The following is a 115,343-nucleotide window of genomic DNA, read 5'->3' on the forward strand; positions in this document are numbered from 1 at the left end:
TCGCGTCACGCCAGGGTTACTGGCGCCAGACTGCTGCTGCCAGGCATTTTCCAGCTTTTGCAGCATATTGATGATCCGCGATTCCTGATACGGTTTCAGAATGTAGTCGAATGCTTCCAGTTCAAAAGCTTCCACCGCATGCTCTTTCCACGCGGTAATAAACACGATAAACGGCTTATGGGCAAACTGGCTGATGTTTTGCGCCAGCAGCACGCCATCCAGCGAAGGGATGTTGATATCGAGGAAAATGGCATCCACTTTGTTGTGCTGGAGAAACTTCAGCACGTCCAGCCCGTCGTCGAACGTGCCGATAATCTCCATCTGGCTGTGTTCTTTGATAAGCCAGGTCAGTTCCTGCTGCGCCAGGAATTCATCTTCAACAATAATGACCTTCATAGGAACTCCGGATCAGGGTAACAACGGGGCCGGTATCGCGACAGGCGAACGCTGATTCGGCACATAAAACGCAATCTCGGTTCCCGGCTCAAGGCGACGAATGTGCAGCCCTTCGCCATACAGCAGCTTCACGCGATGATGCACATTCAGCAGACCGATTTTATTGCCCGGCATTTCGTTGGCTTCCACCCGTTCCACCACGCCCGGGTCAATGCCGTTGCCGGTGTCGCGAACGCTGATACGTACCCGATGCCCACACTCTGTCACGCTAATCGTCACCACGCCTTTGCCTTTGCAGGGCTGAATGCCATGAACGATGGCGTTTTCCACCAGCGGCTGGATCAGCAGGCTCGGGATTACGCAACTGACTTCATCATCGATGTCATAAATCACCGTCAGTTTGTCACCAAAACGCGCCTGTTCTATCGCGATATAATCTTTTATCTGATAAAGCTCTTTCTTAATATCGATCTGTTCATCGTCTTTTAATTCAATGTTATAGCGCAAATAACGCGATAAATTGAAAATCAACTGCCGGGCGGTATCCGGGTTCAGGCGAATCGACGACGAGATGGCGTTGAGCGCGTTAAACAGAAAATGGGGATTTATCTTGCTTTGCAGGGCGCGCAGCTCTGCCTTATTTGCCATTTCGCGTAACTGTTCGGCGCGGGAGACCTCCAGTTGCGTGGAGATAATCTGCGACAGGCCGATCGCCATTTCCTGCAATGACGAGGTGATCTGATGCGCGTGACAGTAATAGATTTTCAGTGTGCCGGTAACGATGCCTTTCTCCCATAGCGGGATCACCAGCATGGAATGTATTTCCGGAGTGCGATGCGCTTCATCATTGTTTTTAATGATGATTTTCCCGCTGCCGATTGCCTGGCGGGTCGTCGGGCTGACGATATCATCGCTGTCGCGGTAGTTGTTTTCCCCGACGCCGACATAGGCCAGCACATGTTCAGTGTTAGTAATGGCGACGGCATCGGCGTTGATATCGCGACGAATAATATCGCAAACCTGACGCAGCGATTCGCTGTTCACATGGCGAAACAACGGCAGCGTTTTGTTGGCGATATCCAGCGCCAGCTTGGCCTGACGCGCGGCGCTGGCCTCTTTTTCCCCTTCCACGCTCTGCACCAGCAGAACGATAAACCCGATGCAGACGCTGCCGAGGATCATCGGAAACCCAATTTTTGAGACGATATCAATGCCCAGCGCGGTAGTGGGCGCCCACACCACCACCAGGATCATGGTTAACGATTCACACAGCATGCCGCCCAGGATCCCCGCCTTCCAGCGTTGCGCTTTCGCGACGCGGCGGTGGATCCAGCCCGACAGCACGCCCGCAATAATACTGGTGATAAAGCAGGGCACCGCCGTCACGCCGCCGATGTCGATAAGATAACGGTGCGTGCCGGCAATCAGGCCGGTGATCACCCCCACCCACGGGCCGAACAGGATGCCACCAGACATCACCGCAATAATACGCACATTGACCAGCGAGCCTTCCACCGGCACGCCGGACCAGGTACTGAACAGGGCGAACAGCGAGAAAAGGGCGGTAACGGCCAGTAGCTCTTTCGGCGTGTGAGCGGATTTGTGCAGCAGTTCGCGGAACAGGCGGAGGCGGATCAGAAAGAACAGACAAATCAGCATCAATGCTGCCCGATCAAAGACCGCGAGCAGCATGGTGAATATCTCGTGCATGGAGGTGCCATTGATAACGCAGGGAAGGGGTATGATAGAAAACCTGGTGCGGAATGACCAGCTATCCCGCACCGGACGTATAAACCGGAAAAACCATAAATTTAAAAGGGGATTGTTGGTGATTTTCCGTTATGCAGGGAAAACGTGGCAATCGCGAAAAATCAAAGTAAAAATTCTGATGTTCTTGTGTTAATTAAAAATATCATTTTGCCGATTTGCGGAACATCATCACGCTTTCACTGGCTGAATAAGTTCCTCTTTTGCAGCACAGCAATTATTTTTTGTTCACCCTCTCGACAGCAGGAAATTTTTCAGCGTATTTTCTAAAGACGCCACACACGTGGCAGCGTCGCTCGGACGGTCCGGGCGCTAACGTTACTCCGAGGAATCTATGGCTGACTTCAGTCCTGAACGTCGTTTTACGCGTATCGATCGTCTTCCCCCGTATGTGTTTAATATTACTTCCGAGCTGAAAATGGCTGCGCGTCGGCGCGGCGAAGATATTATCGATTTCAGCATGGGCAACCCTGATGGCCCGACACCGCCGCATATCGTTGAGAAACTCTGCACCGTGGCGCAGCGCCCGGACACGCACGGCTACTCAACGTCCAGAGGCATTCCCCGTCTGCGTCGGGCGATTTCCCGCTGGTATCAGGATCGCTATCACGTTGATATTGATCCCGAGACTGAAGCGATTGTTACCATCGGCTCGAAAGAGGGGCTGGCGCATCTGATGCTGGCGACGCTCGATCACGGCGATACGGTGCTGGTGCCGAATCCCAGTTATCCGATCCACATTTACGGTGCGGTAATTGCGGGTGCGCAGGTGCGCTCGGTGCCGCTGGTGGAAGGCGTCGACTTTTTTAACGAGCTGGAGCGGGCGATCCGCGAAAGCTACCCGAAACCGAAGATGATGATCCTCGGCTTCCCGTCAAACCCGACGGCGCAGTGCGTTGAGCTCGACTTCTTTGAGAAAGTCGTCGCGCTGGCGAAACGCTATGACGTGCTGGTGGTTCATGATCTGGCCTACGCTGACATCGTTTACGATGGCTGGAAAGCGCCGTCGATCATGCAGGTGCCGGGTGCGCGTGATGTCGCTGTGGAGTTCTTCACGCTGTCGAAAAGCTACAATATGGCGGGCTGGCGCATCGGTTTCATGGTCGGCAACCCGGTGCTGGTTAATGCGCTGGCGCGCATCAAGAGCTACCACGATTACGGCACCTTTACGCCGCTGCAGGTGGCGGCCATTGCCGCGCTGGAAGGTGATCAACAGTGCGTTCGCGACATTGCCGCGCAGTATAAGCGTCGCCGCGATGTGCTGTTGAAAGGGCTGCATGAGGCGGGCTGGATGGTCGACATGCCGAAAGCGTCGATGTACGTATGGGCAAAAATCCCGGAACCGTACGCAGGAATGGGGTCGCTGGAATTTGCCAAAAAACTGCTCAAAGACGCCAAAGTCTGCGTTTCACCCGGCATCGGGTTTGGTGACTACGGCGATACGCACGTCCGCTTCGCGCTCATTGAAAACCGCGATCGTATTCGCCAGGCGGTGAGAGGCATTAAGGCGATGTTCCGCGCCGATGGCCTGTTGCCGGTAACGGCAAAAACGTCAGCTGAAGAGGCGTCGTAAAAACGCAAACAGGAGCCAGATGGCTCCTGTTTTTTTTGCATTATGCTCAGTTTTAGATCATCAGGGCAAAGGTACCGGCCCAAACGATGACCATAAAAGAAATGCCCATAAAGAAATATTTCACGTCTCACCACTCCGCGTCGTACTGATACGCTCAAATGACTGATTATAGAGAGCTGACACCGGCCCGAAACAGAATTAGGAATACTCTGTTTTCGCTGCGGCACCACCTCAGAATTCTGTGCGATCTCGCTCCAGACGGCGCTAATGTACGCCTAAAAATCAGGGGTAGCAAGAGGGATTTTTTTATTTATTTTTAGCAACTTACAACTGTCGTGATTCGGCGACAGATTAATTTCGTACGGTAATATATTGCATTCGAGCGACGCTTCGAACCGGCCAAAAAAACGACCGAATTACCTGTTGATTTTGTGGGTATTTCGGCCTGCCTCTGTCAGATTTTCTCAATCCACTCTTGCGGGTAACGTGCGGGAATGAAACGCAGCGTTAACAACATCAGCCCGGCCACGCAGACGGCGTGAAACGTCCAGTCCATAAGGTAATTGCCGCTGATGCTGCGCAGCACGCCGGAGAGATACGGTGAAATCCCGGCAATGATAAAACCGATGCCCTGCATAAAGGCGACCAGCCGTCCGGCAATCACCGGGTGAGGGGAGTGGTCGAGCGCCAGTACCAGGCAGAGTGGAAACGCGCCGCCGAGACCGACGCCGCAGGTCACCGCCCAAAAAATGGACATCTGCAGTGGGGCCGCGATAAACCCGCAGAAGCCGATCATTTGCAGACTCAGGGCCAACAGCAGCAGCTTACGGCGATCCTGATGGCGCGCGAGCATCGGCAGGATCAGCGCCCCTGCGGTTTGCCCGACGGTCATCAACGCCAGCAGCGTTCCGCTGAATTGGGCGCTGACGCCAAGCTGAATGTAATACGGCGGCAGCCAGGCGATCAGGCTCGCATAGCCGCCGTTGATCACGCCGAAATAGAGCCCCAGCGTCCACGCGCGGGGATGGAGGGTGATGCGGACGCGGGTGGAAGAGATCTTTTGTTCACCCTGCGCCAGCGATTTGCTTTGCGGCCACCAGCCAATCAACGCAATCATCGCAGGTAACGCCCACCAGGCCAACGATCGATGCCAGACCTCGCTGTGCGCGGCGATCCACGGCGTCAGCGCGGCACCGAGGCCGCCACCGCCCATCAGTGCGGCGGACCACAGCCCCATCACCTGCGGCATACGGCGCTGAAAAAGACGTTTGATGACCGTCGGCATAACGACCTGAATGATGCCAATGCCGATCCCGCCGAGCAGCGCACTGCTCAGCAGCAGTACGCTTTGCGGCGCCAGTTCGCGCATTGCTGCGCCCGCGGCCACCATCAGTAAACTCAACGCCACGCTGTTACGTTCGCTGAAATGCGTGTTGATCCAGCTTCCCGCCAGCGCCAGCCCGCCCATCGCCACCACCGGCAACGCGGTGAGCAGGGCGGCAACGGTAAAACTCATGCCGCTGGCGGCACGCAACTGCGGCAGCAGCGGCCCGACGGAGGTCAACAGTGGTCGCATATTGAGACCAATCAGCACCAGAACCAGCAGCATCAGGCCGAAACGTTGTGTTTTATTCATGACTGTTTTTGTGCCCACCGCGCGTACAGCGCAATACCGTTTGCCTGAGGAAGGTGATGAACTGGCAGCGATTGCTGCTCAGTGGGGCGCTGTAACTGTTGATAAATGGCGGCAGTGGAGAGTCTGAAACGTTCACCATCGTTGTTGCTGTTGGCAAAGTACACTTCCCGCACGCCCGTGAGATACATCGCGCTCAGGCACATCGGGCAGGGTTGTCCGCTGGCATACACGGTACATTCACGCAGTGCCGCGCTGCCTGATCGGGCGGATACCGCCCGTATTCCGTTCAGCTCCGCATGGCCGGTGGGATCGTCGTTAAGATGCAGTGTATTCACGGCTTCCGCCACCACTTCACCATTGCGCACAATCACCGCGCCAAACGGGCGTCCACCCTGCTCAACATTGTGTTCTGCCAGCGTCAGCGCCTGTTGCAGATAGTCATCATGAGAAGGCATCGTTTACTCCTGTCAGAAGGGTTTGGTTGGCAGATATTTGCCATCAAGCGTAATCACCGCACGCTCGCCGCCGTCCGGGTCGGCCACTTTTTTCACATCCAGTTTGAAATTGATGGCGCTGATAATACCGTCGCCAAATTTCTCATGAACCAGCGCTTTCAGCGTCGTGCCGTAAACCTGCAGCATTTCGTAGAAGCGGTACATCGTGGGGTCGGTGGGCACGCGATCATCAATGCTGCCGCGCAGCGGGATGGTCTGTAACAGCAGGACGGCATCGCTGTCCAGCTCAAGCTTCTCACCCACCAGGCGTGCAGCGTCTGCCGGCAAAGCATGCTGGCCCAGCAGTGCGGCGGTAACAAAGGCTTCGGCTAAACCGGTGCCGTCAGCGAGTTGAGCAAACGTCAGATCTTTTTTCGCTTTAATGAGCAGGATCTGGTCAGCCAGTGCCAGACGAATGTCGCGATTAATTTGTGACTGAATCATGGAAAACCTCTGATGATGTATGGAATAAAAGGGTTATGCCGCAGACGCCGGGCGATAAGGCATGGCGCGTGTCGCCGGGTTTTCTGCCAGCGACACGAACTGGCGGGTTACGCCGTCATAGGCCGCAATTTCGCCGCTCTCAATGTCATACACCCAACCATGCAGGGCGATGCGTCCTTCTTCGAGCGCCAGACGTACCGACGGATGGGTCTGAATATTGGCCAGTTGGGCAATGACGTTTTCGCGCACCATTGAGGCGGTTTTGTCATGCAGGCTCTGATGTTCCCGCGCTTCGTTAACCACCCGGGCGGAGTCGGCGTAGCGCAGCCAGTGACCGACAGCGGGCATGTTGTCGAGGCAGTGGCAACCGGCAATCGCGGTCATGGCGCCGCAGTCGGAATGGCCACAAATCACAATGTCTGAGACCCGCAGCGCGGCAACGGCGTACTCCACCGAGGCAGTGACACCGCCGGGTTCCGGGCCGTACGAGGGGACGATATTCCCGGCATTGCGGATCACAAACAGATCGCCAGGTTCGCGCTGCGTCACCAGTTCGGGTACCAGGCGGCTGTCCGAGCAGGAGATAAATAACGCGCGTGGGTTTTGCTGTGTGGCAAGGCGTTTGAATAAATCAGCACGTTCAGGAAATGCGTCACGCTGAAATTTCAGAAAGCCGTCAATAATCTCTTTCACGATAAGTCCTCTGTCTCGCTGTGCGATGACCAGAAGGCTACGCGGATCGTTTCATAAGGTAAAAGACTCATTTATGATAGAGTCCATTGTAAAAACTTATAGGTAAGGCCATGCTGTTCCGACATATCCACTACTTTCTCGCTGTCGCCGAACATCAGGGTTTTACCCGCGCGGCGGCGGCATTGCATGTCTCGCAACCGGCGCTGTCACAGCAGATCAAACAACTGGAGTCGTTGCTGGGCGTCCTGTTGTTCGATCGCTCCGGGCGCAACACCCGGCTGACCGATGCGGGTGAGGTGTATTTGCGCTATGCGCGAAACGCGCTGCAGGCGCTGGAGGAGGGGAAACGCGCGATCCACGATGTCGAAGATTTAAGCCGGGGTTCGTTGCGGGTCGCCGTCACGCCGACCTTCACGGCGTATTTCATCGGGCCGTTGATTGCCGCGTTTTATGCGCGTTATCCCCATGTGACGTTACAACTGCAGGAGATGTCCCAGGACAACATTGAATCGCTGCTGGTCAATGATGAACTGGATGTCGGGATCGCGTTTGATGACGTGCACTCGCCGGATATCGACGCCCGGACGCTGCTCACCGAAACACTTGCCCTGGTGGTGGCGCGTCACCATCCGCTGGCGCAGCAAAAGTCTGTCGGGCTGAGTGTGCTCAATGACGAAAAGCTGATCCTGCTGAGCGCGGAATTTGCCACGCGCGAACAGATTGACCGTTACTGTCGTCAGATGGGGTTGCGTCCGCAAGTGGTGATGGAAGCCAATTCGATCAACGCGGTGTTAACGCTGATTCGCCGCACGCCGCTGTCGACGTTATTACCGGCTGCAATTGCGCAACAGAATGATGACCTGACGGCGGTTTCGCTGACGCCGCCACTGCTGGAAAGAACCGCAGTGCTGATGCAACGTAAGGGAGCCTGGCAGACGGCTGCCGCACGCGCGTTTGTGGCGATGGCGCTGGAGGAAGCGGACAGAATCGCGTTTCCTCCAGCGCGCTGATAAGGCGTGATTAATACTTCAGCGTGGAAAGGGCGTCTTTACCGGCCTGAGTGTATTTATCTTTGATGTCTTCCGTCGCGTTAAAGGTCGAGATCATCATTTTCCCGTCCATGGAAGAAATCTGCATCACGTTGTAGATCTTCGCGTCAACACCCGGCGTCGTCATTTCCAGACGGGACATTTTTTTACCGTCAATGGTTATGTCAGTGACTACTGGTGAGAACGTGCTCATCTGGGCTTTCAGCGCGGTCATCACCTGTGGGATCTGTGCTTCCGTCACGCGGTTTTCGGTCACCGCGAATGCGAGCGTCACTTTGCCGCCTTCGCTTTCCACGTACCAGGCTTCCTGCGGACGCTGACCCGGGTTGGTGTATTTCTTGTCCATCAGATCTTTAGGCATCTTCACGAAGCCTTCCGGCAGCACTATAGAGGCTTTGCCGTCGAGGATTTTGGTGGCGTTATCGCTGTCTGCGGTGTCGGCGCTATCACACGCGGAGAGAAACAGCGCAGAGCTGACCAGCAGTGCGCTAAACATGGCATTAATTTTCATGGGTTAACTTCCTGTAATGTGAGTAAGTCCATTGTCAGAACCACGAACCGTGGCTGCAAAAGGATGTTCACTTTATCAGCCATATTGCAAGAATTTATCTTAAATTTTTGCACCAGTCCGCCTTCCGACCTGCGGGTAAATCCGCCCGCCTCGCGCGATTTCACCTGCCGCCTGTAACAAATCGTAACTCTTTTTGATCCCGCCACGGCTTTTACCTCCATCGGGGTATGCTCCTGTCCCCCTTACTCACATAACGTACGCAATAGAGGAGTACGTAATAAATATAAGGGTTTTTGATAGTTCCCTGAGCCTTGCAAGGAAGTCGTCATGGTTGATGTCACGCGTCGCGGCATGCTAACCGGATCCTGGCGTAATGCCGTCCCGGCCATCCGTCCACCCTGGAGTGGCGGAGAAGCGAATTTTCTCTCGCGTTGTACGCGCTGTGACCGCTGTGTGGAGCACTGCGAAACCGGCGTGCTGCACCGTGGTTCCGGGGGATACCCCACCATCGATTTTCCGCGCGGCGAATGCACGTTTTGTTATGCCTGCGCGAAGGCCTGTCCCGAATCTCTTTTTTTACCGCGCCACACCAGGGCCTGGGAACTCACGATCACCATCGGAGAACGCTGCCTGGCGCAACAGTCCATCGACTGCCGCCACTGTCAGGATAGCTGTGAAGCATCGGCGATTGCCTTTCGTCCCGGAAGGAGAGGCATCTGGCAACCGGAATTAAATCAGGAAATGTGCAGTGGTTGTGGCGCCTGCGTCACCCGTTGCCCGGTCAATGCAATAACGGCGGAGTATAGCCATGGAAACGCTCTGGCAGGTTTGTAGCCTCGTGGTTCAGGCAAAGAATCAGCAGGTCCCTGAGATCAGCAACACGCTGAACGGGCTACCTGGTTGTGAAGTCGCAGTTTTTGATGTCGCAAGCGGCAATCTGGTGGTGGTCGTTGAAGCGACGGAGAGCCAGATGCTGTTAGACACTATCGAGTCGGTACGCAACACAGAAGGCGTGCTGGCGGTTTCGCTGGTATATCACCAGCAGGATGAGCAAGGTGAGGAAGCACCATGAAACTCAGTCGTCGTAGCTTTATGAAAGCTAACGCCGTTGCGGCCGCTGCGGCGGCTGCCGGTCTCAGCGTCCCCGGTGTTGCACGCGCCGTGGTGGGGCAGCAGGAAGCCATTAAATGGGACAAGGCGCCATGCCGCTTTTGTGGTACCGGATGTGGCGTGCTGGTCGGTACGCAAAATGGCCGTATCGTTGCCTGTCAGGGCGATCCCGATGCCCCGGTTAACCGCGGCCTGAACTGCATCAAGGGCTATTTCCTGCCCAAAATCATGTACGGCAAAGACCGTCTTACTCAGCCGCTGCTGCGTATGACCGACGGTAAATTCAACAAAGAAGGCGAGTTCACCCCGATCAGTTGGGAACAGGCCTTCGACATCATGGAAGAGAAGTTTAAAACCGCGCTGAAGGACAAAGGCCCAGAATCGATCGGCATGTTTGGTTCCGGTCAGTGGACCATCTGGGAAGGGTACGCGGCGGCGAAACTGTTCAAAGCCGGTTTCCGCTCCAACAACCTCGATCCTAACGCCCGTCACTGCATGGCGTCTGCGGTTGTAGGCTTTATGCGGACCTTTGGCATGGACGAACCGATGGGCTGTTACGATGATATCGAACATGCCGACGCGTTTGTGCTCTGGGGATCGAACATGGCGGAGATGCACCCGATCCTGTGGTCGCGCATCACCAACCGCCGCCTGGCCGATCCCAACGTGACCGTGGCTGTACTTTCTACCTTCCAGCACCGCAGTTTTGAGCTGGCGGACAACGGCATGGTCTTCACGCCGCAAAGCGATCTGGTGATCCTCAACTACATCGCCAACTATCTGATTCAGAACAATGCGGTTAACCAGGATTTCCTCGACAAGCATGTCACCCTGCGTAAAGGAACGACGGATATCGGCTACGGTCTGCGTCCGAACCATCCGCTGGAGCAGAAAGCGAAAAACCCTGGCGCTGATACCTCTGAGCCGATGACCTTTGAAGAGTACAAAGCGTTTGTGGCGGAGTACACCCTCGAAAAAACCACGCAGATGTCTGGCGTGCCTGCCGATCAACTGGAAAAACTGGCGCAGCTCTATGCTGACCCGAAGAAAAAGGTCATCTCTTACTGGACGATGGGGTTCAACCAGCATACGCGCGGCGTCTGGGCCAACAACCTCGTTTACAACCTGCACCTGCTGACTGGCAAAATCTCTCAGCCAGGTTGTGGACCGTTCTCACTGACCGGCCAGCCTTCCGCCTGCGGTACGGCGCGTGAAGTCGGGACCTTCGCCCACCGTCTGCCGGCAGACATGGTGGTGACGAACGAGAAACACCGTGAAATCACCGAGAAGCAATGGAACATTCCGGCAGGGACGATCCCGCCGAAAATCGGGCTGCACGCCGTGGCGCAGGATCGCGCGCTGAAAGACGGCAAGCTGAACGTTTACTGGACCATGTGCACCAACAATATGCAGGCCGGTCCGAACATCAACCAGGAGCGTATGCCAGGCTGGCGTGATCCGCGTAACTTTGTGATCGTATCCGATCCGTACCCGACGGTGAGTGCGCTGGCGGCGGATCTGATCCTGCCAACGGCCATGTGGGTGGAAAAAGAGGGCGCTTACGGTAACGCCGAGCGCCGTACCCAGTTCTGGCGTCAGCAGATCAAAGCGCCGGGCGAAGCAAAATCCGACCTGTGGCAGCTTGTTCAGTTTGCTCGTCGTTTCAAAACCGAAGAGGTGTGGAGCGAAGAGTTGCTGGCGAAGAAACCTGAACTGCGTGGCAAAACGCTGTTTGACGTGCTGTTTGCGAACGCCGAAACCACCAAATTCCCGCTTACTGAGCTGGCGGAAGGGCAGCTTAACGACGAGTCCCATGACGTCGGTTTTTATCTGCAAAAAGGGCTGTTCGAAGAGTATGCCGCTTTCGGTCGCGGTCATGCTCATGACCTTGCGCCGTTCGATGATTACCACAAAGCGCGCGGTCTGCGCTGGCCGGTCATCAACGGGAAAGAGACGTTGTGGCGCTACAGCGAGGGCAACGACCCGTACGTGAAAGCGGGTGAGAGTTACAGGTTCTATGGCAAGCCGGATGGCAAAGCGACGATTTTCGCGCTGCCGTATGAGCCGCCTGCAGAAGCCCCGGACAGCGAATACGATCTGTGGCTGTCAACCGGGCGTGTGCTGGAGCACTGGCACACCGGCAGTATGACTCGCCGTGTTGAGGAACTGCACCGTGCGTTCCCGGAAGGCGTGGTGTTTATGCACCCGCAGGATGCGAAATCACGCAATCTGCGTCGTGGCGACAAGGTGAAAGTCATCTCCCGCCGTGGCGAAGTGGTTTCCATCGTCGAAACGCGCGGACGTAACCGTACGCCGCAGGGGCTGGTGTATATGGCGTTCTTTGATGCCGCACAACTGACTAACGCACTGACGCTGGATGCGACAGATCCGATTTCGAAAGAAACGGATTACAAGAAGTGCGCCGTTAAACTGGCAAAGGTGTAACGCATCATGTCCCGGGTCGTGAAGTCGCAAGGTCGTCGCCGCTTTCTGCGTGACATGGTTCGCGCAGCGGGTGGGCTGACCGTCGTTGGCGTCGCGCTGGGTTTGCAACAGCAGACCGCGCGCGCCAGCGGCGTGCGGCTGCGCCCACCAGGCGCACTGGCGGAAAATGCCTTCGCCAGCGCCTGTATCCGTTGCGGTCAGTGCGTCCAGGCCTGTCCGTACGACACGCTGAAGCTGGCAACACTGGCGTCAGGGTTGTCGGCGGGAACGCCGTATTTCGTCGCCCGCGATATCCCCTGCGAAATGTGCGAAGACGTTCCCTGTGCAGTGGTCTGCCCGAGTGGCGCGCTGGACAGCGAAATCGCTTCTATTGACGATGCCCGGATGGGGTTGGCCGTCCTGCTCGATCAGGAGAACTGCCTGAACTATCAGGGACTGCGCTGCGATGTCTGCTATCGCGTCTGCCCGTCTATCGATAAGGCGATTACGCTCGAACTGGATCGCAATATGCGCACCGGTAAACACGCCCGCTTTATACCGACCGTCCACAGCGATGCCTGTACTGGCTGCGGTAAATGCGAGAAAGCCTGTGTGCTGGAACAGCCGGCAATACGCGTGCTACCGCTGTCGCTGGCCAAAGGGGAACTGGGGCACCACTACCGTTTCGGTTGGCTGGAGGGAAGCGATGGCAAACCGTAAATGCGACGCTGGCCGCGAAGCGCTGGCGAAAAAGGGATGGTGGCGCAGTTACAAATGGCTGGTGTTGCGCCGCGTGAGTCAACTGCTGATCCTCGGCATGTTCCTGAGCGGACCGTGGTTCGGCGTCTGGATCCTGCGCGGAAACTACAGCGGCAGTCTGTTGCTCGATACCGTGCCGCTCACCGATCCGCTGATGGTGCTGCAAAGCCTCGCCAGCGGTCATCTGCCTGCCGTGCTGGGGCTGACCGGCGCCGTTATCGTCGTGCTGTTTTATGCCATCACAGCGAAACGGCTGTTTTGCAGCTGGGTCTGCCCGGTGAATCCGATTACCGATCTCGCCAGCTGGTTGCGTCGCCGGTTCGATATCAGCCAGTCTGCCACCATTCCCCGTTATCTGCGTTATTTGCTGCTGGTGATGGTGCTGGCAGGCGCGGCGATCACCGGCACGCTCATCTGGGAGTGGATAAACCCGGTGTCGTTGACGGGGCGTAGCCTGGTGTCCGGGTTTTGCAGTGGCGCGTTTCTGCTGCTGGCGTTGTTCCTGTTTGATTTGCTGGTGGTAGAGCACGGCTGGTGTGGGCATCTGTGCCCGCTGGGGGCGCTGTATGGCGCGGTCAGCAGTAAAAGCGTGCTCACGGTGTCAGCGAAGGGGCGTGAGACATGTTCGCGCTGTATGGATTGTTTTCACGTTTGCCCGGAGCCGCAGGTGTTACGTGCTCCGGTTCTGGATGAGCAAAGTCCGGTGCAGATAACGGGCCGCGATTGCATGACCTGCGGCCGCTGTGTGGATGTCTGCCCTGAGGATGTATTCACAATAACTACACGATGGAGTTCGGGAGCGAAATCATGAAAAACCATGTCCTGATAAAGGCGTTAAGTCAAGGGATGGCGGCGCTGGCGCTGGTAGTAAGCGGAATGGTTTGGGCGGCGAATGGCGTGGATTTCAGCCAGTCGCCTGAAGTGTCGGGAACGCAGGAAGGGGCGATCCACATGCCGAAAGAGCAGGAGCGGATGGCGCTGAACTACGTCAACCAGCCGCCGATGATCCCGCACAGTGTGGATGGCTACCAGGTCACCACTAACACCAACCGCTGCTTACAGTGTCACGGTGTGGAGAGTTACCGCACCACCGGTTCGCCGCGCATCAGCCCGACCCATTTCATGGACAGCGACGGTAAAGTGCTGGCTGAAGTGTCGGCGAGCCGGTATTTCTGCCTGCAATGCCACGTGCCGCAGACCAATGCCGCGCCGATTGTCGAAAATACATTTACCCCGTCGAAAGGGTTCGGGAAGTAAGAGGCTGCTATGGAAACATCGAACCGTAAACCGGGAATTATTCGACGCCTCTGGCAATGGTGGCGGCGACCGAGCCGTCTGGCGCTGGGAACGCTGTTGCTGACAGGGTTTATCGCCGGGATCATTTTCTGGGGGGGATTCAACACTGGCATGGAAATGTCCAACCGTGAGGAGTTCTGCATCAGTTGCCACGAAATGCGTAATACCGTTTACCAGGAATATATGGAAACGGTGCATTACAACAACCGTAGCGGCGTGCGTGCAACCTGTCCGGATTGCCACGTTCCTCACGAATGGGCGCCGAAAATGTTGCGCAAGATCCAGGCAAGCAAAGAACTTTACGGAAAAGTGATGGGCCTGATTGACACGCCACAGAAGTTTGAAGACCATCGCCTCACGATGGCGCAGAACGAATGGCGTCGAATGAAAAACAACAACTCACAAGAGTGTCGGAACTGTCACAACTTCGAATTCATGGATCTGACGATGCAGAAAGGCGTGGCGGCGAAGATGCACGATCAGGCAGTGAAGGACGGGCAAACCTGTATCGATTGCCACAAAGGCATTGCTCACAAATTGCCGGACATGCGTGAAGTAGAGAATGGATTTTAACCCATGCTTGAAGTGGTAAAGTTGTACTGCGAACGAGACGACCGGGTGCTGTTCAGCGACCTGTCGTTTGAGGTCAACGCAGGTGAGTGGGTGCAAATCACCGGCGGTAATGGCGCGGGCAAAACAACCTTGCTGCGCCTGCTGACCGGGCTATCGCGTCCCGATGACGGCGAGGTGCTCTGGCAGGGCACGCCAGTCTCCCGGCAACGGGATGTGTTCCACCAACAACTTTTATGGATAGGTCATCAGCCGGGTATCAAAGCCCGGCTGACCGCGCTTGAGAATTTACGTTTTTTCCACCACGACAGCACGCTGCAGGCCTGTTTTTCCGCCCTGGCGCAGGCCGGGCTGGCCGGTTTTGAAGATATTCCCGTTAATCAACTTTCCGCCGGTCAGCAGCGCCGCGTCGCGTTGTCACGCCTGTGGCTGAGCCGCGCACCGCTGTGGATCCTCGATGAGCCGTTTACCGCCATTGACGTCGACGGCGTTGAACATCTGACCGCGCAGATGAGCGCCCACACGGAGCAGGGCGGCATGGTGATCCTCACGACCCACCAGCCGCTTCACGTCGGCGACGATAAACTGCGCCGCGTCTCCCTGACCGGAGGTGCGGCATGATGTGGCAAATTTTCCGACTTGAGCTACGGGTAGCGTTTCGTCACAGTGCGGACATCGCAAATCCGTTATGGTTCTTCTTAATCGTTATCACGCTGTTTCCGTTGGGTATCGGGCCTGAACCGCAACTGCTGGTGCGCATTACCCCGGGCGTTATCTGGGTCGCGGCGCTACTCGCCTCGTTGCTGGCGCTGGAACGTCTGTTTCGCGATGACCTGCAGGACGGCAGCCTTGAACAACTGATGTTATTACCGCTGCCGTTACCGGCGGTGGTGCTGGCCAAAGTGCTGGCGCATTGGGTGGTGACCGGGTTGCCGCTGATCATCCTCTCTCCGCTGGCGGCCTTGCTGATGGGCATGGATGTTCACACCTGGCAGGTGATGGCGCTGACGTTGCTGCTGGGAACGCCGACGCTCGGCTTCCTCGGTGCGCCAGGCGTTGGGCTGACGGTCGGCATCAAGCGGGGTGGCGTATTGCTCAGTGTGCTGGTGTTGCCATTAACCATCCCACTGCTGATTTTTGCGACAGCGGCGATTGACGCCGCGACAATGCATCTGCCGGTTGACGGCTATCTGGCAATACTTGGTGCGCTGCTGGCAGGCAGTGCAACGTTAAGTCCCTTTGTGACTGCAGCAGCACTACGCATCAGCATGCAGTAACTGGATGCGAAAGGATCGGTGACAACTATGTGGAAACAACTTCATCAACTGGCGATACCGCCCCGGCTCTATCGGCTCTGCAGTCGGCTTATCCCCTGGTTCGCGATGGCCAGCCTGCTGGTTCTGCTGACAGGCTGGATCTGGGGATTCGGTTTCGCGCCCTCGGATTATCAGCAGGGACAAAGTTACCGCATTATTTATCTGCACGTCCCGGCGGCTATCTGGTCGATGGGCATTTACGCCTCCATGGCGATCGCAGCGTTTATCGGTCTGGTGTGGCAAATGAAAATGGCCAACCTTGCCGTCGCGGCGATGGCCCCGGTTGGTGCCGTGTTCACCTTTATCGCGCTGGTCACCGGCTCCACCTGGGGTAAACCCATGTGGGGCACCTGGTGGGTATGGGACGCCCGCCTGACCTCTGAGCTGGTGTTATTGTTTCTCTACGTCGGCGCCATCGCGCTGTGGTATGCCTTTGAAGATCGCAAAATTGCCGGGCGCGCGGTCGGGATCCTGGTGCTGATTGGCGTCGTCAATCTGCCGATTATTCACTACTCCGTGGAGTGGTGGAACACGCTGCATCAGGGTTCCACCCGCTTGCAGCAAAGTATTTCCCCGTTGATGCGCACGCCGCTGCGCTGGTCAATCGTGGGTTTCCTGCTTCTTTTCGTCACCCTTACCCTGATGCGAATGCGTACCCTGATTTTGCTACAGGAGCGCCGTCGCCCGTGGGTCAGCGAGCTTATCGCTAAGCGAGGTCGCCTGTGAACAGCGCATTTGCATCCTGGTCTGATTTTTTTGCCATGGGCGGTTACGGCTTTTACGTCTGGCTGGCCGTCTGTTTTACCGTTTTTCCCCTGCTGGCGCTCTGTTTCCATAGCTGGGCGCAGCATCGCGCCATTCTGCGTGGATTGCAGAAACAGCAGGAAAGGGAAGCGCGCATGCGTGCCGCGAAGATGCAGAAGGAGCTTGCATGAATATTCGTCGTAAAAACCGTCTGTGGTTAGCGCTCGCCGTGCTGGCGGGGTTAGCCCTGACGGCAACGCTGGTGCTTTACGCCCTGCGTTCGAATATCGACCTGTTCTACACGCCGGGCGAAATCGTCTACGGCAAGCGCGAGACGCATCAGTTGCCGGAAGTGGGGCAGCGCCTGCGCGTCGGCGGCATGGTGCTGCCGGGCAGCGTGAAGCGTGATCCGGGCTCGCTGAAAGTCACCTTTACGGTTTATGACGCGGAAGCGGAAATCAACGTCAGCTACGAAGGCATTCTGCCGGATCTGTTCCGTGAAGGGCAGGGCGTTGTGGTGCAGGGTGAACTGCAAAAAGGCGACAGCGTGGTGGCGAAAGAGGTGCTGGCGAAGCATGACGAAAACTACACACCGCCAGAAGTGGAAAAAGCGATGCAGGACAACCATCGCCGTCCTGCCAGTTTCTACAAGGAAAACGCCTCATGATGCCTGAAGTCGGCAATGCGTTGCTGTGTCTGGCGCTCGGCCTGGCGCTTTTGCTCTCCGGCTATCCACTGTTGGGTGTGGCAAGAGGCGACACGCGCCTGATGGCGATGGCGCGTCCGCTCGCCTGGCTGTTGTTTATTGTGGTCTGTGGCGCCTTTGCCATTCTGATCCACGCCTTTGTGGTCAATGATTTCACCGTCCTGTATGTCGCCAGCAACTCCAACACGCAACTGCCGGTCTGGTATCGCGTCGCGGCGACCTGGGGCGCGCATGAAGGCTCGCTGTTGCTGTGGGTGCTGCTGATGAGCGGCTGGACGTTCGCTGTCGCCATCTTCAGCCGCGCGATCCCGCTCGATATCGTCGCGCGGGTGCTGGCGGTGATGGGCATGGTGAGTGTCGGCTTTCTGGTCTTTATCCTGTTCACCTCCAACCCGTTTAATCGCACTCTGCCGGAATTCCCGATAGAGGGGCGTGATCTCAACCCGCTGTTGCAGGATCCGGGGCTGATTTTCCATCCGCCGTTGCTGTATATGGGCTATGTCGGGTTCTCGGTGGCGTTTGCTTTTGCCATTGCCTCGCTGTTGAGCGGTCGTCTCGACAGCGTTTACGCACGCTTTTCTCGCCCCTGGACACTGGCGGCGTGGATATTTCTGACGCTGGGCATCGTGCTGGGCTCCGCCTGGGCGTATTACGAGCTGGGCTGGGGCGGCTGGTGGTTCTGGGACCCGGTCGAAAACGCCTCGTTTATGCCGTGGCTGGTGGGCACCGCGTTGATGCACTCGCTGGCGGTTACGGAACAGCGCGCCAGCTTTAAAGCCTGGACGCTGCTGCTGGCGATCACCGCGTTTTCGCTCTGTCTGCTCGGCACTTTCCTGGTGCGTTCCGGGGTGCTGGTCTCCGTTCACGCGTTTGCCTCCGATCCGGCGCGCGGCATGTTCATTCTGGCCTTTATGGTGCTGGTGATCGGCGGTTCCTTATTGCTGTTCGCGGTCAGAGGCCATCGCGTGCGGTCACGGGTGAATAACGCGCTGTGGTCCCGCGAGTCTATGCTGCTGGCCAATAACGTCCTGCTGGTAGCCGCGATGCTGGTGGTGTTGCTGGGTACGTTGCTGCCGCTGGTGCACAAGCAACTGGGGCTCGGCAGTATCTCTGTCGGCGAGCCGTTCTTTAATACGTTATTCAGCGCGCTGATGGCGCCGTTTGCGCTGCTGCTGGGCATCGGGCCGCTGATCCGCTGGGGACGCGATCGCCCCGGCCGATACAAAAAACTGTTCCTGCTGGCGCTGGTGTCGACGCTGGCGCTGTCATTGCTGCTGCCGTTGCTGTTACAGGATCACATCATAGCGATGACGGTGGCCGGTCTGGCGATGGCTGGCTGGGTGCTGGTGCTGGTTTTCGCGGAAGTCGTCCTGCGCCTGAAGAAGGGCAACAAACTGACCGCCAGCTATTGCGGCATGGTGCTCGGGCATATCGGACTGGCGGTGACTGTGGTCGGTATCGCGTTCAGCCAGAATTACAGCGTGGAACGTGACGTGCGCATGAAAGCAGGTGATTCGGTCGATATTCACAACTACCGCTTTATTTTCCGTCAGGTGGAAGAGCGTACCGGCCCGAACTGGCGCGGCGGCGCGGGGATCATCGACGTCACTCGTAACGGCAAGCCTGAAGCGACGCTGCATGCCGAAAAACGCTTTTATAACACCAGCAGCATGATGATGACGGAAGCCGCGATTGATGGCGGTGTGACGCGTGATCTGTACGCTGCGCTGGGTGAAGAACTGGATAACGGCGCGTGGGCGGTTCGCCTCTATTACAAACCGTTCATCCGCTGGATCTGGGCGGGCGGTATTCTGATGTCGTTAGGTGGCCTGTGCTGTCTGTTCGACCCGCGTTATCGCAGGAGGCCACATGAAGCGTAATGTTCTGCTGATCCCTTTTTTCATTTTCCTGGCGATTGCCGCAGCGCTGTTGTGGCAGCTGGCGCGCAATGCCGAGGGCGATACCCCCACTAATCTCGAATCCGCGCTGATTGGCAAACCGGTACCGGCGTTTCGTCTTGAATCGCTGGACGAGCCGGGGAAAGTGTATGACGCGGCAGTGCTGACGCAGGGCAAACCGGTGCTGCTGAACGTCTGGGCGACCTGGTGCCCGACCTGCCGTGCGGAACATCAGTTCCTCAACCAGCTTGCCGCGCAGGGCGTGCGCGTGGTGGGCATGAACTATAAAGATGACCGGGCGAAAGCGATGACCTGGCTGAAAGATCTGGGCAATCCGTATGCGTTAAGCCTGTTTGATGGTGACGGCATGCTGGGGCTGGATCTCGGCGTCTATGGCGCGCCTGAAACCTTTCTGATTGATGGCAAAGGGATTATTCGCTATCGCCACGCCGGTGATATGAATATGAACGTCTGGGAGCAGGAAGTGAAACCGCTGTGGGATCGCTACAGCCAGGAGGCGAAATCATGAGAGCGTTACTGTTCAGCCTGCTGATGCTGTTTTCCGTAGTCTCCTTTGCCGCGACTGACGTGATGACGTTTCGCGATGAAGCGCAGGAGCAACAGTTCCGGCAACTGACCGCCGAGCTGCGTTGCCCGAAATGCCAGAACAACAGCATTGCTGACTCCAATTCCATGATCTCCGTTGACATGCGTCAGAAGGTGTATGAACTGATGCAGGAAGGGAAGAGCAAGCAGGAAGTGATCGATTACATGGTGGCGCGCTACGGCAATTTCGTCACCTATGATCCACCGCTCACGCCGCTGACGGTGCTGCTGTGGTTGATCCCCGCTGTTGCGGTGCTGGCGGGCGGTTGGGTGATTTTTGCCCGTACGCGACACCGGGTACTGAAAGCGAAAGACGATATCGTGCCACAACCGTCCGCTGCGGCGCCGCTGAATTTGTGGCTGCTGGTGCCGGGCGTGGTGGTGGCGCTGGGGCTCAGTGGCTGGGCTTACTACCAGGTTGGCGGCTATGAGAAAGTGCGCATCTGGCATCTGGCGACAGCGCAGACCGATGAACTGATGGATCGCGTGCTTGATCAAAAAGCGAAACCGCTCAATGTCGAGGAGATGTCGCGTCTGGCGCTGGGGCTGCGTACGCAATTACAGGACAAACCCAATAACGTTGATGGCTGGATGATGCTGGGACGTATCGGGATGGTACTGGATAATGCCAGCACGGCGACAGATGCGTGGGGGCGCGCTTATGCGCTCGCGCCCACCAACAGCGAAGTGGCTGTGGGCTACGCCCAGGTGCTGATCCGCTCGCCGGACAGCAATGACAACCGCCGCGGCGGCGAGTTGCTTCGCGCGCTGGTGAAAACCAATCATGCGGATGTACGGGTGCTCAGCCTGTATGCCTTTAATGCGTTTGAAGAACAGCGTTACGATGAAGCGATTTCGTCATGGCAACTGATGCTGAAGCTGTTACCTGCTGGCGATCAGCGCCGCGCCATCATTGAACGCAGCATCGCACAGGCACTGCAACAACGGGGAGGCAGCTAAACGCGTGCCGGAAGAACTACTGAATGCCGCGCGTTTGCAGGAACAGGATCGTCGCGGCAACCCTGGAACGCACGTTCAGTTTGCGCAGCAGGTTGCGGATATGCACTTTCACCGTCTGTTCGGAGATATCCAGCACCGACGCAATCTGTTTATTCGACAGGCCGCGCGCCAGTTCATGTAACACATCCAGCTCACGTTCGGTCAGCACGCTGAACGGATCGTTTGCTCCGCCTGCGCTCTCACGCTCCTGCAGATACGCGAATACGCGTTCGCTAAACGCATCGCCGCCGTTGGCGCTGTTACGGATAGAGTCCAGCAACTCTTCCGGCTCACCGTCTTTCAGTAAATAACCATCAGCGCCCGCGTCAATCATGGCGTAGATGTCGCTTGCCGCATCGGAAACGGTAAGAATAACGATTCGCGCTGTTACACCATCACGGCGCAGCGCTCTGAGCGTATCCAGCCCGCTCATTCTTCCCATATTGAGGTCAAGGAGGATCAGATCGAGATCGTTCTGGTTCGCAAGCTCGATGGCCGTCTGACCGTCGCCCGCTTCAGCAACAACGTTAAAAACACTGTCGAGTTCCAGTAACTGACGGATCCCTCGTCTCATCAGAGGGTGGTCGTCCACAATCATCACCTGAAAAGAGGTGGTCCCGGGCATAACAGACTCCATGGCGATAAAGTACCCCAAGGGTATTATTCATTATTGTTATTGCGTGTGTGATTTTCCAGATTCGCACTTTCGCGAAGAGATCAAATATTACCTTATTTATGCCAGGGTCAATAAGGGAAAAGGACTCAATGTTAATGCTATGTCGCAAAAATAAGAATTTAGAGAAATAGTGTCTGTGTGATTTCAGCAAGCTAACCCATCGTTTTTCGCAGAGAAAAAGCAGAAAACATAAATTCTATTAATAACAAATGGTTAAGTTAAGTTTATAAAAAGTACCAACAAAGGGTTTGCGGGTTTATTGATTTCAGTGCAGCGATCTAACCCTTAAGGTGTATTTAACATGCATTTACATTTGATTAAAAACAACATTATTGTTGTGGTTTTTTGTTACAGATAGAAATGAGCAATGTCATGACGGTTTTTGTGCGGTTGCTGTCATGGAAGAAAAATAACAGAGCTGCCATTTATCCCGGTGGCGTAATCTGGACGAGGCCCCTATGGCAAGGATAAAAATAAGCGCACGCCGTATTTTCAGCTTGATTCTCCCCCTCTGTTTTATCTTTAGCGCTAACGCTGAACCGACGGCTGCACCCGCGAAATCTGCACCCATTGAGGCAAAGAATGAAACCTTCGCCTCGAAAAACCCTGATCAGTACCAGTCCTGGAAAGCCACTAGCGAACAGTCAGATCGCGTTGACGCGCTGGCGGAAGATCCGCGACTGGTCATTCTCTGGGCGGGGTATCCCTTCTCCCGCGACTATAACAAACCTCGCGGCCATGCGTACGCCGTCACCGACGTACGTGAAACGCTGCGTACCGGTGCGCCGAAAAACGCAGAAGATGGCCCGCTGCCAATGGCCTGCTGGAGCTGTAAGAGCCCGGATGTGGCGCGTCTGATCCAGAAAGATGGCGAAGACGGTTACTTCCATGGCAAATGGGCGCGCGGCGGCCCGGAAATCGTCAATAACCTGGGCTGTGCCGACTGCCACAACACCGCGTCCCCTGACTTTGCGCAGGGTAAACCGGCGTTGACGCTGTCGCGTCCGTATGCCGCTCGCGCGATGGAAACCATCGGCAAGCCGTTTGAGAAAGCCAGCCGCTTCGATCAGCAATCGATGGTGTGTGCCCAGTGCCACGTTGAATATCACTTTGATGGCGCAAACAAAGCCGTGAAATTCCCGTGGGATGACGGCATGAAAGTCGAGGACATGGAGAAGTACTACGACGCCATTACCTTTGCTGACTGGGTAAACCCGCTGTCGAGAACCCCGATGCTGAAAGCGCAACACCCGGAGTATGAAACCTGGACCGTTGGCATCCACGGCAAAAACAATGTGACCTGTATCGACTGTCACATGCCGAAAGTGCAGAACGCCGAAGGCAAAACTTACACCAGCCACAAAATCGGCAATCCGTTCGATAACTTCGAGCAGACCTGCGTGAACTGCCATACCCAGGATAAAGCCACGCTGCAGGGCATTGTTGCCGAGCGTAAAGAAGCGATTCGCGTGCTGAAACTGAAAGTGGAAGATCAGATAGTCCGTGCTCACTTTGAAGCGAAAGCCGCATGGGATGCGGGCGCGAAAGAAGCAGACATGAAGCCGATTCTGGCGGATATCCGTCATGCGCAGTGGCGCTGGGACCTGGCTATCGCGTCTCACGGTATCCACATGCACGCGCCAGACGAAGGGCTGCGTATGCTCGGTGGCGCGCTGGATAAAGCCGCTGACGCACGTACCAAACTGGTTCGTCTGCTGGCCACCATGGGCATCACCCATGAAATCCCTATGCCGGATATCTCCACCAAAGAGAAAGCCCAGGCAGCGGTTGGCCTGAACATGCAGCAGATCAAAGCTGAAAAAGAGGACTTCCTGAAAACGGTTGTTCCGCAATGGGAAGAGCAGGCGCGTAAAAACGGTCTGTTAAGCCAATAACCCCCATCTCCGCCCCTTGCGGGGCGGATTGATCAATGGAGTGAATATGAGCGTACTACGTTCGTTATTAACTGCCGGGGTGCTGGCGTCAGGCCTGTTATGGAGCCTTTCCGGAATGTCCGAAACGCCAGCGCCACAGGATCCTGACCAGCGCTGGACGGTGACCCAGCAGCGCAATCCGGACGCCGCATGTCTTGACTGTCACAAACCCAATACTGAGGGGATGCACGGCAAACATGCGTCTGTCATTAACCCGGCTAATAAACTGCCCGTAACCTGTACCAACTGCCACGGTAAGCCATCGCCGAAACACCGTGAAGGTGTGAAAGATGTCATGCGTTTCAATGATCCGATGTACACGGTAGAGCAGCAGAATAGCGTCTGCATGTCCTGCCATTTACCGGAGAAGTTACAGGAAGCGTTCTGGCCTCACGATGTCCATGAGACAAAAGTGGCCTGCGCCAGTTGCCACCAGTTGCATCCACAACAGGACAAGATGCGGGCGTTGGATGATAAAGGGCGGATTAAATTGTGCGTCGATTGCCACAGCGATCAGCGTACCAATCCGCACTTTAATCCGGCGTCAGTGCCCCTGTTTAAGGAGCGGCCATGAGTTGCTCACGTCGCCAGCTAATCACCCGTATGGGCGCGCTGATTGCGATCAGCGGGGCGGCGGGGCAGATTGTGGCAAAAACGCTGAAGTTTAACGGAGTGCGTTACGGCATGATCCACGACGAGGCGTTGTGCATCGGCTGTACCGCGTGTATGGATGCCTGCCGGGAGGTGAATAACGTCCCGGAAGGCGTATCGCGGCTGACCATTATTCGCAGTGAGCCGATTGGCGAATTCCCGGACGTGAAATATCGGTTTTTCCGCCATTCGTGCCAGCACTGCGATCTTGCGCCTTGCGTAGATGTGTGCCCGACCGGCGCCTCTTACCGTGATGCGGCAAATGGTATCGTGGACGTGAATCCAGACCTTTGCGTGGGTTGCCAGTACTGTATCGCTGCGTGTCCGTACCGCGTTCGCTTTATCCACCCGGTCAGCAAGACGGCGGATAAATGCGATTTTTGCCGGAAGACCAATCTCAGACAGGGGAAACTGCCTGCCTGTGTGGAAGCCTGTCCGACGAAAGCGCTCACCTTTGGCAATCTGGACGATCCCAACAGCGAGATCTCTCGCCTGTTGCAGCAAAAAGCAACCTACCGCTTCAAGCTGGCGTTGGGAACGAAGCCGAAAGTCTATCGCGTACCGTTTAAATATGGAGAGGTGAGCCAATGACCCCCGCTTCTGCTTTCCATTTTGAGTCGCTGGTCTGGGACTGGCCGATCGCGATTTACCTGTTCCTGATCGGTATTTCCGCCGGGCTGGTGACGCTGGCTGTGCTTCTGCGCCGTTTTCATCCTTCCGAGGGCACCGCAGAAAGTTCGCTGATGCGCACCACGCTCTTCATAGCCCCAGCCACCATTATTCTTGGTCTGGTGATCCTCATCTTCCATCTGGCGCGGCCGTGGACATTCTGGAAACTGATGTTCAACTACAGCCTGACGTCGGTGATGTCGATGGGGGTACTGCTGTTTCAGGCCTACATGGCCGTGCTGATCCTCTGGCTGGCGGAAATTTTTGACCACGAGGTGGTCGCGCTGCAACGCAAGCATTTCCCGCGCCTGACGTTTGTTGAGAAGGTGCTGAAACTGCTGACGGCCATTCAACGACCGCTGGAAACGGTCATGCTGGTGCTGGCCGTGCTGCTGGGCGCCTATACCGGTTTTCTGTTGTCGGCGCTCAAGTCCTATCCGTTCCTGAATAACCCGGTGCTGCCGGTGCTGTTCCTGTTTTCTGGCATCTCCTCGGGGGCGGCAGTGGCGTTGATTGCGATGGCGTTTCGTCACCGCAATAACCCGCACAGTACGGAAGTCCACTTTCTTCACCGCGTCGAAAAACCGGTGTTCTGGCTGGAAGTCTTCCTGCTGGCGGCGTTTTTCGTCGGGCTGGCGCTCGGCGATGACGGCAAAATGCGGGCGCTGGTCGCCGCGCTGGGCGGCGGGTTCTGGACCTGGTGGTTCTGGATTGGCGTGGCGGGGATTGGTCTGGTAATACCGTTGTTGCTGAAGCGGTGGGCGACGCGCGATTCTGCGTTTGTGGGCGCGCTCATTGTCAGCGGCGCCAGTCTGACAGGCGTTCTGCTGCTGCGCTTCTACATTCTTTATGCAGGACAGTTAACAGTGGCGTAAGCCCGGCAAGGTGATTTCTGGAACTGTTTGTACCCGAAGCGGGTTTTCTGGCATTACTGCTTAGCCTCGGGGCCAGCCTGCTGACCCCGCTGGCGACGCTTACGGGTGTTCGCCAGCGCTGGCAGGGGATCACGCGCCTGGCGGTCGTCGGGGTGTGGTTACAGTTTGCGTTCCTGCTGCTGGCATTTGCGATACTGGTTCAGAGTTTCATCAGCGATAACTTCACGGTGGTCTATGTTGCTCAACATAGCCACCGTTTGTTGCCTCTGGGGCTTAAAATCGCTGCCGTGTGGGGCGGCCATGAAGGCTCCCTGTTGCTGTGGATTTTCTTCTTTTCCGGCTGGAGCGCGCTGTTCGCCTGGCGCTACCGGCAACAAACCGATCCGCTGTTCGCATGGACGCTGGCGCTCCTGTCGGTGCTGACCGCGTCGCTGTTGCTGTTTGTCGTCCTCTGGTCCGATCCTTTCGTTCGTTTGTTTCCGCCTGCCGTGGAAGGGCGCGACCTCAACCCGATGCTGCAACATATCGGGCTGATCCTGCATCCGCCGCTGCTCTATCTCGGCTATGGCGGGTTGACGGTGGCTGCTGCCGTGGCGCTGGCATCGTTGCTGCGTGGCGGATTCAGCGCGGCGGTCGCCTGGGTCTGCTGGCGCTGGGCGTTACCTGGCTGGTGCGCGCTGACGCTCGGTATTCTGCTCGGATCATGGTGGGCGTATTGCGAGCTGGGCTGGGGCGGCTGGTGGTTCTGGGATCCGGTAGAAAATGCCTCGCTGATGCCGTGGCTGTCAGCGAGCGCACTGTTGCACAGCTTGTTTGCGTCGCGTCAGCGGGGAATTTACCGCCACTGGTCGTTGCTGCTGGCGATACTGACCCTGATCCTGTCGCTGCTTGGCACGCTCATCGTCCGCTCGGGGATCCTGGTGTCGGTGCATGCGTTCGCGCTGGATAACGTGCGCGCGGTGCCGCTTTTTGCGCTGTTCGCGCTGTTAAGCCTGGGCTCGCTGTTGCTGTATGGCTGGCGGGCGCGGATGGAGCGCCCGGCGGCGCGCTATACCGCCTGGTCGCGGGAAACCTTTCTTCTGGCGTCGTTGCTGCTTTTCGCCGCAGTGCTGCTGATTGTGCTGATCGGCACGCTCTACCCAATGCTTTATGGCCTGGCCGGTGGCGGAAGACTCTCCGTCGGCGCCCCCTATTTTAACCTCGCCACGCTGCCGTTTGGCCTGCTGATGCTGTTAACGCTCGGCCTGGCCGCCGGTGGTTTCTGGAAACGTTCACCGCATGGCAACTGGCGTCGCAGGGCGGGTATTATCATTATTGCGCTGGCGGCGGTCGCGCTTTGCAGTTCACTGGGGATGCGGGTGGCGCTGCCCTGTGGGCTGGTTGCCGGGGTGATGGCGTCGCTGTGGTGGCAACCCCTGTCCCTGCTGAAGCGCCAGTTGCCCGCGCTGCTGGCACATACCGGCGTGCTGTTAGTCGCGGCAGGCATTATCTTCTCCAGCGGCAGCCGCCAGGAAATCAGCGTCAATCTCGCCCTGAAGCAGAGCGTGACGCTGGCCGGTTATACGTTCCGTTTCGAACGGCTGGAACAACTGGCGAAGGAAAATTACACCACCGAAAAAGCGTTTATCGACATTTACCGGAATGATAAACGTCTCGGCACGTTGACCCCGGAACGCCGCTACTATTCCGCACGTCGTCAGCAGATGGTTGAGCCATCCATCAACTGGGATTTGCTGCATGACCGGTATGTGGTGATCGGCGAAAAAACCGGAGAGAATCGTTTTGCCATGCGCTTTTATGTGCAGACGGGCATCCGCTGGATCTGGGGCGGTGGTCTGCTGATGATCGCGGGTGCGCTGTTGAGCGGCTGGCGCGGGAGACGATGCCATGATTAGAGTTTTCCTCTTTCTGTTAGCGCTGTGGATGGCAGGCGTCGCGCAGGCGCAGATTGTCGATACCTGGACGTTTGCCAGCGCGCAACAGCAGGAGACGTCGCTCAGCATTGCCCGTCAGCTCCGCTGCCCACAATGTCAGAACCAGAACTTACTGGAATCCAACGCGCCGGTGGCGGTCAGCATGCGTCATCAGGTGTTTACCATGGTGGCGGAAGGGAAGAGCGAAGCGGAGATCACCCGCTGGATGACGCAGCGCTACGGCGATTTTGTCCTCTACAGCCCGCCGTTAAAACCGCAGACGTGGATCTTATGGGGCCTGCCGGTGCTGTTGATCCTGTTGCTGGGCGGTATTTTCCGCAAGGCTGCCCGGGCGTTACCGGGCACGGTGGGCGACACGCTGGCTCACGAACTGCAACAGGATCTGCGGGGATCTCAGGCGACTCAGGCGACGCATAGTCCGGTGCCGGTACGTCTGCTGCGTGCCGCCGCGGTGCTGGTGATGCTGGCGTGCCTGACGGTCTACGGGCTGTCATCGCGACCGGCTGCCGTGATGGCCGAACAGCAGCGTCTTGCCGATCCACTGCGCGCATTTGCCACCGAACGAGAGCCCGAAAAACAGCTCATCGCCCTGCAGGACAAAATTCGCGCCACGCCGCAGGACAGTGCTCTGTGGGCGACGCTTGGCGAGTATTACCTTTATCGCAATGCGTTTGACAACGCTTTGCTGGCCTATCAGCGGGCGCTGGCCCTGCGCGGTGAAAATGCGGAACTCTACGCGGCGATGGCGACGGTGCTTTACTATCAGGCAGGGCAGAACATCACGCCTGAGACCCGCAAGATGATCGACCATGCGCTGGCGCTGGATGCCGGTGAAGTCACCGCGCTGATGTTACTGGCTTCCGACGCGTTCATGACCGCCGACTACAAACAGGCGATCGCCCTCTGGCAGCAGTTGCTGGATGCCAACAGTCCGCGCATCGACCGGGCTAAACTGATTGAAGCCATCAATCTGGCGACCATGCTCAAAAACCAGCAGCAATAACTTCCCCGCGTTTCCTTATCAAAAATCTTCTGAAATCAGGGCATAACCACGCTGTCATTGCACCGTCATAAACGCAGCCTACAGTGGCGGTCATTAAATCCCAAAGAGGATAACAATATGTTGGCTCCCCTGGTGTTCACTGCCATTGATCTCAAAGGCGTCTCCTATGCCTTTGGTCAGCACCGCGTTTTGCATGATATCGATCTGCACATAGATGCCGGTAGCGTTGTCGCGCTGCTTGGCCCGTCAGGTTGCGGCAAAAGCACGCTGTTGCGTCTGCTGGCCGGACTGACGCCTCCCGAAGCCGGTGAAATCCATTTTGGTGAACGTCTGGTCGCTAAAGCGGGGTGGTCGTTGCCGCCCGAAGCGCGCGATATCGGCATGGTTTTCCAGGATTACGCGCTGTGGCCGCACATGACTGTCGCTCAGAACGTGGCGTTTCCTCTGAAGATGCGCAATGTTCCGCGCCACGAACGAGACGCACGCGTGGCGCAGGCGCTGACGCGGGTCGGGCTGGCTGAATTCCTCGATCGTAAACCGTCAGGGTTATCCGGCGGTCAGCAGCAGCGTGTGGCGCTGGCACGCGCCATCGTTGCCGAACCCCGCGTGCTGCTGTTCGATGAACCGCTCTCGAATCTCGACAGTGAACTTCGTGAATCGCTGTGTCTCGAGATGGCCGGATTACTGCGCCAGCTCGGCACCACTGCCGTCTATGTCACTCATGACCGCCGGGAAGCGGAAATTCTCGCTGACCGGATTGTGCATTTATCGGCTGGCAGCGTCGCTGTTGACCGTCTTGTTACTTCATCCTCAGGGGAGTTCGCATGAAAACCGTAATGTCCGTGAAAAAAGGAGTGCTGTTAGCGATGGTGTTGTCTTCCGTCATGATGTCCAGCGCCCAGGCGCTGACCGTGTACACGGCGGGTCCTGGCTCGCTGGCGAAAAATCTGGCGACCGGGTTTGAGAAAAAAACCGGCGTGAAGGTCAATATTTTCCAGGCGACCACCGGCAAAGTGATGGCGCGTCTGGAGGCCGAGCAGGCCAATCCGCAGGCCGATATTCTGATTTCCGCCTCTGTGGATACCGCGGAAGATCTGCATAACCGCGGCTGGCTGCTGCCGTATCAGAGCGCCAATGCTGACAAGGTTCCGGCGCAACTGAAATCAGTGGATTACGTCGCCCAGGGCGTATCGGCGCTGGGCATCGTATGGAACACCAAAAGCGGGACGCCGGAGCCGAAAGAGTGGCAGGATCTGACCACCGCGGCGTTTAAAGACAAAGTCACGACGCCGGATCCGTCGCTGTCCGGCGCATCACTGGATCTGCTGATTGGCCTGCAAAACGGTATGGGCGATAAAGCCTGGACGCTGTTCGATGCGCTGAAAAAGAACGGCATGGTGGTGAGTGGCCCGAACGCGCAGGCGGTGACGCCGGTGATGCAGGGTGCGAAAGCAGCGGTCTTTGGCGCGGTGGATTATGTCTCCTATGGCAACATCAGCCAGGGCGAGTCGCTGAAAGTGATTTTCCCGGCCAGCGGTACGGTCATTGCGCCGCGCCCGATGATGATCCTCAAATCCACACAGCACAGCGATGATGCCAAAGCGTTTGTTGACTATGTGCTGTCGCCGGAAGGCCAGACCATGGTGGCTGACGCCTGGCTGATGCCTGCCCGCAGTGATGTCCCGGCCAAACGCCCGCTGTTCAATGAGCTGAATGTCCTGCCGACCAAGAGCGATGGCACCAGCGAGCGCGGCGACGTTCTTAAACGCTTCAGCGCGCTTTTCACCTTATAACGATAACGGGGGCAACCCCGTTTTCAGGGTTACTCCGTGAAACAGAAAATCCTTTCTGCGACGACGCTGGCGCTGCTGGTGGTTCTGGTGGCGCTCCCGCTGTCGTTTATTGTGCTGCAGGCGGTGTTTCCGCAATTCAGCGCCGGGTCGTTTGCCCGTGCGTTCAGTGGCGTTTCCGCGTTGCTGGCGGAGCCGCAACTGCCGGGCATGCTCGGCGGAACCTTACAGATTGCGCTCGGCGTGGCGCTGGTCAGCGCGTTGATTGGCTTTCCGCTGGGCGTCGCGCGGGGGCTGTTTACGCTACCATGCCCGCGACTGTGGGATCTGCTTTTTCTGATCCCGTTCCTGACGCCGCCCTACATCGCGGCGCTCTCCTGGATGCTGGTGTTGCAGCGCAGAGGTTATCTCGAGCAATTAACCGGTCTCGACCTGAATGATCTGCTGTTCAGCAAAACCGGCATTGTGCTGGTGATGGCGCTGAACATTTTCCCGGTGGTTTATTTCGCGGTGTCGCGCAGCCTGCTGGCCAGCGGGCAACGTCTGGCGCTGGTCGCCCGCGTCCACGGCGCCAGCGCGTGGCGGGCATTCTGGCATATCACGCTACCAATGGTTTCTCCGGCGCTGGCGGCGGGAATGCTGCTCGCCTTTACGCTGGCGATTGAAGAGTTTGGCGTTCCTGCGGCGCTGGGAACGCGTTCCGGCGTGGTGATGCTGACCACCGGCATTGAGAAAAAGCTCGCCGACTGGCCCATCGATCTCTCCGGCGCGTCGTTGCTTTCCGTGGTGCTGGTCGTGATCGCGCTTTGTGCCTGGTGGCTGCAACGCGCGCTGACCGGCAATAAAGACGTCACCAGCATTACCGGTAAGCCCACGGAGAACAGTGGGGCGGAGCCGGGTCTGCTGGCAATCCCGATGGTCATTCTGATGTCCGTCGTCGGGTTGCTGGCGGTCGTGTTGCCTGGCGCGTCGATGGCCTTGTCCGGCGTGTTGTCGACGCTGTCAGGCGGCGTGGCGCTGGAGAATATGACCGGGTCGCATTATGCGGCGCTGTTCAGCCAGCAGGGTGATGCGCTGTCGGCGTTAGGCACCAGCCTGTCGCTGGCGCTGGGTGCCGCCTGTATCACCGGGCTGGTGGGGCTGCTCGCCTCATGGCTGGTGGTGGTGCAGAAGATAAAAGGGCATGCGGTGATCGACGCGCTGTCACTGATCCCGGCGGCGCTGCCCGGTATTGTGGTTGGCGTGGGGCTGATCCTGCTCTGGAACCGCGCGTTCTGGCCCATTTCGCCCTATAACAGCTGGGTTATTCTGCTGCTCTCTTATTGTTGCCTGTTGCTGCCGTGGCCGGTGCGTTACATCGGCAGCGCACTGCGCCAGCTTGGCGGTAGCCTGGAGCCCGCCGCGCGCGTGCATGGCGCCTCGCCATTTCAGGCGTTGCGTTTTATCGTGCTGCCGCTGGTGTTTCCCGCCATGCTCGCCGCCATGTTAATGGTGTTTGCGATAGCCTCCCGCGAACTGGTGACCTCACTGTTGCTGGCACCTGCCGGTACGCAGACGGTGTCGGTATTTATCTGGCGACAGTTTGAACAGGGTTCGGTCGGGCAGGGGATGGCGATGGCAACGCTGACGCTGGTGACAGGGCTGGTTCTGATGCTGACAGCGCTGGGCATTATGCAGCGCGGGGGGCGAGGGGAGCGGTAAAAAAAATCAGGTTGCCGGGCAACGTCGTCAGCGTGCTGGCAGGCATGAAGTTAAGGGTTGCGTCTTTCAGCGCCAGGGTGGTCAGCGTCGAGCCATACCGGCCAGCAATAGAGTACAGCGTACCGGCGACAGAGTCATAAGACAGTTTGTCACCTAAAATGACATCCCCGGTAAATTTAGCATCAGCCTGATAGAGCATATATGCGTCTTTACCGCCTTCGGATTTGATGGTGATGTTATTAACGATAGTGTCAGCATCCCATTGAACCGGAGTCGTATCTTCATTCAGGTTCAGGCTGAAAAAGCCCCACAGCGTGGCATCACTACCACCTGACAATTTAATGGTGGCGTCGTTAATACGGTGTTTCGATGTTGTGAGTTGATTCTTACCCCACAAATAGATCCCACGAACGATATCGTTACCTGAAACATCGATAGCAATTTTCTTCGGTCTGAATCCTGATGTGCTCGATACTTTCTTCATAAATAAAACTCTGTTCGCATAACATTGTAGGTTCAGAATATTTTATCATGCGGGTATTTATCTAACGAATGAAATGCTCTTGGCTTATTTTCATGAGAGAATAAGCTGTGGAATAATTTTATATAAAGAATAATGACTAATGTGAGAGGTTTTTTTTCTGATTCTTATCGGGATTGTGAGGTTTCTTAAATGTGAAATAAGAGAAAAAAATAAATAAGAACGAAAAAGGCCCGCCACTCGTCAAACGTATGGCACCGACAGACAGAGACAAAGAAAATGCGCTTCTGGCGTCCCCTGCAGGAATCGAAAGTATAAATAACTTCATGATTTAATGAGTAAATTTTATTGATACTCATGTTTATTCCAACATTTATACCAACAAATAAATAAAGACTTTTCAACCGCATGTAGAAAGTCTTAGAACTTGCATATATCGAGCGAGTCTGACAAGTTCTACACTGACAGATTATGGTCTTTTGTTGGAGTGTACGCCTATGAAAAATTGGTCTCCTGAACATACGAAAGAGATCAAGTCTTGGCTTGATATCGATACTTACCGCAAATTCGAAGGGCTGACATTGATAAGGTTCTACCATGAGCTATGGGCGAGGACACTGTTCTTCAAAAGCGACAGAGAGGATTTTGAGAGCAAAGCCTTTATGGAATATCTTGTTAGAATTTTTAGTGGTAATCCCTTTTTGGTGAAAGAAGAAAACCTTGAGTACATGACTCCTGCCAACAGTTTGTTCCAGCCTCCACATTTATTACTGACTACGACAGATGATATTGCCAGGCTGAGCATTCTCGCCATGCAGAGAGGAATGTTTTTCTGGAATGGTGGTGATGAATATGCGGTAAGTAAAGAATTTGAAGAAAAACCAGTCTCAGAGAGTATGCCTGATCAGTTCAGCCGAACGGTTATGTTTGAGATAGATCTATCTAGTGGTACGGATGAGGAAATCGCTGAATCACTCAAAGCAGCGCTTCCGCAGTGGCGAAGAATAAAGGGTATTGAAGAAAATCCTTTAGAGTCGGTTCGTTTTGGATATGGAACGATCAAGAAGCTTATCAACTACAGAATCATTCCGATGCTTGATATCCTCGTCTGGGCAAAAATCAAAAAGGTACGTATAGCTGATGACAGGCTGTCTCGATTACTATACACAGACGACGATGATGAAAGTGAAACAAGGTTACATTATCAAATCAAAGATACCGACAGACCTCTTGCTCTTAAAGTTTCGACGATAGATTTCATCAGGCAGTTTCATTTCTTCATAAACAAGAATAGTCATTTGAAAGAAATGAGAGTTTCTGATGTGCTAAAGTTAACCGATTAAGGTATAATCTCTTGCATTTCATTATGAAAGCTATTATGAAGGTTTCGTACTACTAACCACCAGGATGAACTACAAATGAGTGAAGCTATCAAAATATTAAACAACATTCGCACACTGCGTGCTCAGGCTCGTGAATTAGGCTTAGAAGCCCTCGAAGATATACTGGAGAAGCTTACGTCGATTGTAGAAGAGCGCCGTGAAGAAGAAGTCTCACTCCATAAGGAACAAGAAGAAAAACAGGCTAAACTAGAAGCATTCCGCAAAAAACTACAGGAAGAGGGTATTGATCCTGCTGAATTGGTTGGTTCACTTAAAACTCATAAAGAAGGGAAAACCACCAGGGCTCCTCGACCTGCAAAGTATAAATATACTGATCTTGACGGTAGTGAAAAAACATGGACCGGACAGGGCCGTACACCAAAGCCGATTGCTAATGCCATCGAAGCAGGTAAGAAGCTCGAAGATTTTGAAATCTGATTATCCAGGTTGCTACATGATGCTTATCACCTAATATCGTTATGTAGCAACATCCTGTGATAATTCTGTTAATCAAAGGAGCTTCCAATGAAAAATGTTTTTGGGTCAAAATCCACAGGTGCATTTTTCAGTAAAAATATGTATGAAGTCGTTGAATTTAAAGATAAAGATGGTATTCCTTTTTTCAGAATTTGTCATAAAGGGACAACAAATCCAGTTGAATTAACAGATATATATTATGTTTTGGAAAAGGCTGAGGCAGATTGTCTTAAATTGAATCTGGGCTACACTATTATTTAATAATGGTTATTTTCACTAACGGGCAACCTGGGTTTTTACTTGCGTTATAATTGTATTGCCTTCTCATTGCATTAAATTCGATGCGGGAAGTTATTATATCAATGTTGTTGCAAACATAAAAATATAAAGCTCCAGGTTCTGCACCTTTTGCTTCTGGTATGTATCCATGTTGTGGTGAAACGCCATCTGGCCACTCGCAATCTGTATCAACAATAAACTTACCTTCATTTATTGTTTCCACTTTCAGTAGTGTATTCTCGCGGATATCTGATAAAATAGGGCAACACACTGTATGCTCATATACTTGACCATCTTCAATGATAAAATATTTTTTTACAGGTGCCGTCAAACGTTGATTATAATAATTTAAATGATTATAGCCACCCATTTTTTTAGCTTCCTCAGACCATTCGTATATTATGTTTATTTCCAATTTCATATATTTATTCCTCCGCTCTGTTTATGATTTGTAAGGTGGCCATTGAATTTTGATGTTGTTTTTTATATAGAATCACCGATTGCTCATAATGCTGTTTCCTGATAAATTGAATTACCCTAAATGTTTTTATTTACTATGTGTGTAATAATAAGGTTTTTGTATATATAGTCAAATTATAAAATGGAATTATATTGTTTTCTTAAATGTCACCAGATGAACGGTTAACTTAGTTATTCTGTATGTCGCGTATTTATCTATATTTATTTGTGTTGAAATTTATTACGACTACACTGATCAGCCAGATTGATGATGTCTTGTTCGGGGCATTCGGTTAGAAGATTTTCATCTAGTACAGCGACAAAGTCCCTTGAAGATCTGTGTAAACTACTCTGAATGGTTAATGCACATTGTTTAAACGAGTGAGTATGTTAGTGGCATTTATGTGTGTATCACAGACGAGTTTAAAACCAGAGATGTTGCAGTAAAGCACAAAAGTAAGTGATAAGGTTGAATTTTGGCAGGTTGCTTTGTAATATTTTGTAATGACTTCCAAAATCGCATCGTCGAACGATACAGGTTCATACAGTATGGCTAATCAAAAGAAACCAACCGGTATTAGTGCATCCATCCGAATAACTTCATCGGGAGTACACCGCGAAGTGGCTGAGTTTCCGCAATCGAAAAACGAGATCGAGCGCTTAATGGCGGAAGCTTTCTGTGCCGGTAAACCAACTCTTAATCCACAGATAGCACATTATGGAAATCTCACGAACCTGACTTCGCAACCTGAAAATAGCCTGGATTTTAGGATTACAACGGCATATGGAGACAAGTGGCTCGAACTAGCCGAGTTTGCACCATTAGCTCTTTTCCATGGTAGGTATGAAAATGTGCCGATTGAATGGGATATCAGTGAAATACGGGACTTATTCCTGAGTCTTATCAAGGAGAAGGGAAACAAAGGGTATGGTGAGGGAGTGATTCTGTTGATCTATAAGACACATAATTCGTTGTATGTTCCTCCACCAATACTCCGGTGTGTTACAAAGGAATTAGCAGACCACCCACCTCCATTTGAGGCTATATACTTTATTTCGGCACATTCTGTTGAACACTCGATGACCAGACAGATATGGCCAGAAGATCTTAAGAATCAGGGACCAACGTTCCATTCTGGTACGGCAATTATAGGTATTGAACAGTAATTTTATTTATAGCCATAATTCGTTACGTTAGGTATTTAAAAAATAAATACCTTTCTTTTATTAACTAGGTTTTATTTTATTTTTTTTACCATGAGTGACGATGCTTTACGGTTGGGATCGGGAGAACAAAATATTTAGTCCATTTTTCATATCCCCACATTTCCTGCAACCAGTAAAGATTGACTTTCGTGTTGTGCTTTCTGTTTTTATCAGCAGATGGGGAAACAAATTATTTAATCACTCTATAAATAGATGTCCTTCTGAATTGCTCCACGAAAACATGTCTTATTCATTTACGGTTAAATAAGACTGGTTTTGAAAATTAGTCAGTGAATTTGATAGAATTTAATACATAAGGTTGACCTTCGGTTTGACATTAATACATAGGATTAGTATTTAAATATAAAGTTGAAATTAAAAGGAAAATATGGAATGAATGTAAATAAGAAAGGTTTTACTATTATTGAAATTATCCTGATCTTCATTGTCGTAACAACTATCCTGATGTCTGTATTCATCATTTACCCTAAAATCCAAATGACTCAAAGACTGAAAACCGCTTCTGGTAGTTTGTCATTGATAAAAAATGCGATAGACATAAATAACTCAGTATCAAGTAATCTGACGTGGCTTACCACTGAAAATATAATTAAAATGAAGGTTCTTCCACCTTCTATGATTAGAGATAATAAGATAATTAATCCATGGGGTGGGGAGATAGAAGTAAGCACATTGTTACATCAATATTTTCTGATAGAGTATTCGCATGTTCCTGTATCGGATTGTGTGAAGTTTATATCTTCAGTTTCCTCCGTTAATGATAATGTCTATCAAGTAAGAGGAAGTCGATGGAATATAAAAATTGATAAAAATAATAATACAGATCTTTATAATGAGTTTTGCACTTATTCATTGAATTTAGACAATGGTGGTGAAACCATTTCATTCGCCTTTTCTGATTTTGATGGTGAACAGTAGCAATATATAAAATGACTATTGTGATTTAGTACGGGGTGGAGTATCTCTTAATTGTTTTTGTTCAGTCCTGCTATAGTGCAGGTTGTCATACTTTTGCTTGTAAACCAAAGAGAAGTGTGACGTTCAGACGCCAATTTTTGTTTTTTCTGTATTCTGTAAGTAAAAGTAGCTATCTGCGGTGGTGCGCGGGTGTGAGGATAACGCTATGGGAATAAATGAATGACGGGTCGTGATAGCTTAAGGCGCAGGAGTAACAGTAGCGCAAAAATTAGTACAGCCAGCGCTGACAACAAACCCGGAACATGTGCCGGGAATACACATTATCCGCATGCCTCTGTATGATCACCTTGCATCTGCACTGGTTTCTGCCAGACATGATAAGCACTCATCACCGGCGTATGGTGATGCATCATGCCGCATCATCTTCATTGTGTTTTTTTGCAGGAGGATTGAGAGCAGTGGGGCAATGGCAATCAGAGCAACAACGAACAGCGCTAACTATGCCGCGATCTGTTTGCTACGAGTGCGATGAAAATAATTCTTGCCAATGCATCCCCAACTATATGATTTATGGTGAAGCGGTTAATGATTTAGATATCATCAAACTGAATTCCTTAGAAATAAAAGGACTCATTTTTTCGCTACCCAAGCATGAATCAATAGTGATTGAAAAAAATGATATGGTGGCAAAAAACCAGCATTAATAATTAATTTTTCAGTTTTTTCTGGTGGCAACAGAAGCAACCTTTTCTTTAGTAGGTTTCTGAGATCATCTAGTGTTGGCATGTTTGGGTTGGAAATTGCCTGCATAATAGCCCAATTGGCCAATTGTTCGTCAAAATTATCAGCGTCTATATTTCCCGCGATTTCAGCAACAACCAGTCTTCCGGGCGTTCTTAATCGTGCCGCCATTTGATGATAGATGCCGCCACGATCATTTAACTGAATAAAATGGGTCACCAGCAGGCATATGATTGCATCATAAACCTTGGTATCCGGTACATTCTCTAGATATCCTTCTATTAAAGTGCAACGATGTTTGATCTCAGCTTGCTCCAACTTACTGGCGCATACTTCCAACATATCAGGTGAGGGATCTATACCAGTGAAGCGCCAGTCAGGGTTCATGCTAGCGAGGTAAATGATTTCGGTACCAGTTCCCACACCGACGCAAAGTATATGTGCGTCAATGGGCAGATCACTTAATAATAATGTGATCAAAAAATGCAGATTGCCGTTAATCGCACTGAAACGTGAATTGCTGGCATCATACCGGTGGGAAAATTCGCTGTTGAAAATGTCATTGGTATCCGTATTCATATATGTCCTGCCATTTACTTATGCGGATTCAGTATTTGTTGCGCTTCATGTTTCATCATATGGGTACGAATAGCAGCCTGAAAAACTTTAAACAATAAACCATTAATAAATGTGGTAATGGTGAGTACGGCAAAAGCAGTCGTCAACCAGTCGATCAGGCCGATGCCACTTTTCAAAAGAGATGGGTGGTAGATCAACATACCACCCGCAACCATCCAATGGCTCATGCAGTAAAAGCAACTGAACAGATGTCCCAACAGGTCATTTATTCTGGTCGCCCATGCCCGCAGTGTTGTGAAAAGTTCGGTTTGGGTAATCGTCATAGCCAGGCTGGCTGATGCAAGAGCAATCATCAAGCATGTTGAAAGATTCGAAGATAAGACGGAGGTCATTATTGATTCCTTATATGTCATGGGTTCGATTTTTCCGCACACGCAATAATGCGGTCTCTTCATGTAACTTATAAAATCACATGATATTTATCATTGTCAATATCATGTATCATTGTAAGATACAAAAGTGTGATTGAAGAGAAGGGGTGATATGCGCCAGGACAACAAGCTTTCCCGCACATTGCATGTTTTACTGCACATGGCGCGGCACGATAAAGTGTACACTTCGGAACAAATCGCCAAGATGCTTGGAACGAATAGTGCTGTAGTAAGACGCACTCTTGCTGGTTTGCGCGAGGTTGGTTTTGTCTCAGCGGTAAAAGGCCATCACGGCGGATGGCGCATTGCTGTTGCTCTGCGTGATGTCAGCCTGCTTGATATCTATCGCGCGGTAGGGGGTAAGCAGCTTTTTGCCATCGGAGGAGGGGATGAAAACCCAGAATGTGCTGTAGAAGCTGCGGTAAACAGGGCTTTGGGTAATGTGTTGGATGAGGCTGAACAGGCTCTACTGTCACGTTTTTCTGAAATTAGCCTGGAAGACTTGAGAGTATATTTCGAAAGCCATTTTCCTGAAGAGCTTGAACCAACTATTTGTATCGTTAATTCATGATAATTACGTTGGTTTTGTCTCCAGTCAAGGCAGTGGGAATCCATTCCCGACCAACATGGCTTCCGCTTAATCTACAGCCGGAAGGATAAACCGATCATTGAAGGTAAGGTTGACCCCGACGAGTGGTCCGCCCGTTTGTTGAAGTCGGCCACCCTCTGCCAGAGAGCCTAAATCGAGGCTATAGAAACCTAGTTCCTCAATAAACTTGCTTACCAGATTTTTGGCAACGACATCATCACCGGACACGAAGAACGCAGTCTTAGGCTTTGACGATGAAAAATCCGAGAGCCAGGACGCAGGAACGGTATTGAATGCTTTAACAACTTTCGCCCCTGGCGCAAGGTCTGCCACTATCTCACTTGATGTCCGACCTGTTATATCACCCAGAGCCAAAGGCTCAATACTTGCAACCCGGTTGGTGGTATCCACGAGCACACGACCCTTCCAGTCACCAACTTCAAACAGAGCAGACTGCACATTCCACCACTTAACGGCAAGAATGACGAGTTCCTGTGCGGCGGCCTCTTTAACCGTACCAGCAGAAACTCCGGGGCCTAATTCGCTCACCAGTGGGGTAAGAGACTCTGGTCCGCGAGAGTTGCTGAGTACAATCTGGTGTCCTGCCAGCGTGGCGTGTTTAGCGAGTGTCTGGGCGACAGGACCGGCGCCAATAAAGCCGATTTTCATTTCAAACTCCTTATTGATACGGAACTGACTATTCATGAGCAGCCAGCGTGACCATTTCTCATGTTCGAGTCATGCTGGTTATGTTACTTGTTTTTTGCAAGTGAACTATAGAAATTTTACTTGCTTAATGCAAGCTATGTTAAACTCAACTTATGAAAACAGCATGTAATGAAAACCTGCGCTCCCATTGCGCAGTGAACTTTGGTGTAGAAATCTTCGGTGACCGGTGGTCGCTTTTGATCATTCGCGACATTGTTTTTGCAGGTAAAAAAACCTACGGCGAGTTTCTTAAGTCAGAAGAGGGGATAGCGACCAATGTGCTTGCTTCCCGGCTTTCTTCTCTTGAAAAAGAAGGCATTATACGGAAGACACCCAGTCCCAACGACGGACGCAAGGACTTCTATGTTCTGACCGAAAAAGGTCTGGATCTGATTCCTGTTGTCCTTAACATCGTCCTCTGGAGTGCTAAGTACGATTTGAAATCGTATGTCCACCATAGTAAGGCGTTCATTGATCGATTACGTAGCAACCCCATACGGGTAGGAAAAGAAGTAAAAGAGCTCATTCGCAATGGTGGATGCTTGTTTCCTGAGAGCAAGAAATAAGCTCGTCCGGTCTATCTCCAATATGGTTTGAGATGTCCACCTGATAAAAATTGAGGTGGACGGGACAGATGTGCGGCAGGTGCGTAAATCGCTTATAAGAATCACGGCATCGAAATAGAGGTTACAACTACCACTTAGCTTGTTACTGTTTATCAGTGAAGAAAATATGGATTTGACCCCATATATCCAGATGCATTTTCTCACTTACGGTTGCGATAGCTTCCTGCGTATAAATTCCCGTGGCGAACGGTATCCCAGCGCACTGTGCGGATGATGTTCATTGTAATGGCTGAACGCTACTGCCAAATTTATTACCGCCATCTGGCTGTCTGGTTTAGGCATGATGCTGATGTAATCCCGTTTTATCGTTTTCACGAAGCTTTCTGCGATGCCGTTGCTTTCCGGACTACGGACTGCTGTTGTGCAGGGTTCCAGTCCCAGCATCCGGGCGAATGCCCTTGTTTCATGCGTTCTGTAGGCCGAACCATTGTCCGTCAGCCATTCCAGTGGCTCTGACGGCGGATGCTGTCCGAAGCATTTTTCTACCGCTCCCAGCATGACATCCTGCACGGTTTCTTTGTCATAACCACCTGTGCCTGCGGCCCACTCGATGATCTCCCGGTCACAGCAGTCCTGTGCGAAGGTCACCCGCAACTTTTCGCCATTGTCGCAGCGGAACTCAAAGCCGTCTGAACACCAGCGTCGGTTGCTCTCAGCCACCGCCACGCGCCCTTTATGGGCCCGCTTCCGGTGGTTATCAGCAGGTTTTCTCTCAAGAAGCAGGTGGTGGGTGCTCATAATGCGGTACACCCGTTTTGCGTTAACAACAGGCTGCCCGTCCCGCTCAGACTCTCGTCGCAACAGTGCCCATATTCGTCGATAACCGTACGTGGGCAGGTCGGCCACGGCCGTATTTATCCGGGACAAAACCGCGTTATCGTCAAAACTGGATTGCCGTCTGCGATCCTACCAGTCAGACAACCGGTGAACCCTGATACTCAGCTGCGCACGCGATATACCAATGCTTCGGCAGACGTCGGTTAGTCGTCGTCCCCGGGCTACAAGGGCGCATGCGCAATCCATTTTTTTTGCCCGGACGAACTCCACAACCTCTTTCAGTATTTCAGCTTCCATCGTCTTTTTGCCCAGAAGGCGCTGTAGTTCACGGATTTGCTTACTGGCGGCAGCAAGTTCAGAAGCCGGCACAACTTCTTCGCCCGAGGCCACGGCAGTCAGCGAGCCATCTTCATATTGCCTGCTCCATTTGAAAATCTGGTTGACATTGATGCTGTGCAGGCACGCGACGTGAGACACGGTCATACCGGGTTCCATAGTCTGCTGAATAATGGCTATTTTTTCCTGCGGTGTACGGCGACGCCGTCGCTCAGGTCCTGATAACACTTCAACCATCCTATTATTCTGACTGGTGTTAAACATAGGTCTAAGACTACCTCTTATTTTAAGAGAGGCGAAGTGTCTGGTGATCTAGGAGGTCATGCAGATATCCTCTGCTCCTTCCGCCTCCGCCAGCATCTGGACAAAAGCGATTGGCCAGCGGGATGGAAAGCCTCTTTGCTGCCAGGTGATGGCAAAAATAACGGTAAGCAGAGCCATGACTGAGCCATAGCGCAGGAACACTTGGTGCCAAGGAAGTTGTGCAGCACGGAACGGTCTTTCAATGACATAGTAGCTGACGGTTGCCAGTACCATCGAGACGACTGTCAGTAAAATACGGATCCCAGTTCTCGGCTCAGCTTCAAAAATATAGTGATAAATGCTGATGACCGGCCAGTGCCAGAGATAGAGTGAGTAGGAGATAAGTCCGATAAAGCGCAGTGGTTTCCAGGAAAGGAGTCGGCGATTAAGCACAGTTGTTTGTGCGTCCAGAATCAATAGCGTACCCAGAATAACAGGCAGCGCGCCTGTGCCAGGAAAAGGGGGGCGGGCGTCGTAAAGCAAAGCGCACAGAGTGATCAGCAATACGCCTGTAACGGATTTGATATTGTCCGTTCTGGCTGAAAAAGTGGCGGTGTCATGAGTATGAATCATACCCAGTAACGCACTGGAAAACAGCTCCTAGGCTCTGAAAGGTGTCAGAAACCATGTGCTGTGTAGAGCCATGATTGTCCCGATGGCTGCGATGGCGAATCAGAGCAGTATCACCGTGGTCATCAGTCAGAAACGGATGTTTTTATCAAACCGGGTCACGGCAAGAAGCAGAAGAGGCGCAAGAAAATAGAACTGTCCCCCCCCCCCCAGCGACCAGGTCATCAGTAAGGGATTATGCTCTGTGCTGGGGCTGAAGTAATTTAAGGAATTCCACAATGTAACATTAGAAACCGACAACAATGCGGCAGCCGCATCACGCCCCAGCGTTCTGAAGTCTTCCGGCGTGGAGACAAAAAACATGACCAGCCAGACAGCAACCACAACGGCAATAAGGGCGGGCAGAATCCGCTTAATCCGGCGAACATAAAACTGTCCCCAGGAAAAGTCATCTTCCAGCTTACTTTGGTATATATGGCCACCAATCAGATAACCTGAAATGGCAAAGAAAACATCGACACCAACAAAACCGCCTGGAAATCCAAGACCAAAATGAAAGAGAACAACAAAAAGTACGGCAAGCGCGCGCAGGCCATCAATATCAGCCCTATATTTGACTGCAGTATCTATGATTTTCTCTGAAAATAACGAGATAACAGATGAATACGCTATCTCCAGAATAAGTTTTTTTGAAGCGGTTTTTTTCTGTCAGAGAGTATAAATAGTGTATTTCTGGTATGCCAGAGGAAGCATGTATTATTAAGAATAACTGCAGGCTGGTTGCATGTTTATTGAGCGCCTGTTCTGTGACAGCGCTGTTTCAGACACGACAGAAGCCTCTACAGCTTTCATCGCTGGCGACTGTTGTAACGTTTGATCTCGGCTTTTGGGCTGGGCTGATTTCACCATTTCCCGGCAACATAACAGCACGTTAAACTGCCAGTGGACACCTTCATATAACATTGCGCAGTTTTATTTCATTTGTGAAGAGACAGAATGTCCAGCAAGTTACGATTGACGGAAGACGAATGGCAAAGGTTGTTTCCTCAAATGGCAAACATGCATTCTCTGAATATGGAAATTGCCTGTAAAAGGTGGAGACATATATGAAGTAATGCGGGAATATGATGTTCCTGTTCAGTATGTCGCTCATTCCATCGGTCTGCTGAGAAAATATGATAACTGTAATAAAGAATCGTTTTGTCAGCGACTGGTTGCCAGAAAGTATTACCAGAAAAGTGATGCGGGAAATCCGTAAATACGATCAACTCCGACAGGAAACTGAATAAGTGCTACTGTTGTTCTCCTAACTGGATTCAGAATATAGTCTGCAACACTAGGATTATTCCACATCAATAAGGAAAATCTCACATTCCAGAAAAATTCAACGTTTTTGTATAGAAATGTAAGTAATTAATACGGTATGAATATCGATTAACAATGTTATTTACAAAAACTGGCTTCTGGCTTATTTTCATGATCGATTTTTATACGAAATTTGTCTTAAGGGAAAATAATGAGCAGGAAGCCTAGGGTTGAGAAAACCATTTTTACGTTACCGATGCTGATGTTCATGCTGGCGGCGCTTAGCGGCTGTACGGTTATTCCGGGCCAGGGGTTAAGTACGCACGGCAAGAATGTCATTGAGTCTGCGGACAAGGATTACGATCTTAATAAGATGGTAAATATTTATCCGCTGACGCCGGGCCTTGTCGAACAATTGCGCCCGCCGCATATCCCTGCCCGCGCCAACCCACAGCTCGATAAGCTTTTGCAGGACTATGAATACCGCATCGGGATTGGTGATGTTTTAATGGTTACCGTCTGGGATCACCCTGAATTAACCACCCCGGCCGGGCAGTACCGCAGCGCCAGCGATACCGGCAACTGGGTCAACGCCGACGGCGCTATTTTTTACCCCTACGTGGGCCGCCTGAAAGTCGCCGGTAAAACACTCACTCAGGTGCGGGATGAGATCACCGCACGCCTCGATACCGTGATTGAAAGCCCGCAGGTGGATGTCAGCATCGCCGCGTTCCGCTCGCAAAAATCCTACGTCATTGGCGAAGTCGCCAAATCCGGCCAGCAGCCGATCACCAATATTCCTTTAACCATTATGGATGCGATCAATGCTGCGGGTGGTCTGACTGAGGACGCCGACTGGCTCAACGTCGTGCTGACCCATAACGGAACTGAGCGCCGGATTTCGCTTTACGCGCTGATGCAGCGCGGCGATCTGATGCAGAACCATTTGCTGTACCCCAGCGACATCCTGTTTGTGCCGCGCAACGACAGCCTGAAAGTGTTTGTGATGGGCGAAGTGGGCAAGCAGAGCACGCTAAAGATGGATCGCAGTGGCATGACGCTGGCGGAAGCGCTCGGCAACGCCGACGGCCTGCGGCAGGACATGTCTGACGCCACCGGCATCTTTGTCATCCGCCCGGTGAGCAATTCCCCGGGCGACAAAATTGCGAGTATTTATCAGTTGAAGGCGCAGGATGCGTCCGCCATGGTGCTGAGCACGGAATTCCAGCTCGAACCCTATGACATTGTCTACGTCACCGCCGCGCCGGTGGTGCGCTGGAACCGCGTGATTTCTCAACTGGTGCCGACCATCACCGGCGTGCATGACCTGACGGAAACCGTACGGTACATCCCCTCATGGCCACATTAAGGTTTTGCTCCGTTCTGGTGCTGTGTACCGGAAACCTGTGTCGCTCGCCCATCGGCGAGCGACTGCTGCGACAGGCGCTGCCGACGTTACAGGTGGCCTCAGCCGGGACGCATGGTGTGAGTGGGCGACCGGCGGACGCTACCGCGGTGGCGGTGGCGGCGGGACACGGGCTGTCGCTCGAAGGCCATTCGTCGCGCAAGGTTACGCCGGGAATGCTGCGCGGTGTTGATCTGATCCTGGTGATGGAGCCCGCGCACATTGAGCAGGTGACGGTGATAGCGCCCGACGTGCGCGGGAAAACGCTGCTTTTTGGTCAATGGCTGGACGGCAAAAAAATTCCCGATCCTTATGGCAAAAGCCGTGAGGCGTTCGAGCATGTTTACGGCCTGCTGGCACTGGCCACTCAGGAATGGGCGAAGCGGCTCAGCTAACCAAACGAGATATGTTGTGTTATGTCGACGAAAAACCTTCACCCACAGACTATGCCCGCAGGCGACAATGAAATCGATCTGGTTCGCTTGTTTTTCGAGTTGCTCGATCACTGGACGCTGATTGCTGGCGTGACGATGATGTTCACACTGGGCGCGCTGGCGTACGCGCTGTTTACCACGCCGATATACCAGGCGGACGCGCTGGTGCAGGTAGAGCAAAAGCAGGGCAATGCACTGCTCAACAGCCTGACGCAGGATCTCCCCGGCAGCTCACCGGATTCCGCGCCGGAGATCGAACTGCTGCAGTCGCGTATGATCCTCGGCAAAACCATTGATGATTTGCGTCTGCGCGACGTGGTGGTGCAGCGCTATTTTCCGCTGCTGGGGCGTGGCTGGGCGCGACTGACAGGAGACGCCCCCGGACGGCTGGCGCTGAGTGAAATGGTTATCCCGCGCCGTGAAGGGGGCGCGCAACGGCTCGTGCTGACGGTAGAAGAGAATGGTCATTACCGGCTGGATGGCGCGGATTTCACCGCCACGGGTGTGGCGGGCAAACGGCTTGTTCAGGACGACATCACCCTTAACGTGTCGGATATTCAGGCCGCGCCAGGCACCGAATTTATGCTGACGCAGTTAACCGAACTGGAGGCGATTAACGCCCTGCAGCGGCGCTTCACGGTGAAAGAGCGGGGCAAAGACAGCGGTATGCTGGGGCTGACGTTGACCGGGGACGACCCGGAGAACATCGTGCGTATTCTGAACAGCATCACCAGCAATTATCTGCAACAGAATATCGCCCGCCAGGCAGCGCAGGATTCAAAAAGCTTGGAATTCCTGCAGGAGCAACTGCCGCAGGTGCGCAGCGAACTGGATCAGGCGGAAAGCAAACTCAACGCTTACCGCAAACAGCAGGATTCGGTTGACCTCAACCTCGAAGCCAAGAGTGTACTTGAGCAGATCGTCAATGCCGATAATCAACTTAACGAGCTGACTTTCCGCGAAGCCGAAATTTCCCAGCTTTACAAAAAAGATCACCCGACCTACCGCGCGTTGCTGGAAAAACGCCAGACGCTGGAGCAGGAGAAAGCTCGGCTCAACAAACGCGTGTCGGCGATGCCGCAGACGCAGCAGGAGGTGCTGCGCCTCAGCCGGGACGTGGAGTCCGGCCGCATTGTGTATCTGCAACTGCTTAACCGTCAGCAGGAACTGAGCATTGCCCGTTCGAGCGCCATTGGTCACGTGCGTATCATTGACTCGGCGATGACGCAGCCGGATCCTATTCAGCCGAAAAGGGCGCTGATTGTGGTGTTAGGTCTGCTGCTTGGTCTGTTTTTCTCCACCGGGCTGGTGCTGATGCGAACGTTGCTGCGCCGGGGCATTGAATCCCCCGAACAACTGGAAGAGCAGGGGATTAACGTTTACGCCACCGTGCCGCTGTCAGAATGGCTGGCGAAAAAAGCCCAGGTGCGGCGTCAGCATTTTTTCTCATCACGTTTGCGCCACCACACCCGCAACATCCCGTTTTTGCCGATCGATAACCCGCTCGATCTGTCCGTCGAGGCGATTCGTGGTCTGCGCACCAGCCTGCATTTCGCGATGATGGAAACCGCGAACAACATTTTGATGATCTCCGGTGCCACGCCGGACAGCGGCAAAACGTTCGTCAGCACCTCGCTGGCGGCGGTGATTGCGCAGTCTGAATCCAGAGTATTGTTTATTGATGGCGATATGCGCCGGGGATACGTCCACGGCATGTTCGGCATTGAGAACGATGTCGGGCTGTCGGACGTGCTGTCCGGCAAATCAGAAATGGCCGAGGCTGTGCAGCGTTTTCATAAAGGCGGGTTCGACGTTATCACCCGCGGTCAGGTTCCCCCGAACCCGGCGGAGCTGCTGATGCGCGACAGTTTCCGCCAACTGATGGACTGGGCAAATACGCATTACGATATGGTGATCATCGATACGCCGCCGATCCTCGTCGTCACCGATGCCGCTGTGATTGGCCGCTCCGTTGGCACCAGTCTGGTTGTCGTGCGTTTTGGCCTGAACAGCGTCAAAGAGATCAGCGTGTGCGTGCAGCGCTTGGAGCAGAGCGGAATCAACATCAAAGGAGCGATTCTGAACGGGGTGATCCGTCGTGCCAGCGATTACTATGGCTACGGGTACAGCCAGTATCGGTATACGGATAAGGGTTAGTGGGGTTCGAGAAGCCCTTCCAGCTTGCTGACTGCCGCCGTAAACTTCGTCGGATGTGTCTCGTTCAGCACCGACAGTTTACGTCGTTTCCAGCGAATAGCCGGGAGATGCTGAATGTCAGGATAGCGATACAGCGACCAGTCAGGATTGTTTTGCATATAGCTAAGTAAAAACTGACAGAACCTGATCCGTAAGGTGTGATTTCAGAGCCTGAGGCAGCAATGTCGTGACTGACAGAAGTGATTCCAGTGAGATGTCCAGTTGCGTCATGCCAGCAAATTCTTGTGTATACGGCGTGGCAATCCGGGCGGTATCCCAGTTAGGCGACAGCAGTTCGGCAATGGGGCGAGGGTGGCCTGCCAGATAACAAAGGAAGCCGTCAAAGATTTCACTCGTCAGGCCGGATTTCTCGAGCATCATCAATACATCAAACAGGTCGCGGGGATGTTGGCGCTTGAGCGTGGCACAGATTTTACCGCCATAAAGATCTGCCAGCGAGACTTGAATCCCTCTTAGAGTATATTTATTCCCCCCTGTTCATAGTCAAGAAAATTTTGAAGCGATGATTCATTTTCCTGACCATGAGCTGGCCCGCTCGTAGAACATCAGTTTTCAGGATTAGATAGTGGAGCAGTGCGGACGGCTAGCAGGTTCGGATTAAAAAGACGCGTCGGGTCAAAACGTTGTTGCTCCAGAAGTGCAACAGAAAAAAACGGCTGTAACCAACGTAAAGTGCAGGGGAAAAACCGTATCCATTACCACAATGCGCGTCAGCGAGAGTTGTTGTTGAGAATAACTCACTCAGCGAGGAAGAAGAAAAGCGGCTTGGACTGCGACCTGCCAAAATTATTGACATTAACCCTTTATTTAATAGTACTGCCAAAGTTCTCGATGAGAGTGGCAATCCACTGAAAGGAGGCGGGGGCGCTAACTTTTCGATCAATAAAGGGCAGCAAAATAAACACGTGCCTGGAACGAATGAATATAAAATCGCTTCTGAAGCAGGGTTGAATAAGAGTACCCTTTCAGTTTCCCCAGACTCATTGCTTCCTAAATTGGGAACTAGTCAGCAAGTAGGTAACGTTGCTGTTGGGACTCCTGGTTCAAAAGAGCGTATAAACTATGAGCAGCCTATTGGGAACTACATAGACCCTCAAACAGGAATATCCATACTCCCTTCAGAAGAGGGAGAGTGTTATCATGAGATTCGCTTGATTTTCCCCATTACGGGGACTTTTGTTCATTTGCTTTAGGAGAAAATATGCGCACCGTAGGAATATTCTGTGGCTCTTCTGAGGGCTGTTCAACAGCTTACATGGACGCTGCTCGTCATGTGGGTAAATGGTTGGCAGAACAGGAGATCCGTATCGTTTATGGTGGCGGGCGTGTAGGCCTCATGGGAGCCGTCGCTGACTCAGCCCTCTCATATGGAGGGCATGTAACAGGAGTGATTCCGAAATCCTTACTGGAGCGAGAGATTGCTCACACCGGACTGTCCGAGCTTCAGGTGGTGGACAACATGCACCAGCGAAAAAATGTGATGGCAGAGTTATCATCTGGTTTTATCGCATTGCCGGGAGGGGCAGGAACTGCTGAGGAAATATTCGAACAGTGGACTTGGGCACAACTGGGAATACATGATAAACCCTGTGCATTTCTGAACGTTAATCACTTTTACAATCCACTAAAAGTGATGGTGCAGCAAATGGTAAATGAAGGTTTCATGAAACAAGAGTACGCAGACATGCTTCTGTATTCTGAAAATTTACGCGATATCATTGATTATTTTAAAACCTACACAGCACCTGTTTCAAAGTGGACAACTCAGAACGGAATTCGCCATGTTTGAATCAAAAACTATTTACATTGCTGCAGCTATCTTAACGGATGGGAAAGGGCATTTACTTCTGGTCAGGAAGAGAGGTACCGCATATTTTATGCAACCCGGCGGAAAAATTGAGCCCGGAGAAGACGCTCAGTCAGCACTGATTCGGGAGCTCAGGGAAGAACTGAATATTGAAGTATCACCTGAAGAGCTTAAGCCGCTTGGCGAATTTACAGATATAGCGGCTAATGAACCAGGCCATCTTATTCATGCCAGTATGTTCAGTACAGAACGGTGCATTCAGGAGGTTCGACCCGCCGCTGAAATTGAGGAAATCCTCTGGTTATCCCCTTCTGATAATTCATTTAAGCAGTTGGCGCCGTTAACGGCAAATAAAATTATCCCACGCATATGGCCATCGTCGCTGTAGAAAACCTATTGTTGGGTTGTCGTTTAGGCACCATCATCACCTGAAGGTGGCAATATGCTTATTACATTTCCTCATCAATGTCTCAGTCTGATGTTAGAAACATCCGCTTTTGGCACCCAGCGGACAGGCTTGGTGATCGTCAGGTTTGCTATGAGCGAGAAGCGGAGGTCGAATATTGTATCGGGATATAAAGATTAGATGTTCCGTTTCTATTGTTAATTATCATAAGCCATAAATAAAATGCTGATAGCCCACCCTTAATCAAGCCAGGATTTAGCCGATCAAGGATGAGAGAGCCTGACATGAATTTGTCTGTCTTTGATGTGTTTATCAGGAATTAAATTTTTAATGAAGTATAATTAAAATATGTTTACTCGGAGGTATTGACAAATTATTATATTGAGATATTTATGATAATAATGATTATTCAATATAAAATAAGGGTAAAGGTCTTATGCCACACAATAACAAAAGAACTGATATATCCATTCCAGCATGTATGGGATATGATAGATTGCCTGCGATTATTTCTATTGTGAGTTTTTATAAAATTAACAAATTCAGCCCGGATGACAGGAGAAATGAAGAAATAATAAGAGAGCATGCTGTAGCCTATATTTTGAATTTAAACAAAGAAGAAAAATTAAAAGAGTTGTATGCTAATATAGCACATTTGATTCTCGATTCTGAACTAAGGTGCTAAATGTTGAAATAGCACCTAAACGTATATAGCTAAAACCATTCACGGATATCAGCTACAAGGCATCGACTCCCGGATTGCAATGTTTTCTCGATCTCTAAAAGACGAACGCTATATGCAGTCTTGAATATAAGATGTTCTATTTTCAAATCTGTACAGTATTCATAATGATCCAGCGAATGAAAACTTCTACAATGAAGTGGTCTAACTTTATATATGGTACAGCTAGCATTATTCTTATCAAGGAACTGACAATAATCATTCTTGCTTTGTACTTTTCTTTGCACTGGATTTTTACCTATTTCTTGTCCGATCAAATATGCTTCCAGAGCTGTTACAGATACATGGATCTTACAACAATGAGCACAGCCATGCTGGCACACTGCATATGCTTTAACACCATCTTGTTTAACTATTTCATCAGCTATATATAATAGTAGTTGGGTCTTGTCGTTTGTATCAGAACAATTAATTAACTCTTTTGAAAGATCTTCCAGTTTCTTATAGTTATAACTTTCATCAGGTTGAATTATTTTGCTGGATAAACTCGGTTTGTATCTTCTTAGACGAGATTTTACTTCTATGCTATCGCTCACAATTTTCATAATGACCTCTTTCATTTCTATACAGACAAGGGGATTGAACATCTATCCAGTATCGGCATTATTGATTGATTATTTAGCTGATTAAATATGGGGTTAATAAGGTTTTTTAAGATGATGGCTGGTTTCAGCTACTGGAGTAGTCCCGTAGCTCACCAGACACTTCGCCTCTCATAAAATAAGAAGCAGTCTTAGAACTATGTGAACACCAGTCAGAATAATAAGATGGTTGAAGTACAGCCAGGGTCTGAAGGGCGTTGCACGTCTGCATGGCATCAATGCCAACCAGATCTTCAAATGGCGAACAATATGAAGAGGATTCACTGACGGCTGTCACTGCTGGTGAGGATGCCATGAGCGGTTCTTTATACCGCTTGTCCGTTTCCCTCTGGCTCCGTGACAATGATCTTCATCCCTCATAATCTGCACCGGGCGTTTTTAACGCTTATTACCTAACATAAATTTTTGTTATTGTGCTAACGCCACATGAAGAAGACAAACTCCAACTCTGGGCCAGATTCAAGCGCCTGATTTTCAGGCTACACTAACCATGTATGACGCTCCAGGTGGGATACTGGTTGCAACAGCAATGCTATGGGTACTGATGTGAAAAAGTTCTATCCCTACACGATGGTTATTATTTCTGTGCTGCTCACCGGGTGCGACAATAGCCAGCAATCCGCATGGAAAGAGCTGGATTTTGCCCTGACACACAAGGAGCCGATGGTGCATCTTTATCATGACCGCGGCCTTGGTGTCATCACACACCGTGCTAAATTTAATTACGCTAAAGATTATTATCTGTTACAGCAGACCATTCAAAAAGAAGATCCTAATGATAACTGGTTCTGTGCAGGAGTGGCGAAATGAAAGAAATTCTTACTGTAGTGCTGCTTATACTTTCAGGTAGTTCTGTCGCCAAATGCTGGACGGTTACGGATTTAAAAGGTGTGAGTTACGCTCAATCAAATGGATATAAACAGTCAGACGATGCCTTTAATGGTAAATTCGTAATATGCATTGAGCCCTCTTATAACTCAGCGTCAGTTCAGTATAACGGGCTTGACTCAGGAGATGTCACATATCAACCCCTGAGACCCAATTCTGTAATCGGTTATGGCGAAGGTGATAACGGCGCATTCACAATAAGCCAGTGGACAATTCAACCTGATGGGACTGCTCTTTTTACGAAAACTATCCACGGTTATGGTTCTTCTGATTCCGTAAAAGCTATGGTAGGGAGAGTTAACACATCCTACTGACAACCGGTTGCTATCTATCTGGTAGTTGCTCGACGGATTGGCGTTTTTTGTGTTCTGAGTTTTGATTTATGACCGGGTGCGTGGCTAATACAATACCCATAAGGGAAATATGCCCGCCGTCTTCCAGCGGTTTAAATGCCCGGTCACCCTCCCTGTACTGTCACTCTGGTTGTGACATTTTTATGCAGGTGACGCATGTTTGACTGGTTAAGAAACCTGAACAAAAAGATAAGAATATCCAAATTGAAGAAGCGGGTTTCATATATGGAGTCAGAAGCACTTCACTGATGTATGGACTGGGCATTTCAGTACTCCAAGCTAAAGCAACGATTCAAATCAACCGTTGTGGAAACCACAATGGTTGCTGCCTAAAACGCGTGCACCGGATTTACTGCCTGCTGAAACTGAATTTTCGTCGCAGGGGAAAGCAGCGTCTATCGGTACGCAACCCGGCGCTACTGGCCACGCATGAATCGCTGAACAATATGACACCGGAGGAATACCGACAGCACCATTATTTGTCCGGGATCTCAAAAAATGCATGGAACTAAAACGGGTGTGCTTACAAGGTGACTTACTTTGTTATACAGCAAATGATCACGGTTCCGAAAGGACTACACAGGCATATGCCTTTGACATATGCATTGGGACGTTCTACACTTTTAATGAGCATCAAGTATTCGGAGGTGAAATATGCATCGAGTAGCTATGTTGTTCCGTAATGGCAGAAATCAGGCCGTAAGGCTTCCTGTGCAGTTTGAGTTTGACACTGACCGGGTCTATATCAGCCAGACTGAAAACGGTGATGTGATATTGTCAAAGCACCGCCCGCGCCACGATGAATGGGAAACTTTTTTCAACGCACTGAACAGCGTTAACGTGCCTGACGATTTCATGAACGCCAGTGACCGAGCCCAGGGTGTAGCAGAACGCGATCCGTTTGAAGTATGGACTGACTAATGTATATGCTGGACACCAATACGGTGAGTTATCTGTTCCGCCAGAATCCGATCGTTATGGCTAAAATCCAGAACACACCAGTGACAGAGGTGTGTATCTCCAGTATTACCGAGGCGGAATTACGTTATGGTGCAGCCAAACGCCAGAGTAAGCCCCTATTGCGGTTGATTGAATCGTTTCTTGATATTGCACAGGTCGTTGTATGGGATAGTCAGGCTGCGCTGGTTTATGGTGAACAACGTGCCAGTATGGAACGTACAGGGCTGGTAATGGGGGCACTTGATCAGTTAATAGCCGCTCATGCCACCAGTATGGGAATGACTATAGTTACCAGTGACACCGCTTTTTCTATGGTACCGGGACTGGTGGTTGAAGACTGGACGAAAGAATAACTCGCAGCTCCGATGTATATGGGGTTCAGGCTCTTCACATGGCGGTTTACTTTTTGCCGCGAAAAAACAGGCCACAGAATGGCTGAATCGTTCGCTGAATGCATTATATCACGTTGTTTATCTTTAGAAAGTGCATCATGAGGCAGTATCATCAATCAATCACCGTCTGTTCTGCGCGAGGAGCGGAAGTTGCCCATTAGCTGTCAAATTAAAAGATGATCGCCGAAGCCGCACCGTTTGAGATTTACGGGTATCTGACCAGTCCACCTATTACGCAAAATAGAATAGTCATTACTGGTATCATGAATTGTTAAATGATACTGAGGTTGTCTTCTGACGAGCCAGTCGGTATATCCACATACATCACACTCGCGGGCGGACGCTGCATCTGGATTTGCTCAGCCATATACCGCATATACGGGTCAATATGACTGAATATCGCCTTATAACCTGCACACAGGTGGTTATGCCAGCGATCACCCATTTTATGGATACGGTGTTTGGGACAGCCGCCATGGCAGGCAAATCGCCACTCGCAACGCATGCACTCTGCACTCACCTCTGTTTTGGCAAGCCCAAATTTACGTTGCTGCTTACTGGCGGCCATTTTCGCCAGACTGTCACGACGCAGATTTCCCAGTCGGTGTTCAGGGAATACATAATGGTCGCAGCTGTAAACATCACCATTTTGTTCCACTACCAGGCCATGGCCACAGGAGGACTGCATCACACACAATGATGGTTTTTCACCCAGCCAGGCCGCCAGCGCACTGTCAAACATCTGAACGTACACACGGCCAACATCCCTGCGTACCCAGAGGTCAAATACCCCTTTCATGAATTGCCCCCATTGCTCCCCGGATACTGACCACTCAGTAACGGAACCGGTGAGTGTCTGCGGATAGAGTAATTCACCGTACTTTTCATTCGCCGGACGTTGTTCGACTGCCGGGATAAACTGAACAAATTCAGCCTTCAGGTCCTGTGTCAGATACTCGTAAATCTCCTGTGGATGTTCAGCAGTAACATTGTTAACGACAGCGAGAACATTCACATCAACACGATGTTTCTTCAGCAATTCCATAGCCCGCAATATTTTGTGAAAAACAGACTGTCCACTTCTGGTTTTCCGGTAACGGTCATGCAGCCAGGCCGGGCCATCAATCGAAAGGCCGACAAGGAACTGATTTTTAGCGAGAAATACAGCCCACCCTTCATCAATCAGCACACCGTTGGTCTGAATACTGTTACGGATATGCTTCTTCTCCGCATATTTGCTTTGCAACTGCAGCGCCTTTTCATAAAACGGAATGCCGGCAAGTGTTGGCTCGCCTCCCTGCCAGGTGAATTCCACTTCCGGGCCAGGGTTCGCTTCAATGTACTGCCGGACATAGGCTTCAAGCGTGGCATCATCCATATGGCGTGCGGCCTTACGGGGTTTTAGCGTGCCCTGTTCTTTTTCCAGATAGAAGCAGTAATCGCAGGCGATATTGCACTGATAGCTGACGGGTTTGGCCATCAGATGGAAAGGTTTGTTCATGGTCGCTCCTGAATGAATCACACATGAAGTTTAGTGATATTGCTCACCCTTTTATCAATGTGTTTTGACTTTGGCCGAAAAGGATCGAAATATAATTTTCATTGATATCAATATAACATGAAATATAAACTTCATAGCACCAACATCAGGGGTCTTTATGAGCAAACTGTTTGCCGGAGCACAAAATCTGGGTAAATCGTTTATGCTGCCGATTGCTGTCCTGCCTGCTGCAGGCCTGCTTCTGGGATTCGGCGGCGTTTTCACCAATCCGGTTACCATCTCCACCTATCCAGTCCTCAGCAGTGAATTGATTCAGTCGATTTTTACCATAATGAAACTGTGCGGCGGCGTGGTCTTCGATAATCTCTCTCTGCTGTTTGCCGTGGGGATTGCCGTCGGTATGGCCCGCAGCGACAAAGGAACGGCAGGTCTTGCGGCAGTACTTTGCTTTATCGTCATGAACAAGGCGATCAACGCATCGTTGTTACTGTCCGGAACACTGGCGACAGAGAACCTGGCCGCAGCCGGGCAGGCGAGCGTGATGGGGATGACCACTCTGCAAACGGGTGTGATGGGAGGAATACTGAGTGGCCTGTTAGCCTTCTGGGTCCAGAAACGGTTCGGTAAAACAGAGCTGCCAAGCCTGCTGGCTTTTTTCAGCGGCTCCCGTTTCGTGCCTATTGTCAGTTCTTTTTTCGCCATTTTTCTTGGCGTCGCTCTGTTCTGGGTCTGGCCACATATCCAGACAGGTATTACCCATCTGGGCTGGCTGGTTGAGAAAACCGGTTATATTGGCACCCTGTTCTACGGCATGATCCTCAAATGCCTCATTCCCCTCGGTCTGCATCACTTGTTCTATTTGCCTTTCTGGCTGACCAGTGTGGGCGGTGAGCAGATGGTGAACGGACAACTGGTACAGGGCACGCAGAAAATCTTCTTTGCCCAGTTGGCAGACCCTTCGGTGACACAGTACTACATTGGGGTATCCCGTTTCATGGCCGGGCGCTTTGCGGACTTCATGTTTGGTCTGCCGGGTGCAGCACTGGCCATTTACCATTCAGCCCGCCCTGAGAACAAGAAAAAAGTCGCCAGTCTGATGCTGTCCGCGGCACTGACGGCCTTTGTCACCGGTATCACAGAGCCGCTGGAATTTGCCTTCATGTTCTGCGCACCACTGCTGTATGGCGTACACATTGTGCTGACCGGTGTGGCATTTATGTTCACACACATCCTGCAAATCACGGTCGGACAGACGTTTTCCGGCGGGCTTATCGACTTCCTGTTGTTTGGTGTCCTTCAGGGCAATGCCAAAACTAACTGGCTGCTGATGCTGCCACTCGGTGCCGTGATGTTCTGCCTGTACTACTTCTCCTTCCGCTTCCTTATCAAATGGCGTCAGCTGAAAACACCTGGCCGTGAAGATGAAGCCGACGATGAAACCCCGGTTGCATCGGTCAGTGGCAATGAGCGAGCTGCGAGGATCGTGCAGGCGCTGGGAGGCCGGGACAACATTGTGGATGTGGACTGCTGCGCCACCCGTCTTCGTATCACGGTCAAAAACCCGCAAAGCGTTCTGGTTGATGCCTTTAAACAACTCGGCAGCCGTGGGGCGTTTATCCGTGGAGAGGGGGTGCAGGTGGTCTACGGACCGCATGTGACCTTGATTAAAAACGAAGTTGAAGAATTTATCGGTTCATAAAGAAGAGACGTCTTATGAAAGCTGTAATGCTGATGTTTGATACGCTGACGCGTAACCACCTCGCCCCTTATGGGGGCGATGCCATCACCCCCAACTTTACCCGGCTGGCCCGTGAATCTGCGCAGTTTGATAACTTCTATGTCGGCAGCATGCCCTGCATGCCGGCCCGGCGCGAACTGCATACCGGGCGTTACAATTTTCTGCACCGCAGCTGGGGGCCACTGGAGCCGTTCGATTTCTCCACGTTTGAGGCGATGAAGCAGGCTGGCGTACATACCCATATGGTGACCGACCATAAACACTACTGGCGTGATGGCGGGGCAACCTACCATACCCGTTATTCCACGTTTGAGTTTATCCGCGGCCAGGAAGGGGATTGCTGGAAAGGACAGGTAGAAAAACCGGCTATCAACTGGCAGGGAATGGAAGACGACGAAACCCTGCGACGCCGCACAGGACGTATGACTCAGGATCTGATCAACCGTGCGGCGATGCCCACCCAGGAAGAGCACTTCACTCACCGCACCATCAGGGCGGGTATGGATTTCCTGGAAACCAACAAAGATCAGGATAACTGGTTCCTGCAGATTGAGTGTTTCGATCCCCATGAACCTTTCTTTGTCCCGGGAAAATACCTTGCTCAGTATGGCTGCACGCCTGATGAATTTGACGGGTGGGTACCTTACTACTGTGGCGCACCAGGCGGCATGGATGAAGATAAAGTCCGGAAATTCTACCAGGCACTTATCACCATGTGTGATGACTACCTTGGTCAGGTTATGGACAAGCTGAAAGCACTGGATCTGTGGGAAGACACAATGTTTATCGTCTGTACTGACCATGGGTTCCTGCTCGGTGAGCATCAGTGGTGGGGCAAGAACATCATGCCGGTATACAACGAGATCGCTAACACACCGTTCTTTATCCGCGATCCTCGTTGTAAAGCCGAAGGCGTTCGTCGCTGCGCGCTGGCTCAGACTGTCGATATTCCGGCGACTCTGCTGGAGTATTTCGATATTCCACGTCCGCCATCCATGACCGGTAAACCGCTGCGTCGGGCGGTGGAAAATGACACTCCGGTACGTGATTATGCGATGTTTGGCTATTTTGGCGGCCACATCAATATTACCGACGGCGACTATGTCTATATGCGTTGTCCGCGGAAGGAAAAGAAGGAGAATCTGTATGAATACACCCTGATGCCAGCCAGGATAGACAGTATGTTCAAAGTAAGTGAACTGCAGAATATCAGCATCCATCCCGGTTTTGATTTCACACAGGGTGCGCAGATCATGCAAATCCCTGCAACCTTCGGGTATCTGAATCCATGGCGGTTCGGAGATAAACTCTTCGATTTGAAAGCCGATCCGCAGCAAATTAATGCTCTTCACGACAGCGAACGTGTGTTTCAGTATGCACAGGCAATTAACACGATGATGCAGTTGCATGATGCACCAGCGGAACTCTACGCCCGTTTCGAACTGGACACGCTGTCACTTGAGCGGGAACAGGCCTTTGCTGAGCGCTGGGCAAGACAGACTCTGTGGACGGAAAAAGAGTATCGCTGTAAGCATCATGGCGTGGAAGAGGCGTTACGCTTTGTCATCAGTGCAGCCGGGGAACAGGGCTTATCTCCGGAAGCGCTTCTGAATCATTTCCCCGTCGGACATTTACTGACAGAAACGGACATCTTCACTCTGATTGATGCCTGCTTTACCGGAGACCGGCATAAGGCACTGGTTTATCAGACCCGATTGTTACTGAGGACAGCGTAACCATGAGTGTCTGGCCGCTTGAAAACGATCGCTTTCTGGTTGCAGTGCACGCGACAGGCGCTGAGCTATCCAGTATCCGCGATAAACTTGCTGGTCGTGAGTGGCTGTGGCAACCGCGGCCAGGCGTCTGGAATAACTCGGCCACCATGCTGTTTCCGGTGGTCGGGGCGCTTGTCCATGAAGGCGTCCGGGTTGACGGACAGTTCCTGCCACTATCGGCACACGGCTTTTTGCGAGGTCAGACATTTACCTGCATTGAGCAGAGTGTTAATCACCTGGTGCTGGAAGCCCGGGCCACACCTGAAACTCTGGGTCTGTGGCCATGGTGCTGGCGGGTTCAGCTACAAATCGCGTTGCATGAAGACGGGCTCAGTGTGAGACAACATGTCTTTAATGATGACCTTCAGTCTTTCTGGTATTCCATTGGCTGGCACCCGGGATTCGCACTGCCAGTGGCCAGCAAAACGGGCTGGCATGTTAAGTTTGGTGAAAAGGCTGTCAGAGGACCCTTTACGACTCGTAACAGAATGCTGGTAACGGAAGGTCAGAATCAGAAAGTTACGTCCTTTCCGCTGACAGAGGCATCCTTCCGTGATGGCGCCATTTACTTCGGCGACTGCCAGCAGCAACAGGTCCTGATTTGCTCACCTGACGGAACAATTGTCATGACGCTTGAAACAGCTGAACACGACTGGCTGGCACTCTGGAGCGTCCCTGGCGCTGACCTGCTCTGTATCGAGCCACTCGCCGGGACGACCGATGCGCCTGATTTTGACGGAAATGCAGAGAATAAGCGCGGAATACGACATCTTGCGCCGGGTCAGAGCCAGGTATTTAGCGTCAGACTGCGCTTTGCGGTGGACGCACATGCAGGGATTGACAGAATACCTGTTATTTTTCATGCAAAAGGGTCAGGTGCTGCAATGAGCGTAAATCGCGAAAATGTGCGGGTGTATATCAGTAATGTACTGGGTGGACTCGGTGAAACGGACCAGCATATTGCCCGGTTTATTCTGGAGCAATCTGCGGCAGTGGCGCAGATGCCGGTGCGTAAACTGGCTGAAGCCATGTCGGTCAGCGAAGCAACTATCGTGCGCTTTTGCAAAAAAATTGGTTATACCGGACTGCTTGAACTGAAAGCGGCCCTTAAACGCGAGTTGCTGGACGATCGCGAACAAGTGTTACCATCTTCCCCGGATATTTTCCTGGATGATACCCGCAACGATGTGGCGCAGAAGATTGCCATGACGGTGGAAACTACCCTGAATGAGACCATCGGTCTGCTGGATATGAAAGTGGTCAACCCGGTGGTCGAAAGGTTTCTGACAGCTAACCGTGTTCTGTTCGTAGGTTTTGGAGCTTCTGGTCTTTCTGCAATGGAAGCTCGTGACAAAATGAACCGTCAGGGCATTGATTCGGAAGCCTACACCGACCGTTTCACCATGACTCTGAAACTCGCCAACCTCAAACCCGAAGACCTGGTGGTCGCGTTTTCTCACTCTGGCGAAACGCCGGAAGTGGTGAATGCTTTCCGGCTGGCCAAAAAAGCGGGGGCACAGTGTCTGGCCATAACGCACAGCCCACAGTCACCGCTGACTGAACTGGCGGATACCTGGTTGCTGACCAGTGGCAGCGCTGGCCCCTACCAAGGCGACTCGATCGCCACCCGTATGTCACAGCTCTTCATAATTGAGTTTTTGTGCACAGAAATCACTCGGCACAACCTTCGCGACAGCGCATCAACCGGACTGTCGATTAAAGAATTACTGATAAAAGAAAGGATTAAACGTGAGTCTACAGGATAACAGTCAGTCAACACACCCAAAGGGTAAGTGGTGGCTTGCCGGCAAAACCCCCGATTACCGTTTTACGCTCGCCAATGAACGTACTTTTCTTGCCTGGATCCGTACTGCTCTGGCGCTGATGGCGGGCGCTGTCGGCATCGAGCAGTTCGCCCCCCAAATATCTTCTGCTGAACTGCGTATCGGCATCTCAATGCTACTCCTGGTAGCTGCGTCAGCCATGGGGTTTATGGCATGGCGACGCTGGCGCCGGAATGAGTATGCAATGCGTCTTGAAAACAATTTACCCTACACTCGTGCGCTGGTCATTCTGGCGGCGCTTATGATCTTCCTGGCAATATTGCTGGGAGTGTTACTGTGGCAGGGAAGACCATAGTGAGAAGAGATCCGGGCCTGCAACCGGAGCGTACGCACCTGTCCTGGCGCAGAACTGGCTGGTCGATGGTTGTGCCGGGGTTACTGTGCCTGCGGGGCTGGAGTCATACCGGAAATGCGTTATATGTGCTGTCTGGGATATTGTTGCTAAGTGGCGCTATTGCGATGTTTTGTGGTATCGCTAAACAGCGGCATAACCTTGTATCACTGATTATTGTTGTTACCGGCGTGTTGCTCGTATTGATGTTGCTATCTCAAGTAAATATAGGGAGACCCTGACCGCTTTCCCCGCATTTAAAATGCATGATGTCTGGTGCTGATATACTAGCGGTTTCAGTATCGCTTTAGCGGCAAGCAAAAAGTATTAGCACTAGGGGTTTATCCTACGATTTCTCTCGCTGATGCTCGCAGAAAGCGTGATGAAGCCAGGAAGCTCATTTCCAATGGTATCGATCCTTCTGAGAAAAAGAAGGAAGACAAGATTGAGCAAAGTGGGGCACTGACTTTCGAAGCTGTAGCCAGAAACTGGCACGCAAACAATAAAAAATGGTCAGAAGATCATAGTAAACGTGTACTAAAAAGTTTGGAAGATAACCTTTTTCCCTTCATTGGCAAACGCAACATTGCTGATCTGAAGACTCGTGATCTTTTGGCTCCGGTTAGGACTGTTGAGATGTCTGGGCGCATTGAGGTTGCTTCTCGTCTTCAGCAGCGTACAACAGCAATTATGCGCTACGCTGTTCAAAGTGGCTTGCTCGACTACAATCCGGCGCAAGAGATGGCTGGAGCTGTAGCGACGGCTAAACGCATTTATCGTCCCGCTCTAAATTTTGATCGTATTCCTGAACTGCTGGGGCATATCGAATGCTATAAGGGGAGAGAGCTGACCAAACTGGCTGTCCAGCTCACTTTGTTGGTATTTATCCGTTCAAGTGAATTACTTTTTGCCCGTTGGTCGGAAATCGATTTTGAAAATGCAATGTGGACTATCCCGGCTGAACGAGACCCACTACCTGGCGTGAAGCATTCTCATCGTGGTTCTAAGATGCATACACCCCACCTTGTCCCGTTAAGCCGCCAATCACTTAAAGTCCTGGAAGAAATTAGAGAAATCAGTGGTGATCGTGAGTTGGTTTTCATTGGCGATCATGATCCACGTAAACCTATGAGTGAAAATACGGTAAACAAAGCGCTGCGTGCTATGGGCTATGATACGAAAGTAGACGTTTGTGGGCATGGCTTCAGAACTATGGCGTGTAGTTCGTTGATTGAGTCAGGCTTGTGGACAAAAGATGCAGTAGAGCGGCAGATGAGTCATGTGGAACGTAATTCTGTGCGAGCGGCTTATATCCATAAGGCTGAGCATTTGGATGAGCGTAGATTGATGTTGCAATGGTGGGCCGACTATCTTGATATTTTGCAAGTGCGGTACGTATCACCATTTGATTTCAAAAGGGAATAGTTCCCAAAATTTACATTATTGTCAAAATGCCTCCTGCTTAGGCAGGAGGGTTTTCCATTTTCTACGCAACAGCATATGATATGGTTACGTATCATTCATGGTAGATAATATGAAAAACTGGAAACCGGAACATAACAAAGAAATTCAGACTTGGTTTAATATAGATACTTATCGTCGCTTCGAAGAACTTACACTGATTAGGTTCTTCCATGAATTGTGGGCGCGCACATTGTTCTTCAAAAGTTACCGGGAAAACTTTGAATCTAGGGTTTTGATGGGCTACTTCGAAAAAATCTTTAGTGGCAACCCGTTTCTGATTGAGGAAAAGCAACTCAGCTATATGACCCCGGATAACCGTTTGTTTCAGCCGTCCCATTTCTTTCTCACCACACTTGAACGATTGGCAGAACTAAGTATCATCGCAATGCAACGGGGTAATTATGTATGGCATGGTGATGATAGGTATTCCATCAATGGAGAAATACAGGAAGAAGCTCTCTTAGAGAGTTTGCCTGATCAATTCGAAAAAACGGTTATGCTGGAAATTGATCTCTCAAGTGGTACAGACGAAGAAATTGCAGAATCACTCAAAGCAGCATTACCACAATGGCGTAAGTACATGGAAATAGATGAGAACCCATTAGACTCGGTTCGTTTCGGGTATGGGACGATAAAGAAGCTTATCAATTATCGCATCATACCTATGCTTGACATCCTAGTTTGGGCTGAAATAAAAAAGGTTCGGATCTCTGACGACAGATTATCTAGATTATTGTATGCAGATGATATCGAAGAAAGTGAAATGCGATTATCACAGCAAATTAAAGATACTGACCGACCTCTTGCCCTTAAAGCCTCAACAATTGACTTCATCAGGCAGTTTCATTTTTTATAAACAAGAACAATCATTTGAAAAAAATGAAAATTTCTGATGTAATTAAACTTACAGATTAATGTTAATATAACATACCTTTATGTTTGGATACAGCAACCTCAACCGGTTGTTTCTATTATAAAATACGATTTTGGTTTTCGCTGGTTTACTATGAAAGTTAAAATATGTAATTAATGCTCAAAAAGTATAGCAATTAAGAGAAATGCGAGGTTATCTTGGAATCTACTAAATATCAAGTTTTCCTGAGTTCCACATATTCTGACTTAGCAGAAGAAAGAGAAAGTATTATAAAAGCTATTTTGGAAATGTATCATATCCCTATTGGGATGGAGATGTTCAGTGCTGAAGATGAAGACCAGTGGGAAATTATCAGACGAACGATTGAAGTTAGTGATTATTATATTCTTGTTTTAGGTTTAAGATATGGCTCAAAAACATCAGATGGCATTAGTTTCACACAAAAAGAATATGAGTATGCCTTAGAAAGAAAGATACCTATTCTTGCGTTTGTCATGAAAGACAATGTGCCTCTACCAATAGATAGAAGGGACGATGATCTCTCAGAAATTAATGGATTTAGAGAATTGGTGTTAAGAAATTCAAAAATGGCTCAATTTTGGGAGACAAAAGACCAACTTATAAAAAGCGTATCAATTTCATTGATGAAGCAGATCATGCAGAAACCTGGGATAGGATGGATTCGTGGTGATAAGGCAGATATCGATGGAGCGCTTTCAAAAGAGTTAACATCTTTGAGTAAAGAAAACAGAGAATTACGAAAAAGAGTTTTGGATCTTGAATCAAAAATTTCATTTAGAAAGCCATCGATCGATGTTTCCATAAATAAACCGACTATCGATGAAAATTTCAATTCATATGAAATCCTAACGATGCCTGATGTTTTGAGGTTACAAAATGTGCCATCACATTTACATGAGTATATCTCTGAAGATGACATAGAGGAATATAATAGGGAGATTCCAAGTCAAAATGAATTATTTAATTATAATAAAGAAATTGAAAGATTTTATAAGATAAATAATTATTCCTCAGCACTTGAAATATTAGTGTCTAATATAGGAAGTATAAAAGCAACTAATGTATATATAGATATCGAATTTCCTGATGCTTTTTTCATTTATGAGAATGATGACACATTCAGTGAGCCTGAATCGCCTCTTCCAGTTAATCCTATAATTCGAGCGAAATCGGAATATAGTAAAAATAAATATATGCAAAATTCTGCATTATCCCGTTTACAGACACAGTTAGGTGGTGGTTATAGTGTGATGGATCGTTTTCCATCTTTGAATAATAATCTATCATTTCTGAGTAAAATTCCACCTATTAATCAAAAGTGGTGGACAAAACTTGATGGAAGAAAAATTACGATAAAAATTGATAATTTATTACACACGAGAGAGTCATCATTTGATGATGAATACATGATAGTTCCTTTAACAACAGGAAAGCATATAATTGAGGTCAGGATTATATGTGAGGAATATGAAGAAATAGAAACTAGATATATTGAAATTGATATATAAAAAATTCATGTGATTAATAGTGTACACCTGATCCGACAGAAACTTGTAGAAATAATCGGTAACTGTCAGGTCAGGTCTGAGCTAAAACAGTTGAATTAGTGAAATTTGTCAAGCTGAGTATTAACTATCATATCTTATAATTCTCACTCATGTTAAGTTTTTAGGCTATAAGTTCAAGACCGCTTTAATTCTTTTGGTAAAAAGGCATCAATTTCACTATCTGAAAAAGTCATATCCTCCAGTTCCTTTAGAGCCTTTTGCGCGGCTATATAAGCTTTGTAATTTGTGCTCGGAGAACCTGCGTATACAGACTGTAATTCTTTTGTAAGTTTATCTCTTTTTTCTCTTATTTTATCAAGGGATATATCCCCAATACGAATATCAGTCAACAATGAAAGATATTCTTCTCTTATAATCCATAGATCACAGCCAGCTTGCCGATGCTTTTGAGCTAGTTCTCCTAAATCATAATTTTTAGTATATGTATTTAAAATCAAAAGGATGGTTGAGAGGACAACACTGATAATAGCGCTAACGTTGCCCTTGTCAAAGAAAGTTGAAACTATTCCACCTGTAACTAATGCTGACACGACTATTTGCCATAATTTTATGTTTTCATGCTTACGGATAAGTATGTCAGCACATTTTTCATGAGTTTTATGGGAGTAAACGACCCGTCCGTAACATTCTCTTATCTGCCCTTCAAGGATTAAACGGTCTTCATTCATCACGGTTCCCCTCGATTACTATTGGTACATGAATTCTATCTTTGGCAACGACAACTCCGTCTTTAACACAATAGCATTCGACAATGTGATCCCCACGAAAATTGGTGGACTCTATTTTCTGTCTCATCCCGGCATCTGCAACTATTTGTCCTCGAAAATTATTTTTTCTCTTTGCCACTTCACCTCTATTCAATACTTTCCAGTATATATCATAAGGTTGTATAACTGAAATCTCTTTCACCTCAAACTTTAAATCCTTTTTATTTCGTAGAGGAATATGTCTTGAGATCATATCACGCAGAAAAAACTCTCGAAAACCATTTTGTTTCACTTCACAATCAATTTTTATGTTTTCCTTAATATCCACAGGGAATTTATCTTCGATAAATTCTTCTGTGTTTTTCCATGTTGCGTGGGTATGGATCGAAAGGGATGCCTTTGATACAGTTTCAGCTTTCGGGAACGGGCGACCATAGACCTTTTTCCATTTATCATTTTCATTCGATTGACCGTTAGCATCAATTGCTTCAAGACACAGATGGTATGCTTTTTTAGCTTTCTTTTGAAATTTTTTCTTAACTTTCACTCGTTGACGACTGCCAGGGGCTGAATACTCAGTTTGTTCTTCAAGTTCATGAATATACTTGAAAAAATCTCTACTTAACCAATCATAATAGTGATAGCTCTTATCATCATACTCAGTTGTTGAGTTTAGAAAATTGTATACCAGAGTATCAATCAGAAGCCCTCCCATAGCTAAGCCATGTTTGTTACGCCATGCCCTTATCATTTTACATAACCGACGGAGGTTGCTATTTTTGTTTGCGTCAAGGTTATTTATAGCTGTCATTTCAGCTCTGGGCTTCGTTATTTTCCAACTGCCACCGTTTTTCGTGTCAGGATATTTATAACTACAATCCTCTTGTTCAAAAACAGGCTGAACTTCAACATGGAAATTGGTATAAGTTACAGTAACAACAAGTCTGTCCACACGAACTTTCGTCGTCGGATACCTTTTTAATATCGCTGATTTGACATCTTGAAGTAGTTCTAATTGTTTACCGTCTTTGTAATTATCCCATTTTGATTTAGGCATAATATATAGCATATCTAGATCTGAAATACCTCTGATTCCCGTTTTTCTCCCAAATGAACCCACTTGTAAAGTATTTGCTGTATTAGATTCGGTATCTCTGAACTGTTTGTTTAAAGCAGTGGTTAATTCACCATAGCGAGAGCTGATTGTTTCTGCATTATTGATAGATAAATTTGATATAAACCCTGAAAACATTTCAGATATAGTCATCGAATGAACTCCTCACTCTTAGATTTTTTGTTTATGTACGCTAAGGGTTTGCTACAACTTCACTTTGGATTTATGCTGTATGAATAAACAGTTATCTTAGCATAACTTATTCGAACGTTCAGGTGTTTATTTTTATTCATTAACATAATGATCTATAGTTATTTTTATGTAATATGCCCTCTGATCCGACTTGGCGGCACTCCCTACAGAAAAGGCATCAAAGCAGGTCAAAGCGGCATTTCATTTTTTTTCGTGGTCGCCGTATTTACATCAACGAAGGAAAGAACGCAAGTTAATCAATCTGTATCTACTTGATTAACATAGAATATGTCATCAACTTCCGCTTCTGGCAGAAAGCTGCCATATACAATAAGTTGAAGGGACGCTGTGAGGGAGAAGCGGAAGCTCACAATTGTCGCTACAGCCGATAGGGGCACTACTAACATTGGCGTATCGTATTGAAAGGGGAAAGGTCACCTCGGTCGTACACTCGAATTTATTAAACTGGTTCAGGATAAGCGTGACAATAATCGTTCACAGGCAATACCTGCCGGTGATGGCCCATCACGGCGACGTAGAAAACCAGCAGAAAAGAAATCCCAACGTTCGCTGAATGGTGACGATATGCTCGATGCGTTGAAGACATTACAGTCACGTTCTGAGGAAATGTTTGATACAAGGTAATAGCTTCAGTGTTAAGATATTTAAGGAGAATCTAAGTGAATCTCCAAAGTTTTAATCCAATAGCATCCATATTGTCAGCAACTAAAAATGGTATATAAGAAAGGTGAAAATAGATGAAATTGAATCCTGAAAAATATAATAGAAAAATCACTCTATTATGTCCTGTATGCGGGAACTCAGAAATGGAACATGCCGAAGATTCGGAGATCGTCAAATGCATAGGATGCGGGAAAATATTCCCTTACGATGAGTTAATCCAAGAAAATGGCGTAAGTATTGATGCGCATGTTAATGAAGTAAAAGAAGAATTGACGAAGGATATACAAAAGCAGTTTAACGACATACTGAAGAAAGCTTTTAAGGGAAGTAAAAACATAAGGATCAAATAATGACTACAAGTGACGTCATCGCTTTAGGTGCGCTTGCAGTATCAATCTACACCATCATATCATCCGAGCTTAAATCAAGAAAAAGCGATAGAGAACAAAAGGTTATTAAAGATGAGCAAGATAGATTACGTAAGTTGCTTCTGGAAAAAGAAACAAAGTCAGATATCAATGAAATGAAGGCTGAGCTTGGTGCTCGCTTGGTAAAAATAGCCAGAAACAATTACAGGCTAAAAATATACAATAGAGGCAAAGTCGAAGCTAGGAATTTAGAAATTCACTTTCCTGATAATGATGGTGATGAATACCTTGTAATATCGGATGTAGAAGACAAGTTCCCATATGAGATACTGCATCCGCAACACGGAATTGAGATCATCGCGGGACTAAGTTTCGGTAGCAAAACCAAATATCGAATAAAACTCATATGGGATGATGATTATAAGAGGAGAAATGAAGAGGAGTTTTTCATTTCAATATGAATTAACTCACTCAATGACTGTATGCCAAAAAGGCCGCTGTGGAAGATATTTCTCAGCAGCCTTTTCAACTTTGCTGGCAGAGGGGGCGGACATCTGAACTTAGCTTTGACACTGCTTCCGTTGCTGGTACATAACCGCCGACTATGAAGTCGCGTATAGCCCAATAATGTCATTGTCGCTGCAACAGCGATATCCAACTGTGAGATTTAACTTGGCTCATCATTACCCTCATCAAGTGATGGACGCAGCCGTAGACACTCTTTCTGCAAAACTGGGGAAGTTCAGGTAATGTGAAATTCCCCAGCTCTGGATAGCACCAACTTCGAGAAACCCATCCTACATAACAATGGTGAACCTCCGCCTCAGGAGTTTCACTCCTTTCTTTTCCCGACGAATCGTATAGTGGCTCCATCGCAACGACAAGGGGAAAACAAAATGAAAAATGAACCAACCCGTCTCATCCGTCTACCAGAAGTCCTCGCTCGAACCGGTTACGGCAAGGCATGGATCTACCACCTGATTAGCGAAGGCCGCTTTCCGCAGCCGGTCAAGATTGGACTTCGCGCTATTGCCTTCGTTGAAAGTGAAGTCGAGGAATGGATTCAGTCTGTTATTGAAACAACCAGAAAAAATGTTGCCTGAATGGGAGAGAGAAAATGAATATTAATGACTTTGCAAAATTTGAAAACTATGAAGCTATCATCAGTGATGGTATCTTTGAGGATATTTTTTATATGGACTATGTTGATGAGATTGAACTAACAGAAGAGAATGAGAAATATATTGAATGGTTAAGCTACTTCTTTGTTGCGGAAATGCAGGATGTTTTGGATGAAATTAGTGAACTGGATATGCTTGAACAGATTTCTGTTTTTGATTTTTGGTTCAAAATCATTCAGTCAAGAGATGAAGTTGAAGCACTGGCAAGAACTATTATCTATTATAAATCAGGAATGCCTGTTTGATATAATGAAAGTGAGTTAAGTGAGTATCTTAAAAAGTAAAATTTAAGGGATAAATTATATTTATTTTCACTAAACTCTTTACAAATATATTTCATGTGCTTTATTAGTAATGTATTGCGAGAGAAAATTTAGTATCAGGTATATAGAATAGGTATTATATATAGCTAATCCTAATCAGTAAATTAATTTGTGGAGCGATACTGATTAACAGTGTCGACCATTTTTAAGTGTAAATTATTTTTGAAAACTAAAAATCAATATGTTAGAGATATATATGATTGTAAATAACTGGAGGCTTAATGAAAAAAACAAATATAAATACATTTATTATGAGTAGTGGTGAAAGATTTTGTTTGGTTCTTGATAAAGAAACGGGTGTGCCTCTTTTCCACTCGACGTTATATATAACAACTCAGGTCAGAAACCAAAGTGATTCCATATCTACAGTAGAACTCGTTGCCGGTGCTATATCTTTATTCTGCAATTTCCTGTTTGACAGAAATATTGATATAGAGGAACGACTCCGCACAGGAGAAAACCTTGCTATTCATGAAATAGATGCTCTGAGGGATTATTGTGAGAGGAAAGTAAGGCTGAGAAAGTCTTTACCTTATGACATTCAGAAAGAGAGACTTGTAAACAGTGCAACGAGACATTTCAGGTTAACCCATATAGCGAGTTATCTGACTTGGTTAGGGGAGAGATTGAATCTGAAACAGAGTAATACAAGTGAGATGGTAGAAAGAATAAAACAGAGGCGACCGAAACTAAGAAGGAGATCAAGAAGATATAAGCAAGACAGATCTCTCGATGAAAAACAGATAGCATCATTACTTGAAATCACAATGCCGGGATCTACACTGAATCCATTTAAAAAGGATGTTCAAGTTAGAAACAGGATTATTATACTTATTCTCTATTCGCTGGGAATACGTTCCGGTGAACTTCTAAATATCCGTATTACTGATATTAACTTTAGAGATTCAAGTCTTGCAATTCGCCGTCGAGCTGACGATAAAGAAGATCCTCGAATTAAACAACCTCTGGTGAAAACACTGGAAAGGAAACTTTCATTATCTGCCCCATTGGTCAAAGAAATACACAACTATATTACCAATATTCGCAGAAATTTCAAAAAATCCAGAAAGCATGAATATCTCTTTGTAACCCACAAATCAGGTCCCACCCAGGGTATGCCTTTGTCATCGATGGCATATCATAAAATAATAGATTCAATCAGAAATGCGGCACCTGAAATCAACAGGCTTACTGGTCATAAACTCAGGCACACCTGGAACTATGAATTCTCCAGGAAGTTAGATGCAATGCCAGATCCTATAAGCGAAGCCGAACAGGAAGATATGCGTTCTTCCCTGATGGGATGGACTCAGGGTTCAAAGACAGCGCAGATATATAACAGAAGATTCATTGAGAATAAGGCCCAGACTGTGGCATTAGCACTTCAGGAAGACATTAATAAAAAGGGAGATAGAAAATGAGAACTATATTTAATAAAACTACAGTTAAAGAATCGTTGCCAGCCAGAACGAATGGTTATTACTTTTCTATAACAGATGATATATGGATTCTCGATGGAAACCACCAGATTAACACAAAAGCTGTTACTGATATTTTGGATGATAACCTTAAGGAAGGTTATCTGAATACTATTGCTTATTTTTCGAGATATTTTAGTGCAAGTTTTAGTTGCAGCCTACATGGTATTTTTCTCAAGTTTATTAGAAGTGAAAGATGTTCAGTTATTAATAAATCTGCCGTATTGAATTTTAAAATGAAAATGGATGGAACGGGTAGAGATTTAAGCTGTTTCAGAAGGTTTATCGGAAAATGGCACTCCCTGGGATACAGTGGTATAGAGCAGGACGCTATACAAATAATGCAGATATGGCGATTCCCTGGACCAACTCTGGGAGACGTTGTTAAGAGAAGAGACCCAAGACTGGGACCTTTAACAGACATAGAGGTACAGAGTTTTAACGATGGTGTGATAAGAGCATATGAGAAAAAAGACATTTCTCTTCTTATGTTAACTATGGCACTGTTAGTCAGTCATACCGGGCGCAGACCTGTACAGCTTCTCCAGATGAAAATCAGAGATATAATGAAGATCTCAAAAGAGAATAATGATATTTATTATCTTGTGAATATTCCGAGGATTAAGCAGGGTTTAGACTTCAGGGAGGAGTTCAGAACATTCAGGATTACCAAAGAGCTTTATAAACTTGTCTGTAAACAGGCTAACGAATCAATAACCCTGTTATCTGTTTTTATGGGAAGAGACCTTACTGCGGAAGAGATGAAAGATGTTCCTCTTTTCATTTCTACTGTCAAATTTCGTTTGATAGATACGAAACTAAGTTTGGGGGATTATTTAAAAAATGACAAGTTACATTATTACAGAGGGAAAATAAATAAAGTTTTGAAAAGTATTAGTAGGAAGGAAAAGATCTACTCAGAACGAACAGGAGAACTTTTATATATAAGTGCAAGGAGATTTCGTTATACGCTTGGAACACGAGCGGCAAAAGAAGGTTATGGAGAAATAATCATCGCAGAGTTACTTGATCATTCAACCACTGATAATGTAGGGATCTATGTTCAGAACAATGTGGATAATGCTTATAAAATCGATAAAGCGGTGGGAAAAGTTCTGGCAGATATCTCGGATGCTTTTAAAGGACAAGTAAAGCGCAGAGAAGATATAGGTTATGAGATAACACCATTAGTTAAAATAAAAAGTCATGATGGTGGAGATGCCGGGAGTTGTCAGCAATGTTCGTCATGTTCAGCCAATGTACCTATCCCTTGTTATACCTGTATGCATTTCACTCCGTGGCTGAACGGACCACATGAAAAGGTTTATGAGTATTTAATCAGTGAAAGAGAGCGAATATATAATACAACACAGGACAGAAAAATGACTGAATCCCTCGACAGGACCATTATTGCTGTGGGGCAGGTTGTAAATCACTGCAAAGCTATGAGGGATTTAGAACAGAGGAGAGAAAATATATGAAAGCTAATAATTTATTATTTTTCAGAACAAAGCAAAAAGTGAATGCTGAATTAAATTTGAAAGAATTTATCAGATTTTGCAGGTTTGAGCTTACTGCTACAGATAGAGATTTGAGCTGGGAATCCAATTGGTGGAAAGGCATCGCTATTTTCAATAAAATAAATATAACTCATAAAAGAGAACCAGACAAAAAAGAGCTGCTTGATGATGAATTTATTGATTTTGCTAAAGCTTATATGAAATATCAGTTAGTTTTAACAAAGTCCAGATGGAAGTTATCAACTTCTATAGTGGTTTTAAAAGTTATTGAGCAGACTTTATTGATGGTCAACAAAAGTGCAGATATAACTAGGGTTAACATTTCAGTTCTGGATGAAGCTGCATTAACTATTAAGCATTCCTATAAGAAGAGAACTGCCTATGACTATGGACAGGAACTTCAGAAGTTTGTCGGCTTTCTCAGTGAAAACGGTTTCCTGGAAGCTGGAACTCTCTCATGGCTGAGTCCGGTTAAACCAGAGGAACAGTCAAATCGCATATCCAGTAAAGCAGAGGAAGCCAGGATAAAAAAGCTGCCAGATGAAACAGCTTTGAATGCAATGGCCGAGATCTTTTCCTTACCGGACGATGAGCTTAGTGAACGAGACCTTTTCACTACTTCTGTGTTTGCTCTTCTGATGTGTGCTCCTTCAAGGATTTCTGAAATTCTGGCTCTGTCATGTGATTGTGAAGTCAATGAAACCGACTCGAAGGGTGTCCAGAAGTATGGCCTCAGGTTTTATTCCATGAAGGGGTATGGAGCAGATATAAAATGGATACCAGAAGTAATGGTTCCTGTCGCTAAAAAGGCAATCGAAAGGTTGAGGAAACTTTCAAAAAATGCCCGTGAGTTTGCACTGTGGGTAGAAAACAATCCTGAGAAATTCTTCAGAAGAGATCACTACCCGGACATTGCGGAAGATGAAGTATTAAAACCAAATCAGATATGTGAACTGCTGGGTTATAATAGTGACAGTAAAGAGGGGAGGATAAAATATCTGTATCAGGTAAATATTTATGATTGTAATGAAACATACAGTATGAAATCCCTGTGGAAAATTATCATGTCAAAGTTACCATCAGGTTTTCCATTCTATTATAAGGATATAAAATACAGCGATACGCTTTGCCTGTTGAACGTTAATCAGTTAGATAAAGTTAAGATAACAATAATGTATGAATTACAAAAGCCCAGCAAAAATATTTTCTTACCAGACATTTCAGTGACTAACAAGGAACATGTCAGGTTCGAAAATATATTTACCAGGCATGGCTATGTTAGCCCGGATGGGAAACCTTTACACCTGAGGAGTCATCAACCACGCCATTTTCTTAATACCATTGCGCAACGAAACGGGATGTCTAACCTGGATATAGCCAAATGGTCTGGCCGTGCGAAGGTTTCCCAGAACAAAGTTTATAACCACGTATCTGAGGACGAAATGCTTCGTAAAGCCGAGGCACTGGATATCAGTTCCATTGGTTCACAGGCTTTCATGATCGATTCTGTGGAGCCAAACCTTCCTGTTACGGAGGGCATGATCAATCTTTGGGAACACGGGGCAATTCATACTACTGAGTTCGGCTACTGTGTCCATGACTACATGATGAGTCCCTGTGATAAGTTCAGAGACTGTATCAACTGCAACGAACAGGTCTGTGTGAAGGGAGAAGAAGAGAAGCTCCAGAGGCTCAAAGAAAGGTTGAACATGACGGAAGGGCTTCTCTCCAAAGCAAAAGAGTCGATGACGGAAGAAGAGCTTGGCGCTGACCGCTGGGTTAAGCATCATGAATCGACGCTATCACGACTGAAAGAACTTATCTCAATTCTTTCTGACGATGCTATACCTGATGGTTCACGAATAAAACTGGGAGGTGAAAGTTTTACTCAATTGGGGCGAGTACTAAATAAATTTGAAAATCTAGAAAACAAAGAGAATACTAATTATATAAATTAAAATGGGAGAATATATGGCAAAACATCTGAATAAAAATGATATAGCTATAATAATAAATGTGATTGTGCTGTGGGATGAAGATAAAATCACCTGGGATGGGATATGTGCGGCTGTCGAGTCATTGATTGGTAAGAGACCGACAAGACAGTCTCTGAATATGAATAAGGACATCGTTGCGGCATACCAGATCAGGAAGAAAGGCATCAGAGCTACAGACAATGCCATCAGGCGACCAGCGAATCTGAAGATCGCAGCTGCGAGAATCGCTAGTTTAGAAAAGCAGCTTTACCATCTGGAAGAGATAAATAAGAATTTAAAAGAGCAGTTCATCCGATGGCAATATAATTCATACAAATATGGTTTGAAAGAACATCAGCTAAATGAAAATATGCCGACTATCGACAGACTTTGATGTTTTATAAAATGAGTAAATTTGGGGAACATCATATAATATTTTCGATTTTTGAATTTATACTACGGGTAGTAAAACGCGAGAATATAGCAACTTAAAGCCTCAGCAGATGTTGAGGCTTTGTATTACTTCTACATTATCATTAACAGATATCCAATGATAAAAAATGAGAAAAAGATGATGAATCTTTGCCACGTTTTAATGGTTTCAAACCAGTTTACCAGTTTTTTTGCTTTAAATAATATTTTCTTTGCACGAAATAAACGGATGATGAAGTTATTTTCATCATATTTATTTATCTTGTTTGAAACATTCAATATTCGATGTAGCGCATATACAAACGCGACAAGAAATGTTAGTGATGAAGCATGCAATGTTTTATCGAAAGCATAACATTGATAAGCTGCAATGACTAGTAATATTACTGTGAACACAGTCCAGGCAGAAATTCCATACCTGCTTGCTTTATCGTCTGTGGTTTTATTTTCAACTGATGACTTTTTTTATCGTTTTTATTTTCTAAATTTATTTTATTTTTTGGTTTGATTTTAGGCTCATCATATGAGGGTTTCATTTGAGTATCCATGCAATAGTGTGTAAGAAACTCCGATTTTAACGAAGAATAATCTTGTTAACAACAGAATTCTCACTATTTATTTCAAGACTTTTATTACCTCCCATTTCATTTATTAAAAAATAACAAGTATATTTGATAAGTTAATTTTTATATGATAAGTAATGGAAGATATTAATATAATAACTTGGAGGTGCGTAGTGTGTGATTATAAGGAAAAGATGGTGAGGGTATATAAGATAAGTTACAGATATTGGTTTTCTTTGCTTGTTATGATCTCATTTCTTACTATAGCGAAATATAGTATATATATAGATAATCTCAAATACTTACTTTGTATCCCACTATCCATCATATGCCGAGATTTTGCTGACTGGTTAGCACCAAAAGACCAGACTTCAAAATATTTCTGGTGGGGTGTTTTTATTGCGTTATATTTTACTCTATGCTTATGTTTTTTTGTTTTTGAGTTGTAGTATTTCTGTGTTTTTTGATACTAGGAAAATAATTAAATTGTTAACTATTGACTTGTTTAATCTGTTTGATACTAATATCTATATAAAATAATAAGCACAAAAGTTAATGAGTTTTGATAGAAGTATTATGATACAAGAAATTATGGTAAGTAATTTTTTAACTGCATGCTGATTTCAGATGAATATAATTGATTCAAATTAAAGTGCTGGTTTGTGCTTAAGAATGATAACGAAGGAGGATTTGAATAAAATGAAAAGAAATTACTCTAAAGACGTCATTAAATTGCTTACTGACGCTACCCCAGATGATATAGATAGTAGAATTGTTGGAAAGATAATTGTAGAACTCTATATGGCAGATATGAAAAATAAAAAAATGCGCTATTTGTTCTGTAAGACCGTGTCGAAAATGAAACCGGATGATGTGAAATTTACTCTCATATGGTTAAAACACAGATGTTTTAACATGCGTGTAGAATTTCTTCCTGAGGATGCAAAGGTTATTGGGCAATCAATACTTAGGAAAATATTTTATAGGGAAGAAGAGGCCAAGATTAGAGAGTACAAGGATGCGATAATTTATGCCTTGTTTGATGATAGTACTTATCTGCATTTATTTATCAAGGAGTCCACTTCTCGATACCCGACATATAGTTAGTTTTTGGAACCCGGATGCCTGATCTTTGATGTGGACTTATCTAAGCTTTGTTTAATCTCTTCGACCTCCAACGATACATCGTACTCTTTGTTCAGGTCAGCTACTCGTTGTTCTGCTTCATGAGGCAAAGCATAGAGACCAGAGAGAACGACTCCTGCTTCTGAATCATAAACAGCCCATTTAGGCTCAATGACGGAATCTGAATCGGAATCGTCAATCTCTTCGAATTTAACAATGACAGATCTATAGCGAGGCATTATATCTCGCTCCATGAAGATACTGGTGCAGGATACCACACAGCGATAAAAAACTAACTACCTTCGCTATTCAATTCACTACATTGTGTTACGCTAACGCGCTCCTAGAGGGGTTTGATGTGCAATGGCTATCCAACCCTGTCCTAAATGAAAAACCGTTGCCTGTAGATGAGGTATGGATAGCTGGGGGCTATTTAATGTTGTCGAGATCCAGGCGCTGCCACCACCACCCAATGCTTGATGCCCTGCTTATGAACCGCGAGTGATTTGAGCGATATATCAGCCACGGCGCTGTTCCTGTACCGGCGAACGAACAGGAAGCTAGACCTGATGGTTTGCTTGGTAAACAAGCCGATTTTTTATCGCTACTAACCAGCCTGCCATGTGGTTGTCCGGGAGTCGAAGTATCAACAGATGGAATCGTTGAAGAGATGCTGGTCAGAAGGCGGAAAGGATTTTAGATAAAACCAAAGACCCCGCAGGTATCTGGAGACCAGCGGAACGCAGAAATGAAACCCTACCGGGATGGTCTGAAATGATTAAACTGTTCCGGCACTCGCTTCTGCTGGTGGTCGTGGTGATTGTTGGCGCTGTGCTGTATGTCCTGCTGGCAATTGGCAGAGCAAAGCTTGCATTTGGTACGTAGTTGGCTCATCCCTGAGCCCACGGGTAGTACAACTTTTATCTAGGTGGACTAAAGTCCATGAAAGTGTAGAGGATATCTCAGGTTTGGCAAGCGAATCGGCTAATGATCCCTCGTATCAAGTACTTGGCGCAACAAGAAGCAAAGAAACAAGTAATTCACAAGGCAGCGGTCATATGGACTGAAGGTGTCTTCAGAGAAAAGAATCTGGCCGACAGGGAGAGGATATATGCTTCGTTTCATTGTGACGTCTGATTGATTTTGAGTACGTTACTGTTGCTGCTTATGCGAGTTACGGAGGTTATCCAGTGACTCGCGGAGTGGCATTCCGCACCGCAACACTCATTACAGCCCCATGTATTTGCATGGGTTTTCTTCTATTAATTATGCTAACCTATTGACAATTTAAATAAATCCTTTAATTGTTAATTGTCAGGATGACAAAACTAATGCAAGGAAGCATTTTATGATAAAGAATAATTATAATTTGATGGAAAGGTATTTGCTTTTATTGGACAGATTCGTTGAGAAGCTTGGTGAGTCAGGCTTTTCAGAACGTGAAATTGTAGAAAAGTCATATCTTTTTTGTGCTGGTTTTTATATTAAATATAAAAGCGAAATAGAAGGCCTAACGTTTTCGAACAGAGATGTGGTGTTAACTTTCTTGCTGTTCTCGTATTACAGTTATATCAACAAGTTAGATGATAACCTACTTGATAAAGAACGAATGAAACGTGTGTGTTCTTCTCTTATTGACTTTATCGTAAGCAACAGTCAACGTACTGAGAAAGTCTATCTCCAGGAGAAAAAGAAGTATGAGTCAACATCATTAAAAAAAGATCTGGATAAGATGGCAAAAAAAAGAAGATATGGGTTATGATAAATCAATCAGCCAGTAATTATGAACTATTGGCTGATTTTCCATCGATAAAAAAGTACATGCTTATATGTATGAGAAAATCTATCAGATTGAATATATTTTATTTCTCTGAGTTAAATCAAATCTTGAAATATGTTGTATAAAAAAACATAATACTACTCCTGATTTTCTACTGACATGTTCATCTAAAAATATCTATTCAATTTATTATTATCTCACAACGCCATAAACCCAGATCAGCGAGTCCATAGATGTGATTATGATTCATGATAAATTTTAAGCTTAAATGCTGTTGCCCTGAAACGAATCTGGTAGTGAAAGATGGAGACTATAACGGATAGGCATCTTCTCATCTGGTTTATCGTTAAATAATATCGTATACACAGGGAAAGCCGGGAATAGCAAGCTTACACAAGTGATAAACACTTCTTCAAAGAAGGTAATCAGAAAAAAGAGTATTTCATTTACTTCTGTATGAATAAAATTGGGATTTTCCCCTTTTATACCCCACTTAGGAAGTGACAACTCACGACCATTTTCGATATTAAAATTTGTCACTACTATAATGGTTGAGCAGTGGTCGCAGCATGTTCCTGAGAATCTCTCAGTGAAAAAATATGAGTGCACATAGGCAAATGTTCATGAAGAACCTGGATCAGGTCTTTTGCATTAGTATGCTCAGACTCGACTTCTTTCAATAGCTTGTCAATACGTCCATGTTTATTTTTAAGGGGTAAAAACATGTTAACTAACACAGAAGTTTCCTGTATACATCTTTTGGCTACAATCAAGAATCCGGTAGCGAATCCGTCAAGGTTTTTTATTTGAGGAAAGTAAGCATGTGCTTTTCCATTCATAATACTCTTATTGCTTTCAAATTTTCGTATTTCCTTTTCCAGTTCCGATGAGTATGATTGCAGAGAAAGTAAATACTCTAACAAAGTATCCCTGATATCACTGACCTTATTAAGGATGGCAATACGCTTAGGATCCTGCTCCGAAAGCAGTTGTTTTAAAAAGTTATTAGCAAGTAATACTGTATTGGCAACTAATGGATTAGATGCACCAAAATCAGAAATCTTGGTATAGACCCATGGTATATCCTGATGATCTCTTGTCGGATCTATAGTGTCTGGACTCATTATTTTAAAAGTGGATTTTTCGGTAAATATCTGCATTGTATCACCGAATTTTATCATCGCTAGAATGTCACCAGTTTCGCTCTCAGGTAAACTAAAAGATACAGCATCATCACGCATAGATTCTCTCCAATAACTGTATATAAAACTCTTGTTTAGGAGCCAGTAGATATCGTGTCCTCAGAGTGAGCTTTTCTTTGCACCTTCTACCTCTTCCTTACAAATATCAATGTTTGTGAATGAATACTGAAGAAAGATGTATCCATGTGCGGCGTCGTTCGCTCTTGCTTCTATAGATATAGAACTGATGTTATTTTTTAAGGGGGTCTCACTGGAACCTTTCCATTCTGCAGATAAAAAACGTTCCTTTTTATTTAATCCCATCATCCAGATCCTGCGGATCTTTCCAGATAGAACCTGAAAGCAGAAAATCAGCTGTTTTGGGGCTGCCATAGAGAGATGTTAATGAGTTACTTAAATCTTCGAATTTTGACTGCAGTGCGAGTCCATAGCTATCAGTGTCGATATTCTTACCTATAGCCCGGATTTCACATAACCCAGCCTTTGGTGATATCAGAAGCCCGTAAATTTCAAAATCAGAATTTGGTTTAGGTAGTTTTTCAGAAGTATAAAGATTGACGCTCCCTTCAAGAGGTTTTAGTTTCGTACCAATCATATCCTCGATATTCTTCTGAGAGAGGGCAGTCTCTAAACCGAAGGGGCCTTCCGCTGGTGGGAGTAGTGGTTGAGTATGTGGCGCTGGGGTTTCTGATTCAGAGCTGTTCTTTGCTATGTTTTCCGGTTCTGCCTTTAACTTGCTTTCAACAAGCCCATACTTGGCCGTCAGGTATTTCTGTTGCAGCATCGCCATGCTTTGCTCTTGAGTTGCAACAGTTGATAATTTCAGTGCCTGAACCAGACCACCACTGTACTGGCTGGCATCAGCCCTGGCTTTGTTGATTTGCACATTCAGATTATCAATTTCGGTTTTGATTGAAGACGCAAGCTCTGGATCAGGCTTAAGGCTGGTGACAACAACGTCAATTTTTGCTCCTGATTCAATAGCATTGATACGTTGTTCCAAAAGAGCCTTATTAGTTTCTAAAATTTCCAATCTTGCGGCGGTCAAATTCTTTATTAATCCACCTGATAGTTGCCTTGCCACTTCCTTTGCTTCCGAGATTTGACTCTCGGTTTGAGACAATTCGGTTTTTAATGCCGCAATCTCTTGTTTTTGCTCAGGAGTTAACTCTTTCGGTCCACACCCCGTTAACAGAGTAATTGCTACTAAAGTCGCAGCTAAAGCCTTATTCATATCTTTATCCTAATAAGTAAAAGGTTAAGATTAATCCTAACAGGCAAGTCTATCCAGTTAAACAGTCTTTTGAGATTGCAGGCCAGGAGCAGAACTCATTATGGAGATATTGTTCTTAATCAGAGCATGCTCGATGGCATCGCGCATGCCACTCTTTCTGCATTATCATAAAATTCAATCGATGAAAACTCTATCTTATTGCTCCAAAGGTAAAACAACAGCAAAGAGAGGTCTGCCCGAAAGGTTGCCCCAGCCTCGGCTATCTAGGATCTCAGAAATTCTGTAAATGTATCTTTAATATGCTTTTTGACTTCTTGAGCAAAACCATAATAAAGAGCATTAAAAGACGTTGTCAGCAATAATTTATCTAACAACATTGGTAATTGCTCAAGCTCGCTGAAACTTTTTCGCACCAGTACTTCCCTGAATAAGCGTAACTCTGAGTAAATACCATTATCCTCTGAGTAACCTCTCTCTGAGTTTTTTCATGAGAAAATCTGGACGTATAGATAAAGTTTGTAAAGTACGGTTCCTTAAAACTGGAGTATTTTTCTAGAACATTTTCAAGCAAATTATTGAGTTGTGATTGTTCTTTCTTTTTCCCAAATAGGTCTTTCAACATACCTTTCGATTGGTATTGAAACTCAGGGTAGAAAGATGGGTTAAGGGGAGTCATCTATTGTACATCAGATGCCGGTGTTGGAGAGGTTCTTGTACCCCATGGATATGATGTTGCTGGCATTATTCCTGAACACTATGGGCAGTTAACTTCGAAGGATATTTTATTGCACGAATAGCATTGGTAAATCATCACAATCTCCCTTGTGCTGCTCAATTCACTCTTTAAGCGATAGTTTTTGTACCCTCTGACACTGGAATTGAGTTTAGACTGAATCGCTACGTTGAGTATACAAGTGATTAATATGTTAGTGATGGTGCTTTCTGTCTGTTTTTTTAAAGCGCCAGTGTTTCTGACGCTTTATTGCCAATCCGGGTTTACTTCAGACCGTAAGTTGACACTGCATCCTGCAGCCTTGAGCTTCTGGACATCAGGTCGCGCGTTGAGCTGGCTGATTGTGCGACCATTGCACTATTATCCTGAGCCATCAACTCAACCTTCTCAACAGAACCGTTAATGAGTGTCAGTGCCGCTGTCTGCTCTTCCGTCGTGTGATAAATCTCATTTATCATGGACGAAACACGTGATACTTCGGACCGGATACTCTCGATATGACCACTGGCTACTTCAACTGTTTTTTCGCCAGAGGCTACTGTTTCCACAGTTGTGACAATGAGCCCTTTAATTTCTGCCGCAGCAGAGGCTGAATGCTGGGCCAATTTCCGAACCTCGCTGGCTACAACAGCAAAACCACGGCCATGTGATCCTGCCCGGGCTGCCTCCACTGCAGCATTCAGCGCAAGAATATTGGTCTGAAAAGCAATATTGTTGATGACACTGATAATATCAACAATCTTTTCACTGGCCTGAGAGATTGACTTCATCATGACCTTTGTTTCGTTCATGGCAGATTCACCTTTCCCGGCAGAGTCATCAGCGGAGGCAGCAAGTTTTACTGTTTCGGCAGCTGTATCCGCACTCTGGCGAACGGCGGCCATCAGTTGTTCAGTCGCCTGAGCAGTATGCTGAAGATTCGCCAGTGTTTCAGTTGTACGTGTATTCAGTTCTTCTGTTCCAGCCGCCAGTTGCGTGCCAGCCACTGACATTTCTCTAATCTGAACATCCGTATCATTAACCAGTGAGTAAAGACGGATCCCAACCTGATTGACGTTACGCAGTAACATGCCAATCTCATCAACCCTGTCGAGTCTGGGAGAGGCGGGTTCTCTACCTGTTGCCATATCTTTAAGATGATTAAGTACCATACTCACTGGTTTGCTGATCTGTTGACGTAAAAACCAGTCCGACAGAAGGAAAGCGATTACCATTGTTCCAGGTAACATCCAGACAGAACTGCTCATAAAATTCCCCAACAGACTCATAAGCAGTGCCCCCGCAAGAGCGAGTCGCATACGCGTCTGAACCGATATCTTTTTGAACAAAGATAAAAAGGAAAATAAACCTTTCCTGACGACAACACCTTTATGCAGTTTTTTCCCGCGTCCTCCTTTCTCTTTCAGGTATTCATACAACTGTTCTGCCTGTTTTACTTCCTCCGGGAGTGGTGTATACCGGACGGACATATACCCAAAGAGCTGGTTCCCTTTATAAAGAGGGGACATGTTTGCCCTGACCCAGTAGTGGTCACCGTTCTTTCTACGGTTTTTTACAGTACCTACCCAGCATTCTCCTTGTTTAAGTGTGCTCCACATATCACGGAATGCTTCCTGTGGCATATCCGGGTGTCTCATAATGTTGTGTGGTTGTCCCGTCAGTTCATCCTGAGTATAGCCGCTGGCCTCAATAAACGCTGAGTTTGTATAAGTTATATGGCTGTGAATGTCTGTTGTGGACATTAGTACGATGTTTTTATCCAGTACATACTCGTTTTGAGTTACCGGAGTATTAGTTCTCATGATAATTATCCTGAATGAGTGATGTAAGTATCATCTGGCATTGTTTTTTTGTATGCATATAGTTGTAATAAAATTGCCACAATGAATACTCAAGTGAGGCATTTTGTGTTCCGAACAAACTTTTACCTGTGTAAGAAGAAAGGGAACTGAATAGAGCTGATCAAACTGGCTTGTTTTTATATCACATGAAAATAACTCTCGTTCTTTATCTATTTTATTGTAAAATGCTTCTTATAACTGATATCTGACGCCCCATCCTTTTGACGTTGTGTTTTGGCTAAACGCAAAGGAAGTATTAGATACGCAGAAACAATATTAATAAGCACGAACAACACCAGTGTCAGGAAGATCTGATTCTTCCTGACAGATTGGTTGTATAAAGTCTTATAAGCAATGGTATGAGCCTGGAGTTCCGGAATGAAGCCAAAACCATTTGCATACTTGCAGTGCATTATATGATGTACATCACATTTTTTCCATGAGCAATAGAATGGAAATATTGCGTCGGATAGGTGAAATAATTGATTTAAACAAAAATTTTCAGAGGAATATCCGAAGTGGGTGTATTCTGATATGCGCTTCTTTGTACTTGAATCGCATGCCCCAGCATTGCCAGCCCCATTTTGGTAACTGTCGCTCCACTACTTTGCTTCAGAAGCTTATAGTGTCGTGATGCCTCGGTTCCCTGGTATCCGATGGTGCATTTGGTGCCATATAGATTTGAAATCTTTGAACACGGGTGTTCATCTCTGCCGACTATCCATCGTTTACTGATTTATCCATCATGGGCGCACCTTGATGCCCGATAACAATGACCACGATTTTTAAGTGATTCTTCAAAGCTGTCTTTCAGATCCATGTTGTTCTTCAGGTATCAGTCTACTGGTTGCAGGGATCGCCTGTGTTTAACTCTTTCCACACGAGATTGTGGTGAAGTAGTGAAAGGCAGCTCATTCAGTGATGAGCCTTGGCAAATACGGCTTACTTCATAGTATTGATCTGAAAACTCGCCTTGCGGTTAGTCGCAAAACACGTGCTGATAATCAGAACCATAACGCTCGCGCAAAGGGCCGTTTCCATAGAGAGAGAGTCCATGTATACCTGGCTCTGGTTCACATCATCGGAATTAGATTCCTGTCTGAATATGTATGCGTCTGGTCTCAAGCGTGCATGTGTAATTAATGGCCATCAAATGACAAAAATTTATACAAATTATAAAATTTTTTTCATTTTAAAAACATAAAGATACAGTCTGATCATGATGTGAATTTCAAATGTCAACAATTTTTACACAGAATTAGTGCGTAAAGTATCGCCTTTCTCTGCCGATAGATTCAGCAGGACATGTTCAAAACATGATCATTTTCAATATGTTAGGCAATCCTTCTCTTTCAGTGGAACGTTCCCGGCATTATTCTGATTTTTCGGCCGGTGACAGGAGGAAGCCATTTTATTGCGTGGGACAGCAGATGAAAATTAATGACTTTGGTGTTGGTAGCCGTATGGGTGCTGGCTTCAGTATTGTTCTTGCCCTTGTGGTCGTTATGGCCATGACGGGAATTGTTAAATTGAATGGCATCCTGAAAGAGACGGATATCATTACAGATCGATTGTTGGTTCTGGAGCGTCTCACTGGAGAGTGGGGAGCAGCAATTGATTATAACGGTGCGATGGGGCTGGCTTTACTAACCTCTTCGGATGAGGAAATCAGAAATTTTGCCCAGTCAAAAATGAAGACGGTCTCAGAACGCGTGAATGTCATCCAGAAAGAAGTGGCTGGAAAAATTACCTCTAATGAAGGTAAAGCGCTCCTGGCTGCTATGGGTGAAAAAAGAAAACAGTATATTGATATAAGAAATGAAGCTATTCGTGTCAGCGGGCAGGGAGAGAGTGAAATCACAAATGCGTTTATTCGCCAGAAACTCATTCCTGCTATGGAAGCTTATTCTGGCAGCGTAAAGGCGCTTGGGGACTACGATAAAGCAAAAATTGATGAGGCTGGAGATTCCATTCAAGGTAATGGTTCTGCGGCTATTCAGGCACTTATCATTCTTGGTGTGATTGCCATTGTTGTAGGTAGCCTGATGGCGTGGTTCATTACTCGCGGAATAACCCGCCCTTTGTTGTCTGCTGTTAATGTGGCCCGTGAAGTGGCATCGGGCAATCTTGGCATTGACGTTAAAGTTGAGTCCCGTGATCAACTGGGACAACTGATGCTTTCACTGCGGGAGATGACGGAGAGCCTGCGTAATACTGTTCGCAGAGTGCGCGAAGGTGCCGATAGCATTGCGCTGGCAGCGTCTGAAATCAGCAGTGGCAACACTGACCTTGCATCCCGTACGGAAGAGCAGGCTGCTGGTGTGGAGGAAACAGCATCAACGCTGGAAGAGCTGACCTCTACCATCAATAATACCGCGGCAAACACAGCACAGGCGTACCGTTACGTGAATGAGACTGCGACTGCCGTGAAACAGAACGGTGTAGTGATGAGCGAGGTTTCTTCGCAGATGCAGGAGATTTACGACTCGTCGTCAAAAATGTCTGATATTATCCAAGTGATTGATGGTATTGCCTTCCAGACCAACATTCTTGCGCTTAATGCAGCCGTAGAGGCTGCCAGGGCAGGTGAATCCGGACGAGGTTTTGCCGTTGTTGCTGGGGAAGTGCGAACTCTGGCGCAACGCAGTGCGTCAGCTGCCCGTGAAATTAAAGAACTTATTGATGATTCAGTATCTCGCATTGCCTCAGGCCGAAGTCTGGTCGAAAAAGCTGATGGTGGCATGGTGGAGATTGTCACCAACGTCCAGAATATGAACCAACTGATTGAAGAGATCGCCCAAGCCAGCCGCGAGCAAAGCGATGGCATCGCGCAAATCAACAGTGCGATGGGGCAGATTGACACCACAACTCAGCAGAATGCGGCGCTGGTCGAAGAATCAGCCGCTGCGGCCACTTCAATGCAGGAGCAATCCAGAGTATTGCAAGACATGGTCAGTGTGTTCCGTCTGAATGAGGCTACTCACAAAACTGCGACTGTGATATCGAATAGTGCAAGTAGCGACATTCGGCAAAGTAAGGGGACGTCAGTATCAGTGGATTCCCGAAAAGCAGCGACGGACAGCGATAACTGGGAAACGTTCTGAACCATGCATATAAATCCGTTTTAATCCGTACCCGTCTCCGGCATAGTGTAAATGCACCATGCCGGTTTTTATATTGGCAGAAATAATTATGAGTAAAGTGAGTAATAATAGGTTGGCGCCGACTGAATATGCCGTCAGACATCGTGAGCTTCGCGACTGGATGGCATCATTTGAGGTGATCATGAATCAATTGACCGGAGGTCGGTATGCTTCTCTTGATATTTACCTGAATAACATGAATATCATCGTTGATATATACCGTGATGTTGGGATGAATTTAAAAGATCCTGGATTCCAGTCATATATTAAAAAACATGATCAGGATCTTTTTATTACTGTTTTGTCTCTTGGCCGCTCCATGATCCTAATGAAGAATCTTCTGCTGAATATGAAACGTTTGTTGGGAGTCGGGGATAGTGGAACCGAAAAGTAGGATTTTACCAAATCCAGCCGTAAAGCCCCGTCCTTCAGGGTGGGGTGATCACTAAGGACTTTCTCTTTTCCATGCTGGCTGCTGTCTATTTCAGTACCGTGATCGCTTTTTATTCGGAAAGGCAGGCTTGCGTGACTTTAGCTACTCCCCGGCGCTATAGCTTGGCAGATGACCGAGTTTTACGTTCTCAGTACGTTAGTTCCAGCATTGTATTGCTCGGTTGCGAAGGTGAAATTTCCTCGCAACCAAGAGTCAGGGAGGGTGCGCTGCTTAGAACTGCCATACGAATGATGGTCAAAAAAAAGCCGCACTTGGGGAAGAACGGCAAATCGACATCTGAGTTTTATTTGCTGTAAGTCTATACTATTGTTTTATGAAACAATCAGCAGAAATGTCCGTCTTGGAGCCCCTATTTTTGTTAAGTCAAAAAAAATATTAGTAAATGCTTAGTATATAATCTGGTTTGTTTTTTTAACATAATGAGAATTTAAAGAATAAAATTCCGTATAAATGGCTTCTGCATCGATAATCAAGGTATAAAAAAAAGGTACCGACGACATCACCGGTACCCGAAAAAAAGAGGTTTTGTTTTATGAGATAGTATTATAACCAGTAAAATTTTACTTTTGTCGCTGTTTTGCGAATTTTTTATGAATAAAGTCAGTAATAACAGGCTGAAAATTATTCAGTCAGGAGGGGGGCGTTGTTCTGTTAAGCCATGGTTGGCCCTGTCGTGGTTTCTTAAGCTAAACTTGCCTGAACTATATGAATTTTACTAGGCTGTTCAACAGTAACGACACAGAACTGCTGGTGGTCATCTTTCCACCCATCAACGATCCAGGAAATCCACGATGTGAAGCTGTTATGTCTGCACAATTGCCGTGTCCCCTTTTTTTAAAACTTGCTTTCATAATCACCACACCTTGCATAGATCGAAGGTCAGTATTGTAGTTATTAGCTAAAAGCGTCTATGTCCTCTTCTTGCTCTTAACCACCAGTAACGTTATCAGTAAACCCATAGTTCAAAGGCCAGTTGTATCTTTTTGCTGCTCCCTTTAGAGACGCCCGTGTCGCATCCTCTGCGCCTTCTTGTCATCTGAGATGTTCGTACGACCGTATGCTATGCACATGTGATTACCATGATATGATACGCACTTTCAACATCTTACCCGGTAACAGGACATGACGGATTATTCCGAAAACCCCGTACTGCCTCACCGTTATCCATTTTTGTTTATTGACCGGATCCTGTCTACACCGGAAGAACATGCAGCCGGTCAGTTGCGGGCGCAGGTGTGTATTACTGCTTCAGATGGTGTTCTCAGCGGTAGGCTGCCTGTTGTGTTCCCGTCAGTGCTTCTGCCGGAAGCTCTGGCTCAGGCTGGTGGGCTGCTGGTTGCACGACAGCAGAATTCAGCAGGGACTAGGTATATAAGCGGTGTGCTTGCTGCTATTCGTTGGGCACGTTTTCGTGGGGCGGTACTCCCGGGGGACAGATTGTTGCTGACGGTTAGAATTATTCGCCAACGGAGCGGACTGGTTTTTCTTTACGGTGACGTGACAAGGTAGGAGTTGAGCCTCTGCCGCGCTACCTTTTCATGTGCATTTTTAGATTCTGATAAGTTGCAACTATGACCATGAATACACAGGCAAAAACATTACTAAACAGTTTACTGGGGATAAACTCCGAAGAAGACGTTTTGTACCGAACTGAAGATGCCTGGGGCGAAATCATTGTCGCAGGCTGGCAGCAGTTCCGTGTCCTGCGTTTTGACGAGGTTTTTGAGCAGAGCAAGGTTAACCTGCTATCACCACACGTTCCCGAACATCAGTATATCCGAGCCATGCTGATGGCTATATATTGGTGCAGACCCTCATCGGTACTGTTACTGGGACTTGGTGGAGGGGCTCTTCTGCGCGCGTTATATGCCATGGACAGCACGGTGGTATCTGATGTAGTGGAGTTGCGTCCCGCTGTGATTGATGTAGCCCGGGAATGGTTCACCTTGCCGGATGTGGACACCATTCGCTACTTTCCGGAGGATGCCGTGAGTTTTCTTGCTCGTGAGACCGGCGCACGATATTCGCTAATTTTTGCCGATCTGTATCTGGCCTGGGAGATGGATCCGCTCCAGGGGACTGAAACATTTCTTGCCCGCTGCCGGGCACTACTTCATGACGATGGTTGGTTAGTTATCAATTATTTGGTAGTTCCTGGCAGCGACACTTTACTTTACGAGGCGCTGTATCGGGTATTCAGCACAGTTTTATTCTGTCAGGTCACTGAGGGAGGGAACGTGGTCATTTACGCCACGGGCTGTCAGCAGAATACTGAAGCTCTTCGTAGTAGCGTGGTGCTGAACAGCGACGGTGATGATTGCATCCGGTGTCTTATTGAACAGTTGGAATCTCTGTAATTGCATCAACGAATATCCTCAGGCAATTGCGGATATGGTATTATCATCGTATTAACATACTTGGGAGGATAGCTGTATGGAAAAGAAAACCGCACGATTGACATTGCTGATTGACCCGCACAAAAAAGAGGCTTTTGAAACCCTGTGTCGTCAACAAGATGTAACGCCTTCCCAGGTGGTCAGGCAGTTAATCCGAGATTATCTTCAGCGGCACGGTGTGGGGTCTGAAACACGGACGGAGAAGAGTAACCCCATTATCCGTAATTCCTGAATCATATATTCGTGATACGGGGCCACGTGCTTTCCTGCACTCCTTCGCTCATATTGGACTTACCATCTCCGGTATATATCGGATGTGCGGGTCTGTGCAATAACGTTATAATGCTATTCACGCATCATTATCATATGTGAGCACCTGTAAATGTCTTGGTTGTGGCAGCAACTTTGTCAGGTTATATGGCTGTTCATGGAAAAGCAGACACTCAGGAAGCTATTCCCGCCTAACACGCTAATTATTTCGCTGGGCACATACCGAGCTCTGGGTGACATAACATCTTCACTCAGGACCTGAAAATCCGGGGGCGAGACAACTCGGGTCGCAGGTCACTGCTCGCCATCGGTTAGTTGGTGGGTGATGCCATCGTGGTGGCGGAGAAAGTCGAGTGCGTGATGGAAGAAAATGGGCTCCCCGAAGAAGGCCGCCCGCAAGCCCGGGGGCTCAAATATTGGACGCATTCGTGAGGTACTCATGCGCTAATGTAGGTTACGTTGAAGTCCTCGCCGTTTGCGGCGAGGAACTGTCAATTTGTTTGGTTAGCGCTTCACTGAATCAATCAGATCTCTAATTTCTTCATCGAACCTTTCGTTTCTTCTTTTCATCCATTGGATACAAACAAAACTCCCTACTCTTGAGAGTAAATACGTAAACCATACGTATTTATGATCGCCCCAGACATAACCGTCTTTAAATCCCCACGGCAATGTGAAAAATGAAATAAGTGTAGCGGAACAAAGCAAAGTAAAAATGACAGAAAACAGTGTGGATACAGGCATTGCTTTGTAGGGAGATACGATGGAAGAAGTGGGGAAAAGTAACGTGAGAAATGCAGGGATAAAAATAATCCTTGTGGGTAAGTTTGTTTCATGCTCATTCGTGGATGCATTAACAATAAGTGCATCTTTATATACACTACATGAACCATCTTCACTGTACTGATGAAGCTCGTATTTACGAATATGATGCGATTTTCTGAAAGGAACACTATGCCCTGAGAATTGCATCTCACTACCTTCATCTGTTTTTACCCAGATTTGGTCATTGTTGGAATTGACGACAATACCGGAGAAGGTTTCAACAAGCGTGTAAATTTTACCGAACAACTCGAAATTTGGCGTAATGATGCTATTTTTCTGACAATTAGCTTTAACCAATTGAGATTCTTTCTTTTCATGTCTGCAAGTAAAAAATGCCCAGATAAGAAGAAGGGCACTGACTGGAAACCAGACTACACCAGCGAGAATTAATCCACTACGACCTTCAAATACGGCAATTAAGGCAGGTAAAGACAGTGCGATCCAAAAACGCTTCATAGTGAAAATAGTCATACAAACTCCTGGGCTTTAATGAAAGTCATATTCGATGTATGAAGTGATGCCGCGGTGAGGTGAAGCTTGTCATTTATAATCCATCTTTCTGCTTGAATCTAAAATAGACTAGTTAAATCAGTGTATTAGAAGCCATGCTTAGAAAGTACATTTTGACCGTCCTGACAGGAAACGCAAATCACTTGTACCGATCGATTCACAAGTTACAATAGGAATCACCTATCGTAATAAGATTGTCGATCGTTTTTACCGATCGATTGATCGGGCAAATGCTGGTTATGAAGGGGAGATGCAAGATTTGCAACTCTATAACGAGAAGGGTGTTCTGCCTGGTTTTGACTGTGTATCAATAGGGGGGCGAAGTTCTAAAGGAGCGACCTCAACCAATGCCATGCTATTGATCTTTCCATGTTTTTTAGGTCGTTTAAGAAACGTTATATTCAGCTTCTTTAACAGCCTGATTATCGTATTTATATAAGGTATCGTTTCTATCCATCTGAAAGCTGTTGCAGCCCAGGAAGTGAAATGGCCGTGTCCTGGTTCTTTAACTTTTTCGTATGTTTGCACTTTTTTATCTTCGACATCACCACCTGCATAAATCGCTTCAAATGGCGTGACAGTGTCCCCTGTCTGTATGTCGGAGGTAGTTGAAAGTGTGCTGCAAACTGTAATGATGGGATGAAGAGCATCAATAGAAAGTGGCGTAGTAAGTCCTTCAGATTGAATGAGGGGTTCATTTTGTTGCAGATTCTCTTCCGAAAACGCTGTGGTTGCAGGGGCTGCCTCATATATGATTAGTTCCTGAAGATTCTTCCAACTGTATTTCTTGCCAAGTTGCGAGGCTTTGAACGCAATCCCCGCATATTCAAATGAGAAGCCATTCATTTTGCCTGTAGAGGCGACATTAGCCTTTGCAGTAATGCCTCTGGTTTTTAACACTTCAATGAAATCCCCTGAGCTAAGACGTGCTGTTGTTATCTCATCAATCGCTTGTTGAATAATTTCTTTTGGGGTGTTTTCCTCCGTTCGTTTTTTCATCTGTTCTTCATTACGGGAATTTTTACGTTTCTCTTTTGAAGAGGAGGGTGATGCAGGGGGAAAAGGCGTTTCTGGCCCCTTAGTCCTTATCAAATCGAAACCTTTTTCCAGAACCTGAATGATGCGGGTACTGACGAGGTTTTCGTTTTTACCCAGATAAAGTTTGCCATCGTGCATGCTGATGCGGCTTGCTATGATGTGAATGTGCTGACCATCTTTGTCATCATGTAACACATAGCATCTCAGATGTGTGTCGGAGAAGCCCATAGATTTCATATACTGATCGGCTATTTCGCTCCACTGTGAGTCGGTAAGAGTTTCATTCCTTGGTAAACGCAGAGAATTGTGCCACATCGGCTTTACAACATCAGGGCGAAGCCCTGTTGAAATATTGAATTCATCTATCAGGTCTACCGCAGAGCTTCCCATCATATTCCCTCCGATGACGTATGGTGTCTGCTTATGATGAGCCGCTGGTTTTAACGCATAAAAAACCACACCAGCAAAATTCTTCCCTCTACGGATTTTTTGCATTCCCTTCAAAGGAAGTTTCTCTCGATTTTTTTATTCACGACAGCAATAGCACTCCTTTTTAAATTATACATATAAAATCCATTTTTGTTATGAAACTAAGGTTTGTTTAATATATTATTTTTATAAGTTATTATGAGATTTTGTCAATAATTGCTTTCGTTTATTTTGATAGGTAATTTCAAGAGAAAATAAACAAAATAGTATGCTATGTATTGACAATGTACATTGTTTGATATAGTCAATGTTTTATAAAAGAAAAAGGAGATCCTATGGAAAAATACGAGGAAACATTCGAATAGATTGATTTTTGTGTAAATCAGCTTCTTTATGAGCTGGAAATATCACTTCAGAAATTAGATTATTATCCAGGGGAGGTAATGTTCAAGGAGTTAACGGATAAAATAGGTGTCGAAACTTTAACTGATGTATCACTCATTTTCAGAAATAAGGAATATCTGGAGTTAGTGGAAAGTATGAGTCCTGAAGTTCATAAGTTTATGTTGATGTGGATCGACAATATAGAATATGAATATGTTGACATTCCAGCTTTAATCGTGGCTAAGGAAAAGTACAAAATAACATCAGGAACTGCAACTCTGCTTGATGGTGATAATAAAAGAAAACGACTTTAACAGTTGCCAGCAATTTAGCTTGATTATATCAATTCAGACTTTATGATAGAATCTTTTGGACACCGCATGATAGAAATTATCAGCTTTGAATAAGAAATTGGTATCTGTATTATACTGCTGAAATCAGGCATAATATGTTATTTCATTCTTACGAAGTATGTTCTTCCGTTAATGTGTCTCCATGTTTTCAATATTTTTTCATTAACCAAATCTAGCCGTAAAGCCCCATCCTTCAGAGCGGGGAGGATGTCAAATTGTTAACTACACGCTTATTAATCGAGCATCGTCCGTTTTTTGCCGCTGATTGTGAAATAAATCACTAACTGCCCCTAGATTGCCACGCATTGACATCAGCAATAAACGGACATAACCGCAATGGATGTTTTTCTTATATTGATTCTGTAATAATCTCACTTATATTTAGTGTTATCCGTTGACATCCCCCTGCTCTGAAGGACGGAGGTTACGTCGAACCGGGATAAACCTGATCTATTGTGATTACTAAATAATAAACACCTGATGATTAGTAGCGTCGTTCTTATCAAAAGTCATTTTTTATCTTTCAGCTTAAATCCACACTACTCCCAGACAATAATCGTACTGGACTAACATAGAGCATCAGCCCAGTGGTAGTACTGGAATCTTAAAGTTCTGGTCGTTAACAAGGTAGAGAGAACCCATACCCACTGACAGGAACTGAATCATGAAAAAACTCATCTGGATGTTGACAAATCTTAAAAAATGAAATCTGGCAGCACGAATTGCTAATTAAATCATATGGGTGGTTATTGATTGTTGGCATATTGTCGCCATAAAATAATTCTGTGGTGAATCCCCCTTTGCGGTGGGGCGTAAACAGTATTCATTATGGAATGATGGTCGCAGAGTTGCAGAAAACGCGAGTTATGGTGGCTGACCAAAGGCTCACCGGGAGGCACCCGGCACCACACATAACCCAGATTAGGCAGTTAGTTGCGTTTGCAGGGTTTTATTTACGTTTACATATTGTGTTGTAATATTTTTGATTTGAACCGCTATTTTCGCGTTTTTATCGTTAATGTTTGTGACTCCACTTCTCAGGCTACCTTCGGGTAGCCTCTTTTATATGTTTGTACGCACTGTGTAAGTATTGATGCCAGCTGATTTATGTCAACACTCAGGGACCTATTCTAGTTTTTCTGCTGTGGATATAAAGCTGGGTATAACTCACCAGACACATGTCAGGCTAACATCGGCTTGCTTACCCTTTGTCTTGTTGACTAAACTACGGCAAGCAGGAAGATAATGTCTTGTCTCACCGTATTTAGGTTCTATCTCGGTATCAAAGCAATGGCACGTACTGGTGATGTTGAGCCATCCTTTATCTGTAGCGGCAGCGCAATGAAAGTAAAATAATCCGGGAGATCATCCAGATTTGCCAAATTTGCCAGATTTTCCATAATCAGAGTATCCGAACCCTGTATCAGTTGGTGTGCCGGATAACTCGCGTCGGACCATATCAAGGAACATCGCATCAGAGCACATTATACATCCCCCTGTATTCAGCAAAGTCTGATCCTCCATTCGCAAACGCGCCCTCTATAAAGCTGGCTGGTTTAACTCGGATGAAGAGCTATACCACATTTTCTTCAGAAGATTTTTCCCAAAAATTTCCAGAGATCAGCTTCATGCGAAGATCGCTAATTTGACGCTTAACCGCAAAGAGCTCTGTTTTCGTTAGTGTGCTTTCTTTACTTTTATTCTCAATGTGAGCAAGGAGCTTATTCAGTTTCTGCGAGATTTCGGTCAGTGTTTTCCATGTATCAATATTAACTGAGGGGACAATAGTTGGTAATTTGTGAAGAGACGCCATACGAAGCCATTCGGCTCTGTTGAGGTCACCTCGCTTATTATCAAGCAGTGATAGCTCGTCTTCATTGAGCCTGACACTAATGCAACGGTCTCTTACCAAATTGGCAGGTAATTTAATTTCACCAAAACTACCACGGCGACTACGTGTGCTTTTTATTAAATCATCGAAATAAATATTATCATCCATATGAACTCCTTATCATTTATGTTATTGATGCGTATTCCTTATGCTATTATTACTTATATTGAAAAATTGAATAATGTCAAATGACTGGTCTTGACTTTGATTTTGACTTTGGTTTTGACTTTCTTTTTCAACCATAGGGCGAAAAAGCAAGGGGAACCAATGGATGCGAGCGTAGCGGCATCTATTGGTTAGCCCTTGCTTTAATTTATTCACAGCAAATATTGGCATATTAAAAAATATAGGTATTTGTTTATTAAATTGCTTATAGGAGAATATGTGAATAGAAAATGGTGGTTCCTTTTAATTTTAATTATCTTAAATGTCATAGCTTTATATGTTGATATGCATTTTGATTATGAAATTTTCATGCGTAGATTCAAGGAGTTTGTGTATGTTGTCGATATTATATCCATACCATTCGTTGTCGTATATTTTATCATTTGAACTTATTTGTTTGGAATGCTTGGTTTTCCTTTAATATCGGTCAAGCTCATAAAAGCTTTTGCAAAAGAACAAACTATCAAAATGAACCTTAATGCAAATGGGATAAAGTTGTTTTCTAAAGATGATGTGCTTATATCTTCAAATGGAGTGATGGTGTAAAGCATTTTCATGGAAGCAAAGGCGGCAGACAGGAAGAGAATTGTATCATTAATGCGATACACCCGCTTCGCATTAACTACAGGCAGACCATCCCGCTCTGACTCCCGTCGCAGCAGCGCCCACACGCGGCGATAACCATAGGTCGGTAGGTCAGCCATCGCCGTGTTTATCCGTGATAACACCGCGCTATCATCAGAACGGGGCTGCCGTCTGCGATCCTGCCAGCTAGGCAGTCGGTGAATCCTGATGTTCTGTTGCGCACGCGACACGCCAATACTCCGGCAGACATCGGTTACTCGTCGTTCCCGGGCAACAAGGGCGCATGCACAATCCATTTTTTGCCCGGCCGAACTCCACAGCCTCTTTCAGTATTTCAGCTTCCATCGTCTTTTTGCCCAGAAGGCGCTGTAGTTCACGGATTTGCTTACTGGCGGCAGCAAGTTCAGAGGACGGGACGACTTCCTCACCGGCGGTTACAGCAGTCAGCGAGCCTTCTTCATACTGTTTCGCCATTTAAAGATCTGGTTAGCATTGATGCCATGCAGGCGAGCGACATGAGACACGCTCATGCTAGGTTCCATAGTCTGCTGAATAATGACAATTTTTTCCTGCGGTGTACGACGCCGACGCCTCTCAGGTCCTGATAACACTTCAACCATCTTATTATTCTGACTGGTGTTAAACATAGTTCTGAGACTACCTCTTATTTTAAGGGAGGTGAAGTGTCTGATGATCTATGGGGCCAATCTACTATATCATTTGTAAATTAATAGCCGTTGAATAAATAAAATGCAAATAACCATTGAGCTTGTAAAATAAAATTGAAGTAATTGATAAAGACATGGGAGTATTTGTTATTTAATCAAGATAAAGAAAGAGGGTGAAGGTAAATTGATTATATGCTGCTATGTTAAGTGTATGCTGATGGGGGTTATATTTAAGTTGAACGACGAGTATAGATTCTCAGCATCTATTCCCAGAACACCGGATCTGATGGTACAAAGATGTGGTTCTATTCAAATCATTCTTGAGTAGTTGAGATGCATCTGTCGTTGTTTTCAATTGTGTGGTTTCTAAGCCAAACGATATTTTAATATAAGATACTCAGCCCTTTGGTGTGAAAAAGGGTTATTTTCTGCACAGCATTAAAACTACGATAGAATCGGGCTCATCATGACGAGCCCGATTCGGCAAGATACGATTAAGTATTATCTTTAATCGTGGTCGTGCTTCCATTGCTTTTCACTGATGCAATACCAGTGTCCCGGGATTGTTTCGATGCATACATCTGGCTTGTACCAATAACCTGATAGTTAGCAGCACGTAGGTTGAAGAAAAATTTTCCATTTGATGAATCTTTCCGTTCATAGCGTTCATCGAATGCCGAGTTTGTCTGAACAGAGGCTATACCATTTTCTGCGGAGCTTTTGGTGGTATAGAGTTCACTGGTAAGGATGATTTCACCATTTCCTGCTTTCAGAACAAATTTATACTGGCTATTACTACTTTTATCCAGTTCGAACCAACCAGTCATAGGAACTCCTTGATAAAAATTGGGGTTGTAAACAGTGCACTGAATGCAAGAACAGTATGCATGAAATGAAATCAATTTCAAATATATTAAGAATCATTATCGATATAAGTTGGTAGAACAGATATCATGAAGTAAGAGATAAGTTGATTGTCTTATTTAAAATATAGCTCACTACTTGATGAATTATTTGTTAATTTTTTATGACAAATTTATTTATTATGCAAGTTGAGTAGAATAAGTTGGGTTTGTTGTTTGATTTCTTACTATTCATCCTGAAACAGTTAACTGGCGGCAATTGTACATGAAAATAAAAATTATAATGACGTGTCAACTATTACATAAATCGTGCAGTTAAAATATATCTATTCATTCGGATTGTTTTTTTTGACTCGAGATTGATGAAAAGTAAACATTTTGACAGAATGATTGAATTTTTAAAAGTTGACAATGTTTATCAATGAATTAACTTGTTTAAGTGATGTGTTAATTTTTAATTGGTGATATATGTTATTAAATGATTCAGTATGTATTGTAAGAAATATAAAGCAGAAAGGTTTTACTTTGATTGAGCTGATTTTAACTTTAACTGTTATAGCTATAATAAGTTTTGTAACTTTTCAAAGTTTAAATAAGGATTTCGAAAATAAACAGGCTGCTGTTTTAGGTGAACAAATAAGTAATGTGGGTACTGGTGTTAATAATTATATAGTGAACCACTATGATGTATTGTCTAAACTAACAGACTCTGCAGGTAACGGTTTAGATCCCGGACCAAGAACCTGTGATGCAACAAAACAAATATGTGAGATTTCAACTCAGACATTATCAAATGAAGGGTTGTTACCTCCAGCATCTATAAACAGAAACGTTTTTGGGTCCGGATATAAGATCATTATTTCCAGAAAGGGCACCGCGCCATACTGGAGCATCTCTGCATTAATAACCACTGACAAGCCCTTACTATTAGGTAGTTCGGTTCGTTATGACTTATTAGGTAAGGCTATGCAGGCTGCGGGTGCAGACAGCGGTATGACCAGAGATTCGGCTACTAAGGTTGATGGCTACAAAGGCACATGGTCAACAACACAGGCTGATTATTCTAACGTCAATAACCAGGGGCTGTTAGTCTATATAGCAGGATATGGCTCTAATTCGTATTCTGCCTTCCTTCGTCGCGATGGAACTCTTCCTATGACAGGAGATCTTAATATGGGGACTAAGAATATATATGGCGCCACGAACATTACTGCTTCCGGAACAGCCAGCGCGGCTACGCTGAAATCTACTGGTGATGCGGGAGTAGGGGGAGACCTTGCGGTAGTTGGCATATCAACCCTGGCTGGTGCAGTGAACGCCAACAATACGCTGACGGTAGCCGGTACAAGCAGCCTGAAAGGGGCGACGGCGGTTGGTTCAACATTAAGTGTCGCTGGGATCTCAACCCTGACTGGCGCAGTAAATGCCAACAGCACATTGACGGTAGCCGGTGCCAGTAGCCTGAAGGGAGCAACGGCGGTCAGTTCGACACTGAGTGTCGCGGGGATCTCAACCCTTACAGGTGCGGTGAATGCGAGCAGTACACTGACCGTGGCTGGAGCCAGTACCCTGAAAGGGGCTGTTACGGTGAATAATGCAATCACTGCTTCCGGGAACATTACGTCTTCTGGGCAAGTAAAGGGAGCTACCGTCGCTTCTACTGGCAGGATGACTACCGGGGAATTCCTGCAGATTAACGGAACGGCAACGGCTGGAGCAGCCTGTTCTCCTAATGGTTTAATAGGAAAGAATTCTCAGGGGCAACTGTTGTCCTGTGCTGTAGGTGTATGGAAATCAACTTCTGGTGGGGGAAGTGGCTTTTTTACAGTTAAAGGAATAGCTATTAGTGATGCCGTAGCAAATATTAATGGGAGAAAATACTCTGCCATTAATACCTCCTGGATTCGTCAATGCGTTGCTGCCAATAATAAAACAGGTTCTTGTTCATGCCCTAATAGTACAGATACCATGTATGTTACAGGATTTACAAAAGATGGCGCTGACGACCCATATTATGTTTCTGTTGCATGTTCTCCTAATTGAAACTTTTAATCTATGCTTGTATGTTTTTTGCGCTCTGGTTTTGTTCTATATTCACCATCGTCAGACCCTTCAGGAATATGTATATTATATTAAGTTGAATTTTACTTTTTTACTCACTTCCTGGTTAGGCTAGGAAGTGACTCTATGGGGAGATAATAGGTATTCGTTCTGGCGAATTACAGATCCCCGAGAGCATAACTGACGGATATCCCAACCCCATAGTTACGTCCTGGTGCTGATTCGTAATATCTGCTGTTGGATTCATTGACAATAACCGATCCTGCATATTTTTTATCAAACAGGTTATCCACTCGACCAAATATATCAATCGTAAAGTTGCTGTAGTTAAATTTGTAGCCGGTATTAAGCCCGACGACGGTATAGGAGGGCACTTTTTCATTATTCTCGTCATTTGTCATGACATCACTCATATAGACCACATCAGTTCCTGTGTACCATCCCTCATCAGGTTGGTAACCTAATGACGCAAAGCCTAAATTTCGTGCAATACCTGGCATTCGGTTACCGCTGCAGTTCTGATCGTTACAGACGTTGTTTCGGTAGGTCGCATCCAGCCAGGTCCATGATGTCTTAACGCGCCAGTCACCGGAAAAACGTTGTTCCCACGACAATTCAGCTCCCTGGCGACGGGTTTTCCCTGCGTTTTTGTAGGTGGTACGCCCACCGCTACTGGTATCCACCACGATTTCATCATCGGTATTAGTCTGGAAAAGTGCTACCGTTAACAAACCATCACCAGTGCGAGTTTTGCTACCGATCTCAAAGGTGTTGTTGGTGGAAGGTTTTAAATCAAAGTTTAAACCGCTTTGCCCGTCTGAACGGTATGACAGTTCGTTAATAGTTGGTGTCTCAAACCCGCGACCAACTGCCATGTATACGTTCCATGCGTCGGTCAGTGCATACTTGAAAGCTCCAGCAGGTAACAATTTATGATAACTGGCATTGCCGCTGTCATCGCCATTGCCTGCTGTCACATAGTGGTCGTTTGAATCAAACCACACTGAGCTGTAGCGAACACCAGCATCAAGCGAGAATCTATCTGTCAGTTGCCACAGTGTTTGCAGATAAGGGTCAATATTCCACATAAGATTGTGTTCATTTCTGCGAAGGTTGCCTTTCTGACCAAACTCAGGAATTCCGTCATTCATGCGAAAATTGTTATAGCCTTCACGGTTCTCGCTCATGTTTTCATAGTTCAAACCAGTAGTGAACGTGACGGGAACGCCAACTGCTCCACGATGTGTCCAGCGACTGTCGACTCCCTGATAATGACGTTGAAGCGTAATTACGCCTCCGGCATGAGAAGGCCTAAGCTGTGGGGCTAAAGGGATCGACTGGTACTGAGTGGTTTCACGTTCACCAGCATACATCATTATACTGACGTCATCCTTGAGGCTGAGTTGGCGTTCGTAGCGTAATCCTGCCTGGGTTTGTTTGATGGTTTTACGCGTATTGTATTGTTCAGCACGTGGTGATTGCTGTGGATTGTCCTTCCATTCCGACTCAGTGAGGCCGCCCGGGTCATTGGCGTTAATGTCCACGCTGTTGACAATCAGGCTTAGTTTACTGGCATCATCAATACGTACACCGAGCTTCGCATTAGTCAGATTTTTCTGAGCACCGCTGTGATCACGGTAACCGTGGGTAGTAAAGCGGGTAGTGGAGACTGTGTAATCAACGTCGCCTGGCTGAGTACCATCCCCCGTAGCACCGTTGGCCTTAAGGCCGTAGCGCCAACTGCCAAAACTACCAAAATAAACACTACTCCCTATAGTCGGTGGTTCACTTCCTGTTTCTGTTGTAACGTTTATTACGCCACCAGATGCATTACCGTACAACGCAGAAAACGGTCCCCGCAAAACTTCAACATGATCAATGGAGGCAATATCTACAGAGGATAATTGTCCCTGACCATCAGGCATTGTGGCAGGGATCCCGTCCACATACATCCTGAAACCCCTGATCCCAAATGCAGAGCGAGCACCATAGCCTCTGATAGACATCTGCAGATCCTGAGCGAAGTTCTGACGATTCTGGATCTGCACTCCGGGTATACCGGCCAGCCCCTCAGACAGGTTAATCTGTGGAGCAGCATGACGCATCTCTTCTCCATAACGGACACTTACAGCTGCTGGTGTATCTAGCGGCGATAACCCGGCCTCTGACGAAGCGACGACCACCATTGTCTGTTCGTCTGGTGTTTCTGTCGTTGCTGTGTCAGATGTTGATGTGTCAGATGTTGATGTGGCTGATGCTGTTGGGATAAGAAAACAAGCCACGGCTGTGAATGTGCAAATGTGTTTCATGTGAATTCCGTATCAGTTTCCATGAAAAACAGAAGAAAACAGCCGGTGACTGTACAGACAAACCGGCTGTTGGAGTTTTTACTTACCGGTGTACTCAAAGACGAGAATTGCCCCCGGATTCTTCAGGTCATGTGTCGGATGGTTGCTTTCATCCATTACGTTGCCAAAGTTGTCAGTGGCAACGAAGATCTTACGTGTATCCGGACTGACCAGTACCATACGATAGCGGTTGGTAGTGTGGAAGTATTTTGCCACATCACCTTGCACATCCTTTTTGTTCTCATTCAACAATACACGGTAAAGAGCCCCATTTTTCATTGAGCTAATGAGAATGGAATTACGCCAGCCTTTGATCACGCCATTCTCAGGATAATATGCAACACTGGACGGTGCGATGGTTGGCCAACAAATGTATGATGATTCAGGAGAGCAACTGGCGTCGTTAAAGGTATAACCGTCTTTTACGGTGAAAAAGGTCTTAAGAGGTGCTTTAAAGTCAGGTGAATTCCATTCGGTTTCTTTCTGCACCGGCACACCATCAGGAATATGGTTTGGATCCCACTTCACTGAAGGACAATCCTTCGCTTCTGAATAATTAGCATAGACATATGCTTGATCATCACGGAAGCCCGCCACGTGTGGCCAGCCGTAGTTGCCTCCGGCCTCGAGAATATTCAATTCGTCATCAGAAGAAGGTCCCTGCTCAGAGGCATAAAGAGTGTCTCCGACAAAAACCAGTCCCTGCGGATTACGGTGACCATAAGTGAACAGGTGGCTTTTTACCCCCTTAATCACCGGGTTGTCATCTGGCACTGAGCCATCGATATTCAGACGAAGTACTTTGCCTGCATAAGCGGAATAGTCTTTTTTCTCCAGTTCATCAACAGTGGGAACACGCTGAGCTTCAATTGGTTTACAGAAGTTTGCCCCCTGGTTATGACCCTGTTCGCCAATGGTATAATAAAGCTTATTGTCAGGACCAAAACGAAGACGTCCGCCATTATGGTCATTACCTGCCGGGAAACCAGCCAATACCACGGTTTCATTTCCAAGTTTGTGAGTTTTCTCATCGTATTCCAGCCGGACAATTTTAGCGTGTTCGTTTTCTCCGTCCATGTAGGTATATGCGGTATAAACATACTTATCGCCACCAGATTTCATAAAATTAGGCGGCAGTGCAAGTCCGAGTATGCCCTCATGTTGAGGACCTGTATACACATTCGGGAGGGTTATAGCGACCTGCTTTTCCCCCGTCTGAGGATTAATACGATCAATGGATGAAGCCTTACGCTCTGTTACCCACAACCAGTTATCCGGTCCCCAGACCATATCCCAGGGCGCATCTAACCCACTAATTAGTACCGATGTTTTAAATGGCTCTGCAGCTTGTACTGTAGCACTTTCACCTTTAGACAGATGTGTCGATGCATGAGTAAAACCGCAAATGATAAATGATAACGTAATGATATTAAATAGAAAGGTGTTTTTTTTCATCGCCTAGATTCCTTCCAACGATCATGGTTTGTGAAATTACAGCGGTATTGACAGGTATTCCAGAATAAAGATGGTCAGTATGTAAGGATTTGTCAAATTGGGATACTGTTTGTAATAGTTAAATGGTGCATTTTCAGAATTTATTCCGATGTCAAAACTACTGAAATTCGATGGGGTTGTTGTAGTTATATGTGTCGAAATTCTATTCTTATGAGGTAAACCGCTGCTTTATGGTAAGTAAACCAGACAAAACTTGCAGTGCTGTATTAGGAGGACTAAGAAGAAAAAATATTAGTGCAAACAAGGCTAAGTCAGAAATTACCTCAGGGTAAAGTTTCATCTGGAATACTATAATGGCTCTGATGGATAAGCTCAGTATTCTTCCTCTGTAGATAAATAACACATCAAGTGTACTTATTTTCAGTTCCGGAGACTGGGTAGATGAGACTTCATAGTCTCCGGAGACTTTTTGTTTTAGTCAGGATGTATACTCAGGCATTTCAATCACGATGAAATGACTATGGTCATCAGTTGTCCGGAATGTTAAGGACGCTGGACCAGCAATTTCCAGTGTGTCAAGTTCGGCCAGTGTGGCAATACCATCCACTTGCACAGAACCTTCAAAGTTATTGATATACGCTTGGCGACCCTTCTTCAGTTTAAACTTCACTTCAGCAGCAGGATCTGTCATTTCACTGACATACATATTCACGTCCTGGTTCAGTGACAGAGGAGCATTATCGTTCTTCAGACTACCAACAATATGCAATAGCTTGTTTTTTCTGTCTTCTTCTGTGAACTTATGATTGTTATATCTGACGGCAAGTCCGTTTGATGATGGTACGATCCAGATCTGGAGGAAGCGACACCAGTCATCCTGATTATTCAGTTCTGAATGCCATACACCACTTCCGGCTGTAATAGTCTGTACATGCCCGCGAGCGAGAATATCTTCCTCCCGCGTAGCGCTATCCCAGTGGGTAAGCTTACCATCTATCACATAGCTGACAATTTCCATATTCTTATGGGGATGGCGATCAAATCCATGCCGGGGTTTTACATTATCATCATTTACTACCCGCAGAACACCGTAGTGCATATTATCTGGGTCATAGTAGTTTGAGAATGAAAAATGGAAGTATGTATCAGCTGGATGAAAATCACTGGCTGGCAGATAATGCAGGTCGTTTGCTTTTTTTACACGGTAACGGGTTGTCATTGATTGGCTCCGATGGTCATATAATGTGTACATTATAAGTTTCTTTCTGGCACTGATAAATGAGGCGGCTGGCAATTCATCGTTACGTAAAATGAAAGAATACGATCTTATCTCCCTACGCAGTTTTGTCGCAGTTGTGGATACTGGCAGTTTTTATAATGCCGCGGTTCAGATGGAAACCAGTAGCGCGTCAATTAGCCATCGTGTATCGGCTCTGGAAGAGGCTCTGGAGGTTCGGTTACTGAATCGCACAACATGTCAGATTGAGCTGACGACCGGAGGGCAACAGTTTTGGCAGGATGTGAAGAGCATTCTTGAATCGCTTGAACAGGCTGAAGAAAGGCTGAATTGCACTCAGGAGACACTCAATGGGGTTATCCACATGGCTGCGCCATTCACGTTTGGAGTGAAAAAACTTGCTCCATTGCTTCCCGTGTTTATGGCGAAGTACCCACAAATCACAGTCAAATTGCAGCTTAAAGACCGTATTACTGATCTCGTTGATGAGGGCTATGATCTGCCATTACGAATCGGTGAACTACAAGACTCCACATTGGTTAGTTTTCGGATAAGCGATCTCTCTCGTTTATTCTGTGCTTCACCACGTTATTTACAGCAACACGGCACTTCGCAAACTATTGCTGACCTCAAGGGACATACTTGCCTTCGCTACTCGTTACTGTCTGTGCGAGATGAATGGGGGATTACAGATTAGTAAAGAGCTACCAGAAATGCGTTTTCCACTCATTACCGGAAACGGAGATGTACTACGCGAAGCTGCGATTCAGGGGATGGGGATCACTATGCTTCCGTGGTTCATTGTGGAAGATGCCATCCTTGGCGGTGCACTAGTTCCTGTATTAAGTGGTTTATCCCCGGCACCACTACCTCTATCAATTGTTCGCCCTTCAAGGCATTATACTCCGGTTAGGGTAATTGCATTAATGGAATGGTTGCAGGAGTATTTCTGTTCTGTCAAGAATGGTAGCAGTCTCTGATTGTTATTTCGTTGTGAAGCAGAACAAGACGCATTACCGTCTTATATGACTGGCGTCGATATTAAGAATGAAATGGCTTCAGCCTTGACCATCGTATGGTAGATAGTTCTATCTGTGTTTGTTCACACCATTTATCTACCATCTCCATAAAACTTGGCCCTTCAGGGCGGGGAAGATGCTAGATGTTGATAGTGAAACTTTTTTGTGGGTATCTTGTTATTCCTACTACTACCAGTGAATCGCTGCCTCAGTGACTGAATGAATACCACTCAAGAGTATATGCTTCAGTTTGATAACCTGTGAGGTAAGAGATAATCATCAAACCGCGAACAGACATCATTCTTCTCTATATACAAGAAAGATAGGAAAAATCCATATCTGATATATGGATATTGGTTTAAAAGTAATATATAGATATCCTGTTTAGGAGTTATAAATACTGGAGGAACTATGAATTCGCTATATTTTACTATCGTTGGTTTTGCGGCCTGCCCGTGTAGGCCACTTTTTGATACTGATCTATTGCTGAAATGTGTTTGTCAATATTAGCTTAAAAATAAACGCTATGTGGAATAAGTTTTTAAAAGGAAATGTCATAATTGACGCTGGAATAGTCTTAAATGTTGATAATTCATGCAGGTGTCTAAAAATAGGGGCTTTGAGTGCTGTAATCAGAAGTGAAGTAACGAGCTAATGAGCCCTTTCGGAAAAAGCATGAAGAATTAAACTTACAGGTATAAAGATTAAGAGTATATAGAATAATGAAATCAATATTGACTTATGAGTAGGGTATTGTTCAACACAATAGAGTAAGAAAAAGAAGTTGCTATAATTAAAATAGAATAAGCAACTGGCAAACGGATTTTAGTTTTCAAAAAAACACTCCTTTGAGATTAAAATAATGTATGTCGATTACTTTAAGGAGAGCTGTTATATCAAATCTCTTTTCATGACAAGCATCTATGATCTTTGATGAAAAATTACCGATACTATTAGAATGTATAATATCTGTAATCTTTTCCAGTGAAGTATTTGGATAATACAGTGTTTTGGCTGTATTTTCTCCAGTGCCTAAGATTAATGACATAAACGATTCGCTTAACCTTAATTTAACATGGTTACTTTTACGTAACATACGCGTGAGTGAGTTGATTTATGTCAAATAAATGTTCCCTCTTGTTTTTCTTTAAAAGGATTTGTAACGCGTTTGACAAAAAATCCTGTATTACTACATGACAAAAGAGTTAAATACTCGAAAGCAAACCTGTTACAAATCATTCTATAGTAAGGCGGGGATAACCATAGAGCGTGCAACCAGAGCTGTATTGACGCCGTAGAGTTAGTCAGGCTGACGATGGTTACTCGCCACGGCAGTAGATCATGAACGCGGTTTGCTAACCAGCCGCTATGATACCAAGCATTATGATGCTGATAGCGCTCCGAGGCATCACTTATGAATATACAGAGTTCATGGTTGTGTGCGGCAAAGTACCCATACTGTTACTTTGAACAGACAGGAGCGTACGCATTCTGCCCCCGGTTAACTAATAGGAAAAAGAAACCCGTTATGGATGCAATGGATAAACAAGGTAAAGAAAGATGATGAGTTAGCTCTTGGCGTCAGCGAATGAGACGGGAATCATCGGGAGATGTTCAATGCGAACAAATAATTGATTACATTGGAATACACAAACAATACGAAACCAGCTTTGAAGCATAGCTTCAGTCAAAAAAATTGTTTTTAAACAGTTGATTATCTGGTTTCGCGAATACTGATTATTGATAATATGAACGACCAGCGAATCAATTGAAGACACTGTGAAACTGAACGGCGCATCTGAAACCGTAAATCTTCTGGAGGTTCATTAGCCGAGGACAGTTAATCTAGTCGTTCGCAGGGGCGGTTCCGGCAAGCCGATGATATCTTCTAAATCAGCATGATAACAGCTAAAGTATTCATGGTCATAGACGCGTTTCCCAGACCGAGGCCAGAATGGTGCTTGTGAGATGAACAGCAATCGAGTCAGATGAGCGGGCATCTGTTTGGCATAATTAACCACGACATAGCGGCTCACGGTGACCCAGAATACTATCTCTAAAGCGCTTGAGAGATGAGATTACGGATACTGCCTCCCAGTTTCTGCTCAAGACGATATTTATGTACATAAACTTTCTTCGCATTGATGTTGTCTATCTTAATAGCCTGCATGAAGCCTGAGCCTGATACAAACCTTTTGAGAAGAGTATATTCTTCAAAGTTTAACGTACGCCCATGCCTGGTATTTACAGACTGTCCCATAAAAAGCCGTTTGATTTTTTTCTGCATGATGAGCTCATCATCGTCAGCATATATTATTCCATGGATTTTATCGCTTTTTGTTATCCAATAGTTTGCAAGCGGCATCAAACTCTTATCTGTAATAATGACAATGCGCATCCCAGTCTTTGTCAGATAATCAATCCACGCTTCATCAGTAAACCAACGCAAATATGGAAGTGAAAAGTCAACAAAAATAAAACCCACTAATAAGTTATTCCTGTTTTTAAGTAAAAATTGATTAATGAATCCTGACTTCAGATAATTGTTACCATCTGGCCAGATAGAAAAAATTTCGTGGGCGCAATAACTTGATTTAACTGTTACATCAGGGTATAATTGACAGGATAATCCACAACTTATACAATGAATCGCTTTCATCATTTGGAAAAACTCCAGCACGGTCTGCGCATCTTTTTTTGAAAGATGCAGGCTTACACAATAGTCTCTACTGCTCTATTTACTTATCAAGTGTTTGTCGAGATAAATGTCTTGGACTCTCGAGTATTATAAGCGACATGCATCTAACATACCTATATAAAGAGGAGTAATCTTATTGTATGTAGTACATTTCTTATAACACGTCATGGAGGGATTTGGTTCCCGGTTTTCTCTAAGGATTTGTTTCTCGGAAATTTGGTACGATTCAGGTATGAAAACTATGAACGTTACACGAATGATAGAATGCATTAATAAATGTATTTCTGACAGGTTTGTGCCTGTTAACTGGTTCGTTATTCCCAAAAGAAGCCAGTTTGTAAACACCAAAGAAGAGTAGCCGGTTGGGGGAACGGACGATTTTTATGACTCTCAGAAAATCGTTTATGTAATCGTACGAGGCTCGGCTGCGTCGTATAAAGGTTTACTTCAGATATGGCAACAAGGCTGCTGCCAACAGATATATCAACTATGTAACGAAATGCCAGCACTTATTACTGTAGTGCCGTGATACAAAGCGGATAGAATCCGTGCCCATAAGAGAAGTAATATGAGAAAACTCGGAGTGAAATTGTGGTTGATAGTGATATTGGAGGCGTTGCAGCAGCATTATCAATGGCGCTGCTGGCATTGATGCCAAAATAATTGCTTTATAATTACGTGCAATCTGCATTATTCATAGGATGCATCCTGGTTTATATGTTGTTTATATTCAATTGGTTAGGTGTTTTTTTAAGGGAAGTCTTGTTTTTAATTCTGAATCTTGAAGAGAGTGATGTTCTGGGGGATTATGAATAGATTACAGAGATAACGATGTTGAATAATTATTGTTTAATATCCATGTGGAACAGTTTTTTTGTTTAGCTTTAAGCGTAATAGTTTTCTGTTTGTAGTGATGAAGAATATATCACCTGGCGTAAGGGAATTGGAAAACATTTTTTTGAGGAGGGAACGGTTTTTGGGGGGCAGGTCTGACGCAGCGGGCGCTGCACTGTCGGGTCATCCACCCGGCCAGTCAGGGTATCGCTCTGCTGCAGTCGCTTCAGGTCGGCTTCCATCTGTGCGATACGGCGGGATATCTTTTCGGAACGACTGCCGAAGTCCATCCGCCGCAGCTTGTCCAGTTGCGTCTGCAGGTGGTCTATTTCGCGTTCACGATCGACCAGTTTTTCCAGCAGGGCACGGTTCAGTGTTTCCTGTTCGGCAAGGCGCTGTTTCAGCAGAAGGATATCGTCAGTGTCAGAAGAGGTGTCGTTCATAAGTCCGCATTTTACCAAGCTTATTCTGCGACAACCAGGATAAAGAGATCTACAGCATAGTCAGGGAGGTCAGCAAACGCTTCTGCTGTCGCCAGTCGATACCTTCCATCAGCATCGCCAGTTGTGTCAGCGTCAGGAACACTTTGCCATCACGGGCAGAGGGCCAGGCGAAGCGGTCACGCTCCAGCCGTTTGGTAAGCAGGCACAACCCGTCGCCGGTGGACCACAGCACTTTTACCTGGCTGCCGCTGCGCCCGCGGAAGATGAAGACATGGCCGGACATCGGATCGTCTTTCAGCGCCGTCTGTACCTTTACGGCAAGGCCGTTGAAGCCATTTCTCATATCGGTGATACCGGCAACCAGCCAGATTTTTGTCCCGGAAGGTAACGGGATCATCGCTTCAGTCCCTGCATCAGCAGAGTCAGAAGCTTTTCGCTGACAGCGCCGTTGAGACGGATCGTCCCGTGAACGTTACCTCACAGCTGATACTGAGGGCCTCCGGGTTCCGGAAAGCGTACGACGGGAGCGAACAGCATCCGGGTCAAGATGCTGTGACCAGCTTACGCCAGGCGTCCAGTTACCGCTCGTGAGCAGGCTTCCGGTCTGCGAGGCAAGGTCAGCAAGGTCGAGGGATGTCTGGCTATCATCCAGATCAGCAGAAGATGTTGGTAAGGTGCTAACACTGTACGCCGGAATAGCTGGTAATATAATAAAAGACCACGCGCTAATAACGAGTGCAAGCATTGTCCTGAGACGGGTAGCAATTCGCAGCTTATTCATAATTGATAAATACAACGCCAGATAAATTATTTTGATGAAATAAATACAACAAGGGTTTTGGTATATGCTACCTGTAAGGACCAACAAGAATTTGTGATTTGTGAAAAAAAACTGCCTTATCACCATTACAAGAATAAGGCAGGTATAATAACTCACTAAGGAAGAGCGAATACAATATCTGAATCACGGATGTTCGCAAACAGCAATTGAAAACTACTAAAAGACACTATTGCTGTCAATAATAGTTCAGGCAATGTGGGTTTTTCTTATTGTGACAAGTGAAATTCCTAACTTTCAGTCTTATAGAGTGAATGGAAGAGTTAGAATTGGAGCGTTATCGCTCATACTCTCTGTATTATTTGCTTGAGACTACCATATTGGAGCATCATCGAAAAATAATGTTTACATGTTGCAATAAATGTGTTTTTGTGAAATGATTTCACTGAAAAATGATGATGCTGACACAAGTTAAGCTAAATGACTAACTCCATGATTTGAATGTCTTTCACACCACATATAGCATAAACAGGATTTCATTGTTGCCGTTAGATATATATTATCGGTAAACTGTGTTGATCAGTTATCTATTGTAACCTCTATATCTTCGGTTTACTCGTGGTCTATGAAAAAATCAACCTCGCAATTTCCTCCTGAAAAGACCATTGCTGACCTGGCGAATTTAGCCTGGTGTGCATTGATAAGCCTGCGCATCGCTCAACAGAACGGCTTGGCTCTTACGCCATTCACTGTCCATAGTTTTCTTATGCGGTGGCTTGTTACTGTACAAAAACAACGGCGTTTTCCGCGTACTGTCGCAGAAGACATTGAAGGGTTGTTACGTCTGGGGCGACAGCAAGGACACGGTGCATGTCTGTATGATCGTTTAAATTATCTCTGGGAGTCCTGCTCAGGCAGGATTAGTCAACAGTCTGATTTGTTCAGGTTAACCTATGCAATTGAGCATCTCAAATCACAGGGCTGGACCAACGCAGCGGTAAGTGATAGTGAGTGGATACTCGAGTCTCTGCTGTCAGAGTATGCGGGGGAGCAAGCTCTTTTGGCGAAAAAATCGGAGTTGACGCAACATTTTTCACCTAATGGTTTGCTACAAAAACCAATCGATTTTTTTGTGGTTGGTAATGGCATTGTGGCCAGTGAGACCCTGGATACCCGGAAACTGAAACATGTTATGGAAGAGCACAATTCTGGAAGGTACATCATCACTCTGATCCCACCGGCACTGACTGGTACTGGAGGTGAAATATAGGAATAAAGTTATCCAGTCCCTATCCTGAAGCAGTCCAGAATACATACAGCCATATAAAACGGTCGAAACAGTCCTTATCCAAAGAACTCAGCGATTGCGCTACTGATGATTCAGATCAAGGCAGACCGTCTGCGCAGCATAAAATACTGCTATATATAATTTAACTCGTATTGTACTAGTCACTAGAACTTGTTTTTCTGAATAATATGGTTTTTGTTTCTGCTCTGACGTTGTTTATACTTTTGATTTGTTGTAACTGAAAAATTTCGATACCCAGTAAAATAGGAGGATTAAGAACTCCAATAGGTCTCCTGATGCATGGACATAAAAGATAAAAAAGCATGCCGTTCTTGAGTAGGATAACGATAGGTAGAAAAATGTCTGATAATGAGTACGTTGTTATTGGCATCATCATGTTCGTTTTATTGGTGTTAGGCGTGATGGTCATTCTCCTCGAACTGGCACCAGTGCTGGCATAACAACATATTGCCACAACTTTATTAGCGGGAACTCATTATTATTTTTTGGATAAATTCTTAAAATTATCCACGCACACTTGAAGTGAAGGGAATAGTTGAAATACAATTTATTTGTGATGGATCCCCCTATGCGGAGGGGCAAACGGGTCAGGGAATGAAAATGCATGTTGCAGGCTAATGCCGACGCGTAGTTAGTCTTCAGGGAGGCACCAGGCATCACACATGGTAATCCGTAAACACATGCTGCCAAAGGCCAGTTAAGTAGTCTGGCCTTTTTTTATTGAAAATTTTAACCTATTCAACTCAACTGCAAAATGGATTGTTGGTTTACACAATTGGCGCATGAGCTGTCGTTGTAATGACAGGAGGTTTCCCGGCTGGAGTTTTATACGAAAATCAGAATCACCAGACCCATATCACCAAACAGATTCAGTGAAATTCCATCATCTCTGGCGCCACAAAACAGGCAGATCAAGATAATCATAAGTTGTAGACTAAATAGCATTAATTTACCCCATGGTACACGTTTATGATTTATTATCAGGCAACTCTCGATAGTTTCACTTCCTCAGTAAAGGGATATGATGGCCTGTCTTCTTTATGTTCTTCAATTAATACATAAATTCCATTTTTTTAAATATGATAAATGTATGTAACTTCAGTTTAACCAATGAAAACTATTAATTGGTCTGTTTTGTTGTGGAAAAATCCGAACCTAATTTCTATTTTATAATCCAGACTTTCTGGAATCCATTACCTGAAAACACTAAAAACTATACTTGAATGCTTCAGGAACATGAACATCACTGCGATGCAAATAGTAACTTATGTCATATGATTGTATGAAGCTATAAATGTGCCAACACGTACCGACATTGTCATAATTTTGAAATTGAGAAGAAATAACATAGATCCAGGAATACACCACTTTATTAAGTTTTTGTCAGTGTTTGTGTTTAAAATATAGCCAATTCAACGATCGGGTCATTTTCGTATCAATGATACAATCAATGCCTCTAATAGTAACGTCTTGTTCTGATGAACGATGTGGTTGATGTGAAAACCATACGATATGGAAGACACGAATAATTGTGTAACCATTAGACAGAGTCGGAACTCTTCACTAAGCTAAGCAATGTTGAAAGACCAGCATGGAGTTGCTATAAATAGTATGAAATGAAACCTTTGAACGTAAGATGCAACTCAGAGAAGTACATAAGGGTTATGATGGTTGAGCGCCTCGAGCCTAATGGTTATATCTGCAATTTCTAAGCTCAAAACTGCATCTGAATATCCATCATTGAGCTTTAGGCATCTCTCGATTGAAAAGTTGATGAAGCTCTCAGCAATTTGATTAAACCAGGTAAAACGTTAATAGAGGAAAATACAATGGACAACGAGCGTTATCCTTGCCCCTGTTGTGGGGAGAAAATTTTCGAAGGTGTAGGGCTCTATGAAATTTGCCCTGTATGTGACTGGGAAGATGACCCAATTCAGTCGTCAGATCCAGATTATTCAGGGGGAGCCAATGCATTGAGCTTGTATGAGGCGAGGGAATTATTTAAAAAACGAAATGTGCATCAATGATAAGACCGCGTCTCTTACCAGTTGTGCGACTGAACTGGCTATTATGGCAACTTATCCTGTTTAATATCTTCGAGTTTGGGTAAATGAATTATAATTATACAAGCATCAGATAAAGCTGGAACTTGCGATGATGTCAATCGATAAGCTATTAGCCAGGGTAACTATGTATGCATAATTGATTGCTTCCGAGTTAAGGTCAAAAAATGGATTGGGTTGTGGTATGACTTTTTGATATTTGGTAATGGTTTTATTTAATGCTTTATTGATTGATAAATAAGCTGAATTTAGATTCCATCCTAGATGTAGTGTCACTTACTCTCTGAGATAGATGATAAGCAGATAATAAATAAAAGGAGTAATACATGACTGATTCTCTTTCGTACGAAAAAACATCTTCTGTCCAGGCCGTGTCAATCCTGTGATCCCGGTTGGTGTGTCGAACAGGCATGTGCACCTGTCGAAACATGATGTTTAAATACTATTTGGAAAGGATTATGCACTGACCCCTTTCAAGCCACTTGTCAACATGGACAATTTTCTGCACATGAACATGTTATTGTTGTTGGCCCGAAAGGTTGCCTGACTAATATTCGGATACTGGGACCTTCCCGTCATGTATCACAACTGGAAATTTCGCGTTTTGACTGTTTTACCCTTGGCATCAGCGCTCCGGTTCGCGAATCGGTTTTTTTTGATAACTCAGGTAGTGCACTATTGATCGGTCCTGCAGATCATGTGGAATTGCGCTCGTAGGTAATCTGTGCATGGAGACATATTCATATGTCTCCACAGGATGCTATTCGACTAAATGTTACCAATGGACAAAAGGTTAATGTGTGTAGTAGCGGAGAGCGTCAATTGACTTTTAATGAAGTAGTAGTTGGGGGACATGAGGATTTTGCACTGGGGCTCCACATTGATACCGAAGAAGCTAACGCAACAGGGTTAAAAAATGGCTCACATGTCACTTTAG

Annotated in this window: 103 protein-coding genes and 12 pseudogenes (2 of these 115 running past the window's edge); 76 read left to right on the forward strand and 39 right to left on the reverse strand. The window is 46.9% G+C overall.

The window, feature by feature from the left end; genetic code table 11:
- On the reverse strand, nt 1-396 hold the 5' portion of the coding sequence (locus AOY23_RS14625; RefSeq protein ID WP_054179496.1) for a LytR/AlgR family response regulator transcription factor. 333 nt of this gene lie to the left of the window's left edge; the window shows 396 of its 729 coding nt (coding positions 1-396); its start codon is at nt 394-396; its stop codon lies off the left edge, out of view.
- 12 nt (nt 397-408) lie between these two features.
- Entirely contained in the window at nt 409-2,106 is a 1,698-nt protein-coding gene (locus AOY23_RS14630; protein ID WP_054179497.1) for a sensor histidine kinase, read from the reverse strand.
- A 391-nt stretch (nt 2,107-2,497) separates the two neighbouring features.
- Between AOY23_RS14630 and alaC the strand changes: the two genes are divergently transcribed.
- Nucleotides 2,498-3,736, forward strand: a complete 1,239-nt coding sequence (gene alaC, locus AOY23_RS14635) for an alanine transaminase (RefSeq protein WP_054179498.1) — start codon at nt 2,498-2,500, stop codon at nt 3,734-3,736.
- Nucleotides 3,737-3,788: 52 nt separating this feature from the next.
- On the opposite strand, the gene ypdK is transcribed toward alaC, so the two are convergent.
- From ypdK to AOY23_RS14655, 5 genes are all read right to left on the reverse strand, one after another.
- Nucleotides 3,789-3,860, reverse strand: a complete 72-nt coding sequence (ypdK, locus tag AOY23_RS22625) for a membrane protein YpdK (protein ID WP_010723117.1) — start codon at nt 3,858-3,860, stop codon at nt 3,789-3,791.
- A gap of 330 nt (nt 3,861-4,190) precedes the next feature.
- The gene (locus AOY23_RS14640; RefSeq protein ID WP_054179499.1) at nt 4,191-5,372 is read right to left on the reverse strand and encodes a cyanate transporter; all 1,182 of its coding nucleotides are present in this window, start codon (nt 5,370-5,372) and stop codon (nt 4,191-4,193) included.
- Nucleotides 5,369-5,827 carry a nucleoside deaminase gene (locus tag AOY23_RS14645; RefSeq protein WP_054179500.1) on the reverse strand — a complete coding sequence of 153 codons (459 nt, stop codon included), beginning with the start codon at nt 5,825-5,827 and terminating at the stop codon, nt 5,369-5,371. The genes AOY23_RS14640 and AOY23_RS14645 overlap by 4 nt, the downstream gene beginning before the upstream one ends.
- 12 nt (nt 5,828-5,839) lie before the next feature.
- Nucleotides 5,840-6,310 (reverse strand): cyanase, encoded by a 471-nt coding sequence (cynS, locus tag AOY23_RS14650; RefSeq protein ID WP_054179501.1) that lies wholly within the window; start codon nt 6,308-6,310, stop codon nt 5,840-5,842.
- Between the two features lie 33 nt (nt 6,311-6,343).
- The gene (locus AOY23_RS14655) at nt 6,344-7,003 is read right to left on the reverse strand and encodes a carbonic anhydrase (protein WP_054179502.1); all 660 of its coding nucleotides are present in this window, start codon (nt 7,001-7,003) and stop codon (nt 6,344-6,346) included.
- 110 nt (nt 7,004-7,113) lie between these two features.
- On the opposite strand from AOY23_RS14655, the gene cynR reads away from it, so the two are divergent.
- A complete protein-coding gene (gene cynR / locus AOY23_RS14660; protein ID WP_054179503.1) occupies nt 7,114-8,013 on the forward strand; it encodes a transcriptional regulator CynR in 900 nt (299 codons plus the stop codon).
- Nucleotides 8,014-8,023: 10 nt separating this feature from the next.
- Here cynR and AOY23_RS14665 read toward each other — a convergent pair whose 3' ends face one another.
- Complete coding sequence (locus AOY23_RS14665; protein ID WP_054179504.1) at nt 8,024-8,563, reverse strand: hypothetical protein; 540 nt, start codon at nt 8,561-8,563, stop codon at nt 8,024-8,026.
- Between the two features lie 327 nt (nt 8,564-8,890).
- Here AOY23_RS14665 and napF point away from each other — a divergent pair, with 327 nt between their 5' ends.
- Genes napF through AOY23_RS14740 form a run of 15 tightly spaced genes read left to right on the forward strand, consistent with a single transcriptional unit; the run spans nt 8,891 to nt 20,952 of the window.
- A complete protein-coding gene (gene napF / locus AOY23_RS21865; protein ID WP_072171009.1) occupies nt 8,891-9,397 on the forward strand; it encodes a ferredoxin-type protein NapF in 507 nt (168 codons plus the stop codon).
- Complete coding sequence (napD, locus tag AOY23_RS14675; protein ID WP_038156834.1) at nt 9,372-9,635, forward strand: chaperone NapD; 264 nt, start codon at nt 9,372-9,374, stop codon at nt 9,633-9,635. The genes napF and napD overlap by 26 nt, the downstream gene beginning before the upstream one ends.
- Nucleotides 9,632-12,118, forward strand: coding sequence for a nitrate reductase catalytic subunit NapA (gene napA / locus AOY23_RS14680; protein ID WP_054179506.1), 2,487 nt, complete (start codon nt 9,632-9,634; stop codon nt 12,116-12,118). The genes napD and napA overlap by 4 nt, the downstream gene beginning before the upstream one ends.
- A 6-nt stretch (nt 12,119-12,124) precedes the next feature.
- Nucleotides 12,125-12,817, forward strand: a complete 693-nt coding sequence (gene napG / locus AOY23_RS14685; protein WP_054179507.1) for a ferredoxin-type protein NapG — start codon at nt 12,125-12,127, stop codon at nt 12,815-12,817.
- The gene (gene napH, locus AOY23_RS14690) at nt 12,804-13,667 is read left to right on the forward strand and encodes a quinol dehydrogenase ferredoxin subunit NapH (protein ID WP_054179508.1); all 864 of its coding nucleotides are present in this window, start codon (nt 12,804-12,806) and stop codon (nt 13,665-13,667) included. The genes napG and napH overlap by 14 nt, the downstream gene beginning before the upstream one ends.
- Nucleotides 13,664-14,113 (forward strand): nitrate reductase cytochrome c-type subunit, encoded by a 450-nt coding sequence (napB, locus tag AOY23_RS14695; RefSeq protein ID WP_054179509.1) that lies wholly within the window; start codon nt 13,664-13,666, stop codon nt 14,111-14,113. Before napH ends, napB begins: the two co-directional genes overlap by 4 nt.
- Nucleotides 14,114-14,122: 9 nt before the next feature.
- Nucleotides 14,123-14,725, forward strand: coding sequence for a cytochrome c-type protein NapC (napC, locus tag AOY23_RS14700; protein WP_038156818.1), 603 nt, complete (start codon nt 14,123-14,125; stop codon nt 14,723-14,725).
- 3 nt (nt 14,726-14,728) lie between these two features.
- Nucleotides 14,729-15,343 (forward strand): cytochrome c biogenesis heme-transporting ATPase CcmA, encoded by a 615-nt coding sequence (gene ccmA, locus AOY23_RS14705; RefSeq protein WP_054179510.1) that lies wholly within the window; start codon nt 14,729-14,731, stop codon nt 15,341-15,343.
- Nucleotides 15,340-15,999, forward strand: a complete 660-nt coding sequence (gene ccmB, locus AOY23_RS14710; RefSeq protein ID WP_038156813.1) for a heme exporter protein CcmB — start codon at nt 15,340-15,342, stop codon at nt 15,997-15,999. Before ccmA ends, ccmB begins: the two co-directional genes overlap by 4 nt.
- A 27-nt stretch (nt 16,000-16,026) precedes the next feature.
- Entirely contained in the window at nt 16,027-16,764 is a 738-nt protein-coding gene (locus AOY23_RS14715; protein ID WP_054179511.1) for a heme ABC transporter permease, read from the forward strand.
- Nucleotides 16,761-16,973 (forward strand): heme exporter protein CcmD, encoded by a 213-nt coding sequence (ccmD, locus tag AOY23_RS14720; RefSeq protein WP_152958562.1) that lies wholly within the window; start codon nt 16,761-16,763, stop codon nt 16,971-16,973. The genes AOY23_RS14715 and ccmD overlap by 4 nt, the downstream gene beginning before the upstream one ends.
- Nucleotides 16,970-17,449 carry a cytochrome c maturation protein CcmE gene (ccmE, locus tag AOY23_RS14725; protein ID WP_054179512.1) on the forward strand — a complete coding sequence of 160 codons (480 nt, stop codon included), beginning with the start codon at nt 16,970-16,972 and terminating at the stop codon, nt 17,447-17,449. Before ccmD ends, ccmE begins: the two co-directional genes overlap by 4 nt.
- Nucleotides 17,446-19,368, forward strand: a complete 1,923-nt coding sequence (locus AOY23_RS14730; RefSeq protein WP_054179513.1) for a heme lyase CcmF/NrfE family subunit — start codon at nt 17,446-17,448, stop codon at nt 19,366-19,368. The genes ccmE and AOY23_RS14730 overlap by 4 nt, the downstream gene beginning before the upstream one ends.
- Entirely contained in the window at nt 19,358-19,915 is a 558-nt protein-coding gene (gene dsbE / locus AOY23_RS14735; RefSeq protein WP_054179514.1) for a thiol:disulfide interchange protein DsbE, read from the forward strand. Before AOY23_RS14730 ends, dsbE begins: the two co-directional genes overlap by 11 nt.
- Nucleotides 19,912-20,952 (forward strand): cytochrome c-type biogenesis protein CcmH, encoded by a 1,041-nt coding sequence (locus AOY23_RS14740; RefSeq protein WP_054179515.1) that lies wholly within the window; start codon nt 19,912-19,914, stop codon nt 20,950-20,952. The genes dsbE and AOY23_RS14740 overlap by 4 nt, the downstream gene beginning before the upstream one ends.
- Nucleotides 20,953-20,968: 16 nt before the next feature.
- Here AOY23_RS14740 and narP read toward each other — a convergent pair whose 3' ends face one another.
- On the reverse strand, nt 20,969-21,616 hold the full coding sequence (gene narP / locus AOY23_RS14745; protein ID WP_054179516.1) for a nitrate/nitrite response regulator protein NarP: 648 nt from the start codon (nt 21,614-21,616) through the stop codon (nt 20,969-20,971).
- A gap of 509 nt (nt 21,617-22,125) precedes the next feature.
- Between narP and nrfA the strand changes: the two genes are divergently transcribed.
- The 9 genes and pseudogenes from nrfA (at nt 22,126) to AOY23_RS14790 (ending at nt 32,224) form a co-directional block, all read left to right on the forward strand.
- Complete coding sequence (nrfA, locus tag AOY23_RS14750; RefSeq protein ID WP_054179517.1) at nt 22,126-23,562, forward strand: ammonia-forming nitrite reductase cytochrome c552 subunit; 1,437 nt, start codon at nt 22,126-22,128, stop codon at nt 23,560-23,562.
- 46 nt (nt 23,563-23,608) lie between these two features.
- Nucleotides 23,609-24,175 (forward strand): cytochrome c nitrite reductase pentaheme subunit, encoded by a 567-nt coding sequence (nrfB, locus tag AOY23_RS14755; RefSeq protein ID WP_054179518.1) that lies wholly within the window; start codon nt 23,609-23,611, stop codon nt 24,173-24,175.
- The gene (gene nrfC, locus AOY23_RS14760) at nt 24,172-24,843 is read left to right on the forward strand and encodes a cytochrome c nitrite reductase Fe-S protein (RefSeq protein ID WP_054179519.1); all 672 of its coding nucleotides are present in this window, start codon (nt 24,172-24,174) and stop codon (nt 24,841-24,843) included. The genes nrfB and nrfC overlap by 4 nt, the downstream gene beginning before the upstream one ends.
- Complete coding sequence (nrfD, locus tag AOY23_RS14765) at nt 24,840-25,796, forward strand: cytochrome c nitrite reductase subunit NrfD (RefSeq protein WP_054179520.1); 957 nt, start codon at nt 24,840-24,842, stop codon at nt 25,794-25,796. The genes nrfC and nrfD overlap by 4 nt, the downstream gene beginning before the upstream one ends.
- 17 nt (nt 25,797-25,813) lie before the next feature.
- Nucleotides 25,814-28,037, forward strand: a pseudogene (gene nrfF / locus AOY23_RS14770) (heme lyase NrfEFG subunit NrfF); the annotation flags it as partial.
- A 51-nt stretch (nt 28,038-28,088) separates the two neighbouring features.
- Nucleotides 28,089-28,733 carry a heme lyase NrfEFG subunit NrfG gene (nrfG, locus tag AOY23_RS23155; protein ID WP_407830018.1) on the forward strand — a complete coding sequence of 215 codons (645 nt, stop codon included), beginning with the start codon at nt 28,089-28,091 and terminating at the stop codon, nt 28,731-28,733.
- A gap of 117 nt (nt 28,734-28,850) precedes the next feature.
- Nucleotides 28,851-29,561, forward strand: a complete 711-nt coding sequence (locus tag AOY23_RS14780) for an ABC transporter ATP-binding protein (protein ID WP_054179523.1) — start codon at nt 28,851-28,853, stop codon at nt 29,559-29,561.
- Entirely contained in the window at nt 29,558-30,526 is a 969-nt protein-coding gene (locus AOY23_RS14785; protein ID WP_054179524.1) for an ABC transporter substrate-binding protein, read from the forward strand. Before AOY23_RS14780 ends, AOY23_RS14785 begins: the two co-directional genes overlap by 4 nt.
- Before the next feature lie 36 nt (nt 30,527-30,562).
- A complete protein-coding gene (locus AOY23_RS14790) occupies nt 30,563-32,224 on the forward strand; it encodes an ABC transporter permease (protein WP_054179525.1) in 1,662 nt (553 codons plus the stop codon).
- Here the strand turns inward: AOY23_RS14790 and AOY23_RS14795 are convergent.
- On the reverse strand, nt 32,193-32,708 hold the full coding sequence (locus AOY23_RS14795; RefSeq protein WP_054179526.1) for a hypothetical protein: 516 nt from the start codon (nt 32,706-32,708) through the stop codon (nt 32,193-32,195). The two genes, AOY23_RS14790 and AOY23_RS14795, sit on opposite strands and share 32 nt — an antisense overlap.
- Before the next feature lie 494 nt (nt 32,709-33,202).
- Between AOY23_RS14795 and AOY23_RS14800 the strand changes: the two genes are divergently transcribed.
- From AOY23_RS14800 to AOY23_RS14810, 3 genes are all read left to right on the forward strand, one after another.
- Nucleotides 33,203-34,048: a DUF6387 family protein gene (locus AOY23_RS14800; RefSeq protein ID WP_054179527.1), complete on the forward strand. Its 846-nt coding sequence runs from the start codon at nt 33,203-33,205 to the stop codon at nt 34,046-34,048.
- Nucleotides 34,049-34,123: 75 nt separating this feature from the next.
- The gene (locus tag AOY23_RS14805) at nt 34,124-34,525 is read left to right on the forward strand and encodes an H-NS family histone-like protein (protein WP_054179528.1); all 402 of its coding nucleotides are present in this window, start codon (nt 34,124-34,126) and stop codon (nt 34,523-34,525) included.
- 87 nt (nt 34,526-34,612) lie between these two features.
- Nucleotides 34,613-34,825, forward strand: coding sequence for a hypothetical protein (locus AOY23_RS14810; RefSeq protein WP_054179529.1), 213 nt, complete (start codon nt 34,613-34,615; stop codon nt 34,823-34,825).
- Here the strand turns inward: AOY23_RS14810 and AOY23_RS22630 are convergent.
- Nucleotides 34,818-35,264: a hypothetical protein gene (locus AOY23_RS22630; protein ID WP_152958564.1), complete on the reverse strand. Its 447-nt coding sequence runs from the start codon at nt 35,262-35,264 to the stop codon at nt 34,818-34,820. The genes AOY23_RS14810 and AOY23_RS22630 overlap by 8 nt on opposite strands.
- A gap of 587 nt (nt 35,265-35,851) precedes the next feature.
- Between AOY23_RS22630 and AOY23_RS14815 the strand changes: the two genes are divergently transcribed.
- Both AOY23_RS14815 and AOY23_RS14820 read left to right on the forward strand, forming a co-directional pair.
- Nucleotides 35,852-36,469: a hypothetical protein gene (locus AOY23_RS14815; RefSeq protein WP_054179530.1), complete on the forward strand. Its 618-nt coding sequence runs from the start codon at nt 35,852-35,854 to the stop codon at nt 36,467-36,469.
- A gap of 432 nt (nt 36,470-36,901) precedes the next feature.
- Nucleotides 36,902-37,447 carry a type 4 pilus major pilin gene (locus tag AOY23_RS14820; RefSeq protein ID WP_054179531.1) on the forward strand — a complete coding sequence of 182 codons (546 nt, stop codon included), beginning with the start codon at nt 36,902-36,904 and terminating at the stop codon, nt 37,445-37,447.
- 630 nt (nt 37,448-38,077) lie between these two features.
- Here AOY23_RS14820 and AOY23_RS14825 read toward each other — a convergent pair.
- Nucleotides 38,078-38,767, reverse strand: coding sequence for a class I SAM-dependent methyltransferase (locus tag AOY23_RS14825; RefSeq protein WP_054179532.1), 690 nt, complete (start codon nt 38,765-38,767; stop codon nt 38,078-38,080).
- Between the two features lie 14 nt (nt 38,768-38,781).
- Nucleotides 38,782-39,159: a DUF1360 domain-containing protein gene (locus AOY23_RS14830; protein ID WP_054179533.1), complete on the reverse strand. Its 378-nt coding sequence runs from the start codon at nt 39,157-39,159 to the stop codon at nt 38,782-38,784.
- A gap of 151 nt (nt 39,160-39,310) precedes the next feature.
- Here AOY23_RS14830 and AOY23_RS14835 point away from each other — a divergent pair, with 151 nt between their 5' ends.
- Nucleotides 39,311-39,769 (forward strand): Rrf2 family transcriptional regulator, encoded by a 459-nt coding sequence (locus AOY23_RS14835; protein ID WP_054179534.1) that lies wholly within the window; start codon nt 39,311-39,313, stop codon nt 39,767-39,769.
- A 66-nt stretch (nt 39,770-39,835) separates the two neighbouring features.
- On the opposite strand, the gene AOY23_RS14840 is transcribed toward AOY23_RS14835, so the two are convergent.
- Nucleotides 39,836-40,456: an NADPH-dependent F420 reductase gene (locus tag AOY23_RS14840; RefSeq protein WP_054179535.1), complete on the reverse strand. Its 621-nt coding sequence runs from the start codon at nt 40,454-40,456 to the stop codon at nt 39,836-39,838.
- Between the two features lie 152 nt (nt 40,457-40,608).
- Here AOY23_RS14840 and AOY23_RS14845 point away from each other — a divergent pair, with 152 nt between their 5' ends.
- Entirely contained in the window at nt 40,609-41,061 is a 453-nt protein-coding gene (locus AOY23_RS14845; protein ID WP_054179536.1) for a winged helix-turn-helix transcriptional regulator, read from the forward strand.
- Between the two features lie 204 nt (nt 41,062-41,265).
- Here the strand turns inward: AOY23_RS14845 and AOY23_RS22350 are convergent.
- From AOY23_RS22350 to AOY23_RS23215, 3 genes and pseudogenes are all read right to left on the reverse strand, one after another.
- Nucleotides 41,266-42,471 (reverse strand): annotated as a pseudogene (locus tag AOY23_RS22350) (IS3 family transposase).
- Nucleotides 42,472-42,546: 75 nt separating this feature from the next.
- Nucleotides 42,547-43,110, reverse strand: a complete 564-nt coding sequence (locus AOY23_RS14860; RefSeq protein WP_054179537.1) for an acyltransferase family protein — start codon at nt 43,108-43,110, stop codon at nt 42,547-42,549.
- 126 nt (nt 43,111-43,236) lie between these two features.
- Complete coding sequence (locus AOY23_RS23215; protein WP_081005695.1) at nt 43,237-43,788, reverse strand: acyltransferase family protein; 552 nt, start codon at nt 43,786-43,788, stop codon at nt 43,237-43,239.
- Nucleotides 43,789-44,668: 880 nt separating this feature from the next.
- On the opposite strand from AOY23_RS23215, the gene AOY23_RS14865 reads away from it, so the two are divergent.
- Genes AOY23_RS14865 through etk form a run of 3 tightly spaced genes read left to right on the forward strand, consistent with a single transcriptional unit; the run spans nt 44,669 to nt 48,408 of the window.
- A complete protein-coding gene (locus tag AOY23_RS14865) occupies nt 44,669-45,781 on the forward strand; it encodes a polysaccharide export protein (protein ID WP_054179538.1) in 1,113 nt (370 codons plus the stop codon).
- Nucleotides 45,769-46,212: an arsenate reductase/protein-tyrosine-phosphatase family protein gene (locus tag AOY23_RS14870; protein WP_054179539.1), complete on the forward strand. Its 444-nt coding sequence runs from the start codon at nt 45,769-45,771 to the stop codon at nt 46,210-46,212. Before AOY23_RS14865 ends, AOY23_RS14870 begins: the two co-directional genes overlap by 13 nt.
- A gap of 21 nt (nt 46,213-46,233) precedes the next feature.
- On the forward strand, nt 46,234-48,408 hold the full coding sequence (etk, locus tag AOY23_RS14875) for a tyrosine-protein kinase (RefSeq protein WP_054179540.1): 2,175 nt from the start codon (nt 46,234-46,236) through the stop codon (nt 48,406-48,408).
- Here the strand turns inward: etk and AOY23_RS14880 are convergent.
- Nucleotides 48,405-48,909: pseudogene (locus tag AOY23_RS14880) on the reverse strand (nucleotidyl transferase AbiEii/AbiGii toxin family protein); the annotation flags it as partial. The gene etk and the pseudogene AOY23_RS14880 sit on opposite strands and share 4 nt — an antisense overlap.
- A 437-nt stretch (nt 48,910-49,346) precedes the next feature.
- Here AOY23_RS14880 and AOY23_RS23220 point away from each other — a divergent pair.
- The 4 genes from AOY23_RS23220 (at nt 49,347) to AOY23_RS22635 (ending at nt 51,366) form a co-directional block, all read left to right on the forward strand.
- A complete protein-coding gene (locus tag AOY23_RS23220; protein WP_407830019.1) occupies nt 49,347-49,661 on the forward strand; it encodes a polymorphic toxin type 50 domain-containing protein in 315 nt (104 codons plus the stop codon).
- Between the two features lie 8 nt (nt 49,662-49,669).
- A complete protein-coding gene (locus tag AOY23_RS14885) occupies nt 49,670-50,257 on the forward strand; it encodes an LOG family protein (RefSeq protein ID WP_054179541.1) in 588 nt (195 codons plus the stop codon).
- The gene (locus AOY23_RS14890; protein WP_054179542.1) at nt 50,250-50,663 is read left to right on the forward strand and encodes an NUDIX hydrolase; all 414 of its coding nucleotides are present in this window, start codon (nt 50,250-50,252) and stop codon (nt 50,661-50,663) included. The genes AOY23_RS14885 and AOY23_RS14890 overlap by 8 nt, the downstream gene beginning before the upstream one ends.
- 454 nt (nt 50,664-51,117) lie before the next feature.
- Nucleotides 51,118-51,366, forward strand: coding sequence for a hypothetical protein (locus AOY23_RS22635; RefSeq protein WP_152958566.1), 249 nt, complete (start codon nt 51,118-51,120; stop codon nt 51,364-51,366).
- Nucleotides 51,367-51,395: 29 nt separating this feature from the next.
- On the opposite strand, the gene AOY23_RS21880 is transcribed toward AOY23_RS22635, so the two are convergent.
- Nucleotides 51,396-51,968 carry a YkgJ family cysteine cluster protein gene (locus AOY23_RS21880; protein WP_160316738.1) on the reverse strand — a complete coding sequence of 191 codons (573 nt, stop codon included), beginning with the start codon at nt 51,966-51,968 and terminating at the stop codon, nt 51,396-51,398.
- A gap of 603 nt (nt 51,969-52,571) precedes the next feature.
- Here AOY23_RS21880 and AOY23_RS14900 point away from each other — a divergent pair.
- The 5 genes and pseudogenes from AOY23_RS14900 (at nt 52,572) to AOY23_RS14915 (ending at nt 54,579) form a co-directional block, all read left to right on the forward strand.
- The gene (locus AOY23_RS14900; RefSeq protein ID WP_152958568.1) at nt 52,572-52,835 is read left to right on the forward strand and encodes a hypothetical protein; all 264 of its coding nucleotides are present in this window, start codon (nt 52,572-52,574) and stop codon (nt 52,833-52,835) included.
- The gene (locus tag AOY23_RS14905; protein ID WP_054179545.1) at nt 52,832-53,227 is read left to right on the forward strand and encodes a hypothetical protein; all 396 of its coding nucleotides are present in this window, start codon (nt 52,832-52,834) and stop codon (nt 53,225-53,227) included. The genes AOY23_RS14900 and AOY23_RS14905 overlap by 4 nt, the downstream gene beginning before the upstream one ends.
- Nucleotides 53,228-53,598: 371 nt before the next feature.
- Nucleotides 53,599-53,709, forward strand: a pseudogene (locus tag AOY23_RS22890) (IS3 family transposase); the annotation flags it as partial.
- A gap of 268 nt (nt 53,710-53,977) precedes the next feature.
- Nucleotides 53,978-54,187, forward strand: a complete 210-nt coding sequence (locus AOY23_RS14910) for an antitoxin (RefSeq protein WP_321164312.1) — start codon at nt 53,978-53,980, stop codon at nt 54,185-54,187.
- Nucleotides 54,187-54,579 (forward strand): type II toxin-antitoxin system VapC family toxin, encoded by a 393-nt coding sequence (locus AOY23_RS14915; RefSeq protein ID WP_054179547.1) that lies wholly within the window; start codon nt 54,187-54,189, stop codon nt 54,577-54,579. The genes AOY23_RS14910 and AOY23_RS14915 overlap by 1 nt, the downstream gene beginning before the upstream one ends.
- Nucleotides 54,580-54,889: 310 nt before the next feature.
- Here the strand turns inward: AOY23_RS14915 and AOY23_RS14920 are convergent, their stop codons facing one another.
- Complete coding sequence (locus AOY23_RS14920) at nt 54,890-56,119, reverse strand: anaerobic sulfatase maturase (RefSeq protein WP_054179548.1); 1,230 nt, start codon at nt 56,117-56,119, stop codon at nt 54,890-54,892.
- A gap of 157 nt (nt 56,120-56,276) precedes the next feature.
- On the opposite strand from AOY23_RS14920, the gene AOY23_RS14925 reads away from it, so the two are divergent.
- From AOY23_RS14925 to AOY23_RS14960, 8 genes and pseudogenes are all read left to right on the forward strand, one after another.
- Nucleotides 56,277-57,818 carry a PTS transporter subunit EIIC gene (locus tag AOY23_RS14925; protein WP_054179549.1) on the forward strand — a complete coding sequence of 514 codons (1,542 nt, stop codon included), beginning with the start codon at nt 56,277-56,279 and terminating at the stop codon, nt 57,816-57,818.
- A gap of 14 nt (nt 57,819-57,832) precedes the next feature.
- Nucleotides 57,833-59,593, forward strand: a complete 1,761-nt coding sequence (locus AOY23_RS14930) for a sulfatase (RefSeq protein WP_054179550.1) — start codon at nt 57,833-57,835, stop codon at nt 59,591-59,593.
- A 2-nt stretch (nt 59,594-59,595) separates the two neighbouring features.
- A complete protein-coding gene (locus tag AOY23_RS23020; RefSeq protein ID WP_235501656.1) occupies nt 59,596-61,398 on the forward strand; it encodes an aldose epimerase family protein in 1,803 nt (600 codons plus the stop codon).
- Nucleotides 61,382-61,771, forward strand: coding sequence for a YidH family protein (locus AOY23_RS14945; protein WP_054179551.1), 390 nt, complete (start codon nt 61,382-61,384; stop codon nt 61,769-61,771). Before AOY23_RS23020 ends, AOY23_RS14945 begins: the two co-directional genes overlap by 17 nt.
- On the forward strand, nt 61,771-62,049 hold the full coding sequence (locus tag AOY23_RS23225; protein WP_072171015.1) for a DUF202 domain-containing protein: 279 nt from the start codon (nt 61,771-61,773) through the stop codon (nt 62,047-62,049). The genes AOY23_RS14945 and AOY23_RS23225 overlap by 1 nt, the downstream gene beginning before the upstream one ends.
- 49 nt (nt 62,050-62,098) lie before the next feature.
- Nucleotides 62,099-63,232, forward strand: a pseudogene (locus AOY23_RS14950) (tyrosine-type recombinase/integrase); the annotation flags it as partial.
- A 109-nt stretch (nt 63,233-63,341) separates the two neighbouring features.
- Nucleotides 63,342-64,186 (forward strand): annotated as a pseudogene (locus tag AOY23_RS14955) (DUF6387 family protein).
- Nucleotides 64,187-64,342: 156 nt separating this feature from the next.
- Complete coding sequence (locus AOY23_RS14960; RefSeq protein WP_054179552.1) at nt 64,343-65,674, forward strand: DUF4062 domain-containing protein; 1,332 nt, start codon at nt 64,343-64,345, stop codon at nt 65,672-65,674.
- Between the two features lie 173 nt (nt 65,675-65,847).
- On the opposite strand, the gene AOY23_RS14965 is transcribed toward AOY23_RS14960, so the two are convergent.
- Together AOY23_RS14965 and AOY23_RS14970 are read right to left on the reverse strand one after the other, a co-directional pair.
- Nucleotides 65,848-66,402, reverse strand: coding sequence for an SLATT domain-containing protein (locus AOY23_RS14965; RefSeq protein ID WP_054179553.1), 555 nt, complete (start codon nt 66,400-66,402; stop codon nt 65,848-65,850).
- Nucleotides 66,395-67,708 (reverse strand): nucleotide-binding domain-containing protein, encoded by a 1,314-nt coding sequence (locus AOY23_RS14970; RefSeq protein WP_054179554.1) that lies wholly within the window; start codon nt 67,706-67,708, stop codon nt 66,395-66,397. Before AOY23_RS14970 ends, AOY23_RS14965 begins: the two co-directional genes overlap by 8 nt.
- A 477-nt stretch (nt 67,709-68,185) precedes the next feature.
- On the opposite strand from AOY23_RS14970, the pseudogene AOY23_RS21895 reads away from it, so the two are divergent.
- The 9 genes and pseudogenes from AOY23_RS21895 to AOY23_RS15010 all read left to right on the forward strand — a co-directional run.
- A pseudogene (locus tag AOY23_RS21895) lies at nt 68,186-68,392 on the forward strand (ISNCY family transposase); the annotation flags it as partial.
- 113 nt (nt 68,393-68,505) lie between these two features.
- Nucleotides 68,506-68,781 carry an ECs_2282 family putative zinc-binding protein gene (locus AOY23_RS14975; RefSeq protein WP_054179555.1) on the forward strand — a complete coding sequence of 92 codons (276 nt, stop codon included), beginning with the start codon at nt 68,506-68,508 and terminating at the stop codon, nt 68,779-68,781.
- On the forward strand, nt 68,781-69,260 hold the full coding sequence (locus AOY23_RS14980) for a hypothetical protein (RefSeq protein ID WP_054179556.1): 480 nt from the start codon (nt 68,781-68,783) through the stop codon (nt 69,258-69,260). The genes AOY23_RS14975 and AOY23_RS14980 overlap by 1 nt, the downstream gene beginning before the upstream one ends.
- Nucleotides 69,261-69,695: 435 nt before the next feature.
- On the forward strand, nt 69,696-69,902 hold the full coding sequence (locus tag AOY23_RS14985; protein WP_054179557.1) for a helix-turn-helix transcriptional regulator: 207 nt from the start codon (nt 69,696-69,698) through the stop codon (nt 69,900-69,902).
- A 14-nt stretch (nt 69,903-69,916) separates the two neighbouring features.
- Complete coding sequence (locus tag AOY23_RS14990; protein ID WP_054179558.1) at nt 69,917-70,225, forward strand: hypothetical protein; 309 nt, start codon at nt 69,917-69,919, stop codon at nt 70,223-70,225.
- 299 nt (nt 70,226-70,524) lie between these two features.
- Nucleotides 70,525-71,724 carry a tyrosine-type recombinase/integrase gene (locus tag AOY23_RS14995; protein ID WP_054179559.1) on the forward strand — a complete coding sequence of 400 codons (1,200 nt, stop codon included), beginning with the start codon at nt 70,525-70,527 and terminating at the stop codon, nt 71,722-71,724.
- A complete protein-coding gene (locus tag AOY23_RS15000; RefSeq protein ID WP_054179560.1) occupies nt 71,721-73,262 on the forward strand; it encodes a site-specific integrase in 1,542 nt (513 codons plus the stop codon). The genes AOY23_RS14995 and AOY23_RS15000 overlap by 4 nt, the downstream gene beginning before the upstream one ends.
- Nucleotides 73,259-75,259 carry an integrase gene (locus AOY23_RS15005; protein ID WP_054179561.1) on the forward strand — a complete coding sequence of 667 codons (2,001 nt, stop codon included), beginning with the start codon at nt 73,259-73,261 and terminating at the stop codon, nt 75,257-75,259. The genes AOY23_RS15000 and AOY23_RS15005 overlap by 4 nt, the downstream gene beginning before the upstream one ends.
- A gap of 13 nt (nt 75,260-75,272) precedes the next feature.
- Complete coding sequence (locus AOY23_RS15010) at nt 75,273-75,671, forward strand: hypothetical protein (RefSeq protein ID WP_054179562.1); 399 nt, start codon at nt 75,273-75,275, stop codon at nt 75,669-75,671.
- 421 nt (nt 75,672-76,092) lie between these two features.
- Here AOY23_RS15010 and AOY23_RS22815 read toward each other — a convergent pair whose 3' ends face one another.
- Complete coding sequence (locus AOY23_RS22815) at nt 76,093-76,245, reverse strand: hypothetical protein (protein ID WP_160316737.1); 153 nt, start codon at nt 76,243-76,245, stop codon at nt 76,093-76,095.
- 726 nt (nt 76,246-76,971) lie between these two features.
- Between AOY23_RS22815 and AOY23_RS15020 the strand changes: the two genes are divergently transcribed.
- Nucleotides 76,972-77,379: a hypothetical protein gene (locus tag AOY23_RS15020; RefSeq protein ID WP_054179564.1), complete on the forward strand. Its 408-nt coding sequence runs from the start codon at nt 76,972-76,974 to the stop codon at nt 77,377-77,379.
- Here the strand turns inward: AOY23_RS15020 and AOY23_RS15025 are convergent.
- Complete coding sequence (locus tag AOY23_RS15025) at nt 77,376-77,636, reverse strand: hypothetical protein (protein ID WP_054179565.1); 261 nt, start codon at nt 77,634-77,636, stop codon at nt 77,376-77,378. The two genes, AOY23_RS15020 and AOY23_RS15025, sit on opposite strands and share 4 nt — an antisense overlap.
- Nucleotides 77,637-78,745: 1,109 nt before the next feature.
- On the opposite strand from AOY23_RS15025, the gene AOY23_RS15030 reads away from it, so the two are divergent.
- Nucleotides 78,746-79,159 (forward strand): hypothetical protein, encoded by a 414-nt coding sequence (locus tag AOY23_RS15030; protein WP_054179566.1) that lies wholly within the window; start codon nt 78,746-78,748, stop codon nt 79,157-79,159.
- Between the two features lie 560 nt (nt 79,160-79,719).
- Here AOY23_RS15030 and AOY23_RS15040 read toward each other — a convergent pair.
- The 4 genes and pseudogenes from AOY23_RS15040 to AOY23_RS15050 form a co-directional block, all read right to left on the reverse strand.
- Nucleotides 79,720-80,418 (reverse strand): hypothetical protein, encoded by a 699-nt coding sequence (locus tag AOY23_RS15040; protein WP_054179568.1) that lies wholly within the window; start codon nt 80,416-80,418, stop codon nt 79,720-79,722.
- 60 nt (nt 80,419-80,478) lie between these two features.
- Nucleotides 80,479-81,613, reverse strand: a pseudogene (locus tag AOY23_RS15045) (hypothetical protein).
- 155 nt (nt 81,614-81,768) lie between these two features.
- A pseudogene (locus tag AOY23_RS23230) lies at nt 81,769-82,424 on the reverse strand (restriction endonuclease); the annotation flags it as partial.
- Between the two features lie 185 nt (nt 82,425-82,609).
- The gene (locus AOY23_RS15050; RefSeq protein ID WP_054179569.1) at nt 82,610-84,148 is read right to left on the reverse strand and encodes a methyl-accepting chemotaxis protein; all 1,539 of its coding nucleotides are present in this window, start codon (nt 84,146-84,148) and stop codon (nt 82,610-82,612) included.
- 1,355 nt (nt 84,149-85,503) lie between these two features.
- Here AOY23_RS15050 and AOY23_RS15060 point away from each other — a divergent pair.
- The 5 genes from AOY23_RS15060 (at nt 85,504) to AOY23_RS15080 (ending at nt 90,412) form a co-directional block, all read left to right on the forward strand.
- Nucleotides 85,504-87,291: a methyl-accepting chemotaxis protein gene (locus tag AOY23_RS15060; protein ID WP_081005652.1), complete on the forward strand. Its 1,788-nt coding sequence runs from the start codon at nt 85,504-85,506 to the stop codon at nt 87,289-87,291.
- A gap of 88 nt (nt 87,292-87,379) precedes the next feature.
- On the forward strand, nt 87,380-87,724 hold the full coding sequence (locus tag AOY23_RS15065; protein WP_054179572.1) for a hypothetical protein: 345 nt from the start codon (nt 87,380-87,382) through the stop codon (nt 87,722-87,724).
- Between the two features lie 1,182 nt (nt 87,725-88,906).
- Entirely contained in the window at nt 88,907-89,293 is a 387-nt protein-coding gene (locus tag AOY23_RS23235; protein ID WP_054179573.1) for a 3-hydroxyacyl-ACP dehydratase FabZ family protein, read from the forward strand.
- 62 nt (nt 89,294-89,355) lie between these two features.
- Entirely contained in the window at nt 89,356-90,141 is a 786-nt protein-coding gene (locus AOY23_RS15075; RefSeq protein WP_235501692.1) for a spermidine synthase, read from the forward strand.
- Nucleotides 90,142-90,217: 76 nt separating this feature from the next.
- The gene (locus AOY23_RS15080) at nt 90,218-90,412 is read left to right on the forward strand and encodes a ribbon-helix-helix domain-containing protein (protein WP_054179574.1); all 195 of its coding nucleotides are present in this window, start codon (nt 90,218-90,220) and stop codon (nt 90,410-90,412) included.
- 542 nt (nt 90,413-90,954) lie between these two features.
- Here AOY23_RS15080 and AOY23_RS15085 read toward each other — a convergent pair.
- Together AOY23_RS15085 and AOY23_RS15090 are read right to left on the reverse strand one after the other, a co-directional pair.
- Entirely contained in the window at nt 90,955-91,746 is a 792-nt protein-coding gene (locus AOY23_RS15085; protein WP_235501693.1) for a hypothetical protein, read from the reverse strand.
- Nucleotides 91,747-92,052: 306 nt separating this feature from the next.
- Nucleotides 92,053-93,327: a relaxase/mobilization nuclease domain-containing protein gene (locus AOY23_RS15090; protein WP_054179575.1), complete on the reverse strand. Its 1,275-nt coding sequence runs from the start codon at nt 93,325-93,327 to the stop codon at nt 92,053-92,055.
- Between the two features lie 368 nt (nt 93,328-93,695).
- Here AOY23_RS15090 and AOY23_RS15095 point away from each other — a divergent pair, with 368 nt between their 5' ends.
- Complete coding sequence (locus AOY23_RS15095; RefSeq protein ID WP_054179576.1) at nt 93,696-93,950, forward strand: hypothetical protein; 255 nt, start codon at nt 93,696-93,698, stop codon at nt 93,948-93,950.
- 1,612 nt (nt 93,951-95,562) lie between these two features.
- Here AOY23_RS15095 and AOY23_RS15100 read toward each other — a convergent pair.
- The 3 genes and pseudogenes from AOY23_RS15100 to AOY23_RS15115 all read right to left on the reverse strand — a co-directional run bounded on the left by AOY23_RS15100 (nt 95,563) and on the right by AOY23_RS15115 (nt 98,125).
- Nucleotides 95,563-95,988 (reverse strand): hypothetical protein, encoded by a 426-nt coding sequence (locus AOY23_RS15100; protein WP_054179577.1) that lies wholly within the window; start codon nt 95,986-95,988, stop codon nt 95,563-95,565.
- A gap of 653 nt (nt 95,989-96,641) precedes the next feature.
- A pseudogene (locus AOY23_RS22360) lies at nt 96,642-97,250 on the reverse strand (transposase); the annotation flags it as partial.
- A 542-nt stretch (nt 97,251-97,792) separates the two neighbouring features.
- Nucleotides 97,793-98,125, reverse strand: a complete 333-nt coding sequence (locus tag AOY23_RS15115) for a YegP family protein (protein ID WP_054179578.1) — start codon at nt 98,123-98,125, stop codon at nt 97,793-97,795.
- Nucleotides 98,126-98,629: 504 nt separating this feature from the next.
- Between AOY23_RS15115 and AOY23_RS21910 the strand changes: the two genes are divergently transcribed.
- The gene (locus AOY23_RS21910) at nt 98,630-100,204 is read left to right on the forward strand and encodes a type II secretion system protein (protein ID WP_072171017.1); all 1,575 of its coding nucleotides are present in this window, start codon (nt 98,630-98,632) and stop codon (nt 100,202-100,204) included.
- A gap of 176 nt (nt 100,205-100,380) precedes the next feature.
- Here the strand turns inward: AOY23_RS21910 and pqqU are convergent, their stop codons facing one another.
- The 3 genes from pqqU to AOY23_RS15140 all read right to left on the reverse strand — a co-directional run bounded on the left by pqqU (nt 100,381) and on the right by AOY23_RS15140 (nt 105,244).
- A complete protein-coding gene (gene pqqU, locus AOY23_RS15130; RefSeq protein WP_081005651.1) occupies nt 100,381-102,531 on the reverse strand; it encodes a TonB-dependent receptor PqqU in 2,151 nt (716 codons plus the stop codon).
- 78 nt (nt 102,532-102,609) lie between these two features.
- A complete protein-coding gene (locus AOY23_RS15135) occupies nt 102,610-104,025 on the reverse strand; it encodes a glucose/sorbosone family PQQ-dependent dehydrogenase (RefSeq protein WP_054179581.1) in 1,416 nt (471 codons plus the stop codon).
- A gap of 478 nt (nt 104,026-104,503) precedes the next feature.
- Nucleotides 104,504-105,244: a pirin family protein gene (locus AOY23_RS15140; protein ID WP_054179599.1), complete on the reverse strand. Its 741-nt coding sequence runs from the start codon at nt 105,242-105,244 to the stop codon at nt 104,504-104,506.
- 91 nt (nt 105,245-105,335) lie between these two features.
- On the opposite strand from AOY23_RS15140, the gene AOY23_RS23115 reads away from it, so the two are divergent.
- Both AOY23_RS23115 and AOY23_RS23120 read left to right on the forward strand, forming a co-directional pair.
- On the forward strand, nt 105,336-105,959 hold the full coding sequence (locus tag AOY23_RS23115; RefSeq protein WP_268807202.1) for a LysR family transcriptional regulator: 624 nt from the start codon (nt 105,336-105,338) through the stop codon (nt 105,957-105,959).
- An 88-nt stretch (nt 105,960-106,047) separates the two neighbouring features.
- On the forward strand, nt 106,048-106,242 hold the full coding sequence (locus tag AOY23_RS23120) for a type 2 periplasmic-binding domain-containing protein (RefSeq protein WP_268807228.1): 195 nt from the start codon (nt 106,048-106,050) through the stop codon (nt 106,240-106,242).
- A 2,095-nt stretch (nt 106,243-108,337) separates the two neighbouring features.
- Here AOY23_RS23120 and AOY23_RS15150 read toward each other — a convergent pair.
- From AOY23_RS15150 to tnpB, 3 genes and pseudogenes are all read right to left on the reverse strand, one after another.
- Entirely contained in the window at nt 108,338-108,943 is a 606-nt protein-coding gene (locus AOY23_RS15150) for a transcriptional regulator (protein WP_081005665.1), read from the reverse strand.
- A gap of 995 nt (nt 108,944-109,938) precedes the next feature.
- Nucleotides 109,939-110,256: pseudogene (locus tag AOY23_RS15155) on the reverse strand (IS66 family transposase); the annotation flags it as partial.
- A 49-nt stretch (nt 110,257-110,305) separates the two neighbouring features.
- Nucleotides 110,306-110,653 (reverse strand): IS66 family insertion sequence element accessory protein TnpB, encoded by a 348-nt coding sequence (gene tnpB, locus AOY23_RS15160; protein ID WP_054179583.1) that lies wholly within the window; start codon nt 110,651-110,653, stop codon nt 110,306-110,308.
- 1,006 nt (nt 110,654-111,659) lie between these two features.
- On the opposite strand from tnpB, the gene AOY23_RS21915 reads away from it, so the two are divergent.
- From AOY23_RS21915 to pduL, 3 genes and pseudogenes are all read left to right on the forward strand, one after another.
- Nucleotides 111,660-112,304 carry a DUF2913 family protein gene (locus AOY23_RS21915; protein ID WP_072171019.1) on the forward strand — a complete coding sequence of 215 codons (645 nt, stop codon included), beginning with the start codon at nt 111,660-111,662 and terminating at the stop codon, nt 112,302-112,304.
- A gap of 1,868 nt (nt 112,305-114,172) precedes the next feature.
- A complete protein-coding gene (locus AOY23_RS21925) occupies nt 114,173-114,370 on the forward strand; it encodes a CPCC family cysteine-rich protein (RefSeq protein ID WP_072171020.1) in 198 nt (65 codons plus the stop codon).
- A 362-nt stretch (nt 114,371-114,732) separates the two neighbouring features.
- Nucleotides 114,733-115,343: pseudogene (gene pduL, locus AOY23_RS21930) on the forward strand (phosphate propanoyltransferase) (it continues 8 nt past the right edge of the window).

The organism is Trabulsiella odontotermitis, assembly GCF_001297775.1.
In the GTDB taxonomy this organism is placed as follows: Bacteria; Pseudomonadota; Gammaproteobacteria; order Enterobacterales; family Enterobacteriaceae; genus Trabulsiella; species Trabulsiella odontotermitis.

What these genes read in the sequence shown, in the direction of transcription:
- napF (WP_072171009.1), top strand. Translation starts at nt 8,891, where the DNA reads ATGGTTGATGTCACGCGTCGCGGCATGCTAACCGGATCCTGGCGTAAT.
- AOY23_RS14730 (WP_054179513.1), top strand. Translation starts at nt 17,446, where the DNA reads ATGATGCCTGAAGTCGGCAATGCGTTGCTGTGTCTGGCGCTCGGCCTG.
- napB (WP_054179509.1), top strand. Translation starts at nt 13,664, where the DNA reads ATGAAAAACCATGTCCTGATAAAGGCGTTAAGTCAAGGGATGGCGGCG.
- AOY23_RS14630 (WP_054179497.1), bottom strand. Translation starts at nt 2,106, where the DNA reads ATGCACGAGATATTCACCATGCTGCTCGCGGTCTTTGATCGGGCAGCA.
- AOY23_RS14965 (WP_054179553.1), bottom strand. Translation starts at nt 66,402, where the DNA reads ATGAATGAAGACCGTTTAATCCTTGAAGGGCAGATAAGAGAATGTTAC.
- AOY23_RS21880 (WP_160316738.1), bottom strand. Translation starts at nt 51,968, where the DNA reads ATGAAAATTGTGAGCGATAGCATAGAAGTAAAATCTCGTCTAAGAAGA.
- AOY23_RS22630 (WP_152958564.1), bottom strand. Translation starts at nt 35,264, where the DNA reads ATGAAATTGGAAATAAACATAATATACGAATGGTCTGAGGAAGCTAAA.
- AOY23_RS14995 (WP_054179559.1), top strand. Translation starts at nt 70,525, where the DNA reads ATGAAAAAAACAAATATAAATACATTTATTATGAGTAGTGGTGAAAGA.
- AOY23_RS14865 (WP_054179538.1), top strand. Translation starts at nt 44,669, where the DNA reads ATGCTGATGTTCATGCTGGCGGCGCTTAGCGGCTGTACGGTTATTCCG.
- AOY23_RS14800 (WP_054179527.1), top strand. Translation starts at nt 33,203, where the DNA reads ATGAAAAATTGGTCTCCTGAACATACGAAAGAGATCAAGTCTTGGCTT.
- napC (WP_038156818.1), top strand. Translation starts at nt 14,123, where the DNA reads ATGGAAACATCGAACCGTAAACCGGGAATTATTCGACGCCTCTGGCAA.
- ccmB (WP_038156813.1), top strand. Translation starts at nt 15,340, where the DNA reads ATGATGTGGCAAATTTTCCGACTTGAGCTACGGGTAGCGTTTCGTCAC.
- AOY23_RS14810 (WP_054179529.1), top strand. Translation starts at nt 34,613, where the DNA reads ATGAAAAATGTTTTTGGGTCAAAATCCACAGGTGCATTTTTCAGTAAA.
- AOY23_RS15000 (WP_054179560.1), top strand. Translation starts at nt 71,721, where the DNA reads ATGAGAACTATATTTAATAAAACTACAGTTAAAGAATCGTTGCCAGCC.
- AOY23_RS14740 (WP_054179515.1), top strand. Translation starts at nt 19,912, where the DNA reads ATGAGAGCGTTACTGTTCAGCCTGCTGATGCTGTTTTCCGTAGTCTCC.
- cynS (WP_054179501.1), bottom strand. Translation starts at nt 6,310, where the DNA reads ATGATTCAGTCACAAATTAATCGCGACATTCGTCTGGCACTGGCTGAC.
- nrfC (WP_054179519.1), top strand. Translation starts at nt 24,172, where the DNA reads ATGAGTTGCTCACGTCGCCAGCTAATCACCCGTATGGGCGCGCTGATT.
- napA (WP_054179506.1), top strand. Translation starts at nt 9,632, where the DNA reads ATGAAACTCAGTCGTCGTAGCTTTATGAAAGCTAACGCCGTTGCGGCC.
- nrfB (WP_054179518.1), top strand. Translation starts at nt 23,609, where the DNA reads ATGAGCGTACTACGTTCGTTATTAACTGCCGGGGTGCTGGCGTCAGGC.
- AOY23_RS14715 (WP_054179511.1), top strand. Translation starts at nt 16,027, where the DNA reads ATGTGGAAACAACTTCATCAACTGGCGATACCGCCCCGGCTCTATCGG.
- AOY23_RS23020 (WP_235501656.1), top strand. Translation starts at nt 59,596, where the DNA reads ATGAGTGTCTGGCCGCTTGAAAACGATCGCTTTCTGGTTGCAGTGCAC.
- AOY23_RS14975 (WP_054179555.1), top strand. Translation starts at nt 68,506, where the DNA reads ATGAAATTGAATCCTGAAAAATATAATAGAAAAATCACTCTATTATGT.
- AOY23_RS15115 (WP_054179578.1), bottom strand. Translation starts at nt 98,125, where the DNA reads ATGACTGGTTGGTTCGAACTGGATAAAAGTAGTAATAGCCAGTATAAA.
- napG (WP_054179507.1), top strand. Translation starts at nt 12,125, where the DNA reads ATGTCCCGGGTCGTGAAGTCGCAAGGTCGTCGCCGCTTTCTGCGTGAC.
- AOY23_RS14820 (WP_054179531.1), top strand. Translation starts at nt 36,902, where the DNA reads ATGAATGTAAATAAGAAAGGTTTTACTATTATTGAAATTATCCTGATC.
- AOY23_RS15095 (WP_054179576.1), top strand. Translation starts at nt 93,696, where the DNA reads ATGTTCAAGGAGTTAACGGATAAAATAGGTGTCGAAACTTTAACTGAT.
- AOY23_RS14925 (WP_054179549.1), top strand. Translation starts at nt 56,277, where the DNA reads ATGAGCAAACTGTTTGCCGGAGCACAAAATCTGGGTAAATCGTTTATG.
- nrfD (WP_054179520.1), top strand. Translation starts at nt 24,840, where the DNA reads ATGACCCCCGCTTCTGCTTTCCATTTTGAGTCGCTGGTCTGGGACTGG.
- AOY23_RS14980 (WP_054179556.1), top strand. Translation starts at nt 68,781, where the DNA reads ATGACTACAAGTGACGTCATCGCTTTAGGTGCGCTTGCAGTATCAATC.
- AOY23_RS14905 (WP_054179545.1), top strand. Translation starts at nt 52,832, where the DNA reads ATGAAAGAAATTCTTACTGTAGTGCTGCTTATACTTTCAGGTAGTTCT.
- etk (WP_054179540.1), top strand. Translation starts at nt 46,234, where the DNA reads ATGTCGACGAAAAACCTTCACCCACAGACTATGCCCGCAGGCGACAAT.
- AOY23_RS14640 (WP_054179499.1), bottom strand. Translation starts at nt 5,372, where the DNA reads ATGAATAAAACACAACGTTTCGGCCTGATGCTGCTGGTTCTGGTGCTG.
- AOY23_RS14840 (WP_054179535.1), bottom strand. Translation starts at nt 40,456, where the DNA reads ATGAAAATCGGCTTTATTGGCGCCGGTCCTGTCGCCCAGACACTCGCT.
- AOY23_RS15020 (WP_054179564.1), top strand. Translation starts at nt 76,972, where the DNA reads ATGAAAAGAAATTACTCTAAAGACGTCATTAAATTGCTTACTGACGCT.
- AOY23_RS14795 (WP_054179526.1), bottom strand. Translation starts at nt 32,708, where the DNA reads ATGAAGAAAGTATCGAGCACATCAGGATTCAGACCGAAGAAAATTGCT.
- AOY23_RS14870 (WP_054179539.1), top strand. Translation starts at nt 45,769, where the DNA reads ATGGCCACATTAAGGTTTTGCTCCGTTCTGGTGCTGTGTACCGGAAAC.
- napD (WP_038156834.1), top strand. Translation starts at nt 9,372, where the DNA reads ATGGAAACGCTCTGGCAGGTTTGTAGCCTCGTGGTTCAGGCAAAGAAT.
- narP (WP_054179516.1), bottom strand. Translation starts at nt 21,616, where the DNA reads ATGCCCGGGACCACCTCTTTTCAGGTGATGATTGTGGACGACCACCCT.
- AOY23_RS22635 (WP_152958566.1), top strand. Translation starts at nt 51,118, where the DNA reads ATGCCACACAATAACAAAAGAACTGATATATCCATTCCAGCATGTATG.
- ccmA (WP_054179510.1), top strand. Translation starts at nt 14,729, where the DNA reads ATGCTTGAAGTGGTAAAGTTGTACTGCGAACGAGACGACCGGGTGCTG.
- AOY23_RS14970 (WP_054179554.1), bottom strand. Translation starts at nt 67,708, where the DNA reads ATGACTATATCTGAAATGTTTTCAGGGTTTATATCAAATTTATCTATC.
- AOY23_RS21925 (WP_072171020.1), top strand. Translation starts at nt 114,173, where the DNA reads ATGGACAACGAGCGTTATCCTTGCCCCTGTTGTGGGGAGAAAATTTTC.
- AOY23_RS21910 (WP_072171017.1), top strand. Translation starts at nt 98,630, where the DNA reads ATGTTATTAAATGATTCAGTATGTATTGTAAGAAATATAAAGCAGAAA.
- AOY23_RS15080 (WP_054179574.1), top strand. Translation starts at nt 90,218, where the DNA reads ATGGAAAAGAAAACCGCACGATTGACATTGCTGATTGACCCGCACAAA.
- AOY23_RS15040 (WP_054179568.1), bottom strand. Translation starts at nt 80,418, where the DNA reads ATGCGTGATGATGCTGTATCTTTTAGTTTACCTGAGAGCGAAACTGGT.
- AOY23_RS14830 (WP_054179533.1), bottom strand. Translation starts at nt 39,159, where the DNA reads ATGACCTCCGTCTTATCTTCGAATCTTTCAACATGCTTGATGATTGCT.
- AOY23_RS23120 (WP_268807228.1), top strand. Translation starts at nt 106,048, where the DNA reads ATGCTTCCGTGGTTCATTGTGGAAGATGCCATCCTTGGCGGTGCACTA.
- AOY23_RS23115 (WP_268807202.1), top strand. Translation starts at nt 105,336, where the DNA reads ATGAAAGAATACGATCTTATCTCCCTACGCAGTTTTGTCGCAGTTGTG.
- AOY23_RS14885 (WP_054179541.1), top strand. Translation starts at nt 49,670, where the DNA reads ATGCGCACCGTAGGAATATTCTGTGGCTCTTCTGAGGGCTGTTCAACA.
- pqqU (WP_081005651.1), bottom strand. Translation starts at nt 102,531, where the DNA reads ATGAAACACATTTGCACATTCACAGCCGTGGCTTGTTTTCTTATCCCA.
- cynR (WP_054179503.1), top strand. Translation starts at nt 7,114, where the DNA reads ATGCTGTTCCGACATATCCACTACTTTCTCGCTGTCGCCGAACATCAG.
- AOY23_RS14890 (WP_054179542.1), top strand. Translation starts at nt 50,250, where the DNA reads ATGTTTGAATCAAAAACTATTTACATTGCTGCAGCTATCTTAACGGAT.
- napH (WP_054179508.1), top strand. Translation starts at nt 12,804, where the DNA reads ATGGCAAACCGTAAATGCGACGCTGGCCGCGAAGCGCTGGCGAAAAAG.
- AOY23_RS15085 (WP_235501693.1), bottom strand. Translation starts at nt 91,746, where the DNA reads ATGACTATTTTCACTATGAAGCGTTTTTGGATCGCACTGTCTTTACCT.
- AOY23_RS15010 (WP_054179562.1), top strand. Translation starts at nt 75,273, where the DNA reads ATGGCAAAACATCTGAATAAAAATGATATAGCTATAATAATAAATGTG.
- AOY23_RS15150 (WP_081005665.1), bottom strand. Translation starts at nt 108,943, where the DNA reads ATGATGAAAGCGATTCATTGTATAAGTTGTGGATTATCCTGTCAATTA.
- AOY23_RS23235 (WP_054179573.1), top strand. Translation starts at nt 88,907, where the DNA reads ATGACGGATTATTCCGAAAACCCCGTACTGCCTCACCGTTATCCATTT.
- AOY23_RS22815 (WP_160316737.1), bottom strand. Translation starts at nt 76,245, where the DNA reads ATGAAACCCTCATATGATGAGCCTAAAATCAAACCAAAAAATAAAATA.
- AOY23_RS14785 (WP_054179524.1), top strand. Translation starts at nt 29,558, where the DNA reads ATGAAAACCGTAATGTCCGTGAAAAAAGGAGTGCTGTTAGCGATGGTG.
- AOY23_RS15050 (WP_054179569.1), bottom strand. Translation starts at nt 84,148, where the DNA reads ATGAGAACTAATACTCCGGTAACTCAAAACGAGTATGTACTGGATAAA.
- AOY23_RS15140 (WP_054179599.1), bottom strand. Translation starts at nt 105,244, where the DNA reads ATGACAACCCGTTACCGTGTAAAAAAAGCAAACGACCTGCATTATCTG.
- AOY23_RS14930 (WP_054179550.1), top strand. Translation starts at nt 57,833, where the DNA reads ATGAAAGCTGTAATGCTGATGTTTGATACGCTGACGCGTAACCACCTC.
- AOY23_RS14815 (WP_054179530.1), top strand. Translation starts at nt 35,852, where the DNA reads ATGGCTAATCAAAAGAAACCAACCGGTATTAGTGCATCCATCCGAATA.
- AOY23_RS14915 (WP_054179547.1), top strand. Translation starts at nt 54,187, where the DNA reads ATGTATATGCTGGACACCAATACGGTGAGTTATCTGTTCCGCCAGAAT.
- AOY23_RS15025 (WP_054179565.1), bottom strand. Translation starts at nt 77,636, where the DNA reads ATGCCTCGCTATAGATCTGTCATTGTTAAATTCGAAGAGATTGACGAT.
- tnpB (WP_054179583.1), bottom strand. Translation starts at nt 110,653, where the DNA reads ATGATCCCGTTACCTTCCGGGACAAAAATCTGGCTGGTTGCCGGTATC.
- AOY23_RS14645 (WP_054179500.1), bottom strand. Translation starts at nt 5,827, where the DNA reads ATGCCTTCTCATGATGACTATCTGCAACAGGCGCTGACGCTGGCAGAA.
- AOY23_RS14860 (WP_054179537.1), bottom strand. Translation starts at nt 43,110, where the DNA reads ATGATTCATACTCATGACACCGCCACTTTTTCAGCCAGAACGGACAAT.
- AOY23_RS14805 (WP_054179528.1), top strand. Translation starts at nt 34,124, where the DNA reads ATGAGTGAAGCTATCAAAATATTAAACAACATTCGCACACTGCGTGCT.
- dsbE (WP_054179514.1), top strand. Translation starts at nt 19,358, where the DNA reads ATGAAGCGTAATGTTCTGCTGATCCCTTTTTTCATTTTCCTGGCGATT.
- AOY23_RS14985 (WP_054179557.1), top strand. Translation starts at nt 69,696, where the DNA reads ATGAAAAATGAACCAACCCGTCTCATCCGTCTACCAGAAGTCCTCGCT.
- AOY23_RS14780 (WP_054179523.1), top strand. Translation starts at nt 28,851, where the DNA reads ATGTTGGCTCCCCTGGTGTTCACTGCCATTGATCTCAAAGGCGTCTCC.
- AOY23_RS21915 (WP_072171019.1), top strand. Translation starts at nt 111,660, where the DNA reads ATGAAAAAATCAACCTCGCAATTTCCTCCTGAAAAGACCATTGCTGAC.
- nrfA (WP_054179517.1), top strand. Translation starts at nt 22,126, where the DNA reads ATGGCAAGGATAAAAATAAGCGCACGCCGTATTTTCAGCTTGATTCTC.
- AOY23_RS14990 (WP_054179558.1), top strand. Translation starts at nt 69,917, where the DNA reads ATGAATATTAATGACTTTGCAAAATTTGAAAACTATGAAGCTATCATC.
- AOY23_RS15030 (WP_054179566.1), top strand. Translation starts at nt 78,746, where the DNA reads ATGATAAAGAATAATTATAATTTGATGGAAAGGTATTTGCTTTTATTG.
- AOY23_RS15135 (WP_054179581.1), bottom strand. Translation starts at nt 104,025, where the DNA reads ATGAAAAAAAACACCTTTCTATTTAATATCATTACGTTATCATTTATC.
- AOY23_RS14845 (WP_054179536.1), top strand. Translation starts at nt 40,609, where the DNA reads ATGAAAACAGCATGTAATGAAAACCTGCGCTCCCATTGCGCAGTGAAC.
- AOY23_RS14835 (WP_054179534.1), top strand. Translation starts at nt 39,311, where the DNA reads ATGCGCCAGGACAACAAGCTTTCCCGCACATTGCATGTTTTACTGCAC.
- alaC (WP_054179498.1), top strand. Translation starts at nt 2,498, where the DNA reads ATGGCTGACTTCAGTCCTGAACGTCGTTTTACGCGTATCGATCGTCTT.
- AOY23_RS15075 (WP_235501692.1), top strand. Translation starts at nt 89,356, where the DNA reads ATGACCATGAATACACAGGCAAAAACATTACTAAACAGTTTACTGGGG.
- AOY23_RS14825 (WP_054179532.1), bottom strand. Translation starts at nt 38,767, where the DNA reads ATGAATACGGATACCAATGACATTTTCAACAGCGAATTTTCCCACCGG.
- AOY23_RS15060 (WP_081005652.1), top strand. Translation starts at nt 85,504, where the DNA reads ATGATCATTTTCAATATGTTAGGCAATCCTTCTCTTTCAGTGGAACGT.
- ccmE (WP_054179512.1), top strand. Translation starts at nt 16,970, where the DNA reads ATGAATATTCGTCGTAAAAACCGTCTGTGGTTAGCGCTCGCCGTGCTG.
- AOY23_RS15100 (WP_054179577.1), bottom strand. Translation starts at nt 95,988, where the DNA reads ATGGATGATAATATTTATTTCGATGATTTAATAAAAAGCACACGTAGT.
- AOY23_RS14665 (WP_054179504.1), bottom strand. Translation starts at nt 8,563, where the DNA reads ATGAAAATTAATGCCATGTTTAGCGCACTGCTGGTCAGCTCTGCGCTG.
- AOY23_RS15065 (WP_054179572.1), top strand. Translation starts at nt 87,380, where the DNA reads ATGAGTAAAGTGAGTAATAATAGGTTGGCGCCGACTGAATATGCCGTC.
- AOY23_RS14920 (WP_054179548.1), bottom strand. Translation starts at nt 56,119, where the DNA reads ATGAACAAACCTTTCCATCTGATGGCCAAACCCGTCAGCTATCAGTGC.
- AOY23_RS15005 (WP_054179561.1), top strand. Translation starts at nt 73,259, where the DNA reads ATGAAAGCTAATAATTTATTATTTTTCAGAACAAAGCAAAAAGTGAAT.